General features: G+C 60.0%; 108 protein-coding genes, 1 tRNA gene, 1 pseudogene and 1 other annotated feature (2 of these 111 cut by a window edge). Of the genes and pseudogenes, 63 read left to right on the top strand and 47 right to left on the bottom strand.

Going from position 1 to position 114,073, the window contains the following annotated elements:
* Positions 1 to 34, bottom strand: partial view of a DUF896 domain-containing protein gene (locus H8K20_RS10180; protein WP_105205105.1) — the start only. The gene continues 182 nt to the left of window position 1, outside the view; 34 of the gene's 216 nt are visible here — the first part of the coding sequence; the start codon lies at positions 32 to 34; the stop codon falls past the left edge of the window.
* A gap of 136 nt (positions 35 to 170) precedes the next feature.
* Positions 171 to 1,391, bottom strand: a complete 1,221-nt coding sequence (locus tag H8K20_RS10175) for an MFS transporter (protein WP_164998213.1) — start codon at positions 1,389 to 1,391, stop codon at positions 171 to 173.
* Between the two features lie 247 nt (positions 1,392 to 1,638).
* Here H8K20_RS10175 and H8K20_RS10170 point away from each other — a divergent pair, with 247 nt between their 5' ends.
* Positions 1,639 to 2,406 (top strand): M48 family metallopeptidase, encoded by a 768-nt coding sequence (locus tag H8K20_RS10170; protein ID WP_186488345.1) that lies wholly within the window; start codon positions 1,639 to 1,641, stop codon positions 2,404 to 2,406.
* Between the two features lie 163 nt (positions 2,407 to 2,569).
* Here the strand turns inward: H8K20_RS10170 and H8K20_RS10165 are convergent, their stop codons facing one another.
* Positions 2,570 to 3,610: a CPBP family intramembrane glutamic endopeptidase gene (locus tag H8K20_RS10165; protein ID WP_105205102.1), complete on the bottom strand. Its 1,041-nt coding sequence runs from the start codon at positions 3,608 to 3,610 to the stop codon at positions 2,570 to 2,572.
* 354 nt (positions 3,611 to 3,964) lie between these two features.
* Between H8K20_RS10165 and H8K20_RS10160 the strand changes: the two genes are divergently transcribed.
* Both H8K20_RS10160 and tnpA read left to right on the top strand, forming a co-directional pair.
* Positions 3,965 to 5,368 carry an MATE family efflux transporter gene (locus H8K20_RS10160; RefSeq protein ID WP_186488344.1) on the top strand — a complete coding sequence of 468 codons (1,404 nt, stop codon included), beginning with the start codon at positions 3,965 to 3,967 and terminating at the stop codon, positions 5,366 to 5,368.
* Between the two features lie 274 nt (positions 5,369 to 5,642).
* Positions 5,643 to 6,050 (top strand): IS200/IS605 family transposase, encoded by a 408-nt coding sequence (gene tnpA / locus H8K20_RS10155; protein WP_186488536.1) that lies wholly within the window; start codon positions 5,643 to 5,645, stop codon positions 6,048 to 6,050.
* Between the two features lie 126 nt (positions 6,051 to 6,176).
* On the opposite strand, the gene H8K20_RS10150 is transcribed toward tnpA, so the two are convergent.
* From H8K20_RS10150 to H8K20_RS10125, 6 genes are all read right to left on the bottom strand, one after another.
* A complete protein-coding gene (locus H8K20_RS10150) occupies positions 6,177 to 7,295 on the bottom strand; it encodes an enolase C-terminal domain-like protein (RefSeq protein ID WP_475600692.1) in 1,119 nt (372 codons plus the stop codon).
* A gap of 329 nt (positions 7,296 to 7,624) precedes the next feature.
* Entirely contained in the window at positions 7,625 to 9,028 is a 1,404-nt protein-coding gene (locus tag H8K20_RS10145) for an alanine/glycine:cation symporter family protein (protein WP_186488343.1), read from the bottom strand.
* Positions 9,029 to 9,068: 40 nt separating this feature from the next.
* The gene (locus tag H8K20_RS10140; protein WP_105205098.1) at positions 9,069 to 9,572 is read right to left on the bottom strand and encodes a GNAT family N-acetyltransferase; all 504 of its coding nucleotides are present in this window, start codon (positions 9,570 to 9,572) and stop codon (positions 9,069 to 9,071) included.
* Positions 9,573 to 9,852: 280 nt separating this feature from the next.
* Positions 9,853 to 10,440 carry a hypothetical protein gene (locus tag H8K20_RS10135; RefSeq protein WP_186488342.1) on the bottom strand — a complete coding sequence of 196 codons (588 nt, stop codon included), beginning with the start codon at positions 10,438 to 10,440 and terminating at the stop codon, positions 9,853 to 9,855.
* Positions 10,433 to 10,651 carry a YwbE family protein gene (locus tag H8K20_RS10130; RefSeq protein WP_207721549.1) on the bottom strand — a complete coding sequence of 73 codons (219 nt, stop codon included), beginning with the start codon at positions 10,649 to 10,651 and terminating at the stop codon, positions 10,433 to 10,435. Before H8K20_RS10130 ends, H8K20_RS10135 begins: the two co-directional genes overlap by 8 nt.
* Positions 10,648 to 11,382: an NAD-dependent protein deacylase gene (locus H8K20_RS10125; protein ID WP_186488341.1), complete on the bottom strand. Its 735-nt coding sequence runs from the start codon at positions 11,380 to 11,382 to the stop codon at positions 10,648 to 10,650. The genes H8K20_RS10130 and H8K20_RS10125 overlap by 4 nt, the downstream gene beginning before the upstream one ends.
* A 261-nt stretch (positions 11,383 to 11,643) precedes the next feature.
* On the opposite strand from H8K20_RS10125, the gene H8K20_RS10120 reads away from it, so the two are divergent.
* From H8K20_RS10120 to H8K20_RS10090, 8 genes are all read left to right on the top strand, one after another.
* Positions 11,644 to 12,138 carry a DNA-deoxyinosine glycosylase gene (locus H8K20_RS10120; protein WP_186488340.1) on the top strand — a complete coding sequence of 165 codons (495 nt, stop codon included), beginning with the start codon at positions 11,644 to 11,646 and terminating at the stop codon, positions 12,136 to 12,138.
* Positions 12,139 to 13,726: 1,588 nt separating this feature from the next.
* Positions 13,727 to 14,404 carry an ATP-binding protein gene (locus tag H8K20_RS10115; protein WP_154866723.1) on the top strand — a complete coding sequence of 226 codons (678 nt, stop codon included), beginning with the start codon at positions 13,727 to 13,729 and terminating at the stop codon, positions 14,402 to 14,404.
* 39 nt (positions 14,405 to 14,443) lie between these two features.
* Complete coding sequence (locus H8K20_RS10110) at positions 14,444 to 14,671, top strand: DUF6514 family protein (RefSeq protein ID WP_105205093.1); 228 nt, start codon at positions 14,444 to 14,446, stop codon at positions 14,669 to 14,671.
* Positions 14,672 to 14,955: 284 nt separating this feature from the next.
* Positions 14,956 to 15,084 carry a hypothetical protein gene (locus H8K20_RS14070; protein ID WP_279287501.1) on the top strand — a complete coding sequence of 43 codons (129 nt, stop codon included), beginning with the start codon at positions 14,956 to 14,958 and terminating at the stop codon, positions 15,082 to 15,084.
* A 207-nt stretch (positions 15,085 to 15,291) separates the two neighbouring features.
* Positions 15,292 to 15,645 (top strand): arsenate reductase family protein, encoded by a 354-nt coding sequence (locus H8K20_RS10105; protein ID WP_186488339.1) that lies wholly within the window; start codon positions 15,292 to 15,294, stop codon positions 15,643 to 15,645.
* Positions 15,646 to 15,704: 59 nt separating this feature from the next.
* Positions 15,705 to 16,568, top strand: coding sequence for a glycosyltransferase family 2 protein (locus tag H8K20_RS10100; RefSeq protein WP_105205091.1), 864 nt, complete (start codon positions 15,705 to 15,707; stop codon positions 16,566 to 16,568).
* Positions 16,496 to 17,329 (top strand): glycosyltransferase family 2 protein, encoded by an 834-nt coding sequence (locus H8K20_RS14065; protein ID WP_341480835.1) that lies wholly within the window; start codon positions 16,496 to 16,498, stop codon positions 17,327 to 17,329. Before H8K20_RS10100 ends, H8K20_RS14065 begins: the two co-directional genes overlap by 73 nt.
* The gene (locus H8K20_RS10090; protein ID WP_186488337.1) at positions 17,329 to 18,126 is read left to right on the top strand and encodes a glycosyltransferase family protein; all 798 of its coding nucleotides are present in this window, start codon (positions 17,329 to 17,331) and stop codon (positions 18,124 to 18,126) included. Before H8K20_RS14065 ends, H8K20_RS10090 begins: the two co-directional genes overlap by 1 nt.
* A 135-nt stretch (positions 18,127 to 18,261) precedes the next feature.
* On the opposite strand, the gene H8K20_RS10085 is transcribed toward H8K20_RS10090, so the two are convergent.
* The 4 genes from H8K20_RS10085 to H8K20_RS10070 all read right to left on the bottom strand — a co-directional run bounded on the left by H8K20_RS10085 (position 18,262) and on the right by H8K20_RS10070 (position 21,666).
* A complete protein-coding gene (locus H8K20_RS10085) occupies positions 18,262 to 19,041 on the bottom strand; it encodes a sporulation initiation factor Spo0A C-terminal domain-containing protein (protein ID WP_105205088.1) in 780 nt (259 codons plus the stop codon).
* 44 nt (positions 19,042 to 19,085) lie between these two features.
* Positions 19,086 to 19,394, bottom strand: coding sequence for a helix-turn-helix domain-containing protein (locus H8K20_RS10080; protein WP_186488336.1), 309 nt, complete (start codon positions 19,392 to 19,394; stop codon positions 19,086 to 19,088).
* Between the two features lie 1,175 nt (positions 19,395 to 20,569).
* Entirely contained in the window at positions 20,570 to 21,142 is a 573-nt protein-coding gene (locus H8K20_RS10075; RefSeq protein ID WP_105205085.1) for a 6-carboxytetrahydropterin synthase, read from the bottom strand.
* 146 nt (positions 21,143 to 21,288) lie between these two features.
* On the bottom strand, positions 21,289 to 21,666 hold the full coding sequence (locus H8K20_RS10070; RefSeq protein ID WP_105205084.1) for a Fur family transcriptional regulator: 378 nt from the start codon (positions 21,664 to 21,666) through the stop codon (positions 21,289 to 21,291).
* 429 nt (positions 21,667 to 22,095) lie between these two features.
* Between H8K20_RS10070 and H8K20_RS10065 the strand changes: the two genes are divergently transcribed.
* Complete coding sequence (locus H8K20_RS10065) at positions 22,096 to 23,181, top strand: type I restriction endonuclease (RefSeq protein ID WP_186488335.1); 1,086 nt, start codon at positions 22,096 to 22,098, stop codon at positions 23,179 to 23,181.
* Positions 23,182 to 23,548: 367 nt separating this feature from the next.
* Here H8K20_RS10065 and H8K20_RS10060 read toward each other — a convergent pair.
* From H8K20_RS10060 to H8K20_RS10050, 3 genes are all read right to left on the bottom strand, one after another.
* A tRNA-Met gene (locus H8K20_RS10060) sits at positions 23,549 to 23,625 on the bottom strand.
* A gap of 113 nt (positions 23,626 to 23,738) precedes the next feature.
* Complete coding sequence (locus H8K20_RS10055) at positions 23,739 to 24,044, bottom strand: hypothetical protein (protein WP_154866695.1); 306 nt, start codon at positions 24,042 to 24,044, stop codon at positions 23,739 to 23,741.
* 119 nt (positions 24,045 to 24,163) lie between these two features.
* The gene (locus H8K20_RS10050) at positions 24,164 to 24,931 is read right to left on the bottom strand and encodes a TatD family hydrolase (protein WP_178089811.1); all 768 of its coding nucleotides are present in this window, start codon (positions 24,929 to 24,931) and stop codon (positions 24,164 to 24,166) included.
* A 496-nt stretch (positions 24,932 to 25,427) separates the two neighbouring features.
* Here H8K20_RS10050 and pyrB point away from each other — a divergent pair.
* The 10 genes and pseudogenes from pyrB to H8K20_RS10005 all read left to right on the top strand — a co-directional run.
* A pseudogene (gene pyrB, locus H8K20_RS10045) lies at positions 25,428 to 26,348 on the top strand (aspartate carbamoyltransferase); the annotation flags it as partial.
* A 15-nt stretch (positions 26,349 to 26,363) separates the two neighbouring features.
* A complete protein-coding gene (locus H8K20_RS13870) occupies positions 26,364 to 26,543 on the top strand; it encodes a hypothetical protein (RefSeq protein ID WP_341480847.1) in 180 nt (59 codons plus the stop codon).
* 41 nt (positions 26,544 to 26,584) lie between these two features.
* Positions 26,585 to 27,760, top strand: a complete 1,176-nt coding sequence (locus H8K20_RS10040; RefSeq protein ID WP_186488534.1) for a dihydroorotase — start codon at positions 26,585 to 26,587, stop codon at positions 27,758 to 27,760.
* 85 nt (positions 27,761 to 27,845) lie between these two features.
* The gene (pyrF, locus tag H8K20_RS10035) at positions 27,846 to 28,721 is read left to right on the top strand and encodes an orotidine-5'-phosphate decarboxylase (RefSeq protein WP_154867203.1); all 876 of its coding nucleotides are present in this window, start codon (positions 27,846 to 27,848) and stop codon (positions 28,719 to 28,721) included.
* Positions 28,702 to 29,430 carry a dihydroorotate dehydrogenase electron transfer subunit gene (locus H8K20_RS10030; RefSeq protein ID WP_186488333.1) on the top strand — a complete coding sequence of 243 codons (729 nt, stop codon included), beginning with the start codon at positions 28,702 to 28,704 and terminating at the stop codon, positions 29,428 to 29,430. The genes pyrF and H8K20_RS10030 overlap by 20 nt, the downstream gene beginning before the upstream one ends.
* A complete protein-coding gene (locus H8K20_RS10025; RefSeq protein ID WP_186488332.1) occupies positions 29,431 to 30,351 on the top strand; it encodes a dihydroorotate dehydrogenase in 921 nt (306 codons plus the stop codon). It abuts the gene before it with no gap.
* A gap of 37 nt (positions 30,352 to 30,388) precedes the next feature.
* Positions 30,389 to 31,495, top strand: coding sequence for a glutamine-hydrolyzing carbamoyl-phosphate synthase small subunit (gene carA / locus H8K20_RS10020; protein ID WP_186488331.1), 1,107 nt, complete (start codon positions 30,389 to 30,391; stop codon positions 31,493 to 31,495).
* Between the two features lie 3 nt (positions 31,496 to 31,498).
* Complete coding sequence (gene carB, locus H8K20_RS10015) at positions 31,499 to 34,690, top strand: carbamoyl-phosphate synthase large subunit (RefSeq protein WP_186488330.1); 3,192 nt, start codon at positions 31,499 to 31,501, stop codon at positions 34,688 to 34,690.
* Between the two features lie 343 nt (positions 34,691 to 35,033).
* Positions 35,034 to 35,603, top strand: a complete 570-nt coding sequence (locus tag H8K20_RS10010) for a manganese efflux pump MntP (RefSeq protein ID WP_105205077.1) — start codon at positions 35,034 to 35,036, stop codon at positions 35,601 to 35,603.
* 175 nt (positions 35,604 to 35,778) lie between these two features.
* Positions 35,779 to 36,726: a 2-hydroxyacid dehydrogenase gene (locus H8K20_RS10005; RefSeq protein ID WP_186488329.1), complete on the top strand. Its 948-nt coding sequence runs from the start codon at positions 35,779 to 35,781 to the stop codon at positions 36,724 to 36,726.
* Between the two features lie 115 nt (positions 36,727 to 36,841).
* Here the strand turns inward: H8K20_RS10005 and H8K20_RS10000 are convergent, their stop codons facing one another.
* Entirely contained in the window at positions 36,842 to 37,594 is a 753-nt protein-coding gene (locus tag H8K20_RS10000; RefSeq protein ID WP_186488328.1) for an alpha/beta hydrolase, read from the bottom strand.
* 145 nt (positions 37,595 to 37,739) lie between these two features.
* Between H8K20_RS10000 and H8K20_RS09995 the strand changes: the two genes are divergently transcribed.
* The 11 genes from H8K20_RS09995 to H8K20_RS09945 all read left to right on the top strand — a co-directional run bounded on the left by H8K20_RS09995 (position 37,740) and on the right by H8K20_RS09945 (position 49,671).
* Positions 37,740 to 38,747, top strand: coding sequence for a helix-turn-helix transcriptional regulator (locus H8K20_RS09995; protein WP_186488327.1), 1,008 nt, complete (start codon positions 37,740 to 37,742; stop codon positions 38,745 to 38,747).
* Between the two features lie 47 nt (positions 38,748 to 38,794).
* Positions 38,795 to 39,310, top strand: a complete 516-nt coding sequence (locus H8K20_RS09990; protein ID WP_105205073.1) for a DUF6933 domain-containing protein — start codon at positions 38,795 to 38,797, stop codon at positions 39,308 to 39,310.
* A gap of 35 nt (positions 39,311 to 39,345) precedes the next feature.
* On the top strand, positions 39,346 to 39,894 hold the full coding sequence (locus H8K20_RS09985) for a DUF5662 family protein (RefSeq protein ID WP_154866677.1): 549 nt from the start codon (positions 39,346 to 39,348) through the stop codon (positions 39,892 to 39,894).
* A 338-nt stretch (positions 39,895 to 40,232) separates the two neighbouring features.
* A complete protein-coding gene (locus tag H8K20_RS09980) occupies positions 40,233 to 41,435 on the top strand; it encodes an MFS transporter (protein ID WP_186488326.1) in 1,203 nt (400 codons plus the stop codon).
* A 201-nt stretch (positions 41,436 to 41,636) separates the two neighbouring features.
* Positions 41,637 to 42,617 (top strand): adenosine deaminase, encoded by a 981-nt coding sequence (gene add, locus H8K20_RS09975; protein ID WP_186488325.1) that lies wholly within the window; start codon positions 41,637 to 41,639, stop codon positions 42,615 to 42,617.
* A 196-nt stretch (positions 42,618 to 42,813) separates the two neighbouring features.
* Positions 42,814 to 43,893: an S-methyl-5-thioribose-1-phosphate isomerase gene (mtnA, locus tag H8K20_RS09970; RefSeq protein ID WP_186488324.1), complete on the top strand. Its 1,080-nt coding sequence runs from the start codon at positions 42,814 to 42,816 to the stop codon at positions 43,891 to 43,893.
* Positions 43,894 to 43,905: 12 nt separating this feature from the next.
* On the top strand, positions 43,906 to 44,559 hold the full coding sequence (locus H8K20_RS09965) for a class II aldolase/adducin family protein (protein ID WP_243206440.1): 654 nt from the start codon (positions 43,906 to 43,908) through the stop codon (positions 44,557 to 44,559).
* A gap of 303 nt (positions 44,560 to 44,862) precedes the next feature.
* The gene (locus tag H8K20_RS09960) at positions 44,863 to 45,810 is read left to right on the top strand and encodes a nucleoside hydrolase (protein WP_186488323.1); all 948 of its coding nucleotides are present in this window, start codon (positions 44,863 to 44,865) and stop codon (positions 45,808 to 45,810) included.
* 67 nt (positions 45,811 to 45,877) lie between these two features.
* Positions 45,878 to 46,840: a nucleoside hydrolase gene (locus tag H8K20_RS09955; protein ID WP_186488322.1), complete on the top strand. Its 963-nt coding sequence runs from the start codon at positions 45,878 to 45,880 to the stop codon at positions 46,838 to 46,840.
* Between the two features lie 189 nt (positions 46,841 to 47,029).
* Positions 47,030 to 48,022 (top strand): nucleoside hydrolase, encoded by a 993-nt coding sequence (locus H8K20_RS09950; RefSeq protein ID WP_186488321.1) that lies wholly within the window; start codon positions 47,030 to 47,032, stop codon positions 48,020 to 48,022.
* 353 nt (positions 48,023 to 48,375) lie between these two features.
* The gene (locus H8K20_RS09945; protein ID WP_186488532.1) at positions 48,376 to 49,671 is read left to right on the top strand and encodes a glucosyltransferase domain-containing protein; all 1,296 of its coding nucleotides are present in this window, start codon (positions 48,376 to 48,378) and stop codon (positions 49,669 to 49,671) included.
* 505 nt (positions 49,672 to 50,176) lie between these two features.
* Here H8K20_RS09945 and H8K20_RS09940 read toward each other — a convergent pair.
* Complete coding sequence (locus H8K20_RS09940; RefSeq protein WP_186488320.1) at positions 50,177 to 50,653, bottom strand: PhzA/PhzB family protein; 477 nt, start codon at positions 50,651 to 50,653, stop codon at positions 50,177 to 50,179.
* Between the two features lie 15 nt (positions 50,654 to 50,668).
* Complete coding sequence (locus H8K20_RS09935) at positions 50,669 to 51,154, bottom strand: PhzA/PhzB family protein (protein WP_186488319.1); 486 nt, start codon at positions 51,152 to 51,154, stop codon at positions 50,669 to 50,671.
* A 258-nt stretch (positions 51,155 to 51,412) separates the two neighbouring features.
* On the opposite strand from H8K20_RS09935, the gene H8K20_RS09930 reads away from it, so the two are divergent.
* From H8K20_RS09930 to H8K20_RS09915, 4 genes are all read left to right on the top strand, one after another.
* On the top strand, positions 51,413 to 52,465 hold the full coding sequence (locus H8K20_RS09930) for an ADP-ribosylglycohydrolase family protein (protein WP_186488318.1): 1,053 nt from the start codon (positions 51,413 to 51,415) through the stop codon (positions 52,463 to 52,465).
* 19 nt (positions 52,466 to 52,484) lie between these two features.
* Positions 52,485 to 53,483, top strand: a complete 999-nt coding sequence (locus H8K20_RS09925; protein ID WP_186488317.1) for a carbohydrate kinase family protein — start codon at positions 52,485 to 52,487, stop codon at positions 53,481 to 53,483.
* A complete protein-coding gene (locus H8K20_RS09920; RefSeq protein WP_186488316.1) occupies positions 53,480 to 54,187 on the top strand; it encodes a UTRA domain-containing protein in 708 nt (235 codons plus the stop codon). Before H8K20_RS09925 ends, H8K20_RS09920 begins: the two co-directional genes overlap by 4 nt.
* Positions 54,188 to 54,361: 174 nt before the next feature.
* On the top strand, positions 54,362 to 55,354 hold the full coding sequence (locus H8K20_RS09915) for a nucleoside hydrolase (protein WP_186488315.1): 993 nt from the start codon (positions 54,362 to 54,364) through the stop codon (positions 55,352 to 55,354).
* 168 nt (positions 55,355 to 55,522) lie between these two features.
* Here the strand turns inward: H8K20_RS09915 and gpmI are convergent, their stop codons facing one another.
* The 7 genes from gpmI to H8K20_RS09880 form a co-directional block, all read right to left on the bottom strand.
* Complete coding sequence (gene gpmI, locus H8K20_RS09910) at positions 55,523 to 57,037, bottom strand: 2,3-bisphosphoglycerate-independent phosphoglycerate mutase (RefSeq protein WP_186488314.1); 1,515 nt, start codon at positions 57,035 to 57,037, stop codon at positions 55,523 to 55,525.
* Positions 57,038 to 57,179: 142 nt separating this feature from the next.
* On the bottom strand, positions 57,180 to 57,947 hold the full coding sequence (tpiA, locus tag H8K20_RS09905; RefSeq protein ID WP_105205050.1) for a triose-phosphate isomerase: 768 nt from the start codon (positions 57,945 to 57,947) through the stop codon (positions 57,180 to 57,182).
* A gap of 240 nt (positions 57,948 to 58,187) precedes the next feature.
* Complete coding sequence (locus H8K20_RS09900; protein WP_154866648.1) at positions 58,188 to 59,399, bottom strand: phosphoglycerate kinase; 1,212 nt, start codon at positions 59,397 to 59,399, stop codon at positions 58,188 to 58,190.
* A 240-nt stretch (positions 59,400 to 59,639) separates the two neighbouring features.
* Positions 59,640 to 60,506, bottom strand: coding sequence for a DegV family protein (locus H8K20_RS09895; protein WP_186488313.1), 867 nt, complete (start codon positions 60,504 to 60,506; stop codon positions 59,640 to 59,642).
* Positions 60,507 to 60,525: 19 nt separating this feature from the next.
* Positions 60,526 to 61,035, bottom strand: coding sequence for a tRNA (cytidine(34)-2'-O)-methyltransferase (locus tag H8K20_RS09890; protein WP_154866644.1), 510 nt, complete (start codon positions 61,033 to 61,035; stop codon positions 60,526 to 60,528).
* 87 nt (positions 61,036 to 61,122) lie between these two features.
* On the bottom strand, positions 61,123 to 61,701 hold the full coding sequence (locus H8K20_RS09885; RefSeq protein WP_243562678.1) for an ECF transporter S component: 579 nt from the start codon (positions 61,699 to 61,701) through the stop codon (positions 61,123 to 61,125).
* A 73-nt stretch (positions 61,702 to 61,774) separates the two neighbouring features.
* Positions 61,775 to 62,644, bottom strand: a complete 870-nt coding sequence (locus tag H8K20_RS09880; RefSeq protein ID WP_243206438.1) for a pyridoxamine kinase — start codon at positions 62,642 to 62,644, stop codon at positions 61,775 to 61,777.
* Positions 62,645 to 62,910: 266 nt separating this feature from the next.
* Between H8K20_RS09880 and H8K20_RS09875 the strand changes: the two genes are divergently transcribed.
* Positions 62,911 to 63,087 (top strand): hypothetical protein, encoded by a 177-nt coding sequence (locus H8K20_RS09875; protein WP_164998205.1) that lies wholly within the window; start codon positions 62,911 to 62,913, stop codon positions 63,085 to 63,087.
* A 122-nt stretch (positions 63,088 to 63,209) separates the two neighbouring features.
* Here H8K20_RS09875 and H8K20_RS09870 read toward each other — a convergent pair whose 3' ends face one another.
* The 5 genes from H8K20_RS09870 to H8K20_RS09850 form a co-directional block, all read right to left on the bottom strand.
* Positions 63,210 to 63,959: an SDR family NAD(P)-dependent oxidoreductase gene (locus H8K20_RS09870; RefSeq protein ID WP_186488312.1), complete on the bottom strand. Its 750-nt coding sequence runs from the start codon at positions 63,957 to 63,959 to the stop codon at positions 63,210 to 63,212.
* Between the two features lie 296 nt (positions 63,960 to 64,255).
* Positions 64,256 to 65,419 carry a phosphoglycerate dehydrogenase gene (locus tag H8K20_RS09865; RefSeq protein WP_186488311.1) on the bottom strand — a complete coding sequence of 388 codons (1,164 nt, stop codon included), beginning with the start codon at positions 65,417 to 65,419 and terminating at the stop codon, positions 64,256 to 64,258.
* Between the two features lie 51 nt (positions 65,420 to 65,470).
* Positions 65,471 to 66,556: a 3-phosphoserine/phosphohydroxythreonine transaminase gene (gene serC, locus H8K20_RS09860; RefSeq protein WP_105205043.1), complete on the bottom strand. Its 1,086-nt coding sequence runs from the start codon at positions 66,554 to 66,556 to the stop codon at positions 65,471 to 65,473.
* A gap of 506 nt (positions 66,557 to 67,062) precedes the next feature.
* On the bottom strand, positions 67,063 to 67,530 hold the full coding sequence (locus H8K20_RS09855) for an ASCH domain-containing protein (RefSeq protein ID WP_186488310.1): 468 nt from the start codon (positions 67,528 to 67,530) through the stop codon (positions 67,063 to 67,065).
* An 80-nt stretch (positions 67,531 to 67,610) separates the two neighbouring features.
* Entirely contained in the window at positions 67,611 to 68,210 is a 600-nt protein-coding gene (locus H8K20_RS09850; RefSeq protein ID WP_105205041.1) for a hypothetical protein, read from the bottom strand.
* Between the two features lie 248 nt (positions 68,211 to 68,458).
* On the opposite strand from H8K20_RS09850, the gene H8K20_RS09845 reads away from it, so the two are divergent.
* Together H8K20_RS09845 and H8K20_RS09840 are read left to right on the top strand one after the other, a co-directional pair.
* Positions 68,459 to 68,881 carry a DMT family transporter gene (locus tag H8K20_RS09845; protein ID WP_154866635.1) on the top strand — a complete coding sequence of 141 codons (423 nt, stop codon included), beginning with the start codon at positions 68,459 to 68,461 and terminating at the stop codon, positions 68,879 to 68,881.
* Positions 68,882 to 68,904: 23 nt separating this feature from the next.
* Positions 68,905 to 69,402, top strand: a complete 498-nt coding sequence (locus H8K20_RS09840; RefSeq protein ID WP_105205039.1) for a DMT family transporter — start codon at positions 68,905 to 68,907, stop codon at positions 69,400 to 69,402.
* A 753-nt stretch (positions 69,403 to 70,155) separates the two neighbouring features.
* Here the strand turns inward: H8K20_RS09840 and deoD (H8K20_RS09835) are convergent.
* From deoD (H8K20_RS09835) to deoD (H8K20_RS09820), 4 genes are all read right to left on the bottom strand, one after another.
* Positions 70,156 to 70,857, bottom strand: coding sequence for a purine-nucleoside phosphorylase (gene deoD / locus H8K20_RS09835; RefSeq protein ID WP_105205038.1), 702 nt, complete (start codon positions 70,855 to 70,857; stop codon positions 70,156 to 70,158).
* An 18-nt stretch (positions 70,858 to 70,875) separates the two neighbouring features.
* A complete protein-coding gene (gene deoD / locus H8K20_RS09830) occupies positions 70,876 to 71,580 on the bottom strand; it encodes a purine-nucleoside phosphorylase (RefSeq protein WP_105205037.1) in 705 nt (234 codons plus the stop codon).
* 104 nt (positions 71,581 to 71,684) lie between these two features.
* Positions 71,685 to 72,395, bottom strand: coding sequence for a purine-nucleoside phosphorylase (deoD, locus tag H8K20_RS09825; protein ID WP_105205036.1), 711 nt, complete (start codon positions 72,393 to 72,395; stop codon positions 71,685 to 71,687).
* Positions 72,396 to 72,450: 55 nt separating this feature from the next.
* Positions 72,451 to 73,146: a purine-nucleoside phosphorylase gene (gene deoD, locus H8K20_RS09820; protein ID WP_105205035.1), complete on the bottom strand. Its 696-nt coding sequence runs from the start codon at positions 73,144 to 73,146 to the stop codon at positions 72,451 to 72,453.
* A gap of 312 nt (positions 73,147 to 73,458) precedes the next feature.
* On the opposite strand from deoD (H8K20_RS09820), the gene H8K20_RS09815 reads away from it, so the two are divergent.
* From H8K20_RS09815 to H8K20_RS09800, 4 genes are all read left to right on the top strand, one after another.
* Positions 73,459 to 74,643, top strand: a complete 1,185-nt coding sequence (locus H8K20_RS09815; RefSeq protein WP_186488309.1) for a MalY/PatB family protein — start codon at positions 73,459 to 73,461, stop codon at positions 74,641 to 74,643.
* A 159-nt stretch (positions 74,644 to 74,802) separates the two neighbouring features.
* Positions 74,803 to 75,183, top strand: coding sequence for a RidA family protein (locus H8K20_RS09810; protein ID WP_105205033.1), 381 nt, complete (start codon positions 74,803 to 74,805; stop codon positions 75,181 to 75,183).
* 395 nt (positions 75,184 to 75,578) lie between these two features.
* On the top strand, positions 75,579 to 76,253 hold the full coding sequence (locus tag H8K20_RS09805) for a hypothetical protein (RefSeq protein ID WP_186488308.1): 675 nt from the start codon (positions 75,579 to 75,581) through the stop codon (positions 76,251 to 76,253).
* A gap of 133 nt (positions 76,254 to 76,386) precedes the next feature.
* Positions 76,387 to 76,992, top strand: a complete 606-nt coding sequence (locus H8K20_RS09800) for a hypothetical protein (protein WP_186488307.1) — start codon at positions 76,387 to 76,389, stop codon at positions 76,990 to 76,992.
* Positions 76,993 to 77,138: 146 nt separating this feature from the next.
* Here the strand turns inward: H8K20_RS09800 and H8K20_RS09795 are convergent, their stop codons facing one another.
* Complete coding sequence (locus H8K20_RS09795) at positions 77,139 to 77,678, bottom strand: NUDIX domain-containing protein (protein WP_186488306.1); 540 nt, start codon at positions 77,676 to 77,678, stop codon at positions 77,139 to 77,141.
* 97 nt (positions 77,679 to 77,775) lie between these two features.
* Between H8K20_RS09795 and H8K20_RS09790 the strand changes: the two genes are divergently transcribed.
* The 13 genes from H8K20_RS09790 (at position 77,776) to aspS (ending at position 92,320) form a co-directional block, all read left to right on the top strand.
* Complete coding sequence (locus H8K20_RS09790; protein ID WP_105205029.1) at positions 77,776 to 78,696, top strand: M14 family zinc carboxypeptidase; 921 nt, start codon at positions 77,776 to 77,778, stop codon at positions 78,694 to 78,696.
* A 155-nt stretch (positions 78,697 to 78,851) separates the two neighbouring features.
* Positions 78,852 to 79,202 carry a cell division protein ZapA gene (locus tag H8K20_RS09785; RefSeq protein WP_105205028.1) on the top strand — a complete coding sequence of 117 codons (351 nt, stop codon included), beginning with the start codon at positions 78,852 to 78,854 and terminating at the stop codon, positions 79,200 to 79,202.
* Complete coding sequence (locus H8K20_RS09780; RefSeq protein ID WP_186488305.1) at positions 79,189 to 81,297, top strand: peptidase U32 family protein; 2,109 nt, start codon at positions 79,189 to 79,191, stop codon at positions 81,295 to 81,297. Before H8K20_RS09785 ends, H8K20_RS09780 begins: the two co-directional genes overlap by 14 nt.
* Positions 81,298 to 81,738 carry a dUTP diphosphatase gene (dut, locus tag H8K20_RS09775; protein ID WP_186488304.1) on the top strand — a complete coding sequence of 147 codons (441 nt, stop codon included), beginning with the start codon at positions 81,298 to 81,300 and terminating at the stop codon, positions 81,736 to 81,738.
* A gap of 5 nt (positions 81,739 to 81,743) precedes the next feature.
* Entirely contained in the window at positions 81,744 to 82,361 is a 618-nt protein-coding gene (locus H8K20_RS09770; protein WP_243206437.1) for a Maf family protein, read from the top strand.
* A gap of 208 nt (positions 82,362 to 82,569) precedes the next feature.
* A complete protein-coding gene (mreB, locus tag H8K20_RS09765; protein WP_105205025.1) occupies positions 82,570 to 83,577 on the top strand; it encodes a rod shape-determining protein in 1,008 nt (335 codons plus the stop codon).
* A gap of 172 nt (positions 83,578 to 83,749) precedes the next feature.
* Positions 83,750 to 84,577, top strand: a complete 828-nt coding sequence (gene mreC, locus H8K20_RS09760; RefSeq protein ID WP_186488303.1) for a rod shape-determining protein MreC — start codon at positions 83,750 to 83,752, stop codon at positions 84,575 to 84,577.
* A gap of 30 nt (positions 84,578 to 84,607) precedes the next feature.
* On the top strand, positions 84,608 to 85,126 hold the full coding sequence (gene mreD / locus H8K20_RS09755; RefSeq protein ID WP_164998204.1) for a rod shape-determining protein MreD: 519 nt from the start codon (positions 84,608 to 84,610) through the stop codon (positions 85,124 to 85,126).
* 47 nt (positions 85,127 to 85,173) lie between these two features.
* Positions 85,174 to 87,228 (top strand): penicillin-binding transpeptidase domain-containing protein, encoded by a 2,055-nt coding sequence (locus H8K20_RS09750; RefSeq protein WP_186488302.1) that lies wholly within the window; start codon positions 85,174 to 85,176, stop codon positions 87,226 to 87,228.
* A gap of 311 nt (positions 87,229 to 87,539) precedes the next feature.
* Entirely contained in the window at positions 87,540 to 88,277 is a 738-nt protein-coding gene (locus H8K20_RS09745; protein ID WP_154866617.1) for a nucleotide-binding protein, read from the top strand.
* A gap of 16 nt (positions 88,278 to 88,293) precedes the next feature.
* Positions 88,294 to 88,713, top strand: coding sequence for a methylglyoxal synthase (locus H8K20_RS09740; protein ID WP_154866616.1), 420 nt, complete (start codon positions 88,294 to 88,296; stop codon positions 88,711 to 88,713).
* A 43-nt stretch (positions 88,714 to 88,756) separates the two neighbouring features.
* Positions 88,757 to 88,967, top strand: a binding site (T-box leader).
* Between the two features lie 274 nt (positions 88,968 to 89,241).
* On the top strand, positions 89,242 to 90,507 hold the full coding sequence (gene hisS, locus H8K20_RS09735) for a histidine--tRNA ligase (protein ID WP_243206436.1): 1,266 nt from the start codon (positions 89,242 to 89,244) through the stop codon (positions 90,505 to 90,507).
* 28 nt (positions 90,508 to 90,535) lie between these two features.
* Positions 90,536 to 92,320, top strand: a complete 1,785-nt coding sequence (aspS, locus tag H8K20_RS09730; protein WP_186488301.1) for an aspartate--tRNA ligase — start codon at positions 90,536 to 90,538, stop codon at positions 92,318 to 92,320.
* A 1,133-nt stretch (positions 92,321 to 93,453) separates the two neighbouring features.
* Here aspS and H8K20_RS09725 read toward each other — a convergent pair.
* The 3 genes from H8K20_RS09725 to H8K20_RS09715 all read right to left on the bottom strand — a co-directional run bounded on the left by H8K20_RS09725 (position 93,454) and on the right by H8K20_RS09715 (position 96,021).
* Positions 93,454 to 94,581: an iron-containing alcohol dehydrogenase gene (locus H8K20_RS09725; protein ID WP_186488300.1), complete on the bottom strand. Its 1,128-nt coding sequence runs from the start codon at positions 94,579 to 94,581 to the stop codon at positions 93,454 to 93,456.
* A gap of 70 nt (positions 94,582 to 94,651) precedes the next feature.
* Positions 94,652 to 95,110, bottom strand: a complete 459-nt coding sequence (locus tag H8K20_RS09720; RefSeq protein ID WP_186488299.1) for a GNAT family N-acetyltransferase — start codon at positions 95,108 to 95,110, stop codon at positions 94,652 to 94,654.
* Positions 95,111 to 95,529: 419 nt separating this feature from the next.
* Entirely contained in the window at positions 95,530 to 96,021 is a 492-nt protein-coding gene (locus H8K20_RS09715; protein WP_186488298.1) for an SDR family oxidoreductase, read from the bottom strand.
* A 247-nt stretch (positions 96,022 to 96,268) separates the two neighbouring features.
* Here H8K20_RS09715 and H8K20_RS09710 point away from each other — a divergent pair, with 247 nt between their 5' ends.
* Positions 96,269 to 97,105 (top strand): phosphatase PAP2 family protein, encoded by an 837-nt coding sequence (locus H8K20_RS09710; RefSeq protein ID WP_105205015.1) that lies wholly within the window; start codon positions 96,269 to 96,271, stop codon positions 97,103 to 97,105.
* A gap of 317 nt (positions 97,106 to 97,422) precedes the next feature.
* Here the strand turns inward: H8K20_RS09710 and H8K20_RS09705 are convergent, their stop codons facing one another.
* From H8K20_RS09705 to H8K20_RS09695, 3 genes are all read right to left on the bottom strand, one after another.
* Positions 97,423 to 100,578 (bottom strand): FILTED domain-containing surface protein, encoded by a 3,156-nt coding sequence (locus H8K20_RS09705; RefSeq protein ID WP_186488297.1) that lies wholly within the window; start codon positions 100,576 to 100,578, stop codon positions 97,423 to 97,425.
* A 240-nt stretch (positions 100,579 to 100,818) separates the two neighbouring features.
* Positions 100,819 to 102,120, bottom strand: coding sequence for an ABC transporter permease (locus H8K20_RS09700; RefSeq protein ID WP_186488296.1), 1,302 nt, complete (start codon positions 102,118 to 102,120; stop codon positions 100,819 to 100,821).
* Positions 102,117 to 102,845 (bottom strand): ABC transporter ATP-binding protein, encoded by a 729-nt coding sequence (locus H8K20_RS09695; protein WP_105205012.1) that lies wholly within the window; start codon positions 102,843 to 102,845, stop codon positions 102,117 to 102,119. Before H8K20_RS09695 ends, H8K20_RS09700 begins: the two co-directional genes overlap by 4 nt.
* Before the next feature lie 334 nt (positions 102,846 to 103,179).
* Between H8K20_RS09695 and H8K20_RS09690 the strand changes: the two genes are divergently transcribed.
* Positions 103,180 to 104,301 (top strand): DUF3048 domain-containing protein, encoded by a 1,122-nt coding sequence (locus H8K20_RS09690; protein WP_105205011.1) that lies wholly within the window; start codon positions 103,180 to 103,182, stop codon positions 104,299 to 104,301.
* A 105-nt stretch (positions 104,302 to 104,406) separates the two neighbouring features.
* A complete protein-coding gene (locus H8K20_RS09685; protein ID WP_186488295.1) occupies positions 104,407 to 105,093 on the top strand; it encodes an ABC transporter ATP-binding protein in 687 nt (228 codons plus the stop codon).
* A gap of 295 nt (positions 105,094 to 105,388) precedes the next feature.
* Here H8K20_RS09685 and H8K20_RS09680 read toward each other — a convergent pair whose 3' ends face one another.
* Positions 105,389 to 106,450 (bottom strand): 3D domain-containing protein, encoded by a 1,062-nt coding sequence (locus tag H8K20_RS09680; protein WP_186488294.1) that lies wholly within the window; start codon positions 106,448 to 106,450, stop codon positions 105,389 to 105,391.
* A gap of 264 nt (positions 106,451 to 106,714) precedes the next feature.
* Positions 106,715 to 107,464, bottom strand: a complete 750-nt coding sequence (locus H8K20_RS09675; protein WP_186488293.1) for a MurR/RpiR family transcriptional regulator — start codon at positions 107,462 to 107,464, stop codon at positions 106,715 to 106,717.
* A 145-nt stretch (positions 107,465 to 107,609) separates the two neighbouring features.
* Between H8K20_RS09675 and H8K20_RS09670 the strand changes: the two genes are divergently transcribed.
* Both H8K20_RS09670 and H8K20_RS09665 read left to right on the top strand, forming a co-directional pair.
* Positions 107,610 to 108,776, top strand: coding sequence for an SIS domain-containing protein (locus tag H8K20_RS09670; protein WP_105205007.1), 1,167 nt, complete (start codon positions 107,610 to 107,612; stop codon positions 108,774 to 108,776).
* A 77-nt stretch (positions 108,777 to 108,853) separates the two neighbouring features.
* The gene (locus H8K20_RS09665) at positions 108,854 to 109,783 is read left to right on the top strand and encodes a PfkB family carbohydrate kinase (protein ID WP_186488292.1); all 930 of its coding nucleotides are present in this window, start codon (positions 108,854 to 108,856) and stop codon (positions 109,781 to 109,783) included.
* A 90-nt stretch (positions 109,784 to 109,873) separates the two neighbouring features.
* Here the strand turns inward: H8K20_RS09665 and rpsI are convergent, their stop codons facing one another.
* Entirely contained in the window at positions 109,874 to 110,272 is a 399-nt protein-coding gene (rpsI, locus tag H8K20_RS09660) for a 30S ribosomal protein S9 (protein ID WP_105204998.1), read from the bottom strand.
* 17 nt (positions 110,273 to 110,289) lie between these two features.
* Positions 110,290 to 110,718 carry a 50S ribosomal protein L13 gene (gene rplM, locus H8K20_RS09655; protein ID WP_105204997.1) on the bottom strand — a complete coding sequence of 143 codons (429 nt, stop codon included), beginning with the start codon at positions 110,716 to 110,718 and terminating at the stop codon, positions 110,290 to 110,292.
* 306 nt (positions 110,719 to 111,024) lie between these two features.
* On the opposite strand from rplM, the gene H8K20_RS09650 reads away from it, so the two are divergent.
* On the top strand, positions 111,025 to 111,735 hold the full coding sequence (locus H8K20_RS09650) for a tRNA 2-thiocytidine biosynthesis TtcA family protein (protein ID WP_186488291.1): 711 nt from the start codon (positions 111,025 to 111,027) through the stop codon (positions 111,733 to 111,735).
* Positions 111,736 to 111,792: 57 nt separating this feature from the next.
* Here H8K20_RS09650 and H8K20_RS09645 read toward each other — a convergent pair whose 3' ends face one another.
* On the bottom strand, positions 111,793 to 114,073 hold the 3' portion of the coding sequence (locus H8K20_RS09645) for a DUF5011/hyalin repeat domain-containing protein (RefSeq protein ID WP_186488290.1). 662 nt of this gene lie beyond the right edge of the window; 2,281 of the gene's 2,943 nt are visible here — the last part of the coding sequence; its start codon lies beyond the right edge, outside the window; its stop codon occupies positions 111,793 to 111,795.

Below are 114,073 nucleotides of genomic sequence, written 5' to 3'. Positions count from 1 at the left end.
GTTCGTTGATGCGCTTTATCTTCTCTGAGGTCATGTCTGGTCTTCCTCTCTGTTGGCGGTACAGGTCTATTTTACCTGAAAACGACACCGGGCGCAACTGCCGGCAAAAGCGCCGGCGCTGCCTGTATCTGACGCGCCGGCGCTTTTTTGTGTGGGGATACCGCCACTTTTTAGGCGGCGACCTCTTGTTTTTTAGCGGTGTTATGCGGCGTTTTGATGCTGGCGGCCATGAGCACCAGGCCCAGCACGGCCATGACGGTGTAGACGGTGTACATGGCTTTGAGCGACCAGAACTGCATAAAGGCGCTGGCCAGCATATTGCCGACGATGCCGCAGACAGCCACCTGCACGGCGCTGGAGATGGTGATGGCCGACGAGCGCAGCTGCGCGGGGGCGATCTGCGAGGTGTACTCGATAAGAGAGGGATTATACAGGCCGAAAGCCAACGCCTCGAGCAGCTGCATATACACCACCACGTGCAGATCGTTTACCACTGCCATGGAGAGCACCCGGCAGACTACCAGCACACAGGCCACCGACAAAAGTTTTTCTACCCGAAAACGCCGGGCCAGGTAGGGGTAGACGAGCATGACCGGAAAGATACCGATGGTGAGCATGGTGATGGACAGGCCCTGCTCGGCCGCGCCGCCGCCGAAGTTGCGGATCATCATGGGCAGATAGGTGACCACCGCCCGGTTGCCGATGTTTAACAGCAGCAGCCCGCCGAGCATGAGCATATACTTTTTGTTGCGGCAGAGCACGCCAAAGGCCTGGGGCAAGCTGTAGCCCTGCACCCCCGATTCGCTGGAGGTCTTGTTTTTGCAGGGGACGCTGTCGAAGCACAGGGCGATGATGAGCGCGACGGCCATAAAGCCGGCATGGAACCAGAAGATGGAGGCGGCGCCGAAACCGGCGATGGCTCTGCCCATGATAAGGCCGGTAATGGCGCTGGTGAACGAGCCCATACCGCGGGCCACGCTGTAGACGATCTTGTCGTTTTGCTCGCGGGCCATGTAGGTCCAGGAATCCATGAGCACCATGAGCGACTGGTCAAAAAAGGCCAGGATCAGCACCGACGCGGTGACGAGCGCATAGGAGCGCGCCGCCACCGGCAGCACGAAACCAAAAGGGATGGCCGCCGCCAGCAGGCAGAGCACCAGCTTTTTGATGGGGATCTTGGAGTCGGACAAAAAGCCCAGGATGGGCTGGGTGATGAGGCTCATGAGGGCCATGAGCGAGTAGATGATGCCGGTCTGGGCGTCTTTATATCCGCTGGAGGTCAAAAACACCATCATAAAGGAGAACGCCGAGGTGTACCCCATGTAGTAAAAGCCGTAAGCGCCGGTGATGACGAGCATCTGGCGCTTTTTTCTCGCCTCTGTCTGCTGCATATACTTCTCCATTTCTGCCAAGAAGGCCCCCGCACGAGCTGGTACTGTGCACATATTTTAAGCACTTGTGCCCTGAATTTGGTGTTTATTTATCATACCGCGGCAACAAAAAGCTGTCAACTGGACAAAAAAAGCACGATTTTGTCGCCCCGGCGGCTTGTCTGGGCGCAAAAAGTCTAGTACAATAAAGGAAATGTACACTTTTTGAAACGCACAGGGTCACCTGTGCACCTGGTTAGGAAGAGTTATGCAGTATACTGCCGAGACACCGCAGGGCAGCATCACCTATGAGCTGACCCGCAAATCTGTTAAAAATCTGAATCTGCGCATCCAGCCGGACGGCACTGTGACCGTATCGGCGCCGCACCACCTGCCCCAGCAGGAGATAGACGCCTTTGTGTGCAAAAAGGCCCGCTGGATACTGCGGGCACGGCAGCGGGCACTGGACACGGTGCAGGTGGCGCCGCCGGACTTTAGCTGCCAGATCGGCGATGAGGTGCAGCTGCTCGGGCGCACCATCACCATTGAGCTGGGGGCGGGACAACCGCCGGCCTCGGCCAGCCAGTTTGGCCCCGGGGTGCTGCAGGGGGACCACCTGATCCTGTACCCGGCGCGCTCGGATACCAAGGGGCGCATGCTGGCTTTTCGCCGCTTTTTGGACGTGTATGCGCAGCAGCTGTTTGACACCCTGAACGACGAGATCGCGCCGCTGTTTTCCCCGCTGGGCGTGCCCAAGGTGCCGGTGACCGGCTGGTGGATGCGGGCGCGGTGGGGCAGCTGCCACACCGGGTCGCAGAAGATCATCCTCAATAAATTTTTGGTGCACCCACCGCTGCAGTGCGCCCGCTATGTGCTGGTGCACGAGTACGCCCACCTGGTGTACCCCAACCACTCGGCCCCGTTCCACGCGCTGGTGCAGTACATGATGCCCAGCGCCAAGGAGCAAAAGGCGCTGCTGGCGCGCTACAGCCCCCAGTACGAAAAGACCATCGGCATCAGCGCCAAGGAGCCCTGAGCGCGCGGCAGAGCCGAAAGGCCACAGACAGGGACTGCCGAGCCGGTGGCGGGATGACAGACAGCACAAAAAGCGCCCGGCACAGATACCAGAGTATCTGTGCCGGGCGCTTTGTTTTGACAGGCGCGGCCGGGAGCGCGGCGCCTGTCTACTGCCGGTCTACTTACATATAGACAAAAAAGATGAGCAGCAGGTAGACGGCGATGGTGACCCAAAAGCTCCAGGAGGAGCAGAGGCTCTGCCAGCGCAGGCTTGGGTGGATGGCCGGGTCGGGTGCGGGGACCTTTTTGTAAAATTTTGAGAGCAGCACGATGAGCACGCCGGCGATCATGATGGCGCCCATGATGATGTACATGACCCGGTCGCTGACCAGGCCCGCAGTTTGAAACAGGGCAAAACCGTTATTGAGCATGTGGATGAGGATGGTGGGGAGCACCGTGCCGCTGCGGTCGGCCACATAGCCCATGACCAGCGCCATAAAGAAGGTGGGGATGGCCTGATAGAGGTTGCCGTGCATGAGGCTAAAGAGCAGGGCGGTGACGATGATGGAGAACCAGTGCCCGTACCGGCGCAGGCTGGTCTGCACCGCGCCGCGGAACACCAGCTCCTCGGTGATGGGGGCGACGATGACCACGTAGAGCACGGTGATGACGTCGGCGGCCAGGCCGACGCCCAGCGAGAAATCGGGCGTGGTGGGGTTGAGCCCCAGCGAGCGCAGCCCCTGACCCAGCAGGTCGACCAGGAACGAAAACACACCGTTGACGCCCAGGCAGGCGATAAAGCCAAAGAGCACGTGGCTGAACCTGAGCCTGGAAAAATCGAACACCTGGCGCGACTTTAGGCCGGCAAACCGCTTGATAAAGAAATAGGCGGTGAGGTTGCCGACCAGGGCAGCCACCATGGAAAGAGCCATGGTGAGCCCCTGATAGTTTTGGTACAGCCAGCTGTAGAGCTGGGTGTGCGAAAACAGCAGCAGGCCCATGGAAAACAGCAGCGAGATGGTGAACATGATGGCTGTTTGCAGGATGAGACCCAGGCCCACGGTGTTATAGAGCTTGCGGGCATTTTTTTGCAGGTAGGGCAAGGTGGGACGGCCGTCGGGCCCGATGGGGGAGGGAGCCGGCGGCTGGTAGGGGGTGTAGCCCTGGTAGGGCTGGTAGGCCGGACCGGGCTGGCCCGGCTGACCGTTTGGCCATTGGTACATAAGCGTTGATCCCTTTCTGTAGGTCGCGGCGCGCGGGGGCGCCGCCGTCTTGTTTTATTTTACCATGAGTTTGGCAGAGTACAAGCACTTTGAAAATCTATTGACAAAAATGTAATACACTGTTAAAGTATTTTTCATACAGTCGGCTGCTGGACAACTGGCGACCGATGTGGCTGCAGGCGGGTCTAGCGCCTGTATCTAGGGCTTTTTGCTGATCGAAGCACCCCTTTTCATAGGGGTGCTTTTTTTGTACCCCAATGGGCCAAAAAGGCCTGCCCGGCGGCGCGCCGGTGACCGGTGGCGCATTTTGGGCGCGCTTTAAATGTTAATAAACTGTAAAAAGGGGGCAAAAACATGCCAAAACTTGAAAAAGGGCACCCGCAGGCGGACATGACCACCGGGCGCCCCGCCAAGCGGATCTTTTTCTTTGCGCTGCCGATGCTGCTGGGCAACATTTTTCAGCAGCTGTACAACATGGTGGACTCGATCGTGGTGGGCAACTTTGTGGGACCGGAGGCGCTAGGCGCAGTGGGGGGCACCTTCCCCATCGCGTTTGTGGCCATTGCGGTGGCCAACGGGCTGGGCATGGGCTGCTCGGTGGTGACCAGCCAGTACCTGGGGGCCGGTGACCGCGGTGCGGTGCGGGTATCGGTGACCACCGCGCTGTTTTTTAACCTGGCGGTGGCGGTGGTGCTGTCGGCGGCGGGCATGCTCTTTGCGCGGCCGGTGCTGCAACTGATGAACACCCCGGCGGCGACCATTGGTATGGCCACCGACTACCTGTTCATCTATTTTGCCGGGCTGGCGCCGATGTTTTTATACAACGCCGTCAGCGGCGCGTTCCGCGCGCTGGGGGATTCGAAAACACCGCTTTACTACCTGATACTGGCCTCGTTTTTAAACGTCGTGCTGGACCTGCTGTTGGTCATTGGATCTGGGATGGGGGTGGCCGGGGTGGCCGTCGCCACGGTGCTCTCACAGGTGGTGTGCGCACTGCTGGCCCTTGGGCACATATTGCGGCGGCTGCGGCAGTATTCTGTGCCGGGGCAGCGCCGGGCGCCGGATATGGCCATGCTGAAAACCATTGTGCGGCTGGCGGTGCCGGCGACGGCACAGGAGCTTTCGGTGTCGATCAGCTCGATCTTATTTCAGAGTGTGATCAACAAATTGGGGCCCATGCTGGTATCGGGCTACACGGCGGCCAACAAGATCCAGTCGATCGCCTTTGTGGTCAATATGAACCTGGGGCTGGCGGTATCGACCTTTGTGGCGCAGAACATGGGCGCCGGCAAGGTGGAGCGGGTGAAAAAGGGTTTTCGCTGCGGCTGCGTGATGGCGCTGGCGGCAACGCTCTGCACCTTTGCGCTGCTGCAGCTGTTGGGGCCCCACCTGATCGGCCTTTTTGTAGACGCCGGCAGCGCCCCCCAGGTGATCGCCGGCGGCACCTACCACCTGACCCACGTGGCCTTTGTGCTGTTTATCGAGGCGATTATGCTGGTGGCTGAGGGGCTTTTAAAAGGCGCCGGCGACATGCGGCTGTTGCTGATGTGCACCACCGCGGGCATGGCGCTGCAGACGGCGGCGGTGTTTGTGCTGGTGGGCCGCATAGGCTTTGCGGCGGTGTGGGTGTCGATGGGCATCGGCTGCCTGGTGGAGATGACTATTTCGCTGTGGCGCTACTTTCAGGGCGGATGGAAAAACAAGGCCATTACCCGGGCGGCGGCCGAAAGCCGGCGGGAGACGAGCCCGACAAAGTGAGCGCCGGCCCCCCAGGCGGGCAGAAGGGGCCGGGTAAGCGCGGGGATGGGGCGCTTTTTTGCTGTTTTAAATATGTGCGGGGGCGGGGCGGAAAGAGTCGGCGGCTGTCGGCGCCGACTCAATAACCGCCCGCTATGCGGGTGGGATTCAGGCATAAGTAAAGAAACATCCTATCTGATAGAGTGGTGCGTGTTCAGGCCACCAAACAAAAACAAAAAGGATGTTTCTCTGTGGCGAATAGTTTAGCACACACAAATGGGTATGCAAGTATCACATCGTCTTTACCCCGAAGTATAGGAGAAAAATAATATACAGCGAGCTACGGAAGGATATACAGGGAATCATAAAAGCTTTGTGTAAATGGAAAGGGATAGAGATCATAGAGGGGCGCATGATGCCCGACCACATCCACTTACTGGTGAGCATCCCGCCCAAATACAGAGTATCGCAAATCACGGGGTATCGCAAAGGGAAAAGCGCCATGATGATATTGGAGCGGCACGCGAACTTGAAATACAAGTTTGGAAAGAGGAGTTTCTGGACGACGGGGTATTGTGTAAGCACGGTAGGAATCAATACAGCGCCCGCAGTAAAATACATACGAGAACAAGAAAAGCAAGCCCAAGTAGAAGATAGCTTAAGGCGGGAGGAGTACGGAGACCCTTTTAAGGGTAGCAAGTAATCAAACCACCGTGGCCTGAGCAAAAGTGAAGGCCAGCGCTATTTAGGCGCTGACCTGTATTACGGCCTTATAGGCCGCGTATCAAGCCACCCCTCTTAGGGGTGATCTTGACTTTGACACGCTTTTTTATTTTGCCGTTGAGACTTCGGAGCGGGCGATACCGTCGCCGGTGAGCTCCTGCCCGACGCCCGGCCGGTCAGGCACCGAGAAGCAGCCGTTTTGGGGCTGGCAGCCGTACTTACAGCCGTCGATGTTGTCCCTGTATCGGGGCGGGTTGATGGTGCTCGTGGATGACGAAGTTGAGGATGACCGCCTCGCGCTGCAGCGCCGCCGCAGTGGAGATGGGACTGCCGCACACGTGGACCTGTACCCCGACATCGCAGACCTGGGCGTAGTCGCAGATCTGTTTGCCCTCGGTGGGGCCGCCGGTATTGCACAGGTCCGGCTGGATGATGCTGAGGGTGCGGTCTTTAAAAACGGCCGGCAGCCCCAGCGGGAGTAGACCCGCTCGCCGGTGGCCAGCGGTATCTGTACGCTCTTTTCAGTGGTGCGGTACAGTTTGGGGTTGAGTGGTCGGGAGGGATCTTCATCATAAAAGCAGCGGTACTGCTCCAGCTCGCGGCCCAGCTGTATGGCGGTGTCGGTATCGGTGAGAGCGTGCAGCTGGATGATGATAGCGGGGTCGGAGCCACCGGCCGCGCGGGTGGCGGCCACCCGCAGCTGCTGGATTTTGAGCAGGCCGTAGCTGCTCCCGGCCATCCAGTTGCCCTGCAGGTCAAGACCGACCGGATCGGCCTTTACGCAGGTACAGCCCTCGGCCATCGCCTTGCGGGTGGCCTTGGCACAGTCCTGGGAATCGACCATGGCGGTGCCCACCGGGCCCCAGCCAAACTGTATTTGGCTGGCATAGCTGGGCAGCTTGCTGTTGGTCTTGCCGCCCAGCAGCTGGTAGGCCGGCACGCCCAGCGCCTTGCCGCGGATATCCCACAGGGCAATGTCGATGGCGCTGATGGCGGCGAACACGATGGCCCCACCGCCCAGGCCCCAAAACGTCTGGCGGTGGAGCGTGTTCCACACCGCTTCGCTGTTCATGGGGCCCATGCCGAGGATGAACTTGGCAAAATCCCGCAGCAGGCCGCCGGCCCCGTCGCCGCCGGTGTAGGCGACGCCCGCCTCGCCAAAGCCGCAGATGCCGCTGCCGGTGTTGACCTGGACGATGAGCGGCTGCCGATGTGCACCGGGGATGCTGGCCTTGGCGGTGGTGTTTGGGGCGATGGGTGTGCCGGTAAACTTTATACCGACACCCTATTTTGCCCTCTTTCAGCCCGGGAGCGGCCACTGGAAAAGCAGCTACCGGCCACCACCGGACACGCCTACAAAAACGACCACAGACGCTTATTTACAGGCGTTTTAGCGGGGCGTGTAAAGGCGCAGGCAGCGGCGCCGCCTGTTGAGGGCGTATTGTAAAGAGACATACAGAGTTTTTAAAAAACTTTGGCACATAAAAAGAGCCCGGACAGACGCGGTCGGTCGTCCGGGCTCTTTTTTTGTGTGCAGGCACGGCATGGGCGGGGCTAGCGCTTCCAGACCTCGGTATCGGTGATGCCGACATCTTCGGCGATAAAGACCGGGGCTTTGCCCTGCTTTTTTTGGGCGGTGTAGTCTTTTAACACCTTGAGGGCACGGCCGCCCAGCAGGAAGATGGCGACGATGTTGACGGTGGCCATGAGGCCCATGAGCACATCGGCCAGGTTCCAGACCAGGTCGACATCGGCCTGGGCGCCGAGGAACACCGCCAGCACCGCAATACAGCGGAACACGTTGGTGAGCGCCTTGCTGTCGCGGATAAAGCGGAGATTGGACTCGGCGTAAAAGTAGTTGCCGATGATGGAGCTGAAAGCAAAGGCAAAGATGGAGAAGGTGATAAAGTGGATGCCCCAGACCCCCACCTGGCTGTTGACGGCGGCCTGCACAAAGGGCAGGGCCTTGAGCTGCTCGGAACCCTGCACGCCGGAGAGCAGCAGGATAAAGGCGGTGGTGGTGCAGATGATGATGGTGTCGATAAAGACCGACAGCATTTGCACCAGGCCCTGCTTGACGGGGTGGGAGACATCGGCCGCGGCGGCGGCGTTGGGGGCGCTGCCCATGCCGGCCTCGTTGGAGAACAGGCCGCGCTTGATACCGGTGACCACCACCGAGCCGGCAAAGCCGCCGAAGATGGCCTTTACATCGAAGGCCTGAGAGAAGATGGTGGAGAACATCTGCGGCAGCTGGCCGGCGTTTTTGACGGTGAGGAACACGCCCAGCAGGATGTAGATGATGGCCATGATGGGCACCACGATAGAGCTGATAAAGCCGATGCGGTGGGCGCCGCCGAAGATGACGAAGGCGGTGAGCGCCGCCAGCACCAGCCCGACGATGACGGGGATGGCGGTACTGGCAAAGCCGGGCCCGACGTAGTAGGCAAAGGATGAGGTGATGGTATAGGACTGCAGGCCGTTAAAGCCGAAGGCAAAGCAGAGGATGAGCAGCACGGCGAACACGACGCCCAGCCAGCGCTGGCCCAGAGCCTGCTGGATGTAGTAGGCGGGGCCGCCGCGGTACTGGCCGTCTTTATCTCTGGTTTTATAGACCTGGGCGAGCGTGCTCTCGATAAAGGCGGAGGCGCTGCCGATGATGGCCATGATCCACATCCAGAACACCGAGCCGGCACCGCCCACGGCGATGGCGGTGGCCACGCCGGCGATGTTGCCGGTGCCCACCCGGGAGGCGGTGGAGATCATGAGCGCCTGAAAGGAGGACATGCCGCCTTTTTTATTTTTCTCGGTGACGGCGCGAATGGCCTCGGGCAGCATGCGGATCTGCACAAATCTGCTGCGCAGCGTGAACCACAGGCCGGCGGCCATGAGCAGGGCGATGAGCACGAAGCTGTACAAAAAGTCGTTGGCCTGACCCAGCAGGCCGTTTATAAAGTCCATAAAATGGGTACCTCCTTACAAAACAGGGCGGGGCGGGCGGCTACAGCTCGAGGCGGTAGACGCAGAGCCCCTCGGGCAGGTCCTCGAAATACAGGGTATCGACCAGGGAAAAGCCGTTCTTCTCGAGTACCCGGCGGGAGCCGGTGTTGCCGGCCACCACGTGCCCCACCAGCGCCTTGGCACCCAGAAACTGCCTGGCGTAGCGGCGCATAGCGGCCAACACCTGGGTGTTGTAGCCCTTGTTCCAGTAGGGCTTGCCGCTGAAGGCGGTCATGTCGTAGGTGCAGCCATCCTGCTGGCCCTTGAGCACGAACACGCCCACGAAGGCGCCGGTGCGCTTTTCGATGAGGGCAAAGGGGTGGTTTTGGGGGGACTGCAGGTACTCGTTGACCAGCTCCTCGCTCTCGCGCAGGGTGGCGTGCACGGTAAAGCGCATGTAACGGGCGACCTCTTCGTCGCTGGCCAAGGCGTGCACGGCAAAGACATCTTGCCGGGTAAGCGGGCGCAGCTCGAGGTCGTCGGTGTAGAGAATTTCGGTCTCCATAATGGTCGTCTCCTTTTTTTTCGCAAAAAAATCCGTCTCGCCGCGGAGGCGGGACGAACTGCTTTTCTGCATAACGGGCAGCGGCAAATTGCAGCGGGGCGTATTTGCGTGCTGTCGCGCAAAACCTGATACGATTATACCCAAAGTGCGGGAAGATGGCAAGAGCACGGGACTATCATCGGCTGTTTGCCTGTTTTTACAGGGTGGAGCCGGCTGCTTTGTGACATGGTGCACAGCTGTTTTTGCAACTTGTGTTTCCATAATCATGCAGATAGATGGGTCACAGGGTGCGGATCTCTAAAAACACCAGCGAAAAATCGCCGGTGGCGCGGCGCTGCAGGTCGGACGGGGCGCCGTAGCTCCACTCGAGCAGCACCGACTGGCCGGCAGCCAGCGCGCCGCGGTAGCGGCTGCGCACCCGGCGGGCGGCGGCCTGCAGCTGCTGGACCTGGGCCGGGGTGAGGAAGTCGGCGTCGCCGTGGGACTGGGGCGGGCCCTGCTGGGGAAACACCAGCGTGACGTTGCGGCGGCCGTGGGTGACGAGGTTCCAGAGGTCTTTATCCACCGCCTCGATAACGGTACGGTGGGGGGCGACCTCGAGCGTGCCGCTTTTCAGGGCGCAGAAAAACGGGTAGTAGAGCACCAGGGGCGGCGGGGTGCGGGAGAGCTGGGCGGCGGCGAAAGCCTGCGCCTTTTCGGCGGTGACCCCCACGGCGCGGGGCAGATCGAGATCGCTGCCGCGCAGTACGGCGGTGCGCACCGTCCAGAGCAGGGCGGGATCGAGCACTGTATGGGGGCGGTACTCCTGCCAGGGAACAGCGGGCAGGCCGCAGGCGGCCAGCTCGTAAAACCCCTCGAGCTTATTCACTGGGGGCCTCCTCGACGATGACCTTGACCCGGCCCACCTGGCCGCTTTGCAGCTGCACCTTGATGCCGTGGGGGTGGGTGGCGGACCCGGTGAGGATGCGGGCCACCTGACCGCGGGTGAGGCGGCCGGTGGGCTGATCTTTTTTGAGCACCACGTCGACGGTGGCGCCGATACGGATATTTTTACGGATGTTGCCGTTTATGCCGTTCATAGCGAGATATCCTCCATGCCGAGGGCGGTGAACACATCGCCCAGGTTTTGGTGCAGCACCAAATCGGCGCGGCTGTCGGCGGCGGTGGCGCTGCGGTTTATGAGCACCAGCTGGTGGCCGCGGTAATACTGCAGCAGGCCGGCGGCGGGGTAGACGGTGAGGGAGGTGCCGCCCACCATGAGCAGGTCGGCGGCGGCGATGGCCCGCACGGCGCCGGTGACCACCTCGTCGCTGAGCGGCTCGCCGTAGAGCACGACATTGGGTTTTATGATGCCGCCGCAGGCGCAATGGGGCACGCCGGACATGGCGGCTACCTGCCGGCCGGTGTAGGATCTGCCGCACCGCTGACAGTGGTTTTGGTGGATGGAGCCGTGCAGCTCGAACACCTGTTTGCTGCCGGCTTTTTGATGCAGGCCGTCGATATTTTGGGTGACGACGGCTTTTAGTTTGCCCTGACGCTCCCACGCGGCGAGCGCGCGGTGGGGCAGCGAGGGCTGGGCAGAGAGCACCAGCATTTTTTCGCGGTAGAACTGATAGAACAGGTCGGGGTGGGCGGTAAAAAACTGGTGGCTGAGAATCTCCTCGGGCGGGTAGGGCCACTTTTGGGCGTACAGGCCGTCGGCGCTGCGAAAGTCGGGGATGCCGCTTTCGGTAGAGACGCCGGCGCCGCCGAAAAAGACCATGTTGGTGCTGTTTTGGACCATTTGTTTGAGGGTATCGATGGGCTGCATGACGAGACCTCCCGCTGGGGCGTGGGTTTTCTTTTTAGTATAGCACAAAAACCGGGGGCGGAGCGTGGTATAATGGCGACAGAGATAAAGGCGGCGGCACGACAACACGACAGCACGGCGGCGCGGCCGGGGCGATATGCAGGCAGCCGCGCGCGGCGGTGTATGGGATGCTGGGGTGTTGGGGTGTTGGGGGGGGGCAGAGAACAAGACGGCGCCGGGCGGCAGAAACCGGCTATATATGCCAGACAGGAGGGTCTAACGATGCAGGAACAGCTGGTGCGGCACACGCTGCCGCCTATTTATGACGCCGGCAGCCGGGTGCTGCTGCTGGGGAGCATGCCTTCGCCCAAGTCGCGGGAGGTGGGTTTTTACTACGGGCACCCGCAGAACCGCTTTTGGCGGGTGCTGGCGGCGCTGTTTTTAGAGCCGGCGCCGGAGGGAAATGAGGCGCGCACCGCCTTTTTGCACCGGCACGGTATAGCGCTATTTGACGTGCTGGCCAGCTGCCGCATACAGGGAGCCAGCGACACCAGCATTAAAGACCCGGTGGCCAACGACCTGACGCCTATTTTACAGACAGCGGATATCGGCGCTATTTTTTGTACCGGGGGAAAGGCGCACAGCTTGTACCGGCGCTACTGCCAGCCGGTGACCGGGCGGACGGCGCTGCTTTTACCCAGCACCAGCCCGGCCAACTGCCAGAAACGCTTTGAGGACCTGGTGGCGGCTTACGGGGCTATTCTCGCATACTTATAGGTAGACGCGGCATCTATTTACATTTAAAATTCCACACCTGGGGAACAGGTGTGGAATTTTTTGTGTGTTGGGGTGGGGGGACGCTGTTGGCCAGTAATCGCCCCGGTAGGTCTGGTAGCATGGGAAAAGAGGGGAGGTGGACCTTTTGTCATTATGGGACTGGTTAGCATGGTTAGCGGGACAGGGAAGATAGGTACAGGGAGCAACATAGGAGCCTTTTAGATTTTTATTTAGCTGATGCATTGACAGTATGAGCTATTCACAAATTAAGGAGGTGAAAAGTATGAGTTGGATTGACTGGTTAATTTGGTTAGCCGGAAAAGGATGGAAATAAGCCACGTTAATTTACAAATGAGGGTCTTCTATGGTTAAGGCCTTATCCGATATTTTATCCTTTATATCCCCTATGTGCGACAAGGTCAATACAATTGCAAGTATGCTTTAAACTACCAAGAAGGGTGGGGTACTAAGATATCCCATCCTTTTCTTTTTTATGCGTGGATTCTGGCAAAACAGGTATCAAATAACAGCGGTCGTTTCTATAAAGTGTGACTTATTGATACACGTTTGTGTATCATTCTATATTTTGAGCACCTTTTTGCGAAAAATTTTTACGCTAACGTGTCGAAAACAGAGTAAAACGCAATTCGTTATATGATACCAGCGTGATTTGTGTAGAAATCGACACTGATGTAAAGAGTGCAACGGAAAGTAATCGTCTTCCATCTTTTGGTAATTTCTATATGGAAATTCATTAAAGAAAAGGAGGACGTAAACAATGACTTTACTTGAGTGGTTGATCTGGCTAGCTGGTAGACGGTAAATTTGAATTAGAGAGGCGGTGTGTCCTCTCTATTTTCTTGTATGTGATTTCGGTGTGAACATTCCTACACATATTTCCTCTCTATCATTTATAATAGATACAGAGGAGGAGATTGTGGTGGATTATGTAAAAATACTACAAACTGTTATAGAATCAATTCTTACTTGCACCATATTCTTTGTCATGGCACGCCCAACATGCCATTTGTACTGGAAAGTTATATTTACTGCTACTTTTGCTTCTGTATACGTGTTTGGCTATGCAGTACTGTATGATTTCCCTTTAATCCCAATGATGGTCGCCATACTTGTCCTATTTTCAGTGTTAATGAACATCATTGATAGAAAACCGATACTAGATGGTAGTTATTGTGCTTCGTTATTTCTTTCTCATGTTGTCGAACGATTTGGCACTCTACTCTCAGGAATGATAACTTATTTTTTAGTAGACGTAAGTCAATATGGTCTTGAGGACGATAAACTCTATGTTATTATCGTTTGGACTATCTGCCAATTAGTTTTTACATATATAATTATCCATCTTCCTCTATTTAAAGAAACTATTCATCAGTGGCTTGGCAAAGGGTTTAATCGTTCTATAATACTTGCCAGTTGGTTATTACTTTGTATCGTCACTTTCTTCGGAACCTTATATTTTGATAGTACTCATATACAGAAACAAGCATCGTTAATACTCGGCGCAAGTACAATTGTATCATTTTTATGGCTAAGAGACGAAATCAAAAAGAGACAGGAACGGCACAAGTTGGAGGAGGCCAATCGGCAGTTATCGGCGGAGGTACATAAGTCGAAAGAGTTTTTACCCAGTATTCACAAGGTGATCCAAAAGCAGGCCGCCGGCGCAGTGCCCCGCGGCGTGCAGACCGAACTGGCACGGATGGCGCAAGAACAGGAACTGGAGACCCGCTGTGCACTGCTGGAGTACGATCCGGTATCGGCTACGGGCCTTTACTTATTGGACGAGCAGTTGGCCGATTACCGCCGTGAGGCCATTGACAAAGATGTGGACCTGTTTATTTCGGTACAGGACCCGGTGGCGCCGCTGGTGGAAAACGGCGTTATTACCCAGATACGGTTACAGCGGCTGATCGGCGATCTGATGCGCAACGCCTTTAACGCCATCGACCGACGCCCAAGCGGACCGAGAGGTCAGATCCTGCTTTTGCTGGGACTGACTGCCGACGGCTGCTATGAGATAGATATTTGTGATAACGGCGCTCCTTTCCCCGCGTGGGTGCTGGAAAACCTGGGCGTGCGGGGGACCACTACCGGTGGCACTGGCAACGGTATGGCCGATATATTTGATACGCTGGCGCTGTGCAAAGCATCGTTTACTTTGCAAAAGGAGAGCGAGGGCCAGCTATATACCAAGCACATCACCATTTCGTTTGACGGAACGGGCAGGCTTGCTATAGATCACTAACGGAAGTATACGCGTGAGGTGCAAGGAGAGATTTTTTACATGTGTAGGTACAGATTTGAGCGGCACAAATACAACCTGCCCGAGGTGGGCGACTACTACAGCTACCGTATTGGTTTTTACCCGGAGGAACCCAACGGGCCGCCGCTAAAGGTGATCGAGGATGTATCGATGGACTTTGACTTTGCACGGCGGTTGACCGACTTACTGAACCAGTGTGAGGTGCACTTATGTCACTTTATGGATATCGTGGAGGATGCGCTGCTGTGAGCGGCTCGCGCACAACGCATTAAGAAAGACCCCGACCCTACCGGTTGGCGGTCTTTTTTTAGTTTTGTTCAGGCACTTTTGTGCCAGCAGGGACCCGGGCAGGAGCGCCCCTCTATTATATAGGGGCGCTCCTGCTCTTTTTGTGCCTTTTGGGCACAGCACAGAAAAAAGTGGGGAGCGCGGGATAACAGTCCGGTTTATGGGACAGCTAAGCTGGTAAGATAGAGTCACCACAAGAGATAAAGCCGCCAAGACGGCCCGACTGAAAAAAGGAGTGCTGAGAGATGGAGTACAGAGTAAAAGGCGTGAACGGCCACATTGAAGTATACGACAACTGGGGGAACTTCCTGTTCTCGGCCGACACTTATCAGGAGGCCGAGAGCGACCTGCGCGACATGGGCCTGGCAGCCTGAGCGCCGGATATATACTGCAGACCAAGCGGCGGGGCACCGAGGTGGCGCCCCGCTTTTTTGTGTGCGGTCGGGGGACAAGATCCACTTTTTGGCTGGCAGAGGTTGTATGGCGGCGGGTATCGTGTATAATAAGATAGATGTAATATGCCCATACATAAAAGTGGCCGGGACCGGCTGTCGGACCGGCTTTTGATAAGGAGGTCACATATGTCGGCACTGTTCGTGTGTTACCCCAAATGCTCCACCTGCCAGAAGGCCAGAGCATGGCTCTGCGACCACGGCGTAGAATACCGGGAGCGCGATATCAAACTGGAAAACCCCACCGCCGAGGAACTGGCGGCGTGGCACAAGCTGAGCGGGCTGCCGCTGCGGCGCTTTTTTAACACCAGCGGAATGCTATACCGGGAGATGGGCTTAAAGGACAAGCTGCCGGATATGGACGAGGCGGCGCAGTACGCGCTGCTGGCCACCGATGGCATGCTGGTAAAGCGGCCGCTTTTAGTGACCGAGGACCGGGTGCTGGTGGGCTTTAGACCTAAAGAGTGGGAGACGCTGCTGTAGGGCGGACCCCTTAAAGAGCACCAGAAGTTGAGGGCGGGCGGCGGCCCGCCGGAGGTACTATGCAGATAGACAGAGAAAACACGGGTGGCCGCGGGAGAGAGACCCGGGTATCGGCCACCATCGTGACTTACAATAACGCCGACAAGATCTTATCGGCGGTGGGAACGCTGCTGGAACACACCCGCGGGGTGGAGCTGACGGTATACCTGTCGGACAACAACTCCACCGACAGCACGGTGCGGCTGGTGCGGCAGCACTACCCGCAGGTGGTGATCTTGCAAAACGGCGGCAACGAGGGCTTTGGCTGGGGGCACAACCAGGTGCTGGACCTGCTGCGCTCGGATTACCACGCGATCGTGAACCCGGATATCATTCTGGACTGCGACTGCATCAGCGAGCTGTGCGGGTACATGGACGCCCACCCGGACGTGGGGATGATCACCCCCAAGATCCGCAACCTGGACGGCAGCGAGCAACATCTGCCCAAATTGAGCCCCACCTTAAAATACCTGTGCGGGGGGCGGTATGAGGATGTGGCGGCGTTTTTTAAGCGCTGGCGCACCGAGTACACCATGCGCGACAAGCAGCTGACCGACCCGGTAGACATTGAGTTTTGCACCGGCTGCTTTATGCTGATACGCACCGAGTTGTTTCGGCAGATAGGCGGATTCGACTGCCGGTACTTTATGTATTTTGAGGACGTGGACCTGACCCGCGAGGTGTTGGCACAGGGACAGCGGGTACAGTTTTACCCCGGCTGCTGGGTGTACCACGAGTGGGAGCGGGCGGCGGCCCAGAGCTTTAAGTACTTGTGGATCGAGGTGGTCTCGATGTGCAAGTTTTTTGACAAGTGGGGGCGGTACCGGCGGGGCGGCAAGCCCAAAAAGCCGGCCAAGCACACACCGCCGCCACAGCGCATTTGACGGTGGCACGGGTAGCGGTGGCGATGGCCACCTACAACGGGGCCGCCTTTTTGGACCAGCAGCTGGCGAGCATTTTGACCCAGTTGCCAGAGGACGGGCAGCTGGTGATATCGGACGATGGGTCGCGCGACGGGACCTGGGAGAAGCTGAAGCTGCTGGCGGCGCAGGACAGCCGGGTGCGGCTGGTGCGGGGACCGGGCAGGGGGCTGCTGCAGAACTTTGCCCACGCGCTGGGGCGAGCTGACGGCGACATCATTTTTTTGGCCGACCAAGACGACGTGTGGCACCCGGACAAGATCGAAAAAGTGCTGGCGGCTTTTGCGCGGCCGGAGGTGCTGGCGGTGCTGCACGACGCGCGGGTGATAGACGGTACGGGCAAGGTGGTGGCGCCTTCGTACTTTGCCATACGGCAGACCGGGCCGGGCTTTTGGCACAACCTGAAGAAAAACGGGTTTATCGGCTGCTGTATGGCGGTGCGGCGGGAGCTGGTGGCGGCGGCGCTGCCGCTGCCGGCGGGCATCCCCATGCACGACAGCTACCTGGGGCTGCTGGCCACCTGTTTGGGGCAGGTGGCCTATTTGCGGTGCGCACTGTTTGACTACCGGCGGCACGGCGGCAACCAGACCGGCGAGCAGCACGGCGGGGCGGTGAAGATGATCAGCCAGCGCTTGGGGCTGTACCGGGCGGTGCGGCGGCGGGCGCGGCAGATCAAGGCGGCGGGCGGTATTGACAGCAGTGCGGCGAGAGGGGGGCGATGTTGATGGCTGGGGCGCGTATTTGCACGGTAGTGCTGGTGTACAACGTGCGCTGCCAGGACAGCGCCGCCTGCCGGGCGCTGGCGGCGATGGGCCGCCGCGATGTGCTGGTGGTGGATAACTCGACCAAAGACCTGCCAAACGGGGCGTACTGCCAAAAGCGCGGGTGGCAGTATGCGGCCATGGGCGGCAACTTTGGGCTGGCCCGGGCGTACAACCGGGCGACGGCGCTACTTTTGGATGCGTGTGACTTTATCGTGTGGCTGGATGACGACACCCAGCTGACAGAGGACTACTTTGCGGCGCTGGAGACAGCCACCCGGCGGCAGGGCGGTGTGGACATATTTTTGCCGCTGGTCCACGACGAGGCGGGGCTGTTATCGCCCAGCGCTATTCGCGGCAACAAGGTGTGGCGGGTGGCGCGGCCGGAGGACATTGGGCCGGGAGAGATCACCGGTATCAACTCGGGCATGGCGGTGCGCACGGCGCTGTACCGCGATTACCGCTATGACGAGGGGTATTTTTTGGACTATATCGACCACGCCTTTTTGCGGGATATGAAAGCCGGCGGCGCGGTGATCGCCGTTTTGGACGCGGTGTTGCAACAGCGCTTTTTTGGCAACCAGCGGGGCGATGTGGCGGCGGCGGCGCGGCGGTTCGCCATTTTTAGAAAAGACTTTGCCCGCTTTTGCGGGCGCGGGCCAGGCGGGCGGCTGTATGCAGCGTACGGCATTTTGCGGCACGGTGCGGGGCTGGTTTTAAAAAACCGGTCGCTGGGCGTGCTATTTGGCGGCAGAGACTGAACCCGGCAGCGAAGGTATAGATGGCCACGGGTCCACACCGGTGCGGTCCGGGACGGCGGTATTTCCGGACGAGACAGCAAGATAAAAAGCGGCGGCCCGCACGGGGCTGCCGCTTTATTTTTGTTGCCGCACAGGCTATCTCTCGAGCAGGGCGAACAGGAACTCCTTTACAGTGGGACGGCCGGTATTGATGTTGACGGCGTAGGGATAGTACTTCTCTAAGATATCGATGTCGGTGGTCTTCCAGGCGGAGTCGATTGCGGTGCGGATGGCCTTTTCGATATTCTGGTCGCGGGTGTTGTGGCGCCGGGCGATGATGGGAAACACTTTGCCGGACAGATCGGTATTGGTGCCATCCATCTCGCGCATGAGGCCGACCGCCTCGATGATGTACTTGTGCCCCTTGAGGTTGGAAGTGATACCGATCTTACCCAACATGAGCGCCAGATCGCGCTGCTCGCGGTTGGCGGCGGGCAGGCGCACCTCGATATGCGGAGCAGTGACCGGAGCGGCGACGACACCTTTCTTGAAATATTTGGAGGCGCGGTCAATAAAGCCGATGACCTGAGCCGGGCTGTAGTCGAGCAGACTTTTGGTGAACACGAAACCGGCACCGTGCTCGCGGGCCATTTGCAGCGTGGGCTTGGACAGTGTATTGGTGGTGACCACCACGTAGGGGCGATCGATGACCGGCAGATCGTCGAGCTGATACAGATAGTCGATACCGTTACCTTCGTTTAGCTCCAGATCGAGGATGACCACGTCGGGATCGAGCTCGCGGGTGAGTTCCATCGCGTGGCGGGCGCTGTCGGTGGTGGCCATCAGCTCCATGCGCTCACAGAGATCGATACAGTGCGCGAAGTTGTCGCACTCCTCTTGCTCATCTTCTACCAGCAGTATCTTTATCACGTCCATATTGCCTCCTCATTGCTGCACGATCCGTTGGGGCGGGCCAGCGGTCACCGCTGACCGGCCACCTGTAAAAACTCTATCAGGGCCTGGCGGGCGGGCTCGGGCAACTGGTGCACCAGCCGCAGCAGGGTGATATCCTGCTCGCTGACACGGTACGCGAGCTCGCTTGCGCCTATGAGATAGTCGACCGAGACATCGAAATACGCCGCCAGCTTAAGCAGCGTGGAGATGTCGGGCTCGTACTTGAGATTCTCGTAATTGGCCACGCTCTGGGCGCTGACGCCCAGGTGGTCGGCCAACACCTGCTGCGAGATGTGCCGCTGCTTGCGCAGGCGTTTGAGCCGGGATAAATTCATGTGGTCTGCCTCCTCTTCCGCTGCCTGAACGGGCCGGCAGAAAAAGTATCGGTAACGGCCAGTACACCTATTTTGCAAAAAGCCACCTTTTGCGAACACCGCTGAGAACCGTACAGGTGTATGGATCCAAATGCATATCGATAACGACACCAATATACAATTATTACCATTTATGTATTTCTTTACCGGTTTACTTTTGTCACTAATATAACAATTTTTACTGGTTTTGTCTATCAGCAGTGCTGTTATTTCTCTTTTTCCGATAATTATCATCAAGTTATTGGGTAATTTTGAACAGAAAATTTTCACGGTAGGTATATATGTACACAAAACAAAAACCGCTCTTTTATTCCTGCTGGCGGGTTTTGCAGCGGGGCCAACGGGTGGAGGTGCGGCGGGTGCACACTGTTTTTTGGAGCCGCTGCGGGGCAGCGGGCAGCAGCGGACGACAGTAACCGGACACCGGGCAGAGGTTGACGGGATTTGGGCAGGGGAGAGCGCATCGAGCACACAGCGCCTCAAAAGAGCTACTAAAAATACCGGGGAGAGTCCCCACCAGGAGAGACACTGAAGTTGCGGAACAACGGGGCGGGGAGGATGGTCGGAACGGGGCAGCGGCGGCGCCCGGCTGCTCTGGATGGTATGAGATAGGGTGGGGCGCAGGTGGGGGTGGGGGCAAGTTGGAAGTATATTTTGCCGTTGGGGATGGGGCGTGCTGGGCCTGGGAGAAGCGGACAAGCAGGGCCGTGACCGGGTGCAGGCAGGCGGTGGGGTTGGACTGGGGCCGGGCCGCGATCGGGTTGTGATCGGGCTGTGGCTGGTCTGTAGCTGGGCAGTGGGTGGGTTACACGCGGGCTACGGGCGGCTGTGATCGGGCTGTGGCTGGGCGGTGGTCGGGTGGCGGCTGGACGGTGGTAGCAAAAGGGGCGGCCGGGCAACCTGACGGGGCGACACACTTTTTCGGGATGGGGCTTGTGGGGACACTATGCTTTTTTCATTTTTACATGGGGAAAGTAAAAAACACCCCCATCCAGAGGATGGGGGTGCGGGCAGCTATTGAATAGATGATAGGCAGGCGCTGGGGCGCTATAGCAGGGCGCCGGCAGACACAGCTATGGGCTATGTATGCCGTTCGGACGCCTGGGAGCCTATCGGCGGGTAGTGGATGGTGTTATCTACGCCTGCGGTTTTTTATAGCCACATTTGGGGCAGACGCCGTTTTCGTTGAGTGCGATCCCGCACAGCGGGCAGCGATCGATGACCTTGTTGGGGCTAAACTCCTCCGAGGCGGCGTTGACACCACTGGTAAAGGTGATCTTGGCGATGTTCAGCTTGTCTTTGAGCAGATCGTAGACGATCTTGATCATGCCCTCGACGGTCATCGTCTCTTTCGTGACCACCAGGCGGCAGTCCGGGTAGGCTGTGGCCAGCTCGGTCTTAAAGGCGGGACCTTTCATCTGGTTGTTGGGCGCGCCGTTGCGGATACCCTGTTTCTCGTAGACATCGAGGATGGCGGGCAGCAGCGGATCATCTTGGCGCAGGATCAGTGCGTGGTCGAAGTTCTTCAGCACTCCCCAGGCTGTCTTTTGGATCTCGTTACAGGGAAAGACCATATTTACGCCGGGCTCGACGGTGTCCTCGACCTCGATGGTCAAGACACCGGTGTGACCGTGCAGGTACTGTGCCTCACCTTTAAAACCATAAAACCGATGTGCGTACTGTAGATCTAACGTGGTGATACTTCTCATTTTGACATCTCCCTGAATGTATATTTACGGGATCATGCACCCGTATGCGCACTGTTTATTGGGGCTCTGGGGCCCAATGGGCCTTGGATTGGACTTGGGCGGGAACGCGGGTAGGGATATGGAGCGGATACGTGGGCAGAGCAAAGCTATTTTTGACACTGCGGACAGATACCTTTGAACATGAGGTCGTGCCCGCTAAACTGAAAGCCATGGGTGTCGCGTATCGCTTTTTGCAGATCCTCGATGTAGTCCATATCGACATCGAATACCCGGCCGCACTGCGTGCACCTGACGTGGTAGTGGTCGTGACAGCGGTGGTCGAACCGGTCGGCCGCGTCTGGGACCTCGATCTTGCGGATCTCCCCGCTCTGGGAAAGCTGATTGAGGTTGCGATATACAGTTGCTTTGCTGATGTTGGGGTGCTCGCCGACGACCGCCTGATAGACCTCTTCGGCGGTGGCGTGACACTTTAGTTTGTTTACTGCCTCGAGCACCAGCGCGCGCTGGATCGTATTGCGTCTCATCGTCACAAAAATCCCTCTAATGATATTTATTCTCAACTAGCATATTATCACATTCAATAACACATATCAATAGCAAAATGCAAATATTTCCTGTTTTTGTGGAACTGATGGGATAGAGCGGGGCGTAGATCGGGGGATGACGGTAGATATAACGGATTATACGGACAAAAACTTCATGCAGATGCGACCAGTACAGGACTTTCTGATACATCTACCCCACACATTTTACATTTTGTTTCTCAAAGGAGATTTAGATTGCAAAAAATTTTTACCAATGTCTGTCTTGGACACTATGTTGTTTTAAAAACACAAAATAATATACATAGTTTATTGATATTTTGTGTTGGATTATGTATATATTAGTGATACAATTAAGCAGGAGTTAGCCATCGCGTAGAATAAAAGCAATTAATGTGGGAGTTGTATGATATGGATTTTATTGATCAGTTAAAGCAATTTGGTAAACGTGTGGAAAGCATGGCAGACAGTATTCAAACCGAAGAGGCTACAAAGACTTCTATTATCATGCCGTTTTTTAGCCTACTCGGATATGATGTTTTTAATCCTTATGAGTTTGTTCCTGAATATACTGCAGACGTGGGGATCAAAAAAGGGGAAAAAGTGGATTATGCCATTATGCGAGATGGCACCCCAGCCATTCTTATTGAAGCAAAGTGGGTAGGAGAAAATCTAAATAACCATGATTCGCAACTGTTTCGCTATTTTGGGACAACACATGCTAAATTTGCCATCTTGACTAATGGCATTATCTACAAGTTCTTTACAGATCTAGATGAGCCGAATAAGATGGACACTACCCCGTTTTTAGAAGTCAATATCCAAAATATTAAAGAGAGTCAAATTCCAGAGCTTAAAAAATTTTGTAAACCCAATTTTGATATTGATGAAATATTTAATGCTGCATCGGAATTAAAATATTCAAATGAGTTTAGACGCATGTTGGCATCAGAGCTCCAGAGTCCATCTGATGATTTTGTGCGTTTCTTCTTAGTTTCTTCCTACCCCGGCAGGATGACTCAACAAACCTTGGAGAAATTTAGACCCATCGTAAAAAAATCCTTAAATAATTATATCAGCGAACTGATGAATGATAAGATCAAAGCGGCACTGAGTGCGGAAAAAGAAGATGCTGAAGTTGCTCACGGAGATCTTTCGGAAAATGGGACCCCAAATGCTGACACAGCTGAGGAAAGAGAGCACAGAGTAATTACAACAAATGAGGAGTTAGAGGCATATTTTCTAATTAAGACTATTCTTAAGGAAGTGGTACCAGTAGAAGACATCACTTATAAGGATACTGAGCGATATATGAATGTCTTATATAAGGACAATACGAGGAACTGGGTGTGCCGTCTAATTTTAACGGAAAACCGTAAATACATACTGATACCGGACGAAAACAAAAAACCGGTCAGAACTGATCTGGAGTCTATATACGATATAGAGAAGTATAGGGAAGATCTTTTAATAGCGCTAAAGAGATATACAGAATAGCATTTTGATATAGCCTGTCATGTATTATATCTACCGGAAGGCTATTTAAAGTAGTATAAAAATAGTTTGTTCGGCATCAAACTCGCCGTGAGACCATTCCTTTAGGGCCAAGATCCTCTAAGGTTCTGATGCAAAAACGCATTATTGGTGTCACTGTATGGGACGACGCTATAGAGATACACTCGGTCGCTTGATTTGGCCCTCGACGCCGATATCCCAGGGTATGGGCAAAAAATCACGCTCTCATCAGGTGATGAGAGCGTGATTACGTTTGGTTGCGGGGGCCCGTATTGGGCCGTGTTTACAGATGGAGAAAATCGACACAAAAAATTACACTCCCATCAAATGATGAGAGTGTAACCGCAGCTGGTTGCGGGGGCCAGATTTGAACTGACGACCTTCGGGTTATGAGCCCGACGAGCTACCGGACTGCTCCACCCCGCGATATAGGCACCCTGTTCTGGGGTGCTCTATTAGTATAGCGATATAGCGCTGTGTTGTCAATACCCTGAGAGGATATTGCGCAAAAAACTTTTTGACCGGATGTGACCTGTTTTTTACAGCAGGTCTTCTCCCTCGTCATCGGCGGCAACATCTTCGCCGACAGCCGGAGCATCTTCTTCCTCGGCCTCGTCGTCGCCGGCGGCGGCACAGCAGTCGTCGCAGCAGCAGGTGGCGCAGTCGTCCTCGTCATACTCGTCCTCGTCGCCGAACTCTTCGGTGTAGGCGTCGAGGTACTCGCAGCCGTCGGTGCCATCGCAGCACACCAGGCAGTGTTTTTTGAAGAAGTTATATGCGAGGTAGATGACGCCGGCGGCAGATGCCAGTACTGCCAGCACCGAGATAAATTTTCCCAGCTTCATAATAATATCCCCCTATATTTCTATAGTTTCAGTATCTGTAGATTTCATTATAATATGTGGCGCACAAAAAAACAATAGCGGGTTGTGTCTGATTTGTGAATTTGTACCGACGGCCGGCCCTATTCGGGGATATGGTAGGCCCTACACGCATTTTGATAGGTGATGTCGCAGAGCTCCTGGCAGGAAATTTTTTTGATGTCGGCGATGACCTCGACCACCTCGGGCAGCATGGAAGAGTCGCATCGGCGCTGTCCCTGTGCGTACGGAGTGGCGTAGGGGGCGTCGGTCTCGAGCAGGATGCGCTCGAGCGGGGTGTGCTCGATGGCTTTTAGCGGCATGTCGCGGTACTGGGGGTGGGTGATGTCGCCGCCAAAGCTGACGTACATGCCCAGATCCAGCACCCGGCGCAGGCCGTCCAGGTCGCCGGAAAAGCGGTGCACTACCCCGGGCAGACGATAGCGCTCGAGCACCTGATAGGTGTCCTGATGGGCGTCGCGGTCATGGATGATGACCGGCAGGCCCAGCTCGCGCGCCAGTTCCATCTGCTCGCAGAAGATGCGCATCTGCAGGTCTTTGGGGTCGTCCCAGAAATAGTCGAGCCCGATCTCGCCGATGGCCACCACTTTGGGATCTTGTGCGGCGCGGCGCAGGCCGTCGAGATAATCGGCCGGGGTCTCGGGCGTCCAGTGGGGGTGCACCCCCACCGAGGCCCAGACAAAGTCGTACCGGCGGGCGATCTCGAGCACCCGGGGGACCACGCCCATATCGGAGCAGCAGTTGAGCACCCGGCTGACGCCTTGCCGCTGCAGCCCGTCGAGCACCGGCCAGCAGTCCTCGCCGAAAATGGCATCTTCGTAATGGGCGTGGGAGTCGAAAATATTGCGCACAGAAATACCCCTTTCTGCCGGCAGGCGGCAGCTGCCAGACACCGGCGCGCCACCTGCCTATTTTACGGCGCCGGGGCACAGGATATCCACTGCGGCGCCGATGGTGCGAAAAGAAAATACAAATTCACTATACACCAAATCCACCCCAGCCACAAGGGGCCGTACCGCCGGCGGGCGCCTGCCTGTAGCTTTTCACAAAAAAACGGCCCTGCCAGGCGGTATTTTCCATTGTTGCGGCGGGGAAAAGAGATTGCAAAACGGCTCGAAAACTGCTAGAATAACTCTAACAACTGGATAGGTGGTATTTTGCGAAAAATACGCGGGAGGGAGGAAAAGCGAGGAAAACTTGATTCTTTCTTCCTTTTATTTTGCCCAAACGCGCCGCACTGCCGCCGCCACATACGAGACGACCCACTACTTGCCGCACTGTATACACGCCTGTGATACAGTGCCGTTTTATGAGTAGCCGCAACTGCCAAAAGGGGGATACGCCATTATGCTAGCAGGCCGCAATCTGCTCTCGCCTTCGGACTTTACGGCAGAAGAGCTCGACGAGCTTTTCGCCTTGGCCGACGACATCATCGACCGCCCGGATCAGTACCGAGATATCTGCCGTGGAAAATTACTGGCCACACTGTTTTTTGAGCCCAGCACCAGAACCAGACTCAGCTTTGAAGCTGCCATGCACCGTTTGGGTGGCAGCGTATTTGGGTTTTCTGATGCGGGCTCTTCTTCTGCCACCAAGGGGGAGACGGTGGAGGACACCATCCGCATGATCAGCTGTTACGCCGACGTGGCGGTGATGCGCCACCACATTGAGGGCGCGCCCCAGGCGGCGGCGCTGTACACGGCCATCCCGCTGATAAACGCCGGCGACGGCGGCCACCAACACCCCACCCAGACACTGACCGACCTGTACACCATCCGCACCGCTAAGGGCCGTCTGCACGACCTGACCATCGGCCTGTGCGGCGACTTAAAGTTCGGGCGCACCGTCCACTCGCTCATCGAGGCCATGGGCCGGTACACGGGCATCACCTTTTACTGCATCTCGCCCCGGGAGCTGGTGCTGCCCGACTACGTGATAAGTCAGATGGACAAAAACCCCAACATCACCTACACCCAGGTAGAGCGCATGGAGGACTGTCTGGACAAGCTGGATGTGCTGTACATGACCCGGGTGCAGGGGGAGCGGTTTGCCGATAAAGACGAGTACCTGCGGCTGCGGGACTGCTATATTTTAGACCCCGCCAAGATGGCTTTGGCCAAAGAGGATACCATCGTGCTGCACCCGCTGCCGCGGGTGAACGAGATAACCCCCGAGATAGACGCCGACGCGCGCGCCTACTACTTTACCCAGGCCCAGTACGGCATGTATGTGCGCATGGCGCTGCTGGTAAAGCTGCTGGGGGCCGAGGACCCCGACAGCCAGGTGGGCGGCGCCAAGTGGCACCGGCGGCCCCACGCCCAGCTGGTGCAGTCGGAAAACCCCGACCACACCTGCCCTAACCCCAAGTGCATAACCAACGCCGAGCCGGGGCTGCCCCGCCGCTTTGAAAAGTTGGGCAGCGGCTGGCGCTGCCGCTACTGCGACAGCCAGCTGGGCAGATGACCGGCGCCGCTTTTGACCGGGAGGGAGAGACTATGGCTGACCTGCTGATAAAAAATGCCCAGCTCGTCGACTGCGACGGCAGAGAGCGGGGGGACCTGCTGATAAGAGACGGCAAGATCGCCGCGGTGGGGGGAGAGATCGCCGCCGACTGCGCGGTGCTGGACGCCCAGGGCATGACGGTGATGCCGGCCTTCATCGACATGCACGCCCATTTTCGCGACCCGGGTTACACCTATAAAGAAGATATCGCCACCGGCAGCGCGGCGGCCGCGGCCGGCGGCTACTGCGCGGTGAACTTAATGGCCAACACCGACCCGGTGTGCTCGCACATGGACGTGGTGGAAGAGGTGCTGCAAAAGGCCGAAGACTGCGGGCTGGTGCAGGTGCACCAGTGTGTGTCGGTGACCGAGAACTTTGACGGCGAGACTACCAGCCACCTACAGGAGCTGGACGGGCGGGTAAAGCTGCTCAGCGAGGACGGCAAAGGCGTGATGAAAAACGCGGTGATGGAAAGGGCCATGCGCTTTGCCGCCAGCCGCCATATGGCGGTGCTCTCCCACGCCGAGGACATGGATATCTCGCCGTATGACTACCGTTTGGCCGAGAACATCGCCACCGCCCAGCACATCGTGCTGGCCCAGCACACCGGCTGCCATCTGCACCTGTGCCACGTGAGCACCAAAGAGGCCATCCGCTATATCATTGCCGCCAAAAAGGCGGGGGTGGATATCACCTGCGAGGTGGCGCCGCATCACATCTGGTTTGCCGACGGCGGTTACCGGGTAAACCCGCCCATCCGCCAACAGGAGGATGTGGATGCGCTGATCGGCGCCATAGAGGACGGCTGGGTGGACATGATCGCCACCGACCACGCCCCCCACACAGACGACGACAAGCAAAAAGGCGCCCCGGGCATGGTGGGGCTGGAGACCGCCTTTGCGGTGTGCCACACCAAGCTGTGCGTGCAAAACAAGCTGCCGCTGGAACGGCTCAGCGCGCTGTTGAGCCGCGGCCCGGCCGAGCTGCTGGGGTACGACAAGGGGAGACTGCGGCCGGGCTTTGACGGCGACGTGGTGCTGGTTGACACCGATAAAAACTGGGTGGTAGACCCGGCGGCGCTGCACTCGAAAAGCCACAACACCCCGTTTGCCGGGGTAGAGCTGACCGGCCAGGTGCTGGCCACAGTGCGGGGCGGCCGGGTGACCTACCGCCGTTAAAAAATCATAAAAACTGCCGTTTCGGCAGAGAGGATAGAGGTTCGGGCGGCGCCCGCGACAGAAAGGACGTATTACCATGAGCAAAATGATCGTTGACCGGCTGTACCAGTCTGTAGCTGAAAAGGGCCCCATCTGCGTGGGCCTGGACACCGACATCTCGTACGTGCCCCAGTGGCTGCGGGACGAGTGCGAAAACGACGGCGAGGCGGTGCTCGCTTTCAATAAACAGATCATCGACGCCTGCTGCGACGTGGCCGGCTGCTTTAAGGTGCAGATCGCCTATTACGAGTCGCTGGGGCTGCAGGGGCTGCAGGCCTACCGCGACACGCTGGCCTACCTGCGCCAGAAGGGTCAGATCGTCATCGCCGACATCAAGCGCGGCGACATCGCCAAGACCGCCGAGATGTACGCCAAGGGCCACTTCACCGGTGACTTTGAGGCCGACCTGGTGACCCTGAGCCCGTTTATGGGGCTGGACAGTATCACCCCCTACCTGCCCTACATCAAAGAGCAGGAAAAAGGCGTGTTCGTGCTGGTGCGCACCTCCAACCCCGGCCGAGAGGACTTTCAGTACATCCGCTCCGAGAGCGGCGAGACCATCTACGACATCGTGGGCCGCCGGCTGCAGGACGAGATCGGCGTGGACTGCATGGGCCAGTGCGGGTACTCCAGCGTGGGCGCGGTCATCGGCGGCACCTCCTCGCTAGAGGCCGAGACCATCCGCAAAAAACTCGACAAGACCTTCTTCCTCATCCCCGGGTACGGCGCCCAGGGCGGCAAGGCAGAGGATATCGCCCGCTACCTAAAAGGCCGCAACGGCGGGGTGGTCAACTCCTCCCGCGCGGTGCTGCTGGCCTACAAAAAGGCCGGCGACGAGCGCGATTTCGCCACCGCCGCCAGAAATGAGGTCATCAAAGCCAGAGAGGAGATCTTAAGTGCCTGTGCAGAGTACGAGAAATAAGATACTGGAAAACACCCAGGTGACCGACACCGTGTACCGCATGGTGGTAGAGACCGGCACCCGCCCGGAGCCGGGCCAGTTTTACATGCTCAAGGGCTGGGGCGACGAGGGCCCGCTGCTGGCCAGGCCCATCAGTGTGTGCGACGCCGACGGGCACACGGTGACCTTTTTGTACGAGGTACGCGGCAAAGGCACCCGCCTGCTCTCGAAGCTGCGCGCCGGTGAGCAGCTGGAACTGACCGGCCCGGCGGGCCACGGCTTTGCCATCGAGAAAGTTCGCGGCAAGGTGGCGGTGGTGACCGGGGGCATCGGTTTTGCGCCCATGGTGTACGTAGCCAAGAGCTTAAAAGATTGCCAGGTGGACTTTTTCGCCGGTTTTCGCGACGCCAGCTACCAGCTGGAGCTGGTGAGGCCCTATGTACAGCGGATAGCAGTGGCCACCGACAGCGGCGCCGAGGGGAAGAAGGGCTTTGTGACCGACCTGTTTGACCCGGCCGACTACGACTTTGTGCTGACCTGCGGGCCCCAGGTGATGATGGAGAAGCTGGCGAAGGCCTGTATGGCCTGCGGCACCACCTGCTACGTGTCGCTGGAGCGGCACATGGCCTGCGGGGTGGGGGCCTGTTTGGGTTGCACCTGCCAGACCACCGCCGGGGCCAAGTGCGTGTGCAAAGACGGCCCGGTATTTTTGGCCCAGGAGGTGTTTTAGATGCTAGTTACCGAACTGTGCGGCGTGACATTAAAAAACCCGGTCATTGCCGCCTCGGGCACCTTTGGCTTTGGCAAGGAGTACGCCGAGATCTTTGACATCTCGCGCCTGGGGGGCATCTCCTCTAAAGGGCTGACCTTGGAGCCCCGCTTTGGCAACACCGGCGAGCGGGTGTACGAGACCGCCAGCGGCCTCATCAACTCCATCGGCCTGCAAAACCCCGGCGTAGAGGCCTTTATAAAAGAGGACCTGCCCTTTATGCAAAAGAGCGGGGCGGCGGTCATCGTAAACCTGGGCGGCCACGACCTGGACAGCTATTTAAAGGGTGTGGAGCTGCTGGACAGCCAGGACTTTGACCTGTTGGAGCTCAACATCTCCTGTCCCAACGTAAAGGCGGGCGGTATGGCTTTTGGCATGGAGCCGGCCACCGCCGGCCACGTGGTAAAAGAAGTGCGCGCCCGCTGCCACAAACCGCTGATGGTAAAGCTGTCGCCCAACGCGCCAGACCTGGTGGGGGTGGCGCTCTCCTGCCAGCAGGCGGGGGCCGACTGTCTGTCGCTGGTAAACACCTTTCAGGGCATGGCCATCGACATCTACCGCCAAAAGCCGGTATTCGACAACGTGTTCGCCGGCTTTTCGGGGCCGGCCATCCTGCCCATCGCGCTGCGCATGGTGTACCAGGTGTGCGCCGCAGTAGAGATACCGGTGGTGGGCCTGGGCGGTATTTCCAGCGCCGAGGACGCCATCGCCTTTATGATGGCCGGTGCCCGGGCGGTACAGGTGGGCACTGCCACCTTTGCCCGCCCCACCGCCATGCTGGATATCATAGACGGGATGGAGGACTTCTGCAAGCAGCAGAAGCTGGCCCACATCGGCGACATCGTGGGCGCCGCCAACCCCGGCTTTCGGGGCCGCAGATGACCGACACAACACCTGCTTTGAGAGGGAGGTTTCTAGTTTGAGCGAACAGAAAAAAGCCTGGCTGCTCTTGGCCGACGGCACACTGCTGGAGGGGTATTCCTTTGGCGCTGCCGGCGAGAGCTTTGGCGAGGTGGTATTTAACACCGGCATGACCGGCTACCAGGAGGTGCTGACCGACCCGTCCTACTACGGGCAGATCGTGGTGCAGACCTACCCCATCATCGGCAACTACGGCATCAACACCGACGACATGGAATCCCAGAAGAGCTGGGTACAGGGCTACGTGGTGAGCGAGTGGTGCAAGTACCCCTCCAACTTTAGGGTGGCCATGACCATCGACGAGTTCCTCAAAAAAGAGGGCATCGTCTCGATCTGCGGGATCGCCACCCGCACCCTGACCAAAAAACTGCGGGAGGCCGGGGTGATGAACGGTGTGGTGACCACCGAGTACCGCGAGGACAGAAGGGAGGAGCTGCTGGAAAAATTGCGGCAGTTCTCTATCGTCGACGCGGTGAAGGCGGTCTCCTGCACCGAGGTACAGAAGATGGGCGCCGCCGAGGAGGGCGACAAGGCCTACCGGGTGGTGCTGATGGACTTCGGCTACAAGCGCAACATCCTGCGCTCGTTGCAGAGCCGCGGCTGCCAGGTGACGGTAGTGCCCGGCCACACCAGCGCCGAGGACATTTTGGCGCTGTCGCCCGACGGCATCATGCTCTCTAACGGGCCGGGCGACCCGGCGGAGAACACCGCCATCATCGCCGAGATCGCCAAGCTGCTGCACAGCGGGGTGCCGGTATTCGGCATCTGCCTGGGGCACCAGCTGACGGCGCTGGCCACCGGGGCCAAGACCATCAAGTTAAAATACGGCCATCGCGGCGCCAACCAGCCGGTAAAAGATCTGGATCACGACCGCACCTACATCACCTCGCAAAACCACGGCTACGCGGTGGACGGCGGCACGGTGGACGAGAGCGTGGGATATGTGAGCCACGTGAACGCCAACGACGGCACGGTGGAGGGCATTCGCTACCGCAAGTATAACTGCTTTACGGTGCAGTTTCACCCTGAGGCCAGCGCCGGGCCCAAAGACACGGCGTACCTGTTTGACGAGTTTATCGACCTGATGAAAAAAGGGGGCAAATAGGCTATGCCGAAAAGAGAAGATATCAAAAAAGTGCTGGTCATCGGCTCGGGCCCCATCGTCATCGGCCAGGCGGCAGAGTTCGACTACGCCGGCACCCAGGCCTGCCGCGCCCTGAAAGAGGAAGGGCTGGAGGTGGTGCTCATCAACTCCAACCCGGCCACCATCATGACCGACAAGGCCATGGCCGACAAGATCTACATCGAGCCGCTGGTACCGGAAGTGGTAAAAAAGATCATCCTGCTGGAAAAGCCGGACAGCGTGCTGCCCACCCTGGGCGGGCAGACCGGGCTCAACCTGGCCATGGAGCTGGCCGAGGAGGGCTTTTTAGAGCAAAACAGCGTGAAGCTGCTGGGCGCCAACCCCGAGACCATCAAGAAAGCCGAGGACCGGCAGGCCTTTAAAGACACCATGGAGAGCATCGGCGAGCCGTGCATCCCCTCGAAGGTGGTCAACACCACCCCCGACGCGCTGGAGTTTGCCGAGGTTATCGGCTACCCGGTCATCGTGCGGCCGGCCTTTACGCTGGGCGGCTCCGGCGGCGGCATCGCCCAGGACCCCGAGCAGCTGCACGAGATCTGCGACAACGGGCTGCGGCTGTCACCCATCACCCAGGTGCTCATCGAGAAGTGCATCTCGGGCTGGAAAGAGATCGAGTACGAGGTGGTGCGCGACGGAAAAGGCAACGTCATCACCGTGTGCAACATGGAGAACATCGACCCGGTGGGTGTGCACACCGGCGACAGCGTGGTGGTGGCCCCCTCCCAGACGCTGACCGACCGCGAGTACCAGATGCTGCGCTCGTCGGCGCTAAACATCATCTCGACTTTAAAGATAGAGGGCGGCTGCAACGTGCAGTACGCGCTGCACCCGGACAGCTTTGAGTACGCCGTTATCGAGGTGAACCCCCGCGTGTCGCGCTCGTCGGCGCTGGCCTCGAAGGCCACCGGCTACCCCATCGCCAAGGTGGCGGCCAAAATAGCCATCGGCTACAGCCTGGACGAGATCCCCAACGCGGTGACCGGCAAGACCTGCGCCTGCTTTGAGCCGGCGCTGGACTACTGCGTGGTGAAGTTCCCCAAGTGGCCCTTTGACAAGTTCGTGTACGCCGAAAAGACGCTGGGCACCCAGATGAAGGCCACCGGCGAGGTGATGGCCATCGCCCAGAACTTTGAGCTGGCCATGATGAAGGCGGTGCACTCCATCGAGTTGGGGCTGGACACACTGACGTTGCCTCAGCTGGAGGACCTGCCCGACGAGGAGATCGTAAAGCTGCTGGCGAACACCGACGACGAGCGGCTGTTCGTGGTGTACGAGGCCATTAAGCGCGGCATCTCGTTTGACGAGATCTTTGACATCACCAAGATCGACAAGTGGTTCTTGGCCAAATTCGGCAAGCTGGCCAAGATGGAGAACGCCCTGAAAGAGGGCGAGCTGACGGTGGAGAAGTACCGCGCGGCCAAGAAGCTCGGCTTTTTAGACGCCACCATGCGCCGGCTGTCGGGGCAGGAGTGCCCGGAGAAGCTGCTGGCCGACTACAAGATGGTGGACACCTGCGCGGCGGAGTTCACCGCCGAGACGCCGTACTTCTACTCCTCTTTTGACGGGGACAACGAGGCCGCCGAGCACATTGCCGCCCACGACAGCGGCAAGAAGAAGATCGTGGTTTTCGGCTCGGGGCCCATCCGCATCGGGCAGGGCATTGAGTTTGACTACTGCTGTGTGCACTGCGCCTGGGCGCTGAAAGAGAAGGGGTATGAGGCCATCATCGCCAACAACAACCCCGAGACGGTATCCACCGACTTTGACACCGGCGACCGGCTGTACTTCGACCCGCTCAACGCCGAGTACGTCGAGAGCCTGCTGGCCACCGAAAAGCCCTACGGGGTGGTGGTGCAGTTCGGCGGCCAGACGGCCATCAAGCTGACCAAACACCTGCAGAAGATGGGGGCCAACATTTTGGGCTCTTCGCCCGACGCCATCGACGAGGCCGAGGACAGAGAGCGCTTTGACGCGCTGCTGGAACGCTGCGGCATCCCCCGCCCCCAGGGCCACACGGTGTACACCACCGAGGAGGCCATCAAGGCGGCCGGCGAGCTTGGCTACCCGGTGCTGCTGCGCCCCTCCTACGTGCTGGGCGGGCAGAACATGATCATCGCCTACTCGGACGCCGACGTGACCGAGTACATGCAGATCATCACCGCCCACGAGCTGGAGAACCCGGTGCTCATCGACAAATACCTGACCGGCATCGAGTGCGAGGTGGACGCCATCTGCGACGGCGAGGACTTCTTGATCCCCGGTATCATGCAGCACATCGAGCGGGCGGGCATCCACTCGGGCGACTCGATCTCGGTATACCCCAGCCAAGACCTGAGCGAGCAGATAAAAGAGACCATCGTCGACTATACCGCCCGGCTGGCGCGGCAGCTGCACATCGTGGGGCTGATGAACATCCAGTACGTGGTGCACGAGGGAAAGGTGTACATCATCGAGGTCAACCCCCGCTCCTCGCGCACGGTGCCGTATATCAGCAAGGTGACCGGCGTGCCCATGGTCGACCTGGCTACCCGCTGCATGCTGGGCGAGCGCCTGACCGACATGGGCTTTGGCACCGGGCTCTACCCAGAAAAGGACTTTGTGGCGGTGAAGGTGCCGGTATTCAGCTTTGAAAAGCTCAAGGATCTGGACACCCAGCTGGGGCCGGAGATGAAATCTACCGGTGAGGTGCTGGGCGTGGCCGAGACCTTTGAGGACGCGCTGTTTAAGGGGCTGGCAGCTGCCGGCTACAAATTCAAGCGGCCCGGCGGGATCCTGTTCACGGTGCGCGACCAGGACAAGCACGAGATCATCCCCATCGCCGAGCGCTTTGACGCCATGGGCTTTGACCTGTACGCCACCGGCGGCACCGCCCTGCGGCTGAATAAAAACATGGTGGCCACCACCTCGGTGCGCAAGATCGGCGAGCCGTCGCCCAACGTGCTGGATCTGCTGGAGAGCGGCAAGATCGATTACGTGTTCTCCACCTCCAGCAAGGGCCGCACCCCCGAGCGGGACGGCGTGCGCATCCGCCGCAAGGCGGTGGAACACCAGATCCCCTGCCTGACGGCTATCGACACCATCGATATGCTCTCGCGCTGCCTTATCTCGGGCAAGAAGATCGAGGACATCAGCGTGGTGGATATCACCAAGATCTGACGACTGCAACTGCCGTAAGATAGAGAAGGCACCTGCCCTTGAGCGGCGGGTGCCTTTTTGGTGGCTGCACTGCTTTTTGAGGGGCTATGGGGCCGATCGGCGGTGCAGGGCCGCTAGACGGCGGTAAAAGAGGTTGACGGGATAGACAAAATAGGGTATGCTTTACAGGCGTAAGGGAGTAGTCGCCGCCGGGGTGCCGGCGGGATGAAGCCAACATCTTGGAACGCAGTTCCTGGCTTTGTATGAAACGACGAGACTTATCTGCTGACTGCAGGTAGGTCTTTTTTGTTGGACCGGCGGCGGTTCTGGCAAGAGAGCATTTTGAGAGAGGATGTAATAGATCATGAGCACCTGGGCGCTGTTTATCATTGCGGTGGGGCTGTCGATGGATGCCTTTGCCGTAGCCATTTGTAAAGGGCTTTCGGTAAAGCGGGCCGGGATAAAGCACTGCGCAGTGACGGGGCTTTATTTTGGCGGCTTTCAGGGGCTGATGCCGCTGCTCGGCTACTTTTTGGGGGTGCAATTCGAGTCGCTCATCACCAGCGTGGACCACTGGATCGCCTTTGTGCTGCTGGGGGCCATCGGCGTAAACATGATCCGTGAGTCGCGCAGCTGTGCCGAGTGTGAACAGCTCGACGGCTCGTTTGGGCCCCGGGCCATGCTGCCGCTGGCGGTGGCTACCAGCATCGACGCATTGGCGGTAGGGGTGACTTTTGCCTTTTTACAGGTAGACATCGTGCCGGCGGTGTGCTTTATCGGCGGCATCACCTTTATACTGTCGGCGGTAGGGGTAAAGGTGGGCAATATTTTTGGTGCCCGCTTCAAGTCGAGAGCCGAGCTGCTGGGCGGCGCGGTGCTGGTGCTGATGGGCGCCAAGATCCTGCTGGAGCACCTGGGCATTCTGGGCGCATAAACAATAGGCACCGCGGAGCTGGGCAGCAGGGCAGTATTCCCCGGGAAATGGGCCACCGCGGCGCGCCGGGCAGGCCGCTTTGCCGCTTGCGCGGGGCGGGGCAACGTGTTATGATGGAGACCGTGAAAAAGCGGGCCGCTGCGGCCCTGGGAAGATATATATGGAGGGATCTTACATGAACATCGTACTGCTGGAATCGCTGGGTGTGCCGGAGGATGTGCTGGCCGACTGCGCCAGTCCGCTGACCGAGGCGGGCCACACCTTTACCGCCTACCCCAAAGACACCGACCCCGCGGTGATGATCGAGCGCGCCCGCAACGCCGACGTGCTGATGATCGCCAACATGCCGCTGCCGGCAGAGGTCATCGAGGCCTGTGACCACCTGAAATTTATTGATGTCGCCTTTACCGGTGTCGACCACGTAGCGCTTTCTGCCGCCGAGAAAAAGGGCATAAAGGTGAGCAACGCGGCCGGGTACTCCACCCAGGCGGTGGCCGAGCTGAGCCTGTGCCTGATGCTGTCGCTGCTGCGCCGTGTGCCCCAGGTAGAGGCCCGCTGCCGCGCCGGCCAGACCAAAGACGGCCTGGTGGGCTGTGAGCTCGCCGGCAAGACGGTGGGCATCGTGGGGACCGGCGCCATCGGCCTGCAGACCGCGCGGCTGTGCCGGGCTTTTGGCTGCAAGGTGCTAGCCTATGCCCCCCGCCCCAAAGAGGCCGCCAAAGAGCTGGTGGAGTACGTGTCGCTGGAGGAGCTGCTGGCCCAGTCGGACGTGGTGTCGCTGCACTGCCCCCTCAACGACTCGACCCGCGGTATGATCGACGCGGCGCATATCGCCATGATGAAACCTACCGCCATTCTCATCAACGTGGCCCGTGGCCCGGTGGTGGACAGCCAGGCGCTGGCCGACGCCTTGAACGCCGGGAAGATCGCCGGGGCCGGCATCGACGTATTCGAGACCGAGCCGCCGCTGGCCACCGACCACCCGCTGCTGCACAGCAAAAACACGCTGGTCACCCCGCATGTGGCGTTTGCCTCGGCCGAGTCGATGGTGGCCCGGGCCCAGATCGTGTTCGACAACATCCAGAAATGGATGGACGGCGAGCAGGCCAATATCGTGCTGTAGTGCTGTAGTGTTTAGGCGCTAAACTTTTCAAAGCCCATAAAAGAGCCCCTGTCCGTACGCACGCCGGACAGGGGCTCTTTTAGAAGTGTGAAAAATGGCCGGGCAGGGCCGACAGCTACTGCGAGGTGTGGCCGAGCAGCGCCTGCTGCCGGCAAAACCAGCGGAGCATGTGGGCGTGCCGCTGGGGGATACCGGTGAAGTGGTCGCCCCGCTCCCACCGGTAGGTGACGGCGTCATCCCCCACCTTTTGGCGCAAAATATCCGCTGCCTGCAGGGCACATGCGCCCACCTGGGACATGACCGGGTGGCGGGTCTTTTCTTCAGTATCGCCCAGCGACAGGTAGTAGCCGCCAGCACGGGGCTGATTTTGGCCCATATACTCCAGCCAGCGGGGAAACCACATCGACCCCGACATGGAGGCCGCAAAGCCAAAGGCAGAGCTGTCGTAGGCGGCGTAGATGGCGAAGAGACCGCCCAGCGAGTAGCCGGCGATACCGGCAGCCTGCGGGCCGGGCAAGACCCTGTACTGCGCCTGTATGAAAGGCAGCACCTGTTTTGTGATGAGCTGCAGATGCCCGCTGGCCCCTCCGCCAAACGGGGCGGCACCGCGAAATACGGCCGGCGCCGGCCAAGGCGTATAGTCGCGGTCGCGGTCGTCGGCATACACTCCCACCAGCAGACAGGGGGAGGCGGCAGCTACCGAGTCGGCGGTGAGCAGGCCGTTGAGCGCCGGCTCGATACCCTGCAACATGTCGCCGTCGGTACAGTAGAGTACCGGCAGGGGCCTCTCTTTTGGCAGGTCGGGCCGCCACACGAGCAGTTTGGTCTGTGACAGCCGGTGGGTGTTTACCGTATAGCCGATGGACATCGCACACACCTCTTTTTACTAAAATGGGGCGGCATGGGCGCAGCCCCGGTCACCGCTATTGTAACACCGGCGGCAAAGATGTGCAAAAAAACGCCGATCGTGCTAAACTAGAATCAACCGATCTTAGAGTGGGGAGGCCGCGACTATGGCTAAGCGCGCCGGGCAAAAACTGCGCATTTTACAGGTGATGCAGCTCATTTTGCAGCACACCGATGAGGAACACGGTCTGACCTTGGCGCAGATGGCGACCATGCTGCGGGATCAGGGCCTCGACTGTGAGCGCAAGAGCTTATATGACGACATACAGACACTGCGCGATTTTGGACTGGATATATTGCTGCAAAAGCAGGGGCGGCAGAGCGTATACCTGCTGGCCAGCCGCGACTTTGAGCTGCCGGAGCTAAAGCTTTTGGTGGACGCCGTACAGTCCTCCCGCTTTATCACTGCCAAAAAATCAGAACAGCTGATCGGCAAGATCGAGCGGCTGGCCAGCGTGCCCCAGGGGCGGCAGCTACAGCGCCAGGTGTATGTACAGGGCCGTATCAAGACGATGAACGAGAGCATCTACCACAATGTGGATAAACTGCACGAGGCTATATCGGCCGGGCGGCAGATAAAATTTCGCTACTTTCAGTGGTCGGTGCAGTTTGGCAGCGGCAGCCGGGTGGTAAAGTCGTACCGCCACGGCGGCGCGCTGTACCAGATAAGCCCCTGGGCGCTGCTGTGGGACGACGAGAACTACTACATGGTGGGATACGACGGCGCGGCGGGCAAGATCAAGCACTACCGGGTGGACAAGATGGAGGCCATACAGCTGACCGATCTGGCGCGGGATGGGCAGCGGGAGTTTGCCAGTTTTGACACGGCGGTGTACTCGAAAAAGGTGTTTGGCATGTACGGCGGGCAGGAGCAGACGGTGCGCCTGCGATTTGCCGACTACCTGGCCGGGGTGGTGGTGGACCGCTTTGGCCCCGACCTGCCGCTGCGCCCGGCGGGGCCGGGCCAGTTTATCGCCGTGGTACAGGTGCAGACCAGCCCCCAGTTTTTCAGCTGGGTATTTGGGCTGGGCGACGGGGTACAGATCTTATCGCCCCAGCAGATAGTGGACGACTTTTTACACCACGCCCGCCAGGTGACCGACCTGTACCGGTGACCGAAATGGGCCGGACGCCGTATGATGACAGGGGGGGCAAAAGACCTGTGGAGCTGGGACTGACGATACCTTTACAGCGGCAGACCGGGCACCGGGCAGGGCCCAGCGGCGGCAGCGGACCGATGTACTGCTGGGACCTGCACGGCATCGAACTGGCCGGACGGCGCTGCCTGCTGGGGGTGCAGACATCCAGCAGGTACAGCTTTGTGCTGTACGACCTGAGCCCTTTTCAGTGGCAGCAGCTGGCCGACACGGCGGTGCAGGCCGTTGGCCAGTGTCTGCACCTGGAGGGCTTTTCTGCCCCGCAGGTAGACCGGTACCTGGCGCTGGCCGGGAGCGCTGCGTACACCAAGACCCACGGCCGCCGCGAAGTGGCCTTTTTGAACCGGGCCTGGTTTTTTTGCCTGGAGCAGGAGCTGGCCGTAGACACCGGGCGGCAGCTGCAGACCGGGCTGATGGAGCTGTGCAACACCCAGCCCTGCCGCTGCGCCGGGCACCCGGGGCTGGGTGTGGCCAGAACGCGGTTTTGGCAAGATCTGGCTGCGTTGGGTCTGCGCCGATAGCCACAGTACGAGAAGTTTGGAAACAGGGTGAGCACATGAGCCTTAAAAAAGCGCTTTTACATTTGAAGACCATCAACCACCACAAAAAGCTGGTGCGGCAACACTGTTTTCGGGTGGGGCTGTACCGACGGGGACTGCTGCACGATCTGTCGAAATACACGCCGGCAGAATTTTTGGCCGGCGCCAGGTATTTTCAGGGCGACCGCAGCCCCAACGACGCCCAGCGCCAAGCCGAGGGCTACAGTGCTGCCTGGCTGCACCATAAGGGGCGCAACAAGCACCACCTGGAGTACTGGATCGACTACGACCCCCAGGGCAGTCACCAGCTGTGCGGGATGCAGATGCCGGTGGCCTATGTCGTGGAGATGTTTTGCGACCGGATGGCCGCCAGCAAGACCTACCGGGGCAGCGCCTACTGCGACCGCGACCCCTATGATTACTACATGCGGGCCAGAGACCACTACCTGCTGCACCCCACCACCCGGGCGCTGCTGGAAGCGATGCTCACCAAATTAAAAGATGAGGGGGAAGAGGCGGTGTTTTCGTATATCCGTACCGATATACTAAAAAATGCGGCCAAATGAGTGTGCCCGACACCGCCGCCACTTTTTACCAGCTGACAGGTGCTGTGACCGCACCGGCCGGCTGGTGTTTTTTTACCGGCGGGCGGCGCCGCTGGAACGCGAGGCGGCAGAGGGTCCCAACAGGTACAGCTATTCCCGAAAACGGTGCCAGGCAAGTGGTTCTGTCAGCGGCACAACGCACAACACCGCCGGCAAAAAAACGTGCGCTGTGCCAAAGGTCCGCTGTTTTCGCCGCAACCCGACAAGGACAACACAAGTTGCCGGCAAAGTTTGGGCCATCCCTATGGGCTGCGCCGTGCTATACTGGGTATAGACCTTTTGAGGGGGAGGTATATACCGTGAGACAAACACAGGCCAAGCGGACCATCATCCAATTTATGGCCACCTACTTTTTGTTCCAGATGTTTATCAGCGGGCCGTCGAGCTACCTGCCGCTTTTTCTGCAGGATCGGGGGCTTTCCGACACACAGATCGGCATCGTGCTGGGCGTGTCACCTTTTGTGTCGATGGCCGGGCAGTTTATATGGGCCGGGGTGGCCGACCGGGTGGGCTCGGTCAACCGCATCTTTTTTCAGCTGTCGGTGGTGTCGCTGCTCATCGTGCCGCTGCACCTGCTGTTCGGCGGCTTTTACTACATGTTTTTTATTCTGTGCATCTTCGACTTTTTCTACAGCGCTTTGGCACCGCTGCTGGATTCGCTGGGCATCTACTACGCCCAGGCACAGAAATTCAACTTCGGCAACTTTCGCCTGATGGGGTCGCTGGGCTTTTTGGTGGCGGCGCTGATCTCCGGTTTTTTGGCCGATTTAAAGATCGACTACATCTACTACTTTCAGGTGGCTATGGGCGTGCTGTTTTTGGTGTGCATACCGCTGCTGCCCAAAGTGCAGATGCCCAAGATGAAAAAGGCGGTATTCAACCCCGTGGTGCTGCTGCGCAAGCCGTCGGCGCTGATGGTGCTGCTGGTGGTGGCCCCCATTATGTTTGGATTTGGCTACAGCCTGAGCTTTTACCCCACCTACCTGGTGGGACAGCTGGGGGCGCCCAGCTCGTATATCGGTATCGGCAACATCGTGTCGATCACTATTGAAGTGACGTTTTTGTTTTTTATGGATAAACTGGTGGACCGTGTACCCATCAAACTGCTGTTAGCCGGCATCTCGTTTTTGACCATCGTGCGGTGGACAGTGTACGGCTTATCGGACAGCATTTTACTGGTGCTGCTGTTTTTTGGCATACAGGGCATCACCTCGGTGGCGACCTACTTTTTCGCCTCGTTTTACTTTAAGCGCATCGCCCCGCCGGAGGGGAAGGTGAGCACCCAGACGCTGGTGTCGATCTACTGCTACGGTATATGCCGGGGGCTGGGGGCACTGCTGGGGGCGCCGCTGACCCAGCTGGTGGGCGGGACCCGTAACGCCTTTTTGGCCATTGCCGGTATAACGCTGGCGGCGCTGGTGCTGTTTATGCTGATCCCGGTGAAATTTGTACAGCAGGAACAGGCCGACAGTGGTGTGCAGATCGGTGACGAGGGCCGGTAAACCCACTTTACACACATCTTTAAGGGGCGGCGTGCCGGGGCACACCGCCCCTTGTTTTGCCCATCTCTTGTGTTATAATACTCTTATTATAGCCGGCGGTACTGCACGCCGAATGCAGTGCCGCCGGCCGGACCTGATGAGAGCAAGAGCGCCCCGCCGCACGATAGCGGCGGGCGGAGTTATTTGCTAGGAGGAAAAAATATGTACGATTTTCCCAAGATAGATCTGCACCTGCACCTGGATGGATCGGTGCGGCCAGCCACCTGTTTAGAGCTGGCCCGCCAGCAGGGCGTAACCGAGTTGGCCAACCTGACGCTGGCGGAGATGGCCGACCGCATGCGCATGCAGCCCGATGCTGCCGAGGACGATTTTTCGGCCTTCGACACGCCGCTCATGGTCATGCAGACTGCCGAGGCACTGACCCGCATCACCGCCGAGCTGGTGGAGGACCTGGCCGCACAGGGGCTGGTCTACGCCGAGATACGCTTTGCACCTCAGTTCCACCGCCAGCAGGGCATGAGCCAGCGGGAGGCCATAGAGGCGGTATTGCAGGGCGCCCACCAGGGGATGGAGCGCCACAGCAGCATAAAGGTGGGCATTATACTCTGCGCGATGGCTTTTGGGCCGGCGACAGAGACCTATACCCAGAACGTGGAGACCGCCCACCTGACCGGGGAGTATCTGGGGCGCGGAGTGGTGGCGATGGACCTGGCCGGATACGAGGACCGGCTGCCGGAATTTGCCCCTATTTTTGAGCTGGCACACCAGCTAGAGCTGCCCACCACCTGCCACGCCGAGCGGCACGTGGATCAGTGTGTGCCTTTTGCCACCGACCGCATCGGCCACGGCTACCAGGTGGCCGACGAGCCCGCGCTGACAGACTACGTGATAAAAAACAACGTGCCGCTGGAGATGTGCCCGCTGTCGAGCATGGTGTATGGCCTGCCCCGGGATGGCCGGCACCCGCTAAAACGGCTGTACGATGCCGGCGCACCGGTGACGGTGAACACCGACAATATGACTGTGCTAGATACCTGTCTAAAGCGGGAGTACGACATCTGCCGGGCCATGGGCTTTACCGAGCGCGACCTGATACAGCTGAACATCAATAGCGCCCGGGCCGCCTTTTTGCCCGCAGATGAAAAAGAGGCGCTGGTGGCCAAATTGCAGGCCTACTTGTGAGATACCAATAAAAAAGAGCGGCAGCTGGCCGCTCTTTTTTATTGCGCAAACGGCCGGTGATCTGGTACTTCCAAACTGGTAAAGCGCCAAAAAACACCCTGCACTTTGCAGCAAAACAGAAAATCGGCGCCCGGGCGCTGTGAATGGGGGAGAGCGGCACGTATAATGGAAAAAAGCGCAGAAAGGCGGAAGGACTATGCACAGGCGACTTGACTACAGGACCGTGACCCTGCGGGAGGATGGGCGGGCCATCCGCATCATCGACCAGACCCGGCTGCCCCAACAAGTGGTATTTTGCGACCTAGAGACCCAGGAGCAGATCCGGCATGCCATCTACACCCTGCAGGTGCGGGGCGCGCCGGCCATCGGCGTTACCGCCGCTTATGGGCTGGCGCTGGCGGCCGGCGAAATAGACGCCCGGGACCGCGATGGCTTTATGGGGCAGCTGGCGGACAAAAAAGCGTATCTGGCGGCGGCTCGACCCACGGCGGTCAATCTGTTTTGGGCGCTGGACGAGATGGAGACCTTTGCCGCCGGGCTGCGTTACCGCGACCCGAAACAGATGGCGGCCGACATGTTGCAGCGCGCACGGGAGGTAGAGGCGCAGGACGTTCGGGTGTGCCGCCGGATCGGAGAGAACGGCTTGGCGCTGCTGCAGGACGGGTGGGGCATACTGACCCACTGTAACGCCGGGCAGCTGGCAGCCGTTTTGTACGGCACCGCGCTGGCCCCCGTCTACGCGGGAGCCGAGCGGGGATACACCTTTCATATGTACTGCGACGAGACCCGGCCGCTGCTACAGGGAGCCAGACTGACCGCTTTTGAGATGCGGGCGGCGGGTATAGACACCACGCTGCTGTGCGATAATATGGCCGCCACCGCCATGGCCAGGGGAGATATCCAGGCGGTGCTGGTGGGCGCTGACCGCATTGCCGCCAACGGCGACACAGCCAACAAGATCGGCACCTTGGGGGTGGCTATCCTCGCCCAGCATTACGGCATCCCATTTTATGTGTGCGCACCGCTGTCTACCTTTGATCCCTGCTGTGAGAGCGGGGCCGACATCACCATCGAGCAGCGGCCGGGCACAGAGATCAGTGAGATGTGGTATAAACAGCCTATGGCTCCGGCGGGGGTAAAGCTCTATAACCCCGCTTTTGACGTGACGCCGGCGGCGCTGATCACCGGTATCGTAAGCGAGTACGGGGTTGCCCGGGCTCCGTACACACACTCGATCCCGGCGCTGTTTGCGGCCCGCAAGCGGCAGCCGGTCTAGGGGGAGAGACAGATGCAAAGACAGCACTTGCCATTTTGCGAACAGCTGGTACAGGCCGGGCGGGAATTGCTCGGCAGTGGCCTGACCGTGGAGACCTGGGGCAACATCAGCTGCCGCGATCCGGTTACCGGCAACGTATATCTGACGCCCAGCGCTATGGCTTATGACCGCTGTACTGCCGCCGATATGGTGGTGTTTGCCGCCGACGGCACACAGATAGACGGCCGGCGACGGCCCTCGGTAGAGGCGGCCATGCACCTGTCTGTTTACCGGGCGCGCGGCGATGTACAGGCTATTTTACACACCCATCGGGTCTACTCCACCGTATTTGGCTGCCTGGGCGAAAAGATACCGCCTATCATCGACGAGGCGGCACAGGCGCTGGGTGGACCGGTGCCGGTGACCGCCTACGCTCTGCCCGGCAGTGAACAGCTGGCACGAAACTGTGTAGATGCGCTGGGGGCGCTGGGCATGGCCTGCCTGCTGCGCAGCCATGGGGCCGTATGCTGTGGGGTGGACATGGCCGGCACCTTTAAGACGGCGCGGGTGCTGGAGATGACGGCCCAGATCTACTATATGGCCCGCACCATCGGCACACCGGAGGTATTGCCGCCGGACAAGGTGGACTGGATGCGCGATTTTGCCCTCAACCGGTACCGCCAGTGACGACAGCGGATGATCCCAGGCCGGCGTGTGAAGGACTCCGCGGCGCAGGGAGGCAAACAGGAGATATTGTGCGGCGACGGTATCATACCGCCCCTTGTGGGGCGGTATTTTGGTGTGGCGGAGACGGTGCAGCCGGCAGTGCTTAGCAGTTTACACAAAATAGCAGAGACAAATTCGGTACAGGTAAGGGGGGACCGGCCCTAAAACAGCGGTGCAAAGTCCCGCATAGTACGATATAATAGGGACGTATGGAAACGAGCCCGCGGTGTTTAGACCGGCGGCTGTGAAATGGAGGACAAGACAATGAGAAAGATCTTAATGGACTGCGATACCGGTGGCGACGACGCGACTGCCATCTCTCTGGCGGTAGCCAGTGATGATATCGAGCTGTTGGGCGTAACGGCCTGCATGGGCAACCTGGAGCTGTCGGAGACGCTGCGCAACAATCTGGCCCTGGTGTCGTACCTGGGCGTGGCCGACCAGGTGCCGGTGGCCGAGGGGTCAAAAGACCCGCTGGTCCGCACCCGCTGGGTGGGCGCCGCTGGCGAACACCGGCTGGAGATGCCCGGCTTGCCCGCCGACAGCGAGCTGCCGGCCCCGCACCAGCTGGACGCCGTGGAGTTTATGGCCAAGGTACTGCGGGAGAGCGACGACAAAGTGACGCTCATTCCTCTGGCTCCGCTGACCAACATCGCCAAGCTGATGATGCAGTACCCCGAGTTGGTAGAGGAAAAGGTGGATGACATCATCCTGATGGGTGGCGGCATGTACTTTGGCAATACCACCGGCGCTGCCGAGCTGAACTTCTACGCCGACCCCGAGGCCGCCAAAGCGGTGTTTGCCTTTGGCAAACCGGTCGTGATGTGCGGGCTGGACGTATGCTATAACGGGTATATCACCCAGCAGGAAAACGATGAGATCCACGCTATCGGCAACAAACCGGCCGAGGTATTTTACCACATGACCCAGCACACCCTGAAGTGGCAAAAAGAGAATAACGGTGTAGAGCGCGCCCTGATGTACGACAGCGTGCCCATCATCTACATGCTGCACCCCGAGCTGTTTAAGACGGTAAAGGCCGACATCCAGATCGAGACCACCTCCGAGCTGTGTGACGGCATGAGCGTGTGCGATGCGCGCGTGGGCCAGGAGGAGACCGGGCGGCCGCGCATCCACACAGTGGTGCTGGACGTAGACCGCGAGGGCTACATAGAGCGGGTAAAAGAGATCTTAAAACAGGCCGGCAAATAAGCTGACTGGCCCCTGGGCCGACCCCGATACGCGGGGGCGGCTATACGAGAGAAAGGCGCGAAGAACTATGGAACTGAAAAAGAGACCTGTCATCATCGACTGCGATCCCGGCGAGGACGACGCTGTCTGCCTGTTTATGATGTTCGCCGACGAGCAATTCGATATTCTGGGCATCACTCCGGTATGCGGCAATAAACCGCTGGATTTTTGCACCACCAATGCCCTGCGTCTGTGCGAGCTGACCGGCTATACCGATATCCCGGTGCTCAAAGGGGCGCCGAAGGCCATCTTCCGCGAGGCCCGCACCGCCGGCGACATCCACGGCGCCACCGGCCTGGGCAACGTGGTACTGCCCGACCCGGTAAAAACTGTAGAGGACGAATACGCCTGGGACTTTATCTACCGTCAGGCGGTGGCCCATAAGGGCGAGCTGGAGATCTTGGCGGTAGGCCCGCTGACCAACCTGGCCACCGCTCTGCTCAAGTACCCGGACCTCAAGGATTACGTAAAGCAGATCGTGATCATGGGCGGCGCTTCGGGCATGGGCAACATGACCCCCACCGCCGAGTTCAACATCTGGGCTGACCCCGAAGGCGCAAAAGTGGTATTTAAAAGCGGCATCCCTATGGTGATGATGGGGCTGGAGATCTGCTATGACGCCTATGTGAGCCCGGAGGACTTAAAGCGTATTCGCGGCGACAAAGGCGGCAGAGTGGCCGGTGTGGCCGCCGACCTGATCTCGAAACGGGTAGACCACGCCACAGCCAACGGCATGCCCGGCGGCGTGCTGTGCGACGCGGTATCGGCCGCCTATATGATCGACCCCAGCGTGATCGAGTGCGAGCACGTACACGTGGATGTAGAGGTATCCGGTATGCTGACCGAGGGCAAGACGGTAGTGACCCGCTCGTTTACCGAAAATGCCAAACGCGAGCCCAACACCTACCTGGGCTGCGGGATCGATCAGCCCAGATTTATCGACCTGATCGTGGCGGCGGTCGAGAAGATTGACGCACAGCTGGCCCAATAGCATGCTTGCAAGTACCTGATATACAGATATAAAATAGAAAAATGGCAGTCTTTTGCGTTTTTGCATAAAGACTGCCGTTTTTTATGATAGAAAACACGCATTGTACACAGTGCAAAAATCGTGTAGCATAGAAAATGACCGGTGTGCTATCGAGACCGGAATACTGCTGATCAGAGGAGCTTACAAGTTATGGCCAGAAAAGTGATCTTAGATGTAGATACCGGCGGCGATGACGCGATCGCCATTATGACGGCGGCGCTCTGCCCTGACTTAGAAGTGGTGGGCATTTGTACCACTTGGGGAAACCTGCCCATCGAAAATACCACTGAAAATACACTGCGGGTGGTACAGCTGCTGGGGATGGATATCCCGGTGGCCAGGGGCGCCAGTCAGGCCATGGTGAAGACGCTGTTCCCCGGGCGGCTGCACAACCCCTATACGCCCGATTTTGTCATGGATGAAAACGGCAATCGCATCGGCTACCACGACCCCTATCTGCCCATCCCCGCGGCCACCATCAAAGAGAGCAACCTGTGCGCGGTGGAATTTTACATCAAGGCGCTGACCGAATCGGCGGAGAAGATCACTCTGATACCGGTGGGGCCGCTGACCAACCTGGCACTGGCCATGCGAGCCAAGCCCTCGATCTGTGAAAAGATCGAGCAGATCGTCATCATGGGCGGCGGGCACACCCAGCGCAACGATACCGCCTCGGCCGAGTTCAACATCTGGTGCGACCCGGAAGCCGCGCAGGTGGTGCTCACCTCGGGCTGTGACATCACCATCGTCCCGCTGGACGCCACCCACCGCACCGCACTGACTATGGACCACGCCCGCCGCTTTACCGAGATGCACACCCCGGTGGGGGACCTGACCGCCAAGCTCATCGAAGAGCGCATAACCGCCTACCAGCTGCTGCAGCCAGCCAACAGCACCGGCGAGCTGTCTACCCCCATCCACGATGCGCTGGCCGTGTGCGCAGTGATAGACCCCAGCGTGCTCACCGAGGTGCTGTACACCCGGGTGAACGTAGATATGTCAGGCGGGTATGCCGACGGCGCCACCATCGTCGACACCCGTGAAAAGCAGGACCAACCCAAGAACTGCCACTTTGCACTGGATGCCGATATCGACAAATTCGCCGATATGCTGGTGGAGTACCTGGGCCGGTTTGGGGGATAATTGTATAAAGCAAGGAGTATATATTCCTTGCTTTTATATTGCACTTTTTTAGCTGTGCTGATATGATTAAAATAATTGTGTATTGGCCAGTAGTGCCCCTACTAATTTAGGAGAGTATCTATGAGAGAGCATATAGTGAAGTTTAGAATGTTCCTTACTGAACATATTCTGCTGATTGTGACAAATATGTTACTAGTCACCATTGTATTTGGCCTAAGAATATTTTCTAGCAACATAACCATTGACTCAGGTTTTTTTACTGATAAGCCGGATTCTGTGTACAATTGGTTAGATATCTCTCGTTGGGGGCTGGTCTTAACAAAAAAAGTTTTCCACAATATGCATTTTAATTTATATGCAGAAATGGGTATTGCCTTTTTTTTATCCTGCTATTTTTACTCCTGTTCTCCTATTTCTTTTCTTATGTAAATGAAAGTGACAGGCACCTGAATTACTATTTGTTCTGTGCACTTTTTATAACACATCCACTTCTTATGTTGCAGTGGTATTTCTACTTACAGGCATTTGAAATTGCTGTATCTATTGCTTTGGTCGCCGTTTCTCTGACCGGTATTTTTACGTGGATTAAAGAGAATCGATTATCTGGTCTTATCGTCGGTGAGATTGCCATGATCTGGGCTATGGGATCTTACCAGTCTAACGTAATTTTATATATCGCTGGTGCCCTAGGTGGATTCTTATTGCTTAGACAGAAAAATATTAAAGATAGCCTTTTGACAAGTATGAAACTTATACTAACTTTTACCACCGGATTCTTGGTTAACACAGCTATTGGCAAATTGTTTTCATCCGATAGCTCTTATCTTGATACAGGTATCCTATGGGGTAAAGTTCCTATAAAAGAATGTATACACAACATTTTAAAACATATACAAGAGGTTTTACTCGGTAAGACCATCATGAATCTTGGCTTCGCCCTGATTGTGTTGATAACGCTCTTATACGTTATCTATAATCTTACCAGGCATTCTTCGGTAGCTGCATATCGTAGCCTAGTACTTGTTATACTAATTGCTACACCGTTTTTTCTAACATTGTATATGGGGAATATACCTGTATATCGAAGCCAATATGTTTTACCATTTATTATCGGTTTTTGTTTTATGTATTTCTCTGGATCGCTATTTAAAAAGCATATTCGCTCTAATCTTTGGATTGCTAGTGGGTTTATTATCATAGGATGTATGTTTGTTTTACAACAGTTGCAAACCACCTTAAAACTCTGGTATACAGAGGACATTCGCTATCAACAGGATATGGCCATGTACCAACAGTTGAGCAGCTCTCTTGTGCAGACAAATCAGTACACTGCCGGTGATACAGTTGCTTTTGTTGGGACTTGGGAAGCTCCACTGAACCCCAGTTGTTCAGCGCCTATTGAATTTGTTGGCATATCACATTTTTCTTTGGCCAAGGATCTTCCCCCCTACTACTACCATTCAAACACCTATGCACATGAGCTTCGGTTAACTAATGGCATAGAGTTGGGAATGCCATCCTCTGAACAAATGGAGATTGCTCGAAGAGAAGCAACTGATATGCCTGTCTATCCCTCTTCTGGTAGCATCCGCAAGATAGAAGACGGCTTTTTTGTGATTAAGATAGGGGAGGATCCCTATCCTCTATAGGATAGCTCGTCTCACATCGATGAAAATGATTTTGTTATTAACAGCACTTAACATTAGAAAAAACATTTTAGAAAAGCACCATATAAATCCACAAAAAAGGAAGGCCCTGATTAGGGCCTTCCTTTAAAAATGCTTCCTATTCTGCTATCACCGATCGCGGGCCAGTTTCTTTACACTGGTGCTCTGCAATACATGCATACGCCCCCACACAAACCTGTCGGTGAAACCCCTGCTGATCTGTTTTTATTGAATCCAGCTATTGGTCGGAGTTGGAATATACCGGGGAGTTGCTGAATCCTCAGATCTTACAACTATCCATTGGACCTACCTCCGTCATTGAAAGCAGCTATTTTACAGTTTCGAAAGGAAGAAGAGATACACACCCCATCCTCTTTTCTTGACTATAGTATACACAATATTTTAAACATTGTAAATAGTTTTATCTGTTTTCTACTGTTTATACAAATATGACTATCTCTTATTGGTCAGGTAGCCCAGAGCCAGATCAGTAAGGCATTTTAAAGCCCAATTTGAGCAGCTCGTTGATGGGGTTCATAAATTCGGTATAGTGTTTGATCTTGCCGTCCTCTAAAATAAAGCGGTGCAGCGAGTGTTCGGAGTGTTGGGTGGAGGCGCGCTCTTCGGTACCGGCTTTGAGCGAGGTGCCGGCTCCGTCCGCCTCTACAAAAATGATATTGGGGTCGCCGGTAAGGCGCAGGACCAGGTTTTTAAAAGACCAGTCGGGGAAGTCGCGCACATAAGACTCGTTGGTGGTGCGGATATTGTCGATCCCGCGATTGACCACCGGCTCTTTTTGGCCGGCAAAGCCCAGACTGAGGGTACTGTCGGGACCGTCGACGAACAATTTCCAACGGTTGAGCCGATCCTCGCCGGCAGCAGTCATGTAGCCGATGACCGCCTGCATATTTTTTTGGCGCAGCGCATCGTCGGCCGGGTCGTAATACTTTATCTCAAAATCCATGATATCCTCTCCTCCCTAATCGTTTTCGCCGGGGGCCGGCAGGGTAAAGCCCATCTCGATCAGCTCGCGCGCCGGATTTTTATATTGCAGGTAGTGGCGGATCTTTCCATCCTGCATTTGGAACGTGTGGATAAAATGACCGCCGTGTTGATAGCTGCCCACATCGGCGTTATGGGCCGAACCGGTGCCGTCGGTATCGGCCATGAGGTAGTTCGGGTCGGCGGTGACCAATATTTTGCCCCCCTGCCAGGTGAGGGCCGGGTAGCTGTTGGCCAGTTGCTGCAGGCGCTGCTGTACTGCGGCCCACCCTGTGGCGATATCGGGCTGTCCGGTCTTGGTAAAGGCCTCCCCGTAAGAGATATCGTCCTCTTCGCAGAACAGGCGCATGCGCCGGGGCAGCTCAGCCCCGGTCAGTGCCAAAAATGCCTGTACAGTCTGCGCATTTTTGGCGCGCAGAGCATCGTCAGCCGGGTCAAAAGCGCGGATATCGATCTCGCTCATATACTTACCTCCCTAAATGTGAGCCTGTGTAACACTTTTTTGCTGCCAAGCCATATTTTTTATCAGTATAATCTTATTTTTACTACCGATTCAATGCATAAGATATGAACGCAGTGAGTCACATCAAGATATCAGCGCTTTGCACAACTAGATACGCATATATTTGCACTATTTACATGTTGTCTATACATATTTTTTCTGTTATATTATGTACAGATGTATATACAACTTTCGTTACATAAAGAGAGGTTGGTAAAAATGGAGCAGAACAAATTGTACGACCGCATATTGGGCAGTTTACTGACAGCGGGGGTGGGCGATGCTCTGGGCGCACCGAGTGAGGCGTTCAGCCCAGCCGAGATCAAGGCGCAGTTCGGGCGCATTACCAAATTTGAAGATCCCTCGACCAACTGTATATCGCCGGACAACAAGATCGGCGAGGTGACCGATGACTCGTCGCAGATGTACGAGATGGCCCGCGCGGTGGTGCGCAGCGGCGGCGATTTTACTGCTCAAGATGCAGCCGATGCGCTGATCTACTGGGCGCAGCACTACCCCAAATACTATCCCCGCAATGCAGGGCCAACCACACAGCATGTGATCAAGGCGCTGCTGGCGGGTGAAGATCCCACCACGGTGGGGCAGACTGGAAAAATGTACGGGCGCGGCACCTCTAACGGGGCAGTGATGCGGGTGGCGGCGGCCGGTCTGATCCACCCAGGCGACTATGAGGGAGCCATCCAGACGGCTGTGGCTATGAGCGCCCCGTCGCACGGGACACAGCACGCCTACAGCGGCGCTGCGGCTATAGCCTGTGCTATAGCCGAGGCGCTGACCCCCCACAGCTCGGTGTGGTCGATCTTGCGGGCCGGCCTGTACGGCGCCCAGCAGGGGGAAGAGATCGGGCGGCGGACAGCGCGGATAGCAGCCGGAATCCCCGTGTACCCCAAGGTGGTAAAGGCGATCGAGATCGCGCTGCGCTGCCGCGATATGCAGGAGGCTGAGACCGAACTGGAGTGCACCATCGGCGCCGACGATATCTCGGTACAGGGGACCACTGCGCTGGCGCTGGGGCTGTTTGCCGCGGCGGACGGCGACTCGATGAAGACCATTTTGAGCGGGGCCAACATCGGCGGCGATACGGATACGATCGCCTGTGTTGCAGGGATGATCGCCGGGGCGTATAATGGTACCGGCGCCATTGACGGGCAGCTGCTGGCACAATTTGAACAGGCCAATACCTCGTTTGACTTCCGCGGGGTGGCCCAGGGACTGTGCGACATCGCCTGCCGGCAGCAGTGCGCAAACTAAAAAGACTGAGGATACACACATGACCGATATTTACTACCCGCTGATGCCCACCGTCGACATGACGGTGTTATTAGAGCAGCCGCTGCCTATCGTGGAGGGGCAGACCAAAGATACCCGCTCGATGGTCATGCAGGCCGGTGGACTGGCCAACACCGTGATCGAGGCGGTACGGCTGGGCCTGTCGGTGCTGCCCGTGGGGCAGATGGGCCAGGACCTGTTTGGCGACTGGCTGATAGAGCAGTATAAAGAGGAGCGCATCGATACCAGCCGCCTGCACCGAGAGCCGGGATTCGAGACCCAAAAAGTACTGGTATTGGCCGACCGACAGCGTGCCCACGCCTTTGTGAGCATGAACCGCGGAGCCTTTGGCCCGCTGCCGGATTGGCGGCAGGACCTGCAAGACAGCCGTGCGCTGTGCCTGACCGGCTACCATTTGGCCTGCGAAGACACCTGCGACCAGGCAGTTCGTATGCTAAAGACCGCTCATCAGATGGGCAAGCTGGTATTTTTTGACCCCGGCCCCACCATCGCCAAGCTGCCGCCCGACTGGGTGTGCAGTCTGTTGCCGTACTGCGACTATCTGGTCCTTACCGCCGATGAGGCGGCCTATTTGGCCAGCGGCAGTGCAGAGGAGATGGCGGCGGCACTGGCGGCCCACGGCTGCCAGGTGGTGTTAAAAGACGGTGGGCGCGGCTGCTACCTATACCGCGGAAATACGGGTTTTTGGGCGCCGGGCTACCAGGTGCCGGTAGTGGATACCACCGGCGCCGGCGACAGCTTTTTGGCCGCCTTTATGCTGGGTGTACTCAGCGATCTGCCGCTCGCGGCCACCGCCGCTTTAGCTAACGGAGCGGGCGCGGCGATGGTACAAAAGTTGGGCAGTGGGCGCATGGTACCCACCGTAGATGAGATCGCCGCGGTACTTGAACAGCGGTGGCCGCAAGCTTTTGGCGGCCACCGGGTGCCGCAGCTGCTAGACGGGCTGCGCGCGCTTTTTCTCGGGGAGACACGGCAGTGATCCGGCGCACAGACGGAACGCTGTACCACCAGATCAAACAGTGGCTGCGGGGAGAGATCGAACACCTGCCGCCCGATGCACCGATCCCGTCGGAGCTCTCTATTGCCAAGCAGTTTGGGGTGAGCCGGGGGACGGTGCGGCAGGCAATCGCCGACCTGGTACACGAGCAGCTGATCTACCGCATCCAGGGCAAAGGATCATTTAAGAGCCCGGTGGCAGTCAACCACACCTCTGCTCACATGGACGGCCTGACCAGACAGCTCATGGACTGTGGGCTGCAGCCCAGTATCACCGACATTGCGCTGGACACCGCCGTGCTGCCGGAGCCCTATGTGGAGCCGCTACAGCTGGCAGCCGACGCCCCGGTGTGGCGGCTGCAACGGGTGTGGCGGGCCAGCGGCCGGCCCATCTCACTGGGGGTGGCCTATATCCCGCAGGGGGCGGTGCCGGGGCTGCACATCGAAGCTGGACAGTCGCTTTTGCAGGCGCTGAGCGCGCAGGGCATAACTATAGCCCGGGCGGAGAGCTACAGCCGGGCTGTTTTGGCTGACGCGCTGTGTGCCGAGCAGTTACAGGTACCGGTGGGGGCTGCAATTTTACAGATGACCTATTACGGGTACACCGCCGATGGGCGGCCAGCCTTTGTTGAGGTGACCCGCACGGTAGGTGAGCACTATGTGCTGCACGTGACCCAACAGCTGTGATGCTATAACCGTATAAAAAGCAGGTAGACCTAAGGTCTGCCTGCTTTTTTATTTGCCTGCCGGTAAGACTTGCCGCCAGAGGCGGCAAGTGCCATAATAGGGCTGTACGGATGGGATGCGGCAGCCCCAAAATGGGGAGATACCGCCAGTTTGCGTTAAAGGGGGAGCTGTACTGTGGAAAAAAGGCCGTTTATTTTAGATGTAGACACCGGGACCGACGACGCTATGGCCATTATTGCGGCGGTCAAGGCCGCCGAGTTGGACCTGCGGGCCATTACCGTAACCCACGGCAACCAGCCGCTGCCCAACACACTGGAAAACACACTGCGGGTGGTGCAGTTTTTGGGGGTTGATGTGCCGGTCTTTGCCGGTTGCCCCGACCCGATGGTGCGTACCCTGACTGCCGGGCGGGAGATGAATGTGCGGCGACAGCCCTATGAGCAGGTGATCGACGGGCAGGTAGTCAACATGCACGAGGACTATCTGCCGCTGCCGCCGGCAAAAATCGCGCCCCAGCCGGAGCATGCGGTGGCGTTTTTGCTGCGCACCCTGCGGGTGGCCAGCACACCCATTACAGTGGTGGCGGTGGGGCCGCTGACGAACATCGCCATGGCTTTGCGTCTGGACCCGGGCATCGCTCGAAATATCCGTGAACTCATCGTCATGGGGGGCGGTATACGGGCGGTAAACAGCACCAGCGACTCGGAATTCAACTTTTTTGCCGACCCGGAGGCGGCACAGATCGTGCTAAAAGCGGGGGCCAGGGTCACTATTTTGCCGCTGGACGCCACCACCTCGGCGCTGTTTGACCGGCGGGACGCCCAGTGCCTGCGGGATATCGGCACGCCGGAGGCCGAATTTTTTGGCCGCCTGATCGCCGACTTTATCGACCGCATGGCGCTGCTGGGCATCAGCAACACCAGCGACCCCGGTGACCACAGCGCCGCCATCCACGACGCGCTGTGCGTGCTGTATATGCTGGACCCCCGCATCGTCACCGACCTGCGGCGGGAGGCCTGTGATGTGGACTTTAGCGGCGGGTTCGCCGACGGGCAGCTGATCGTGGATACCCGCAGCTACATGCCCCGCGACGACGAGACCTACGTGGCCTACGGCATTGACAAGGAGCGGGTTATGCGGCTGCTGTGCGATCTGTTGGGGCGCTGAGCGCCGGGACAGGCATGGGGCGGGCATAATCGATATATTTAATATTTGTACTATTTTAGATCAAAAATACTTTTAGTTGTAATCATAAATGTGAACAAATTGTAAAAAGAGAGCCAAAAGAGGCGATAGTCGCCCGATCTGGCTCTCTTTTATGCTTTGGGGGGAAATTTACTCGATGATGCTCTTGCCGGTCATTTCGGCGGGCTGGGGCAGACCCAGGATCTTTAACATAGTGGGGGCGATGTCGGCCAGGCAGCCGCCCTGACGCAGTTTGACATCGCCGCAGCCGACCACCACGAACGGTACCGGGTTGGTGGTGTGGGCGGTGAAGGGCGAGCCGTCGGGCTCGTACATCTTGTCGGCGTTGCCGTGGTCGGCGGTGATGAGCACCGCGCCGCCTTTGGCCAAGATGGCATCGACCATTTTGCCCACGCCGTCATCGACGGCCTCGACGGCCTTGACGGCGGCGTCGAACACGCCGGTGTGGCCGACCATGTCGCAGTTGGCGTAGTTTAAGATGATGACGTCGTACTTGTCGGAGGCGATGCGGGCCAGCACCTCCTCGGTGACCTGGGGCTCGCTCATCTCGGGCTGCAGATCGTAGGTGGCGACTTTGGGAGAGGCGATGAGCGCGCGGTCCTCTCCCTCATAGGTCTTTTCGACGCCGCCGTTAAAGAAGAAGGTGACGTGGGCGTACTTCTCGGTCTCGGCGATGCGCAGCTGTTTGAGGCCATTTTTAGAGATGTACTCGCCAAAGGTGTTCTGCAGCGACTGGGGTTTAAAGGCCACCTGTACGCCGGGCATGGTGGCGTCGTACTGGGTCATACAGACATAGTACAGCGGGAGCAGACCCTTTTGGCGGGCAAAGCCGTCGAAGTCGGGGTCGACAAAGGTGCGGGTGATCTCGCGGGCGCGGTCGGGGCGGAAGTTAAAGAAGATGACCGAATCATTTGCCTGCATGCCGGCATAGCCGTCGCAGACGGCGGGGACGACGAACTCGTCGGTGACATCATCCTGATAGGAGTCGGGCATGACCGACAGGGCGGTCTTCTGTACGCCTTCGCCGTCGGCGATGGCGTGGTAGGCCTTCTCGACCCGCTCCCAGCGATTGTCGCGGTCCATGGCGTAGTAGCGGCCCATGATGGTGCCGATGCGGCCCACGCCGATCTCTTTTAATTTTTCATCCAGCTGCTTGACGAAGTCGGCGCCGGAGGAGGGGGGCACGTCGCGGCCGTCCATAAAGCAGTGGACGAACACATCTTTGACCCCTTTTTTCTTGGCCAACTCGATGATGGCGTAGAGGTGCTGGTTGTGGCTGTGGACGCCACCGTCAGACAGCAGGCCCATGACATGCAGGGCGGTGCCGTTTTGCAGGCAGTTGTCCATGGCGCCCAGCAGCGCTTCGTTTTGGAAGAAGTCGCCGTCGGCGATGGATTTGGTGATGCGGGTGAGCTCCTGATACACGATGCGGCCGGCGCCGATGTTGGTGTGGCCGACCTCGCTGTTGCCCATCTGGCCGTCGGGCAGGCCCACGTCCATACCCGAGGCACCGATATGTACCATGGGGTAATTATTCAAAATGCGGTCGAGGTTGGGGGTGTTGGCGGCCTCGATGGCGTTGCCGTAATCGCTCTGGTTATAGCCAAAACCATCCATGATGATGAGGGCGAGAGGCTTTTTCATGGCGTTTCTCCTATCTGTGTGGTGACGGGCCCCCGCGCGGGGGCGGTGTGGTGAAAAAAGGGCCGTACCGACGAGTGATACAGCCCTTTTTTGCTATTTTACGGGTGCTGAGGGCGGCTGTAGGCGCCTATTGTTGCACCGCTTATTTCGAGGCGGCAGCGACGATCTGGGCGAAGGCGTCGGCCTTTAAGGAGGCGCCGCCGATAAGGCCGCCGTCGACATCGGGCTGGGCCAGCAACTCGTCGGCGTTGCCGGCGTTCATGGAGCCGCCGTACTGGACCACCAGTTTGTCGGCGGCCTCTTTGCCGTAAAGGCTGGCCACGGTGGCGCGGATCACGCCGCAGACCTCGCCCGCCTGTTCGGCGGTGGCAGTCTTACCGGTGCCGATGGCCCACACCGGCTCGTAGGCGATGATGACGTTTTGCAGCTGCTCGGCGGTGACATCGAGCAGGGCGATCTTGGTCTGCAGGGCCACCAGTTCGGCGGTGACGCCCTGCTCGCGGTCCTCCAGGTGCTCGCCCACACAGACGATGGGTTTTAAGCCGGCGGCCAGAGCTGCTTTGGTGCGCAGGTTGACGGTGACATCGGTCTCGCCGAAGTACTGGCGGCGCTCGGAGTGGCCCAGCACCACGTACTCGACGCCCATCTCGGCGAGCATGTCGGCCGAGACTTCGCCGGTGTAGGCGCCGGACTTCTCGAAGTGGCAGTTCTGGGCGCCGACTTTGATATCTGTGCCGGCGGTGGCGGCCAGAGCGGTCTCGAGGTCAGTAAATGGCACGCAGGTGATGACGGTGCAGGCGGCATCTTTGACTAGCGGGGCCAGATCGCTGAGCAGCGCCTTGGCGGCGGTGCGATCGTTATTCATCTTCCAGTTGCCGGCGATGACCGGGGTGCGCAGATCTCTATTCATGGGGAAAATCCTTTCTGCCGGGACTGAGCGTGCCCGGCGGCAAAAAAGAGGGCTGCTCGCAGCTTGGCGGGAACGGCCCGGCCCACAGGCGGCAGCGCCCCTGGGGCCGGGGCCGCACCCACCCGCACACGCAGGCAGCCCTCTAACTTATTTTTTATAGCGCCGACAGCAGCACTGCCGTTGCCTGTATTTTAGGCGGTACGGGGCCAGAGGCCCGCCGCCGGGAAAGCAGTTTTTCGCTTAGCTGTTGGCGATGCAGGCGATACCCGGCAGCTCTTTGCCCTCCAGGTACTCCAGCGAGGCGCCGCCGCCGGTGGAGATGTGGGTCATCTTGTCGGCAAAGCCCAGCTGCATGACAGCAGCGGCAGAATCGCCGCCGCCGATGACGGTGGTGGCGTCGGTCTCGGCCAGCGCTTTGGCTACGGCCTTGGTGCCCGCGGCCAGTACCGGGTTCTCGAACACGCCCATGGGGCCGTTCCAGACAACGGTCTTGGCGGACTTGACCGCATCGGCAAACAGCTGCATGGTCTTGGGACCGATATCCAGGCCCATCTTGTCGGCCGGGATCTTGTCGGCATCGGACTCGACCAGCTCGACCGGGGCGTCGATGGGATCGGGGAAGGCGGGCAGCACGGCGGTGTCGACCGGCAGCAGCAGATTGACGCCTTTCTCCTCGGCCAGTTTCATCATGTTTTTGCAGTAGTCGATCTTCTCGCTGTCGACCAGAGAAGTGCCGGTCTCGTAGCCCTTGGCGGCCAGGAAGGTGTAGGCCATGCCGCCGCCGATGATGAGGGTGTCGACTTTGCTGAGCAGGTTTTCGATAACGGTGAGCTTATCGGCCACTTTGGCGCCGCCCAGGATAGCCACGAAGGGGCGTACCGGATCGTTGACGGCGTTGCCCAGGTACTCGATCTCTTTGCCCATGAGATAGCCCACGGCGGTATCTTTGATGTAGTCGGTGACGCCGGCGGTGGAGCAGTGGGCGCGGTGGGCCGAGCCGAAAGCGTCGTTTACGTAAACCTCGGCCAGGCTGGCCAGTTCCTCGCTGAAAGCGGGGATGTTTTTGGTCTCTTCTTTGCGAAAACGGGTGTTTTGCAGCAGCACCACGTCGCCGTCTTTCATGGCGGCGACAGCGGCTTTGGCCTTTTCGCCCACCACATTGTCGTCGTCGGCAAAGACGACCGGCTGGCCCAGCAGCTCAGACAGGCGCACAGCGACAGGAGCCAGGCTGAATTTGGCCTCCGGCCCGTTTTTGGGTTTGCCCAGGTGGCTGCAGAGAATGACTTTGCCGCCGTCGGCGATGAGTTTTTTGATGGTGGGCAGTGCCGCCACGATGCGGTTGTCGTTGGTGATGACACCGTCTTTCAGCGGTACGTTAAAGTCTACCCGGACCAGTACGTGTTTGCCTTTTACCTGGATATCATCCACGGTCTTTTTGCCTAGAGTGCTCATGTCTGTACTCCTTTTCCTCGCTTTAAAAAATGTGTTTTATAAAACTAGGTATGTGCGCGCCGATGGCCGGTGCGCCGGGGCCTGTCCCCAAAGGAGAGGCAGGCTTTGGCCGCCAGTTGTTAAAAGTCTGGCAATCCTCAATCATTTTACACGATTTCCCTCTAGTTTTCAAGGCCAAACCGGCCTTGTGGCAGGCAAAATATGCGCGGGATGCCGTTTAAAACGGCGGTGGCGGCCCCGCTAACGGCGGCGGTGGCCCTTGACCATGACGCCGATGATCTGCGGGCCGGCATTGATGGCGATGCAAGCACCGGCGCGGTACTCGCCCACCGGGGGATAGCCCAGCTCCTTTTGCATGGCCCCGGTGAGCTGGGCGCGGCGGTCGAAATAGCGGGCGCAGAGGGTGGCGTAGGGGCTGCGCTCACACATCTGTTTTTGGGCCCAGCCGGCCAGCGCGGGCACCACCTTGGCGTCGCCCCGGACCTTGTCGACCACCTCGACCCGGCCGTCCATGATGCGGATGATGGGCCGCAGCCCCAAAATATCGCCCACAAAGGCGGCGGTACAGCTGACGCGGCCGGACTTTTTGACAAAGTCGAGCGAGTAGACCGAAAAGTAGATCTCGAGAGAGCCAAACCAATCGAGCAGGTAGTCGCGCACGGCGGCGTAGCCCACCCCTTTTTGCAGCATGCGGGCGGCCTCGGTCAGCGGAAAGCCGTAGCCCACCGAGTAGGTGCCCGAATCGATGATGCGAATATGCATCGCGCTGTGGGGGCGCTGCTGGGCAAACAGCTCTTTGGCGTGGTTGGCGGCCTGGATCATGTTGGAGCCCTGGGCGTTGATGGTGACGTGCAGCAGGTGGGTGTAGCCCTGCTCGTCGGCCTGCAGGTACTGCTGCAAAAACTGGTGGTAGTTGATGTGGCTGGTGGTGGGGATCTTTTTGCAGCGCTCTAAGATATCGTAGAACTCGTCGAGGGTGAAGTCGCCGTCGTGGTGGGGGGCCCCATCCACCTCGATGGGGATGGGCATCACCCGGATGCCCAGGTCGCGGGCCACATCCAGCGGGATGTCACAGGCCGAGTCGGTCAAAAGCAGTATCTTCTCCATGTGATGGCTCCTTTTTTTATCAGGTCGTGGGCTGATCCCAGTCGTACTGTGTGAGCCGGCCGGCCGACTGCAGGCGGGGGTAGCCCCACTGGCGCAGCACCTCGTACACGCCCACGGCGACGGTATTTGACAGGTTGAGGCTGCGGGCGGGGGCGAACATGGGCAGCCGCACACAGCTGGCCGGGTTTTTTACCAGCAGATCCTCGGGCAGGCCGGCATCTTCGCGGCCAAATACCAGGTAGCTGCCGTCGGGGTACTGCACGTCGGAGTGGACCCGGCGGCCCTTGGTGGTAAAGTAAAAATACGGGCCGCTGTTTTTTGCAAAAAAGTCATCGAGGCCGGTATAGGTGGTGATATCCAGCAGGTGCCAGTAGTCGAGCCCGGCGCGCTTGAGCTTTTTGTCGTCGATGGAAAAGCCCAGCGGGCCCACCAGATGCAGCCGGGTGTTGGTGGCCGCACAGGTGCGGGCGATGTTGCCGGTATTTTGGGGGATCTGCGGCTCGACCAGCACGATGTTGAGTGTGGACATGACGCTTCCTTTCTGCCGGAGCTTGTCCCCCTATTTTACCAGGGTAAGCTGCCGGGCACGCGAATACAGTCTTATTTTCGGGGATGGTCAGCGCTCTTTGCGGGCCTGCAGCCGGTCGAACACGCCGGCCTTTTTTAGGATGGGCCGCATGACGCCGAACAGCAGCAGCGACACCACCACCGCGATGAGGCCGTTGGTGAGCGATACCGAGAGCTTGGTGGCGGCCACGGTGAGCACCGTTTTAAACGGCTGCCGGTAAAACCACAGCCCCTCGGCAACGTTTTTGCCCACGTAGAGCACCACGTAGCTCAGCGAGCCCAGCACCGCCCCGGCGATGCGGCGGGGGCGGCTGTCGAGTTTTTTGTGGGCGATGGCCCCGCAGACGAAAGCCATACAGAACTTAAAGGCAAAGGTGAACGGCGCGCCGGCGATGTAGGCGGGGTCGAACAGGTCAAAAAAGCCGGAGCCGAGGCCGGCGGCCAGACCGCCCTTGACCGGGCCCAGCACCAGGCCCGAGAGCAGGCACATCACGTTGCCCAGATGCAGCATGGTCTTACCCATGGGGGTGGGGATATCGATGCGCAAAAAGGTGGCCACAAAGCACATGGCGGCCATGAGGCCCACCAGCGTGATGCTGTAGACGGTATTGTTTTTCTCGCGGTTCACGAGACATCACTCCTCTTTTTTAGCGTGTATTTTTAGGCGGCGCAAAGCGCCGGAACGGGCGGGAGCTCTGCCGCTACAGCGGCGACACCCGCTGCTGCAGTTCTGGGGCAAACAGCCAGGGCAGCGCCTTTTCGAGCTGGACGCCCCAGCGGCGGTCGGTGCCCGCCTTTTGGGTGAGCGCGATGGCCCGCTCGACGAACTGGGCGGCAAAGCTGGCCGCCTGGGGCAGCGCGTCGCCGCCCAGCAGCCGCCCGGTGAGGGCGGAGGTGAAGATGTCGCCGGTGCCGGGGTAGCCCACCGGCAGGTACTCGGCCCGCACCCGGCTGTACGCGCCGCCGCTGTACACCAGATTATAGCGCCCGTCGGGCATGTGACAGCCGGTGATGACGACCGACTTGCAGCCCAGGCCGGCCAGGCCCACCAGCCACCGGCGGGCGCCGGCGGCGTCGAATACCCGACGGCGGGTGTGGTCCTCGCCCAGTAAAATGGCGGCCTCGGTCTCGTTGGGGGTGATGACGTCGGCCTCGGCGATGAGCGGCCGCATTTGAGCCATGAGCTGGCCGGTACAGGTGCGGTAGGCCTTTTGATCGTCGCCCATGACCGGGTCGATGACCTTGAGCGCCTGCGGAAAGGCCTGACAGTATGCCCGGCAGGCCGAGACCTGACCGGCGCTGGAAAAAAAGCCGGAGTACACGGCGGCAAAGTCGAGGCCCAGCTGCCGGTAGTGCTGCAGCGTGGGCAGCAGCATATCCGACAGGTCGCGCAGCACCGGATCGCCCAGGCCGCCGGTGTGGCTGGAGAGCACCGCGGTGGGCACCTGCACCACCTGCGCGCCCATACAGGAGAGCACCGGCAGGATGACCGCCAGCGAGCAGCGCCCAAAGCCGGACAGGTCGTGCAGCGCCAGCACCCGCGGCGCGGCGGCGAGATCTTGTTGTTGCAAGTGAAGTGGCCCCCCTCCCAATAAATATGTGTGTGCGGGCGACTGCATCGGCAACCGCCCGCACGGCCGCCGCCAGCGACAGCCAGAAAGGGCCGACCGCACCCGGGCGGCAGCCCTGTTTTTCTGTTATTATAGCACAAAACGCCGTGTCAAAAAATCGATGTGTGTAAAAAACTGAAAAAAATCCCTGTTTGGCGCGGCGGTGTATTCGCGGCGCTGGCGGCCATACTAATACCGTAAACCGGAGTTTAAAGGAGGTGCACCCGATGAAGAGAACCGGCAGTGCAAAAAATGTGGCCATGGGTATGGCCATCGGCGCGGCGGCAGCCGCCGTGGGCGTGGGGCTGATGAACACCAACAAGCGCCAGCTGAAAAAGACCGCCAACAAGGCCATGAAGACCATGGGAAGCCTGGTAAACGACGTATCTTCGATGATGCGCTAGAATGCCAAAGGCCGGCCGCAGCGGCGGCAAAAAAAGGGGCGCAGCACAGCGCCCCTTTTTTTGTTATGCATTTATTACCGGGGGCCGGGGCAGTGTTTGGGCATTACAGGCATGCCGCATCCCTACATGACGATGCCGCCGTCGACGTGGAGGATGGTGCCGGTGGTAAAAGAGGCGTCGTCGGACGCCAAATACACATAGGCGCCGGCCAGCTCGTCGGGGGTGGCCATGCGGCCCAGCGGCGTGAGAGACTGAAGGGCGGCCAGCATGCGGTCGTCTACCGACTGGGCGACCATGTCGGTGCCCACCACCCCGGGGGCGACGGCGTTGACACGGATACCGTAGGGGCCGAGCTCTTTGGCGCAGGACTTGGTGAGACCGTTGACGCCGAATTTGGAAGAGGAGTAGGCCGTTTGCATTTTGCCGCCGTAGGTGCCGACCATAGAGCTGGTGTTGATGATGCTGCCGCCGCCCTGCCGTCTCATGATGCCGGCCACCGCCCGTATGCAGCGGAAGGGGCCGGAGAGGTTGATGCGCAGCACGGCGTCGAAGTCCTCGTCGGTCATATCGAAGATCTGCTTGGTGGAGGTGACGCCGGCGTTGTTGACCAGGATATCGACCCGGCCCCAGCGCTCCATTACGGCGGCGGCCATCGCTTCTACCTGGCTGCTGCTGGACACGTCGACCCCCAGCGGCAGCAGCTCCGCTTGCGGGTACTGGGCACACAGCTTTTGCGCCGCTTTTTGGGCCGACGCGGCCCGACTGCCGCAGAGGGCGACTTTGGCCCCTTCGCTTACAAAGGCGGCGGCGACGGCGTAGCCGATGCCCCTCGAGCCACCGGTGACGATGGCGACTTTATCCTGTAGTTTCATCAAAATCCCCCTGTTTATGGCGGCCACGGTGCGGCCGCCACATCATTTTTTGCGCTCGTTATAGCCTACACCGGCGGGGGCGGCAATATGCACCGACGCCGATACAGACCGCAGATGTATCACCGGCCGCCCGGAGAGGGCCGGGGAAAAAATAAGCCGTTTTTATTATATACCATTTTTGTGTAGTTTTGGCAACCATTTTTCCCTCGGCGGCAGGGACGTGGGGGAAGAGCCAAAAGAGAGCGCCCGGCCCGCATGAGCGGGCCGGGCGCTTATCGGGAAACAGATCGCAGTGGTCAGATCGCGCGGACGCGCACCACCCCGTCGATCGCAGCTATCTGCTGCAGGACCGGCTGGGGCACAGCGGCGTTGACGTCGATCATGGTGTAGGCGTACTCACCGCGGGATTTGTTGAGCAGGTTCTCGACGTTGAGGCCGGCGTCGCTGACGGCGGCGGCGATACTGCTGATCATGGCGGGGATATTTTGGTGGATGACACAGAGCCGGGCCGTGCCGGAGCGCACCATCGTGGCGGCGGGCAGGTTGACCGAGTTTTTGATGTTGCCGTTTTCGAGGTAGTCGCGCAGTTCCTCGACGGCCATGACCGCACAGTTATCCTCGCTCTCGGGGGTGGAGGCCCCCAGGTGGGGGATGGCCACTACACCGGGGTGGCCCAGCAGGCAATCCTGCGGGAAATCGGTCACGTAGCAGCCCAGGTGGCCGCTGTCCAGCGCCGAGAGCACCGCCTGGCTGTCGACCAGCTCACCGCGGGCAAAGTTTAAGATGCGGGCCCCCGGCTTCATGCTGGCGATGACCTGCGCGTCGATCATGGCGGCGGTGTCTTTGGTGTAGGGCACGTGCAGGGTGATGTAGTCGCAGGTGGTGTAGATCTCGGCCAGGTCTTTGGCGTGGATGATGGCCCGCGACATCTTCCAGGCGGCATCGACCGACATGTAGGGGTCGTAGCCCATGACCTCCATGCCCAGGTGGCGGGCGGTGTTGGCCACCCGGATGCCGATGGCACCCAGGCCGATGACCCCCAGCCGCTTGCCGGCGAGCTCGGGCCCGACAAACTGTTTTTTTCCCTTTTCGACCAGTTTGCCCACCTCGTCGCCGCGGCCCTTAAGGGTCTGCACCCACTGCAGGGCGGCCGGGACCTTGCGGGAGGAGAGCAGCAGGCCGCAGAGGACCATCTCTTTGACGCCGCCGGCGTTGGCGCCGGGGGTGTTGAACACCACGATGCCGTGCTGGCTGCAGATGTCGACGGGGATGTTGTTGACCCCGGCGCCGGCCCGGCCGATGGCCAGCAGGCTGTCTTCGAGGTCGTAGGTGTGCATATCGGCCGAGCGCACCAGGACGGCATCGGGCGCCGGCACGTCGGCGGCGACGGTGTAGCGGTCGGCCGGCAGGCGGCCGGTTCCCACCTCGCTGATGGGGTTGAGCGTTTTTATGTGAAACAAAGCAGTTCCTCCTTTAAGCGGCGGCCCAGCGGCCGCCGGGATGGACCCACCCTAGCGGTGGGCGGCCTCGAACCTGGCCATGAAGTCGACCAGCGCCTGCACGCCTTTTACCGGCATGGCATTGTAGATGGAGGCGCGCATGCCACCCACAGTGCGGTGGCCCTTTAAGTTGACCAGCCCCTGGGCGGTGGCCTCTTTGACGAACTGGGCGTCGAGATCTTTGTCGCCGGTGACGAACGGCACGTTCATCAGCGAGCGGCACTCACCCTGCACGGTGGCCGAGAACAGCTTGCTTTCGTCGAGATAATCGTAGAGCAGGGCCGCCTTTTGGGCGTTTATCTTTTGGATCTGCTCGATGCCGCCCATCTCGTTATTGAGCCAGTCCAGCACCAGCTTGCAGATGTAGATGGCATAGGTGGGCGGGGTGTTATACATGGAGCCGGCATCGGCGTGGGTCTTGTAATCGAGCATGATGGGGGTGATGTCGCGGGCGTGGCCGATGAGGTCTTTGCGGATGATGACCACGGTGAGGCCGGCGGGGCCCATGTTCTTTTGGGCGCCGGCGTAGATGAGGCCAAATTTAGAGACATCGATCGGCTCGGACAGGATGCTGGAGGACATATCGGCCACCAGCGGCACGCTGCCGCAGCTGGGCAGGGTGGGGAAGCGGGTGCCGTAAATGGTGTTGTTGTAGCAGATGTGCAGGTAGTCGGCCTGTGGATCGAGCTTTTGCGCGTCGATCTGGGGTATATAAGAAAAGACCCCGTCTTCAGACGAGGCTACGACGTTGCACCGGCCGTATTTGGCCGCCTGCTGATAGGCCTTTTTGGCCCACTGGCCGGTGAGCACAAAATCCGCCCGGCCAGAACCGTTCATGAGATTGAGCGGTATCATGGCAAACTGGGTGGACGCGCCCCCCTGCAAAAACAGCACTTCGTAGTCCTCGGGTATATGGAGCGTATCGACCAGTGACTGACGACAACTGTCGATGATCGCCTGATAATCTGATGAGCGGTGGGACATCTCCATTACAGACTGGCCTGATGAGCCGTACTCCATCATTTCCGAAGCGGCTTTTTGCAGGACCCATTCGGGCAGTACCGACGGGCCGGCGCTAAAATTGTATACTCTTGCCATTTTTGTCCCTCCCGATAAAAATTTTCTTCCCTGGCGGGTGCGCTGACGGCCTGGACGGGCCGCGCCGGCTGGGGCCGGGCACTGGCAATGTGCCGGCACCGGCGGAAGTTGTAACCTATTCTAGGCCAAGCGGGGCCGTTCGTCAAGCGCAGCGGGTAAGACGGTGTCGACAGCTATGTGCACCAGTGACGAAAAACTGTTTTTGTGTCAAACACAGTTTTCTTTTTTGTGCGCAGGGCAAAAAAAGTGGCGGCCCGGCGTTGTTGAAGATACCAAAATCCTCGCCAAATAGTCGTGTAGTTTTGGCGGCCCGGCAGGGGGCGCAGGTGGGGCAGAGGAGCAGAAGGCCAGCCGGGAGCTGCCGGCTGAGCGGTGGGCTGCCACTTGGGACGCCGGAGAGACCGCGCGGGTGGAGCCGGGAGCCGGGGGATAAAAAGAGCGGGCGGCGCACCCGCTTTAAAACAGGTGTGCCGCCCGCGGATAGGACCGCTCAGACCGGCAGGGCGCTACTGGTAGACGACCTTGAAATCCTCGAACACGACCGGCATATCCCAGGAGAAAGTATAGCCCTTGGCCCGGCCGTCCTCGGTAAAAAAGCGGATGTGGCCCTGCCGCCAGGACTCCAGATCGTCGTCCTCCCCTTCGCGGCGGCAGATATCGAAGGTGATGTCGCGAAACGGCAGAATGGTGACAGCGGTGGTCTCGACGATGCAGCGGGGCGTGCCGGCCCAATCGGTGATGACCGAGCAGCCGCCGACCTCTGGCAGCGGCAGCTGGTGGGCGGTAAAGAAATGCGCGCTGGAGGAGGTGGCCCTTTTTTGGCCTGCCAGCACCAGCTGCAGCAGCTTGTTGGCCCACTTTTCGCTGTTGTCGAAGTGATAGCAGTCGCAGTAGCGCAGGTCGGTCGGGCGGCCGGTCTGCTGTAAAAAGCCGCGCCAGTAGGCGTCGATGATCTCTTTCTGTTGCTGTTGCATATGCTTACCCCCGCTATGAGCGGATAGGGGCGGTGTTCTGCCCGGTGAATAGGGGCGGGGCATGAGAGCCAGCGTTAGCGCTAGAGCTCGCGCTCGCCGGAAAATGCCCAGCGGCCGGCACCGCCGCCGAACAGGTAACCGCAAAAAGCGCACTTGGCGGCGGTCTCGCTCTCCATAGGGGCGCCGCATTGGGGGCAGTTGCCCTGAGAGGAGACCGGGCCGGTGTGGTCGGTATAATCGCAGCTGTATTTGACCTGCCGGATGCTGGGGCCCTGCGGGCCGGCGGTGCGGTACTGGGCCGACAGCTGGAAGGTGATGGTTTTTTTAAGGCGCTCGCGCCGGTAGGCACTGATGGCGCACTGATGTACCTGCACCCCATCTTTGCCGGACAAGAAACGACCCGTTAGATGGGCGGCCGCGGCGGCAAGCGCAGCATCGACATCGAAGCCGGGGAAGTCTTTTTGGATCTGGGGCAGGTAGAGAGCGGTGCAGTTGGACACCGAGCGGGGGCCGACCTCCTCGGGCTGAACGGCGGTGGCGGCACTGCCGGCCAGGTGCACCACCGCCCGGTAGACCCCGCCGGCAAACGAGCGCTGCAGACGGCGCACCGCCCAGTATATACCCGCCGATACGGCGGCGATGACCGCTATCACCAGCAGCGGCCCCATCAGCTGTTTCATGGTCGCATCCTCCTCTTGGCCCCTGCGCGCGGGGGCGGGCTGTATGGCCCGATTGTACCACGGATGGCGGCAGCAGGGCAAGCAGATCGGGCCCGGGCGGCAAAAAATGGGCAGAGCGGCGAAAAAACGGGCTCTTTTCGCTGCAATATGGAGAAAAGAAGGAACGGCGGCCAGCTGTCCTTTTCCCCCGCGGAGTTTTGTGCTACAGTACCGGTAAGGCATTGTTTTAGGAGGAGAGGGGCGAGGTAGTGGACTTTTGGCTGCTGTTGCTGGCCGGGTGCTTTTTGTCGCTGATGCAGAGCCTAAACGGCGAACTGAGCGGGTACCTGGGCATATTTGAAGTGACGTTTATCGTACACAGCATCGGGGCGGTGCTGCTGATCTTGTACTTAAAGCTGGTGAAGCGGCAGAAGATACGGCTGCGGGGCATCCCCCCCTACCTGTACGCCGCCGGCTTTTTGGGGGTGGCGCTGGTGAGCACCAACGCCTACTGTACACCGCGCATCGGCGTGGCCACAGCGGTGGCGCTGTCGGTGACCGGACAGATGGTACTGTCGGCTATCATCGACCATTTTGGCCTGCTGGGCATGAAAAAGACCGCCTTTAAGGCGCGGCGGCTGCCGGCCTTTTGCCTGATGGCGGCCGGGCTGGTGCTGCTGGTGTGCTTTTGAGCGGGAGAGGGGCGTGAGCGAAGATGATACTGGCTTACTTTTTGGCACTGGCGGGCGGCTGCATCGGCATTTTGTCGAAGCTGGTGAATGTGCAGGTGGCCCAGCGGCTGGGGACCGAGAACGGCACCCTGATCAACTACCTGATCGCCAGCGCTTTGGCGCTGGTGCTGGCGCTGTGTACCGGGGCCACGGCGCTGTTTTCGCCCGCGGTGCTGGGCAGTGTGCCGCCGGTGTACTACCTGGGCGGGGTATTTGGGTTGCTGTCGCTTTTGCTGACGGTGGTATCGATGCCCAAGGTGCCGGTGATCTCGTCTACGGTGCTGATGCTGGCCGGTCAGCTGGGCACCGGGCTGCTCATCGACTGGCTGCTGCTGGGTAAATTTTCGCTGCCGCGCACGGCGGGTATTTTACTGGTGGCGGCCGGGCTGGTGCTGGACAAATTTTTGGCGCGGCCCGACGGCACCGAGACAGAGGGCCAGCCGGACACAGAACAAGCTGAGGTGACGGCTGTAGAGCGGTGACGGCCGGTATGTGCAGAGGCAAAGATAGCGCCAGACCGGGCCTGACCGTCTGGGCGGATACGCCGCACGGGGCATGCGCACACTGCATACTGCAACTGCAAATATAAAAATAAGAGAAGGCAGGTCGTCGATGGCGACCTGCCTTCTCTTGGATCTCTGATATAAGGGCCGTGCTGACGGCGGGGGCTGCGCCCCGAGAGCCGTTCTTGCACTTTTCGCACTGCTGGTCTAAGCGCAGTACCCAACCGTCTAAAGTCGGTTAAAATGGGCGGTTGTGCGAAAAGCCTACACCGTAAAACGATCAGACCGCAAGAACGGCGCCGCCAAGCGGCGCGAGGGGCTGCGCCCCGAGAGCTGTTCTTGTACTTTTCGCACTGCCCGTCTAGGCGCAGTACCTAACCGTCTAAAGTCGGCTAAGGTGGGTAGTTGTGCGAAAAGCCTACACCGTAAAACGATCAGGCCGCAAGAACGGCGCCGCCGCCAAGCGGCGCGAGGAGCTGGGCCCCGAGAGCCGTTCTTGCACTTTTCGCACTGCCCGTCTAGGCGCAGTACCTAACCGTCTAAAGTCGGCTAAAATGGGCGGTTGTGCGAAAAGCCTACACCGTAAAACGATCTGGCCGCAAGAACGGCGCCGCCGCCAAGCGGCGCGAGGGGCCGGGCCCCGAGAGCCGTTCTTGCACTTTTCGCACTGCTGGTCTAAGCGCAGTACCCAACCGTCTAAAGTCGGCTAAAATGGGCGGTTGTGCGAAAAGCCTACATCTTGACCGCGGTATCGAGTGCCAGCGTGATCATGGTGTTGAGACTGGTCTCGCGCTCCTGGGCGGTGAGCTCCTCGCCGGGGACGCCGTCGGTGACCGACAGCATCATCAGCGCGCGGCAGCCCTCGCGGGCGGCGCAGGTGTAGAGGGCGGCGCCCTCCATCTCGACGGCCATGATGCCGTACTCTTTCCAGTTGGCGGCTTTGGGGTCGGGGTAGGAATAGAAGGCGTCGGAGGACAGGACGTTGCCCACGCGGATGCTGATGCCGTCTTCTTTGGCGGCGTTATAGGCGGTGCGCAGCAGCTCGAAATCGGCGACCGGGCAGTAGGAGCCGGGGAAGATGAGGTTGTTCATCTGGCTGTCGGTGGAGGTGCCCATGGCCAGCACCACGTCGCGCAGGTGCATGCCGTCGGCCAAGCCGCCGCAGGTGCCGATGCGGATGAGGTTTTTGACCCCGAACTCGCGCATGAGCTCGGTGGCGTAGATGGAGATTGAGGGCATACCCATGCCGGTGCCCATGACCGAGACTTTTTTGCCTTTGTAGGTGCCGGTAAAACCGAGCATGCCCCGGACCTCGTTAAAGCAGACGGGGTCCTCTAAGAAATTCTCGGCGATATATTTTGCCCGCAGCGGATCGCCGGGCAACAGGATGCTCTCGGCGATATCGCCGGGCTTTGCACCAATATGTACACTCATAACCGGTATCCTCCTTTACTAAAACTCGATGGCGGTATCCAGCGCGATCTGGATCATGTTGTTGAGGCCCTGCTCCTTCTCTTCGTACGAGAGGATGGTATCGATGTAGGGGCCGTCGCTGACCGACAGCATGGTCAGGGCGCGGGCGCCGTAACGGGCGGCGATGGTGTACAGGGCAGCGCCTTCCATCTCGCCGGCGATGACGCCGTACTGGGTCCAGACTTTGTCTTTTTCGGATTTGTCGCGGTAGAACGAGTCGATGGAGTTGATGAGGCCGGTCTTGACCGGGATGTTTCTCTCGCCGGCGATCTCGTAGGCGCGATTGAGCAGTTCGAAATCGGCGATGGGGGCGTACTCACCCGGGAAGATGCGGCGGTTCATGCCGCTGGTGGTGCAGGCGCCGGTGCCCAGCACGACGTCGAGCAGCTTCATGTCGGGCTGCAGGCCGCCGCAGGTGCCGATGCGGATCATGGTCTTGGTGCCGTAGTCGCGGGCCAGCTCGGTGAAGTAGATGGAGACCTGGGGCATGCCCATGCCGGTACCCATGACGGTGACGTCTTTTCCCTTATATTTGCCGGTGTAGGCGTAGGCGCCGCGTACTTTGTTGACGCACTCAGCGCCCTCTAAAAATTTCTCGGCGATGTATTTTGCACGCATGGGGTCGCCGGGCAGCAGGATGCGGCTGGCGATCTGACCTTCTTTGGCTCCGATATGAAAGCTCATGTGTAGTTCCTCCTTAAAATCACGTAGGTGGGGGCAGGCCCCTCTTTATACGACCGGCGGAGCGCTCCGCACGGACCTTTACAATAAATATGATCGGCGGCAGATCAGCCCTGGAAGTTGACCGCGGTATCGAGTGCCAGCGTGATCATGGTGTTGAGGCTGGTCTGGCGCTCCTCGGAGGTGAGTTTCTCCTCGCCGGGGACGCCGTCGGTGACCGAGACCATCATCAGCGCGCGGCAGCCCTCGCGGGCGGCACAGGTGTAGAGGGCAGCACCTTCCATCTCGCCGACCAGCACGCCGTACTCCTTCCAGTTTTTACCCTTGGGATCGTCGTAGCCGTAGAAGGCGTCGCCGGACATGGCGTTGCCCACCCGCACGTTGATACCGGTCTCTTTGGCGGTTTTATAGGCGGTGCGCAGCAGCTGGAAATCGGCCACCGGGCAGTAGGAGCCGGGGAAGATGAGGTTGTTCATCTGGCTGTCGGTGCAGCAGCCCATGGCCAGCACCACATCGCGCAGGTGCAGATCGTCGGCGATGGTGCCGCAGGTGCCGATACGGATGAGGTTTTTGACCCCGAACTCGCGCATGAGCTCGGTGGCGTAGATGGAGATGGACGGCATGCCCATGCCGGTGCCCATAGCCGAAACTTTTTTGCCTTTGTAGGTGCCGGTGAAGCCGAGCATGCCCCGGACCTCGTTAAAGCAGACGGCGTCCTCTAAGAAATTCTCGGCGATGTATTTGGCCCGCAGCGGGTCGCCGGGCAGCAGGATGCTCTCGGCGATATCGCCGGGTTTTGCGCCAATATGTACGCTCATTGTGTGTCCTCCTTTTATGTGTGACTGTGTTTACGGGACGTTGTTGGGGCCGCCGCTAAAAGGCGACAGCGGTGTCCAGAGCGATCTGGACCATGGTATCGAGGCTCTGCTCTTTTTGCTCGGCGGTGAGCTCGTCGCTGGAATAGTGGCTGTCGCAGACGCTGAGCATGGTCAGCGCGCGGGCGCCGTAGCGGGCGGCCACCGTGTAGAGGGCGGCGCCCTCCATCTCGCCGGCGACTACGCCGTAGCGCTGCCACACGTCGCTCTTATCACCGTAGAAAGCGTCGAGCGAATTGATGAGGCCGGGCCGCACGGGAATATTTTTTTGGCCGGCGATCTCGTAGGCGGTGTTTAACAGCTCGAAATCGGCGATGGGGGCGAACTCGCCTGGGAAGATGCGGCGGTTCATGCCGCTCATGGTGCAGGCGCCGGTAGCCAGCACGATATCCATCAATTTCATGTCGGGCTGCCAGGCGCCGCAGGTGCCGATACGCACCATCGTTTTGGTGCCGTAGTCGCGGGCCAGCTCGGTAAAATAGATGGTGGCCTGGGGCATGCCCATGCCGGTGCCCATGACGGTGATGTCTTTGCCCTGATAGGTGCCGGTATAGGCGTAGGCACCCCGGACTTTATTGACGCAGACGGCGCCGGTGAGGTACTGCTGGGCAATGTATTTGGCCCGCAGCGGGTCGCCGGGCAGCAAGATGCGGCTGGCTATCTGGCCCTGCTGCGCCCCAATGTGAAAGCTCATGGATCGTCCTCCTTTTTTCGGTGCGTGAGACTGCCTGCGGGCCACCGGGCACACAGCGCCCCAGGACCGGGCATATCTTGTCCACAATTGTACAGCATTCGGGGTCTTTTGTTAAGGGTGGCTTTGTAAATTTTCTCGAAACAGGCCGGTTTTGTGTATTCCGCTCAACAAATCGAGAAAAACTAGGCAATTTCACAGTATGTCCCGCAGAAAACCGTAAACATTTACAACTGTTTTTGCGCGGCCGCGCTGTGTTACAATAGAGATGGAAACTTTTTGTGGCCTGTGCCACGCAGAAAGGTGTGTACTGTGATGCAATATGATTTTAACAGCTGCCCCAGCCGCTACGGCACCAACTCTACCAAGTGGGACGGGATGGCCGGCGGCTTTGGCGCCGAGTGCAAGTACCCGCTGTGGATCGCCGATATGGATTTCGTGTCGCCGCCGGAAGTGGTGAAGGCGCTGCAGGAGCGGGTGGCCCACGGTGTGTTTGGCTACTCGATCACCCCCGACAGCTACTTAGAGGCCATTGTGGAGTGGGAGAAGACGCGGCACAACTTTGCCATTGAAAAGGACTGGATCCTGTTTTCGCCCGGGGTGGTGCCGGGGGTGTACTGGTCGGTGAACCTGTTCACCCAGCCCGGCGACAAGGTGATGGTGCTGACCCCGGTGTACAACCCGTTTTTTGCGGCCATTAAAAACCAGGGGCGCACGCTGGTAGAGTGCCCGCTGCAGCGGGATGAGCGCGGCCACTACGGGGTGGACCTGGACCTGTTTGCCAGGACCATCAGGGAAAACGACGTGAAGGTGTTTATCCTCTGCTCGCCCCACAACCCGGTGGGCCGGGTGTGGACCAAGGCGGAAATAGACCGCATGGTGGACATCTGTGTGGAAAACGGGGTGCTGATCGTATCTGACGAGATCCACCAGGATATCGTGTTCGAGGGGTACGAGCACCTGCCCACCGCCTCGACCAGCCAGAAGGCGCTGGAAAACACCATCACCATCACCGCCGCCACCAAGACCTTTAACCTGGCGGGGCTGCAGAACTCCATCCTCATCGTACCCGACAAGGTGCGGCGGGAGAAGATACAGAAATACGCCAGCGAGCAGCTGGACATCATGGGCGGCAACCTGTTGGGCTACGTGGCGGTGGAGGCCGCGTACCGCCACGGCGGCCAGTGGCTGGACGAGCTGATCGCCGTGATCGAGCAGAACTACCGGCTGCTGTGCGACTACATCGCCAAGATGCCCAAACTCAACGTGACCCCCATGGAGGCCACCTACCTGGCCTGGGTGGACATGAACGGGCTGGGCCTTGACGACGACGAGCTGGACGCATTCCTGAAAAAAGAGTGCCTGATAGCGGCCAACATGGGCCGGGTGTACGGGCCCAACGGCAAAGGCTTTGTGCGCTTTAACATCGGCTGCCAGCGCGATATGCTGACCGAGGCGCTGGAGAGCCTGCTGGCGGCGTACAACAAAAGATTTACCTGAAGAGCGCTTTGAAAAGAGTTTATCTGTTTTAAATCAGTATAGTGCCCGAGCGGGCAAAAAGTGGGCGATGTTTGGCGACGGCTCGTCCCTTTTTGGGCGCGGTGGGCGACCGACATATGTGAAGTAATTGTAAATTTGTGTGATCTGGAGGTAATTATAATGGAGATCAAACCTGTATTCACTGAAAATGCACCCGCCCCTATCGGCCCCTACGTGCAGGCCAAGATGGCCGGGGACACCCTGTACATCTCGGGGCAGCTGGGCATCGATATGAAAAGCGGTGAGCTGGCCGACGGCGTAGAGGCCCAGGCGGAGTGCGCGATGGAGAACCTGGCGGCTATTTTGAAGTGCCAGGACCTCGGTTTTGACAACGTGGTAAAGACCACCATCTTTTTGGCCGACATGGGCGACTTTGCCGCGGTCAACGCGGTGTACGCCAAATATTTTGGGGAGGGGAAATACCCCGCCCGCTCCTGCATTCAGGTGGCGGCGCTGCCGAAGGGCGGCCTGGTAGAGGTCGAGGCGGTGGCGGTGCGCTAGCACCTGCACAAAATTTAGGGGGCGGCACCTTTGCCGCTGCCCCGTGCGCGAGAGCGGGCTTTTGCCGGTGGCGGCGAAGCCTGCTCTTTTTTGCATAGACGGCGGTAGCCGCCACCGGCAACGACCTGTTTTGAGGGGTAGAGCGGTAGAGGAGAGCGCGGTGCCGGCGGCTGCGGGCAGAGCATTCTGGAGGGCTCACGACCGCACCCGCATACGAACATGCGCATACAAGAATACGTGCATACGCGAACACACGAGTGCATGATCACGTGAGCACACGAGCACATGAGCACATGGACGGGCTTTGGCCATACATACCGCAGCGGCAGAAAAAGGAGCGGCCAGACCTTTTTGAGGGTGACGGAGATAGGCCGTTTACCAGAGAGGGGACAGTTATGAAAAAGTGGGCTGTGGCGATCACTTTGATGTTGGCGGCGGCGCTCGCTGGTTGCGGTGAAGAGCGGCCCCGACCCGCAGTGCACAGTGATGTGGACCGCATTGTAGTGGTGGCCGGTGAGACGGCGGAGGTGCCGGGGCTGATAGAGGCCCCAGATGCCCCGGACGGTTGGGAACTGGTGTGGGAGGTGGGGTGTACAGATATCGCCACTGCCGACCAAGACCGCAAAACGGTGACCGGCGTCACAGCCGGAGAGACCAACCTGCTGGTGCTGCTGAAAGACCAGCGGGGAGAGACGCAGGCCCACTGCGACATCAGCGTGGTGGTGGCGGCGAATACGGCCGCGGCTGCGGCTGCAGGGCCTGATGCGCCCCGCCCCCATGACGGTGTGTTTTCTGAGGGGGAGATCGCCTCGATCACCGCTGGGGCGCTGCATTACGGGCAGGCGCTGGGCATGGCGCCGGACCGGTGGATGACGGTAAAAGACGACCGCCACACCGAGCCGCTGCGGCTGGCGGACTACCCGACTGCAGGCGCTGAGGCGGTGGTGGAGCTGCTGCGCGGGGATATTCGCCAGCTGTACGACCAGGGCTACAAAAAATTTTTTGTGATCGCCCAGCGCGACGAGGCTCTATCTGCCGATTGGCTGCTCTACGTGACCTACAGCAAATAAGCGACGGGGCCGGGCAGGCCAGCTGTGCCTGCCGTACCCGCTGCGCCTGCAGTGGATACAGCGGGGGCGGCGGACAGATGATCGGCCCATACCGGGCGGCGATGCCAACGCCACTCAAGAGGAGGGGAGCACAGTGCGTAAACTGACAGCTATTTTATTGGGGGCCGCGATCTTGTTCACGGGCGCGGCACCGGTGCGCGCCGGCGGGACGGCGGTGCACCGCACACCACCGGCAGCAGCGACCGCCTACCTGACCGATAGAGACGGCAACACACAGCGGATAGCCGGCCAGCTGGTGGAGGGGCCGACCGGCGGCGGGCAGGCTGGCGAGCAGACCTACGCCTTTTTGTTAGAGCTGCGCGGCCCCGGTGAAGCGAGCTCGACCCAGAGCTTTGAGGACGACTACGGCGCCTCCCGGGTCTACCTGCACCTGACTTATAAAAATACCGGCTCCTCTTACCTGCTGACGTCGGTATCGGGCTATTATGAGCTGCAGGACAGCGGTGTGGAGGTGACCAGCACCGCCCTGCGCTACGCCTGCGCCGGCACCGATACAGTGCAGACCGGCGCACAGCGGCCCCGCGGCGCCTTTTGCTACGCCACCGCTTTTACCGAGGCGGCGGCCGACCAGGGGTATGTGGGGGCGGCCTGGACGCTCAACTACTATAAAGACCCCGAGCACCACTGGTCGTACACCTGTGAGATGCGCCTTTTAGACACGATGTCGCCCCCGTGGTGACTGTATGAGCGCAGACCATAAAAACAAGCGGGCAGCTCACAGAGAGCTGCCCGCTGTTTTTATGGTGCGCACCGCGCACCGGTAAAGGGCTGTTTTTTATGCCGGCAGAGCGCGCCCCAACCGGTATGCAGGGCGCCGAGACCGGACTATTTTGACCGCTGCAGCTGGGTGTAGAACTTGAGCAGGGCGGCTTGGGTCTTGCCGTCGGGGATGGCGCCGTCGAGCACCTCCTGCACCGCCTGATCGAGCTCGATCTGCTCGATCTCTAAAAACTCATCGGGATCGAGATCCTGGTCGCCAAACTGCAGCTGCTGGGCCAGGTATAGGTGGATGACCTCGTCGCAGTAGCCGGGGGTGGGGTAGAAAAGCCCCAGGTCGGTGAGGCTGCCGGCAGTGACGCCCAGCTCCTCGCGCAGCTCGCGGCGGGCGGCGGGGAGCGGGTCCTCCCCTTTTTCGAGTTTGCCGGCGGGCAGCTCGCGCACCACTTCGCGATAGGGATAGCGGAACTGATTGACCAGATAGACGTACCTGCCGTCGTAGGGGAGGATGCACACGCCGCCGTGATGGTGCACGACTTCGCGCCCGGCGGTGCGGCCGCCGGGCAGCTCGACCCGGTCGTCGCAGACGGTGATGATGCGGCCCTCGAACACGGTATTTTGCTGGATACATTTTTCAAACAGATCCAAAGGGGATGCCTCCTGTCGATATGGCTGACGCCCCGCCGCGGGCCGGGCCGGTATTCTACCGCCGGGACCGGCGCATATACTGTGGCGAGGTGAGAGTATGACCGATGTGTTTTATACAGACTATCCACAGTATACCACAATACTGGCCCGCTGCGCCAGGCTGGGACTGCACGCCGGCCGCCCCAGGGTGTTCTCGTTTGGGCAGAGCGTGCTGGGGCGGGAGCTGTTATGCGTGGGGATCGGCAACCTGGAGGACGCCACGTTGGTGGTGGGCGGAGTACACGCGCTGGAGATGCTGGGAGTGCTGAGCTGTTTTCGCTTTTGCGAGCAAGTGCTGGACGCCGCCGCGGCGGGGGAGGAGCTGTACGACACCGACATGGCCCAGGCGCTTGACCACCGTGGGCTGCTGGTGGTGCCCTGCCTGAACCCCGACGGGCTGGAGCTGGTGGTAAACGGCATTGGCACCGCCGGGCCGTTTGCCCCCTTTGTGTACAGCCACTGCGGCGGCGCGCCGGCGGACATGGGCGACCTGTCGCGCTGGCAGGCCAACGCCCACGGGGTGGACCTGAACCACAACTTTGACGCCGGATTTTTTATTGCCCAGCGGCAGTCGCGCTTTGCCGGAGTACACCGGCCCGGGCCCACCAAATTTGGCGGACCTTACCCCCACAGCGAGCCGGAGACGGCGGCTATTGTGGCGCTGTGCGAGCAGTACCGGCCGCGGCAGGTGGTGGCGCTGCACAGCCAGGGGGAGGAGATCTACTACCAGTACGGGCCCCACACCCCCCAGTACAGCCACCTGGTGGCGCGGATGCTGGCGGCGGTGAGCGGCTACGAGCTGGCGGTACAGGGCGGCACGGCCAGCCACGCGGGGCTGAAGGACTGGTTTATTCTGCACTACGGCAAGCCCGGTTACACGCTGGAGATCGGGCGGGGACAAAACCCGCTGCCCATCAGCGATTTTTACCCGGTATATGAAAAAGTGGGGCCGATGCTGGCGGTGCTGACCATCGCCTGAGCAGAGCGCGGCGTAAATTTGCAGTTTGTTCGCAATTGTGTGGTTTCGCCCCCTGTAAAATATGCTATAATACTATAAGGAACGCGCGGGCCGGCCGGTCTGCGCCTCATGAGCAGGAAAAAAGGTATTTTTACATATACGGGGGGAATTTTAAAATGGCTATGAACCGGGTACGCCTGACTATTTGCCAAAACGAGTACGTCATCGCCAGCAGCGAGGACGAGGGATATGTGCGCTCGCTGGGCGCCAAGCTGGACGAGGCGCTGCGGGGGATGATCGACCAGGACAGCCGCATGACAGTGACCACCGCCGCCATTTTGCAGGCGCTGGACTACATGGACGCCTGCAACAAGGCCCAGGAGAGCGCCGACAACATGCGCGCCCAGATAAAGGATTACCTGGAGGACGCGGCCAAGGCGCGCATCGAGTGCGAGTCGGCCAAGAGAGAGGTGGAGCGGCTGCAGCGGGAGATCGTGGCGCTGAAGACGCGGCTTGAGATCCAGTAGCGTGGCGCTGGAGATACTGGCCCCCGCCGGGGGACCCCAGCAACTGCGGGCGGCGGTGCGCAGCGGCGCCGACGCCGTGTATTTGGGCGCCACCAGCTTTTCGGCCCGCAGCGGCGCACAGAACTTTGCCCCCGACGCGCTGCCGGAGGTGGTGCGCTACTGCCACCAAAATGGGGTGCGGGTGCACCTGGCGCTGAACACACTGCTGCGCCAGGACGAGTTGACGGCGGCCATGGCGGTGGTAGATACCGCCGTGGCGGCGGGGATAGACGCCCTGATCGCACAGGACCTGGGGCTGGCGCAGGCTGTACACCAGCGCCACCCGCAGTTGCCGCTGCACGGCTCGACACAGATGAGCATACACTCCCTGCAGGGGGTACGGATGTTACAGAGCCTGGGATTTACCCGGGCTATTTTGGCGCGCGAACTGACGCTTGCTGAGATCGGCGATATCTGCCGGCAGAGCTCCACCGAGATCGAGGTGTTCGTGCACGGGGCGCTGTGCATGTCGGTCTCGGGGCAGTGCCTGCTCAGTGCGGTGATCGGCGGCCGCTCGGGCAACCGGGGGCGCTGTGCCGGCACCTGCCGGCTGCCTTGGCAGGTGTGTGGGCGCGGCGGCCACGACCGCCACGACCTGAGCTTAAAAGACCTGTGCGCGCTGGACTACCTGCCGCAGCTGGCGGAGATGGGGGTGGCCTCGGTCAAGATCGAGGGGCGGTTAAAGCGGCCGGAATATGTGGCCAGCACCACCTATGCGGCCCACTGCGCCCGCGCTGGAAAGCCCTATGACCGGCAGCGGCTGCAGGACCTGTTTTCGCGCAGCGGCTTTACCGACGGCTTTTTGACCGGTCACACCGGGCAGGAGATGTTTGGCTGGCGCCGGGAGGACGATGCCCGCAACACCGCCCAGGCGCTGCAGCAGGCCATGCAGGAGGTGGTGCGCCCCGACGACATGCGGCCGGCGGCCGGCGGCGACAAACCGCTCTACATGCAGTTTTTGCTGGATGACGAGGCGGCGGTGCTCACCGCCCGCAGCGGCGATAAAGAGGTGTGCTGCCGCAGTGAACGCCCCCAGCTGGCCACCGGGCGGCCCACCGCCGCCGAGGCGGTAAAAAAGGCGCTGGGCAAGACCGGCGGCACGCCGTTTGTGCTGCGGGACTGCCGAGTAGAGGTAGACGAGCTGCACTTTTTGCCGGTCTCGGCCATCAACGGGCTGCGGCGGCAGGCGCTAAAGCTGCTGGGCGCGCTGTGCAGCGAGGACGCACCGGCTACAGCATCGGCAGCAGACCTGCCGCCGTTTGCGGTGCCGGCCATCCGCCGGCCAGTGCCCGCCGAGCAGGGGCTGCGGGCGCGGTTTGAGACCGTGGCCCAGCTCGGCGGCTGCCGGGAGGTGCTGGGGGCACTGGAGCGCATCTACCTGCCGCTGGGGCAGCTCTGGGCGCACGCCGACGAGCTGGCGCCGCTAAAGGACAAGCTGGTGTGCGAGATGCCGCGGATGCTGTTTGGCGGCGAGGCACAGGCACTAGAGCGGGCGCGGGCGCTTTGGGAGCGGGGCTTTACCCGCTTTGAGGCCAACAACTTAGCCCACATCGGGCCGCTTCGCGAGATGGGGGCCACAGTGCTGGGCGGTGCGCCGCTCAACACCTTTAGCGCCCAGACAGCGCTTTGCTACCGGCAGCTGGGAGTGGGCGAGATCACGCTGTCGCCAGAGCTGCGACAGCAGCAGCTGGGCGACTTTCCCCGGGAAATAGTCTGCGGGGCCATCGGCTACGGCTACCTGCCGGTGATGGTGCTGCGGGCCTGCCCGCTGCGGGGCAAAAAGGGCTGCGCCGGCTGTGACCGGCGCGGGGCGCTGACCGACCGCACCGGCAAGCGGTTTGCGGTTTTATGCCAGGGCGGCTACAGCTACCTGCTCAACGCCCTGCCTATCGACATGGGCGACCGCCGGCAGGCGCTGCGCGCCTGCGACTACACAGTACTGTATTTTACCGTTGAGGACCCGGCCGCGTGCCGGCGGGTGATCGACTGCTACAGCGCGGGGCAGCGTAGCGGGGAAGTGTTTACCCGCGGGCTGTACCTGCGGGGGGTATTATAGATGGAACTTATGATAAAATTGCTGCGCCAAGGCGCCAAGGCGCCCACCCGCGCCACCGCCGGCAGCGCCGGCTACGACCTGTACGCCTGCCTTGAAAAACCGCTCTGCATCGCGCCGGGCGAGGCGGTGGGCGTTCCCACCGGGTTTGCTATGGCCCTGCCCGACAGCGGCTGTGTGGGACTGGTATACGCCCGCAGCGGACTGGCCATCAAGCACGGACTGGTGCCGCAAAATTGCGTGGGCGTGATCGACAGCGACTACCGGGGAGAGGTGCTGGTGGCGCTGCGCAACCAGTCGGCCGCGGCCTACACGGTGGCCCCCGGCGAGCGCATCGCCCAGCTGGTGATCGCGCCGGTGCTGCTGCCGGAGATAGCGCTGACCGACTGTCTGCCGGACACCGACCGCGGCGACGGCGGCTTTGGCTCGACGGGGAGGAAGTAGCGGGTATGGTGATCGAAAAAAAGGGCTTTGCGCCCATGTGTGACTTTGCGCCGCTCAATTTGTGCCTGGCCTCGGCGTCGCCGCGGCGGCGGGAGATACTGGGGCTCATCACCCGCGATTTTACCGTGTGTGTGAGCGGGGAGGATGAGGTGCTGCCCCACCAGATGCCGGCCGAGGAGATGGTGCAGTACCTGGCCCGGCAGAAGGCGCAGGCAGTGGCCAAGAGCCGGCCGGGCTGCACCGTGCTGGGCAGCGACACGGTGGTGGGCCTTGACGGCCGCACCTACGGCAAGCCCCGCGACCGGGACCACGCCGCCGAGATGCTGCGCACCTTTTCGGGCACCGACCACCAGGTGCACACCGGGGTGTGCATTTTGCGCGGGCAGCGGGAGATCGTATTTTGCGAGACGGTGCAGATGCACATGCGGCCCATCACCGAAGCTGAGCTGCAGGCCTACCTGGACACCGGATTGTGGGCCGACAAGGCCGGCGCCTACGGCATAAACGGGCCGGCGGCGGCCTTTTTTACCGGCATCGAGGGAGATTTTTACGCCGCTTTTGGCCTGCCGCTGTGCCGGGTGTATCAGGTGCTGACCGAACTGCTGGCCGATGCGGGACACTGAACAAAAAACAGGCTGAATATTTAGAAATTCTTCATAAAAAGTAGTTGAGAAACGCCGCCACAGCGTTTATAATAAGGTATGTGAGTCAATAAATTGGACAGGCGCGTAAAAAGACGCGCTGTTGCGATATGCCGCACCGGCGAGCGCTGCTTTGCGCGGGGGCGGTCTACCTTACTGTGAGCGAGGTATATCTGAAAGGGGATCATATATGTTTTCACGCGATGTAGGCATCGACCTGGGCACCGCCAACACCCTGTGCTTTATGCGGGGCAAAGGCATCATCATGCGCGAGCCCTCGGTGGTAGCCGTAGATAAAAAGACCGACACGGTGCGTTTTGTGGGCCAGGAGGCCAAAGACGTGATCGGCCGTACGCCCGGCTCTATCGTGGCGGTGCGCCCGCTGAAAGACGGCGTGATCGCCGACTTCGACATCACCACCAGTATGCTGCAGATCTTTATCAAGAAGATCTTTGGCGGCAAGATGTTCGCCCGGCCGCAGGTCATCATCTGCATCCCGTCGGGGGTGACTGCCGTTGAGCGGCGGGCGGTGAAAGAGGCGGCGCTGAAAGCCGGCGCCAAGCACGTGTCGGTGATCGAGGAGCCCATGGCGGCGGCTATCGGCGCCGGGCTGCCGGTGGCCGAGGCGGTGGGCAGCATGGTGGTGGACATCGGCGGCGGCACCAGCGAGGTGGCGGTCATCTCGCTGGGCGGCATCGTGGCGGCCAAGTCGGTGCGCGTGGGCGGCGACGAGTTCGACTCGTCCATCATCAACTATGTGAAAAAGACCTACAACCTGCTCATCGGCGAGCGCACGGCGGAGTCGATCAAGATCCAGATCGGCTCGGCGGCGCCGTACGAGGGGGAGGGCTCTATCGAGATAAAGGGCCGCGATCTGGCCGACGGTCTGCCCAAGAACATCTCGCTCTCGGCCAAAGAGGTGCGCGAGGCGCTGCGGCTGCCGCTGCAGGAGGTGGTGGACGCCATCAAGACCACCCTGGAGCGGACCCCGCCGGAGCTGTCGAGCGATATCATCGACCACGGTATCACTCTGACCGGCGGCGGCGCGCTGCTGCGCGGGCTGGACGAGCTCATTTCGGGCGAGACCGGCATGCCGGTCCACATCGCCGAAAATCCGCTGGACTGTGTGGCGGAGGGCACCGGCAAGGTGCTGGAGAACATCAATGTGCTAAAAGAGGTCCTCTCGGACGAGGATTAGACGCCGGGCCCCGGACGGGGCGGGCGGCGGGCCCCTATCGGCGTGAGGGCTGGGGCGCGCGAACAGAGGACACAACTGAGCGGGTAAGCGGCTGCGGCAGGACCACTGCTGCCCATTGCCCGCTCCTTTTTATACCGGCGCGAGGCGCCGGCTGGCTGGGAGCATCTCTGGAATGAAAGACTTTTTTAAGACCACCCGCTTTAAGGTGATCATCTGCATCGTGGCGCTGCTGTTTGGGTTTATGATCCAGGCGGCCTATACCGGCACGCTGTCGTCACTGCCCTCGAAGATCATCGGCACGGTGACGGCGCCTTTTCAGGCGGTGGCCACCACGGTGTCGGGCTGGTTCGGCGGCTTTTTTGACCGGCTGACCCTGGCCGATGAGCTGCTGGACGAAAACCAGGAGCTGAAAAAAGAGATACAGGAGCTGCGGGGCCAGCTGACCGACCTGGACCGCTACAAAGAGGAGAACGCCAACTACGCCCAGCAGCTGCGGATCCAGCAGGCGCACCCCGAATACAAAATGGTGACCGCCAGCGTGATCGGCCGCGACGCCAGTGCCCGTTTTTACGCCTTTACCATCGACAAGGGCACTAGCGACGGCATCAAAAACCAGGACCCGGTGATCACTTCGGACGGGCTGGTGGGGCTGGTGATGGAGGCCGGTCCCAACTACTCGACGGTGATGACGATACTGGACCCCGCCTTTAAGCTGGGGGTATACACCAGCCAGTCGCGGGATACCGGTGTGGTATCGGGCGACACTGCGCTCTCGAAAGAGGGGCAGACCAAGCTCAGGTACCTGTCGCGCACCTCGACGGCGGCCGAGGGAGACATGGTGTTGACCTCGGGCATGGGGGACATCGCTCCCAAAGACCTGCTCATCGGCACCATCAAATCGGTAAAGCCGGAGAAAAACGGCATCACCAAATACGCGGTACTGGAGCCGGTGGTGGATGTTTCGAGCGTGTCGACGGTGATGGTGCTCATCGAGCACTGACCCCGGTGGGACGGAAAGGGCGGATAGCTGTTGCAAAAGATACCGGTTCGAGTGCATTTGCGGTGGGTGTTTTACGCGCTGCTGCTGCTTTTGCTTTATACCATGCAGACCACCCCGGGGCTGTTTGGCATTGCCGGGGTGCGACCGGCCCTGGTGGCGCCGGCCGCGCTGGCCATCGCCATTTATGAAAATGAGCTGGCCGGTGCCATATACGGGGCGGTGGCCGGGCTGATGTGGGACCTGTCGGCGATGCGGCTGTCGGGCTTTAACGGGGTGATCCTCTGCGTGCTGTGTGTGGCCTGCTCGTTTTTCTTTATTTTTTGGGTGCGCAAGACGGTGCTCAACGCCAGCTTGGTCTGCGCGCTGGCGCTGCTGGTACAGTGCGGGCTGGACTACCTGTTCAACTTCTTTTTCTTTTATAAGGACAGCCTGTATATCCTCACCCGGCAGCTTTTGCCGGGGACGCTGTACACCGCGCTGTGCTGCCCGCTGATACTGCTGGCGGTGCTGGGCATCCGCCGCGCCTGCCTGCGCGGTGAAGGGACCTGAACACGCCCGGCCCGACCACTTAAAACATCTGAGAGAAGGAGGGCTCTATGCTCAAAAAATTCTTTTCCAACCGGCTGAGTTACCTGGGGCTCATCCTCCTTTTGGTGGGGGGACTGTTTGGCTCGGTGCTGTTTGACCTGCAGGTGGTGCAGGGGGACAGCTACCGGGAGCAGGCCGACGCCAGCGCGGTGTACACCATGGACGTCTCGGCGGCCCGAGGCGAGATCGTAGACCGCAACGGGGTGGCGCTGGCCACCAACCGGGTGGGCTATAACGTGCAGTTCAACAAGCTGTTTTTGCCCAGCGAGGACTTGAACGAGACCATTTTGAAGCTGTGCGGCATTATGACTGCCAAGGGGCAGACCTGGAACGACACGCTGCCCATCAGCAAGTCGGAGCCGTACGGGTTTTTGACCTCGGCGGAGGAGGCGGCCAACGCCGGCAGCACCGAGAACGTGGACGTGCGCACCGAAAAAGAGCTGGCGGCAGACATTGAGAGCCTTAAAAAGACCAACGACTTAAATGTTTACGCCACCGCCGAAAACGTGATGGACAAGCTCATCGAGAAATACGAGCTGAAGAAATACAGCCGCCAGGATGCGCGGACCATAGCCGGCGTGCGCTACGAGATGGAGCTGCGGGGCTATTTTTCGAACACCCCCTACACCTATGCCAGCGACATCTCTATCGAGGCGGTGACCGCCATCGAGGAGGCCAGCATGCAGATGCCGGGGGTGGGCATCGTGGAGGAGGCCATTCGCGAGTACCCCAACGGCACCCTGCTGCCCCACCTGCTGGGGCACATCGGCTCGATCAGCAAAGAGGAGTACGAGGAGCTGGCCAAAAAAGGCTATAAGCTCAACGATGTGGTGGGCAAAGACGGGGTGGAGAAGGCCTATGAGAGCACCCTGAAAGGCACGGCCGGCCAGGTGCAGGTGGTGAAGGACAAGTCGGGCAATGTGCTGAGCCAGACCGAGACCAAAGCGCCCCAGCCCGGCGGCACGGTACAGCTGACCATCGACGCAAACTTACAGGGAAAGACCCAGGAGATACTGGAGCGCTACATTAAAAATATCGCCGCCACCAAAGGGGTGGGGGTGGGCGCCGACGCCAACGCCGGCGCGGCGGTGGTGCTCAACACCAAGACCGGCGAGGTGCTGGCCATGGCCAACTACCCCACCTACGACATCAACAACTTTTTTAAAGATTATAACGCCTTGTACAAGGACCCGCTCAACCCCATGTTCAACCGGGCGCTGGACGGCACCTACACCCCCGGCTCGGTATTCAAGCCCTGCGTGGGGCTGGCGGCGCTGAGTGCGGGTACGATCAACCCCTCTACCAGCGTGACCTGTAACCATATATATACCTACTTTGACGGGTACAGCCCCGAGTGCTTGGGCACGCACGGACCCATCTCGCTGAAGCGGGCGCTGGCGGTATCCTGTAACATCTACTTTTACGAGGTGGGCCGCCAGGTGGGCATTCAGAAGATATTTGACACCGCCCACCAGCTGGGGCTGGGCGAGGACGGCGAGTCGCTGGGCTTTGAGCTGGGCGGCGGCACCGGATCGAAGATCTCGCACCCGGACAACTACTCGCGCGAGTGGGTGCCCGGCGATATCGTGCAGGCGGCGATCGGTCAGGGCGAGACCATCGTGACCCCGCTGCAGTTGGCCACCTATGCGGCCACCATGTCCAACAACGGCACCCGCTACAAGTCGCACCTGATCAAGGGCGTTTTGGACCACAACACCGGCGCGACCATCTATGAGACCAAGCCCACCGTGGCCGCCCAGGTAGAGGGCATCAGCGACGAGGACTACGCCGCCGTACGTGAGGGTATGGTGGCGGTGTCGCGGGAGGGCTCGGGCCGGCCGGGCTTTCAGAACTACCCCATCGATGTGGCCTCTAAGACCGGTACCCCGCAGGTGCCAAACGGCAGCCCCAACGCGGTGTACATCGCCTACGGACCGGCGGAAAACTCGGAGATCGCGGTGGCGGTGGTCATTGAGCACGGCGGCGACAGCTACTACCTGTCGCCGATGGTGGCCGAGATCATGAACGCCTACTTTTACCCCGACGGGCAGGCTGCCCAGTGACCCAGGCGCATTGAGCGCGCAAAGCCCGCCCCGCCGACACCGGTGGAGCGGGCTTTGTGTTTGGTGGGCGTGCAGCGGCGCTTTTAGGGGCAAGTGGCAGAAATAGCGAAATGTGTGCTTTACTGGCACCATAAATCCGGCTCACTTTATCGATATGGCACATTTGGGGCATCGATTTGTCTATTCTGTGTTTGACGTGGCATAATTTCATGTGTTACAATGTTAATCAGATAGTTGTTTCTCGGCGGCGGGTATGACCTGTGTGCCCGTCACATACAGCCCTGCTGCTTTTTTGAAAGGTCGGTGAAAGTGTGGGCGACATAGCGCTCATCACCTCTGGCAAAGGCGGCGTGGGCAAGACGACGGTGTGCTTTTTTACCGGCGTGGCGCTGGCGGCGCTGGGCCGAAAAGTGCTGGCTATCGAGCTGGACACCGGGCTGCGGGGGCTGGACATTATGGCCGGTATATCGCAGCAGACCGTTTTTCACCTGGGGGACGTGACCGAGGGGCGCATAAGCGCTGACCGCGCCGTGGTGCCCTGCAGTTTTTGCCCCAACTTACACATTTTGCCGGCACCGTTTACCCCCGGCAGCCCGATCGTGCCGCAGAAGCTTTTTGAGCTGTGCCGTGCGGCCAGCCGCTTTTACGACTACACGCTGCTGGACGCCCCGGCCGGGGTGGGGGAGGGCTTTCGAGTGGGGGCCTACGCGGCGGACCGCGCGATCATCGTCACCACGCCGGATATTATTGCCGCCCGGGACGCGGGCGTAGTGGGCCAGCTTTTGGACGACTTCCCCAACATCGCCAGCCGCCGGCTGGTGATCAATCGGGTGGAGCCGCGGGACATTGCCAAGAGCTCGGTGCGGGACCTGGACGAGGTGATCGACCTAGCCGGGGCCCAGCTCCTAGGGGTGGTGCCCATGGACCACACCGTTCACCTGTCGGCCACCACCGGCGCGCCGCTGCCCGCTAAGGGGCTACCGGCACGGGTATTTGCAAACATTGCCGCCCGCCTGGAGGGCGCCTATATTCCTTTGGACGTACAATAGATTGGAGGGTCATATCTTGAATATCGCCATCATTGCCAACGACTCCAAAAAAGAACTGATGGTACAGTTCTGCATCGCGTACTGCGGAATCTTGAGCCGCCACGAACTCTGTTCCACCGGCACTACCGGGCGTTTGGTCGCCGAGGCCACCGGTCTTGCCATTCAAAAGTTTTTATCGGGCGCACAGGGCGGCCAGCAGCAGATATCGGCCCGCATCGCCAACAACGAGATCGACCTGGTGCTGTTTTTCAGAGATTCCATCAGCCCCAATGTGTCGAAGGCGGGAGACAACAACATGCTGCGGCTCTGCGACGTGCACAACATTCCGGTAGCGACCAACATGGCCACCGCCGAGGTGCTGATCCACGGTCTGGACCGCGGCGACTTGGATTGGCGCAACATCGTCAACCCCAAAAATGCCGGCGCAGCACAGTAGCCCGCCCGCGTTTTAAGGCCTGTATCGTGCATATATTGCTGTTAAAATGGCTTTGACAGAGGAGCAGTAACCGCCTGCCCGCCCGTACAGAGAGCGCCCCACCTGGTGCGAGGGGCGCGGGCAGCGGCGGTGAAGGACACCGCTGTAGCCGGTGACTAAAAACCACCCGTGCCCCGCGTTAAGGGAAACTGAGTGGGGGGCCGCAGGCCCCCAACAAGGGTGGCACCGCGGAATGTGAAGACTCCGTCCCTTTTTGTGTGGGGATGGGGTCTTTTTTGTCGGCTGCGGGAATCAGAGATGAGCGGTGACGGCAAGGGACGGTGGCACCAGCGGAGCTTTTATAAGGGCCGTGCCCGCTTTGCACCGCGCAGAGCTTGCCGGGCGGCAGTGGTTTGGCACCGCACAGAGCTAAATACCGGCGGCGTGTTGCGGCCGTGTTTTACATAAGAGATACCGGCGGCTGTGGCCGCGCCGGCAGAATTGCCGCACGCGCACAGCCCCAGAAAATGAGAGAAATGAGGAGCGACCATGGCAAAACTGATCACCACCGCCCCGCGGGGCACCCAGGACGTTTTACCCGAAGAGAGTTACAAGTGGCAGTATATCGAGCAGGCGCTGACGGCGCTGTCGCAGAAATTTGGCTTTCACGAGGTGCGCACCCCGGTGTTTGAGCACACCCAGCTGTTTGACCGCGGGGTGGGGGACACCACCGATATCGTGCAAAAAGAGATGTACACCTTTGAGGATAAGGGCGGCCGCTCGATCACGCTGCGGCCGGAGGGCACTGCCAGCGTGGTGCGCTGCTCGCTGGAGCACGGGCTACTGGGGCGGTCGCTGCCGCTGAAGATGAGCTACCTTATCGACTGCTTTCGCTACGAAAAGCCCCAGGCCGGCCGATACCGCCAGTTCCGCCAGTTTGGCGCGGAGGTATTTGGCTCGCAGCACCCGGCCTGCGACGCTGAGCTGATCGCCTTTGTGAGCCAGATATTCGAGACGCTGGGCGTGGGTGATATCGGGGTGGAGATCAACTCGATCGGCTGCCCCAAGTGCCGGCCGATGTACCACGACAAGCTGCGCGCCTACTTTAACCAGCACATAGACCAGCTGTGCCCCACCTGCCGCGAGCGGTTGGAGAAAAACCCGCTGCGCATTTTGGACTGCAAAAACGACAGCTGCAAAGAGGTGGCCGCCGGGGCGCCCAAGGGCATCGACAACCTGTGCGAGGAGTGCCACGACCACTTTGAGGGGGTAAAGACCCGGCTGGACGCCATGGGGATCAGTTACACGGTGAACCCGCAGATCGTGCGGGGGCTGGACTATTACACCAAGACGGTGTTTGAGTTCGTTTCGCAAAACATCGGCGCACAGGGCACCGTGTGCGGCGGCGGCCGCTATGACGGGCTGGTGCAGACGCTGGGCGGCGCGCCCACCCCGGCCATCGGCTTTGCCATCGGCCTGCAGCGGCTGATGCTGGTGATGGAGCACGCCGGCGCCTTTATGGGCCGAGATACGGTGTGCGACCTGTATATCGCCTCGATCGGCGAGGCAGCTTCGGTGAAGAGCCAGCAGATCGCCATGGACCTGCGGCGGCAGGGCTTTTTCTGCGAGAGCGACGTACAGGGCCGCAGCCTGAAGGCGCAGATGAAATACGCCGACAAGCTGGGCGCCCGCTACACGCTGGTGCTGGGCGACGACGAGATCGCCGCCGGGCGGGGCAAGGTGAAAAATATGGAGACCGGCGAGGAGACCGAGATCGATTTTAGCGCGCTCGGCAGCCTGCTGGGGCAGAGATAACAGCCAGGATAAAGAGGAGAGACGTTTTATGGAGACCATTCACGGATTTGCGCGCACCGACTACTGCGGTGAGGTGACTAGCGCCCAGCTGGGCCAGACAGTGGGCGTGTGCGGTTTTGTGCAGAAGCAGAGAGACCTGGGCAACCTGATCTTTATCGACCTGCGGGACCGCACCGGTATCGTACAGCTGGCCTTTGACGACAGCACCGACCGCACCATTTTTGACAAGGCCTTTACCGCCCGCGCCGAGTACGTGCTGGCGGTGCGCGGCACCGTGCGGGAGCGGGAATCGAAGAACCCCGACCTGAAAAACGGCGATATCGAGCTGTATGTGACCGAGCTGCGGGTACTTTCGAAGGCCAAGACGCCGCCGTTTGAGATCAGCGACAAGGTGCAGGTAAACGACGAGCTGCGGCTGCGCTACCGCTATTTGGACCTGCGGCGCTCGGAGCTGCAGCAGACCATTTTGCTGCGCCACAGGATCGTAAAGGCGGCCAGGGACTACTACGACCGCCACCGCTTTGTGGAGATCGAGACGCCGATACTGATAAAGTCGACCCCTGAAGGGGCCCGCGACTACCTGGTGCCCAGCCGGGTAAATAAGGGCAAATTTTACGCGCTGCCCCAGTCGCCCCAGATGTACAAGCAGCTGCTGATGTTGGCCGGATTTGACCGCTACATGCAGATCGCCAAGTGCTTTCGCGACGAGGATCTGCGGGCTGACCGGCAGCCCGAGTTTACCCAGATAGACCTGGAGATGTCGTTTGTGGAAGAGGACGACGTGATGGCGGTAAACGAGGGCTTTATCAAGTACCTGTTTAAAGAGGTGCTGGATATCGACGTGCCCACCCCGTTTGCACGCCTGCCCTACCGGGAGGCTATGGCCCGCTATGGCAGCGACAAGCCGGACACCCGCTTTGGCATGGAGCTGTGCGACCTGTCGGCAGTACTTAAAGACAGCACCTTCCAGGTGTTTTCGGGGGCGCTGGCCACCGGCACAGTGGTGGGTATCAACGCCAAGGGCCTCTACAGTGAGCTGAGCCGCAAAAAGATCGACAAGCTGGTGGATTTTGTAAAGACCTACCGCGCCAAGGGGCTGGCCTACAGCCGGCTGGCGCCGGACGGGACGGTGGCCTCGAGCTTTGAGAAGTTTTTGACCGAAAAAGAGGTGGCGGACCTGCACGCGGCGCTGGGCGCCGAGCCGGGCGACGTGCTGCTGATCGTGGCCGACGGCGACACAGCCACCGCCCAGACCGCCTTGGGCGCACTGCGCTGTGAGGTGGCCGGCCAGTACGGTCTGATCGACGAGAGCGCCTACAACTTTTTGTGGGTGACCGAGTTCCCGCTGTTTGAGTACAGCGAGGAGGAGGGGCGCTACACCGCCATGCACCACCCGTTCACCGCCCCGTTTTACGAGGATGTGGCGCTGATCGAGCAGGACCCGGGCAGAGCCCGTGCCAGAGCGTACGACATGGTGCTCAACGGCTGCGAGTTGGGCGGCGGCTCGATCCGTATCAGCGACCCGGATATACAGGAGCGGATGTTTGAGGCGCTGGGCTTTACCCCCGAGCAGGCCAAAGAGCGCTTTGGCTTTTTGCTGGAGGCGTTCCAGTACGGGGTACCGCCCCACGGCGGTATGGCCTACGGGCTGGACCGGCTGGTGATGCTGATGCTGCACCGCAGCTCGATCCGCGACGTGATCGCTTTCCCCAAGGTGCAGAACGCCAGCGAGCTGATGAGCGGCTGCCCGGCCCAGGTGGACAAGGCGCAGCTGGACGAGCTGGCGATCGCCACGGTTTTAGACGAGGCGTGAGCGGGCCTTTATGCCGCACCGGCCAATGCCGCTGCTAAAGGCCGGTAAGTGTATCGGCGCAAAGCTCGGTACCACTCCGATAACATAAAGCTACAGAGAGCGGGGTACAGCCAAACTGTACCCCGCTCTTTTATTTTGGGCTGATGCTCGAGAGCCATATGGACTTGGCGGCGGCGCCTTACAGCCGCTGCGGCCGAGGGGCCGAGTGCAGGCGCTGTCCTCCATCATGCCGGCAGCGGCTGATATGACACCTTTTTGTCGCGATATCTGCCGGCCGGCGCGAGCGCGTTTCTCTTACCGGGAACTGACTATGATGGCCGACTTATATATGGACTACAGCTGCTTTGAGCCGGTATAGACCGATTTAACGCAGTTTTATACCGTGTGAAGGAGACTATGAGCGACGGGGCTCCTCACATTTGCAGGCTGGGCTCTGGGATAAACACTGGGTGAGATAGTGGGACAAGCGCTGGGTGCAAACATGGGGCGACATAACAAACAGCACACCGGCACGACAGCGCACCCGTACAACAGCGCAACGGTGTAACGGCGGACCAGCGGGATACAGCGCGGAGCTGCCGCCAATCGCCAATAGAGATACTGGGCCGGTATTTGACAAGTTTCTAAGCGCTTACCGCCAGGACTGCCGGTCACAGGAAATATTTTACCGCTCGAAGCAGTTTGGCCGTGAACGTATGAAGGGATATCGCTTTACTCGAGCACAAGCACTCAGCGACCGGGGCGAGTATTCCTGTGGCCGGACGCTCTCCGCGGCAGCTGCGCCGGTACCGATACCGACTCGCTCAAAAGCAGTTTGGCTCTGGCGCCGGAGCCTATCGGGGGCGGGGTATTGGGCGCAACCTGCTCGCCGCCAACGGACACCGGGCCGCAGAAGGTGGGCTCAGTGGGGGCGGCCGGAATTGAGAAATGACCGTGCCGCCGCGCATGGGGCTGTGCCCACTGTGGGTACAGCCCGCACTAACGGCAAAAGCTTTACCAAATACCTGTGACCTCTGTACAAATTAAAAGATCCGGCCGGGCGCCATGCGCCTGCCGGGTCTTTTTTGACGTTGTTGGGTACATGTCTGCGGCGAGCGGTACAGGAGGGCGCACTTTATGCGGTAGTAACCGCGCTACAGGAACAGCTGACGCAGCAGGTCGAGGGCGTCGCTGTCGGTATAGCCGCCGGGGGTACGGGCAAAATTTTTGACGTTTTGCAGGCGGGGGCGGTAGTCCTCGATCTGCTGGGGGTCCATCTTTACCTGTACCGGGCAGAGTTTTTGCAGCGTGGCGCTGAGCGCCGCGAGCGACGGGGCGCCGACCACTTCTAAAAATCGGTCGAACAGGCCGCGCTCGTACCGCCGTGCCCGCTGCAAAAAGGCGGGCAGGAACACGCCGGTAGCGCTGCCGTGGGGGATGGCGTACCCCTCGGTGAGCAGGTAGCCCAAGGGATGGGGAAAACAGGTGCCGCAGCGGCCCAGTGAGAAACCGGCCAAGGTACAGCCGGCACTGATGTCGTCGCGGAGCGTGGTGTCGATCTGCTCGGGCTCGATAAAGGGGGAGAGGCCGGCCAAAGTGGTGAGCGACGGCCACAGCAACGCGGACCCCTGTAAGGCGAACATACGGGAGATGGTGTCGGCATTTTGGGCAAAGTAGCTCTCGGCACAGTGGGAAAAGGCATCGACGGCGGTGGAGACGGTGGCCCGATAGGGCAGAGAGTAGGTGTATTTGGCATCGACCAGCGCCAGCGCGGGAAACATGTCGGCCCGGCCCACGCTCTTTTTGACGCCCAGTGCATCGATGGTGAGCACAGCGGTCTGGTCGAGCTCGCTGGAGGTGCCGGCGGTAGTGGGCACCAGCGCACAGGGCAGCGCCGGCAGCGGCCAGTCGAGATCGTAGATCTCCTCGCCGCCGAGATCGCTGTTGGCGGCGTACACCGCTACCGCCTTACCGGCATCCAGGGCGCTGCCGCCGCCGATAGCGACGATAAACTCGGCCCCCAGCTCCCGCGCGGCACGGCCGGCGCGGTGGCAGGTGGATACCAGTGGGTTTTCCTCGATCTCGTCGAAGACCGTGTACTCGATACCCTGGAGCTGCAGGGCAGTCTGTACGTCGTCAAGTGCGCCGCTGGCGCGGGCACCGGTACGGCCGGTGACGATGAGGCAGCTGCCGCCCAGCTGGGCCAGCTTGTGCGAATAGGCCAGCACGCAGCCGCTCTCGCAGTGCAGTGGTACCGGCATGTAAAATTGCATCTCCTGCATAAGGGGACCTCCTTTTAAAGATCGCGCCGCAAAGGCGCACTGTTGGACGTTTTTTTGCGGGTGGGGACAGCTAGCTGCTGTGGGACCGGACCGGTACCGACCAGCACATAGGCGTATAGCGCATACCGTCGGTACACTGCTCACTGCCGGTCGCCACAAAGCCGAGGCGGCGATAGACTGCCAGCCCGCAGGGGGAGGCGTGGACGGTGAACCGGCGCAGGCCGGTCTGGCGGCAGACTGCTCCAAACAGCTGCCGGCCGATACCACTTTGACACCGACCCACCGCGGTAAAAAACAGCGCGATATGGGCCCCGCGCAGGGCGAGCATGCCCATCAGCTGACCGCCGGCAAAGGCGTCGTACATCTGTAGCTGGGCAGTGGCGCTCTCGTCACCCAGAAAGGCGTGAAAGGTGGCTGTGCCCACCGGGCCGTAGTCGGCAGCGATGTAGGCGTCGAAGCTGCGGCGGGCCAGCAGCAGCGCCTGGTGGCGGGCCGCGCCAGCGGTGAGGTGCTCCACTTGCAGAGTCATGACCGTTCTCCTTTATAGCCGGGGACAAAGACTGTGTGCGCGCCCCGTGGCGGCCGTAATACTGGGGCGCGCCGGATGGGGGCATACTGCGTACTTTAGAGGTGCTTTTTGATCTGCCGCAACCAGGTGTTCATCACCGACCAGTGGGGAAAGATCCTGGCCAGCAGGTGCATATATTTCACATAGGCCCCACAGGCAGATATATACCGGCCCTCTGCACCACCGGGACGGGTCCGGCCAGGCCGGGGAAATGGATGGGGCGGTCGCCGCATTCACGCTCGGGCAGATCGGCGCACACCCAGCCGAGACAGACGGTGGTGACGGTGGTACCGGGCTGTGAGGCTCGGCCTGCAGCACACGAAAATTTATACGGCCAGAGGCCCTATCGGCGGCGTGGAGAAGAACAGATATGCGACCGGCTAAAACGAGGCCTGTGAGGCCCCTGTAAGGCTTATATTGACGATGCGGCTGCCTGCTGCATATGTGCCTGCTTGCATATAGGACACGCACATGCCGCACAGGGCCGCTGTGGCCGTGCAGCAGACGGCGATGCTGGACTGATGCTGGGCTGATGCTGGATTGATGCTGGGTTGGACTTCGGCGGCGGTAAAGCTGATAAAGAGGGCTATGCTACCGCCGCCGGCATGGTCGATGAGATATTTTACCACCGGCGACTGATCCTGCAGGCGCTGCCCCGGGGCGGGGAGCGCGGCGGGGCAAGATAAGTTGGCGGGAATGGGGGCGATACTGGGGCTGAGATCTGTGCGCGGCGGCGGCTGCCGCTGCGCGGTGCGGGCCACTGCCCAGATCTCGCCGACGGGCTCGCGCAGCAGTTGCTCGATGAAACAGCGGCCGATGCCGCCGGTGGCACCGGTGAACGGCGCGATAGTTGCGCCCATATCCCTCATCATTTCTTGCCGCCTGCACGGCTGACACCCGACACCCCGACATCTCGACACCCCGGCACAGTGGGGCCGAGCGCGGGCGGGGCGGGCGGATGGTGGGGATGGTGGGTGGGGCACAGTTTTTTTCACTATACCACAACGCCGATAAAATATCTATGCGCCGGACAGGGACGATTTGAACTGCGGGGGATTTGGGGGTATAATAGCAGGGCGCGGCCACCTGCCGCGACGAATACCGGAGAGAGGAATACCTATGGAGCTGACCATCATTCAATTTATACAGCAGTTTGCCTCGCCGCTTTTAGATCGGGTGTTCACCGTGATCACCATGATGGGCGAGGAGCTGTTTTTGCTGGGCGTGGTACTGATCGTCTATTACTGTTTTGACAAGCAGCTGGGCCTGTTTTTGTGCTTTAGCATGCTGACCACCGCCGCGGTGAACCAGGGCATAAAACAGCTGGTGCGGGCACCGCGGCCCATTGGCCAGCCGGGGGTGCGCTCGCTGCGGGTACATACGGCGGGGGGATACTCGTTCCCCAGCGGGCACACCCAGTCGGCCACGGCGATGTTCTACTCGCTGTACCGGTACCTGGGGCGCCGGTGGCTGGCCGCAGTTACGGTGGCGGTGGGCCTGCTGGTGGGGCTGTCGCGGCTGTACCTGGGGGTCCACTGGCCCAAAGACGTGCTGGCGGGCCTTATTTTGGCGGTGGTGCTGTCGGAGATCTGTTACCGGCTGTATAAAAACTGCAAGAACCCGCTGCCGCTGTTTTTGTTGGGTTTTGGCATTTTGCTGCTGGCCTTTTACCCGCTGGGCATGTCGGACAGCTACTTTAAGGCCATTGGCTGCATGGGCGGCCTGTGTGTGGGCTGCTGGTTTGAGCAGCTGTGCGTAAAGTTTAAGACCGCCGGGGTGGGGGTTTTCAAAAAGGTGCTGCGCTGCCTGTTGGGCGGCGGGTGTATGGCCCTGGTGCTGGTGGGAATGAAGTACCTGCTGCCCGCCACCCAGCTGGGCACGGCACTGCGCTACGGCATGACGGTATTTGCCGGTATCGGTGTGGCGCCGCTGCTGTTTAAATCGCTGCGCATTTAGTTTGGCGAGCGAAGTTTTCCACCTGCTTTTACCATCTGGTGGAAAACCCTGACTTTGCACAGGACAAAAGGCGGGCGGCAGAGCGGGATACCGATAAGCACTGGCGGCGGGGGAGAACGGCTGCGGGCTGGCGCCTTGGCGGTGGCCCGGCGTTCAGCAGGGCCGCAGAGACAAAATACCCGCACAGATACCGCTATGGGCAGGGGCGTTTTTACCGCCGATGCCGCTTATTTTTCACCGTTACAAAAAGGCCGGCTGCCCGATGGGGCAGCCGGCCTTTTAACTGTTTGGTTCTGTTTCGTTTGACGGACGATCGCTTACTGGGCCTTAACAGCCTGCGGGTCGTCTTTCTCGTCGTCGTCTTTGCGGCGCTTGATGCACAGCACCGAGATGATGAGCTGCACGGCGGCGATGAGCACCATCAGCAGCGTCCAGCGGTCGGTGAAGACCATGGGATCTCTCATATTTTCGGTGGGCAGGAACACCGCGATGGAACCGATACCGGGCACCAAGCTGAGCAGGCGCCAGATACCTTTGCGCTTGAGCATATTGCTGTCTTCTTCGCGGTCCTGTGCGGCCTGCGACTCGTCTTCGCTCTGACGGTGGCTCTTGCCCAGGACGTAGCCTACGATGAGCAGCACCGACACCAGCGCCGTGGCGATGGCCAGCAGCAGATTGAGCAGCGCCCACTGGGCGTTTAGCTCTGCCAGCGGGGCCTCGGGGTCTTGGATCTGTACCTCAGGGGACTGGGGCTCGACCGGTGTGGCGGGCGTCTCGGGAGAGACCGGGATCTCGGGCACGGTGGGAGCCGCGGGGGAATCCGGCACTGCCGGGGCTGCCGGTACCAGCACTACCGGCGCCGCAGGGGCGTTGTCGGTGGGTTGCGCCGGCTGGGCGGGGTCTACCGGCAGGACCGGTGCGACGGGGATGAGCACCCGCTCGTAGAGCACGGTGATGACGCTGCCGTCGGCGACCTGCTGGGGCAGGTGAGCCGGATCGGTACGGCTGAAGGTGGCGTCGGCGTAAGTCTTTTGCTCGACCGGCTGCACATCCAGCAGCTCGCCGCTAAACAGCCACACCTGCTTTTCTACCGTTGCGGTGTCGCGGGGCTGCTGTTCGCCGGCGACCCGGTACTCCACGGTGTAGGAGATGGTTTTTTGTTGGCTGTAATCGGGGGCATAGAAGACGCGGATGGTACCGCCGCCCTCGATCTCGGCCGGCAGATCTGCCGGATCGGTATGGCTATAGGCATAGCCGGTATAGGTGTTGGGGGCGATGGGGTCGACCGGCAGCGCGCTGGCCTGGACCCACACCGTTTTCTCTACCTGCTGTACATCGCGGGGCTGGCTCTCGCCGTCTACCCAGTGCTCGACGGTGTAGGACAGCGCCTTTTGCTGGCTGTCGTCGCGGCCGTAGTACACCCGCAGCACACCGCCGTCGGCGATCGACGCGGGGAGCTGGCCGTCGGCGCTGTCGTAGTGGCTGAAGGTATAGCCTCTGTAGCTCTTGAGTGATACCGGGCCGGTGGGGATCATCTGCTCGGTAAGGGGGATCTGTGCCTCTACGGTATCGCGGTCGCGGAAGTTCTGTTCCCCCTCGACCCAGTGCTCCACCGTGTAACTGCCGGTGCGGGTAGGGTAGGTGTCGACAAAGAGGATATGATCGATGTTGGTGATACCTTCACCAGTGGCCGGGTAGAGCATGGTACGCTGCTCGGCAGTGGGGTAATCGGTATACTTATTGCCGTAGATGCCGTCGGTATTTTTGATATAGCTCTGTCGGGTGGCCCCGGTGACGGCAAAGGCGTGGTAGGTGCGCTGACCGGCCCGCACATAGCCGAGGGCTGTCTCGGGCAGTGTGATCTGCCGGATGAGCTGACCCTGCTCGTCGATCAGGGCAATCTGGGTGTCGGTGTCGGCGGTCAGGGCGTTGCTGGCGGCCACAAAGGTCTCGCCGTCAAAGCCGTCAAAACGGCCGTTGAGCACGCCGCTGACGCCGGATAGGTCGGTGTTTTTGGTATCGACGGCCCAGCGCTTGCCGGTGGACAGAGCCACGATGTCGGCGCCGTTTTCGATAGAGATATCGGTGCCGCCGCTGGAGTAGGAGCCGCCGCCGATGGCCGCTGCGCCGTCGCCAGCCAGCGCGTAGAGCGTGGCGCCGCTGCCGATATGGACACTGCCGCTGCTGACCTGGTTGCCGCCGCCCACTGCAGCGCCGCCGGAGGAGGCGACTGCGGTGATGGTGCCGCCCTGCAGGTCGATACTGCCGATGGCGGTATTGCCCATGCTGTAACCGCTGCCAATGGCTGCGCCGTTTGAGCTGGTGACGGTGGCGTTTACGGTACCGCTGTAGACGGTGATGGCACCGCCGCCCATACCCTGACCGCCGCCGATAGCTGCGGCGCCGCCGGCGGCAAAGGCGCTGACGGTGGGGGTGGTATCGGCCGAGCCGATGGTGATGACACCGCCGCTGCCGTAAGAGCTGCCGCGCCCGCCGCTGCCGATACCGGCTGCCCCTTCGCCGCCGGTGGCCTTTATGACACCACCGGTTATGGTGATGATATTTTCACTGCCCATTTGATTGTAACCGCTGCCGATACCGGCCCCGCGGCTGCCGCCGGTGGCGGTGATATCGCCGCCGCTGATGGTGACGGTGGCGGTGCGCTGGTAGGCGCCACCGATACCGGCGCCCTGACTGCCGCTCTCGGCCACGATGGTACCGCCGGTGATGGTGACGGTGGCCCCCTGACGGGTGGCGCTGTTAAAACCGTTGTTGCCGCCGCCGATGCCCGCGCCGCCACCGCTGGAGCAGGCGTTTACCGAGCCGCCGTTTATAGTGACGGTACCGCCGTGACCGCCGGCGCCACCACCGATACCGGCACCGCTGCCGCCTTGGCCCTGGATGTAGGCGCCGCTTTTTGCGGTGACAGTGCCGCTCTCGATGGTGATGGAGCCGGCCGGCTGGCGGTCGCCGCCGCCGATACCGGCGGCGTTGGTGCCACCGGTGGCCTGCAGACTGCCGGTGCCGCCGATGACCAGGCTGTTTTTCTCGCTGACTGCCACTGCGGCTTGCCGGTCGCCGCCGGAGACAGTATTTTGGCCCTGTAAAGTGAGCGTGGCGCTGCCCTCTACGCTGATGGCGGCGGTGCTCTGGGCCCGGATGCTGGCACCGGACAGAGTGGCCCGGACGCCGCTGCCCTTTAAGGTGATCGTATTGGCGGTGCTGCCTGAAGAGGCGATGACCGGGTCGCGCTGGACCTCGCTCTTTTGGCCCTGAGTGACTGTTTGCCGGTCGCCGCTCATTTCGATGGTGATGCTGCCGGCAGACAGGTCCCACGCGCCGGCGGGCACGGCGCCGGTATCGGCGGCCATAGCCGCGGTGGGGAGCGCCCACATCATGGCCGCGCACACCAGCGCACTGACAGCGCGCCTGAGACCGGTGGTTATGCCGCTCGATCGCTTACCCTGTTTCATATGTCTTACCCCTCTCTGGTGGCTCTTATGGATAGGGCCGCGACAGCGGCCAACTATTTGCTTTTGTACACAGTATAGCAGCGGCCGGTCACACAACACGTCACAGTTTACAAATATTATGAAAAAACATTACCATCTATTGCGACTGTCTGGATATATTTAGACCAGTTTGAGCGCAGGCAAAAGAGCCCCTGCCACCGCATAGGATGGACAGGGGCTCTCTATACTAAAAGTGCCGGATCATTTACCCAGCAGGCCGGTGCGCTTTTTGCCGGCGACGGCGCGCTTTTTGCCAAAATTGATCTTGAGGGTGAGGATCTTGTCGCTGGAAAACAGCTTGACGGCCAGCACCATGCAGATGATGAAGAACACCAGCTGGTAGCCGATGCCGACAAAAAACAGCATCTGGTTGCCAAACAGCGTGTTGGGGATGGCCATAAAGGTGTGGGTGAACGGGATGGCGTAGACCAGCAGTTTGGCGGCGGTGGGCAGCATGTTGACATCGGCAAACAGGCAGATGAAGTAGGGGATCATGACCATGGCCATGACCGGCATGACCACCGTTTGCGCGGCCTTGATATCCTCGGCCAGCGAGCCCAGCAGGATGGAGATGGTGAGGGCTATGAGGATGGTCAAAAACAGCTGCACGCCGATGAGCACGTACTGGGGCACCGTAATCTGCAGACCCAGGCTGGAGAGAAGGCGGCCCTTGAGGTCGCTGCTGTCCATCTGATTCATGAAACCGCCGTAGCCGAACATGAACACCGAGGCGTTGACCAGCGAGACCAGACCGGCGGCGATCATTTTAGAAAACAGGATGCTGGTGCGCTGGATGGGGGCCGAGAGCAGTGTCTCGAGGGTCTTGTCGTTTTTCTCGTTGACGATGGCCGAGATGATCATCTGCGAGGCAAAGACGATGAGCAAAAATACCACGATGGGGATGAGCATGCTCTGGCTGGAGAGGAAACTGTAGACCTCGGCCGAGTCGATCTGGGCGGTGTGGTCGGATACCTGGGTATACTTTTCGGTCTGGACCGGGTCGCGGGCCAGCTCGGCGTTTTTGACCCCCTGCATGGCCAGCAGCTGATCGCTGGTGATGCGGGAGATGGCCTCGACCGCCGCAGAGTCCATAGAGCCCAGGCTGGCGGTGATGGCCCCGCTGGTGACCAGGTCGTAGACCTTGATCTTTTGCGGCTGGGCGTTATCGGCCATGAGGCCCTGGGTAAAGCCCTGGGGGATGACCATGGCGCTGGAGCGGCCGTGCTTGCCGGCAAAGGCGATGGGGTCGCTCTCGGTCTTTTCGCCCTGATAGACGGTAAAGCCGCTCTGTTTGAGCGCGTCGATGACCGAGCGGGTATAGGGGGTGTCGTCCTGGTCGATGAGCGCGATCTTGCCGGCGTTCTCGGCCGCTGTCTCGGTGACGCTGTTCATGAAGTTGCCCAGCAGGAAAAACGCCGCGGCACAGATGACAAAGGAGAACAGGGTCTGCAGGGTGAGCATTTCTTTGAGCTCTTTTTTGAGCAGTACTGCAAATTTTTTCATGCGCCGGCCACCGCCTTTTCAAATACTTCTTCCAGATTGTGGGTATTGTAGCGCTCCTTGAGCTCGCGGCAGGTGCCGGTGACATGCAGGATGCCTTTGTCGATGATGCCGACCCGGTCGGATAGATACTCGATCTCGAGCATGTTGTGGGAGGAGAGCAGAAAGCTCATCCCCTCAGCGGCCAGGTCTTTGATCATGCGGCGGATCTCCAGCGCGTTGAGGATGTCGAGACCGGAGGTGGGCTCGTCTAAAATAGCCAGGTCGGGGCGGGTCATCACTGCGCGGGAGAGCAGCAGTTTGCGGATCATGCCGCGGGAGTAGCTGCCGATCTTGTCGTGCAGGCGGTCGCCCAGGCCGCATTTCTGCACCGCGTAATCAACGCACTCCTGCGCCTTTTGCCCGTCGCGCACGAACAGGTCGGCCATGAATTTGAGGTAGCCGATGCCGGTCATGGTCTTGTAGGCGCCGGCCTCATCGGGCAGGTAGGTGATGCATTGGCGCACCCGCTCGGGGTGCTCGACCACGCTGTTGCCGCTGACCAGGGCGTCGCCGCCGGTGGGGCCCAGCAGGGTGGCGATCATGCGGATGGTGGTGGTCTTACCGGCACCGTTCGGGCCGATAAGGGCAAAGATCTCGCCCCGGTCGACCTCGAAACTGATGCCTTTGACCGCCTCTTTTTTGCCGTACGACTTTTTTAAGTCGCATACTTGCAGTGTTTTTTCCATATCTTCCTCCCGGGCTGCCGGCGTGCCGAAAAGCCCTCTGTCACAGGTAAAGCTGCCCCCGGCGCCACAGCTGGCGCGGGCAGTGTACACCAATTAGTATAAGGGACGGGAGGAGCGGGCGCAACTAGAAAGCTGCTCCCCACGCTGAAAATATCTTGTAGAAAATGTCAAATACCGGACTGTTTTGCCCCCCTTTTGGACCGGTGCATTGCACTGTTTGGGCTGGCGCGGTATAATAAGACTGCTTTTGAGGACCTATGTGCGGGCAATACCCGTGCAGAAATGCCCCGCGTCAATTTGGCGCGGCGGCTTTTACAGAGAGGTGGAGACCGAGATGAGAGAGCAGAGACACCGCCGGGCTGCAGCCCGGATACTGGCCCTGTGCCTGTGTGCGGGCATGGCGCTGGCCGCCTTTGCCGGCTGCGGCAAAAAGGACGACAAAAAAACCGCCAAGTCGCAGTCCAGCAGCGCACCGGCAAAGACCATGTACATAAACCCGCTGACCGGCACCGAGACCGAGGACAGCTATGTGACCCAAAACCGCCCGGTAGCGGTGATGATCAACAACATCAAAGCTGCGCTGCCCCAGTACGGTATCGGCAGTGCCGATATTTTGTACGAGGTGGTGGCCGAGGGCGGTATCACCCGCATGCTGGCGCTGTACACCGACTACCGCGCAGTGCCCAAGATCGGCTCGGTGCGCTCGGCGCGGCCGTACTACATAGCGCTGGCCCAGGGGCACGGCGCCACCCTGATCCACTATGGCACCAGCTGGCAGGCCGATGACCTGCTCTACGAAAACGGTATCGAGACGGTGGACGGTATGGCATTGTCGGAGACGGCATTTTTCTTTGACGAGGAGCGCTGGGAATCGGGCTATAACCGGGAACACTGCTCGTTTACCGGGTCGGACTACATCACCGCCGGGCTACAGGCCAAGGATATATCGCTGGCCGGCACGCCCCGGACCGCCTTTCACTTTTACGGTGCAAAGGAAAATGTGTCCCCATTTTCGTACGGGAAAGCGGCCGAGGTGACCTTTAGCTTTTCGGGCTACGCCGACGACCGGCTGGTGTACGACACCCAGACCGACACCTACCAGAAATACGAGTACGGCCAGCCGCAGGTGGACCAGGCCAGCGGCGCGACGCTCGCCTTTACCAACGCCTTTATTCTGTTTGACAACATCTATGTCATCAGCGACGAGGGCCACATGGGCTGCGACCTGGAGGCAGGCACCGGCTACTACTTTACCGGCGGCGCCTACAAGCCCATCAGCTGGAAAAAGGGCGGCCTGGACGATGCGCTGACCCTGTACGAGGAGGACGGCAGCGAGCTGAAGGTGCGGCCGGGGCAGAGCTATATCGCCATCGTGGGGGAGAACATGCGCGACGCGCTGCAGGTGACGCCGGGCCAGCAGGCCCAGGGCGACACGTCCAGCACCAGTCAGCAGTAGCCGGCAGCAACCGGCAGCAACCGGCGGGCACAGCGCGCCAAAGGCGACATAACTGCAATAAAAATGGGGCATACTACCGTCATCATGCGAAAAGGCGGTGACAGTATGCCCCATTTGATCTGTGTGGAAAACGTCAGTAAGATCTACCCATTCGGGCCGCAGGAGGTGCGCGCACTGGACCGGGTGAGCCTGTATGTGGACGAGGGAGAGTTCGTCTCGATCGTGGGCAGCTCTGGATCAGGAAAGTCTACTTTAATGAACATCTTGGGCTGTTTGGATGTGCCCACCAGCGGCCACTACTATTTGGAGGGCCAAGACGTGGCCCTGCTGCGCGACGGCCAGCTGTCGCATCTGCGAGGGGACAAGATCGGCTTTATCTTTCAGAGCTTTAACCTGATCCCCACCCTGGACGCGGTGGAGAACGTGGAGCTGCCCCTGACTTACCAGCGCATGCCCAAGGAGCAGCGGCACCAGCGGGCGCTGTGGGCGCTGGAGCAGGTGGGGCTGTCGGACCGGGCGGCGCACCGGCCCAGCCAGCTCTCGGGCGGGCAGCAGCAGCGGGTGGCGATCGCCCGGGCGATCGCCTCGTCGCCCTCGATCATACTGGCCGACGAGCCCACCGGCAACCTGGACCCCCAGTCGGGGGAGGTGGTGATGGAGATCTTGCACCGGCTGCACCGGCAGGGGAAGACCATCGTGCTCATTACCCACAACATGGAGATAGCCGACGAGACCGACCGCATCATCACCATTCAGGGCGGGCACCTGGCGCAGCAGCAGTCAGCCAGCTGACAGGCGCACCGTTAGGTGGTGCCGCACCCGCAGCGCAGCCGGAAAAAGGCGTGGGGAGAACGCGTTCTCCCCACGCCTTTTTGGCGCGTGATCCCTTTTTGGCGCCCAGGTACAGGTGGCCCCAGCACCAAACCTGTAGCTCAAGGGCAGGCCTGCAACTTGCTGTGCAGGCACTGTATAGATGATATTTTTGGATGGTATAGCGAGATATCCTACGCCGCTCAGGATCTTACAGGGACCTTATTTGTAAAACACCTTTACAGCGGTATTTTCGGCCGGTAGACAGGGATACTTCTCAATCGAGGAAATAGATATCCACTGCGCGCACACCGTGGTAGCAGCTCTCTTGATAGCTGCCGTAGAGCAGATCCAGATCGACCCAGCCCTCGGTCATGGCGGTACCGGTCTCACCGGCTATGGCGCAGCCGTAGACGAATTGGCCGTCGGCCGAGCGGATGTACATGCGGGTACCATAAGGGATCTTGCGCGGGTCGACAGCTACGATACCGGGCACAGGGGCGCGGCCGGAGGCGGTCCCCTGACCCGGCCGCACGCTGTAGCCGGTAGTCTTGGCCCCCCGCTGCACGCGGCTGTAGTTGCGGGGCACGCCGTTTTCATCCAGCTGCAGATCGTCAAAATCCAGCTCGGACACGGCGGCGCCGGGCTGGCCTACCAGCTGTATCTGTGGGGTGGGCTGATACAGCAGCTGGGGCGTGCCGGTGGTGCGCTGCGTCTCTTGCCCGTCGACATAGCGGATATCGGTGACCGTTTGCTGGGCGCCGTCACTGCCGTATTGCCGCACCAGGACCTGACCCTGGGGCAACACCGAGGTATAGACATTTTGTACCGGAGCGGGCAGCACCGTGGTCTCGACCTGCTGGCGCTCCTCGACCCGCCGCAGCTGCAGGCTATCGCCCTGATGCAGCACAGTATCCAGCGGCAGCGAGAGCATATCCTGCCCGCCCAGTGTGATACCGCAAGCGGCCAGCGCCTGGCGGGCAGTGGTGCCGGCCTCCAGCGTGGCGGTGAGCTGGCTGCCGTCGCAGGTGATGGGGATCTGGATGGCCCGCTGGATGAGCAGCTGTGCGCAGCCGCTCTTGCGGGTGACCTGCAGGTTATCTTTTTCCCTAAGGGTGATCCCCTGCCGCTCGAGCAGCTGTTTATTTTGGTGGTAGGCGCCGGGCTGCTGGCTGCTCAGTACCGCCCGGCTGCCGCCTTCCTCGCTGATATATACGACCTGGGACCGCTGCGCGGTATGGCTGCCCACCACCAGTACGGCCATGAGCATGCTGGCGCAGACCAGCACCCGGCTGTCGGTAAAGAGGTCGTGCAACCTGGATGATCGATCTGTATGCATAGGTCTCCCTTCTTGTTGTACCGCAAATTTGTAACCGTTTTGTAATATTTTATGGCAATACCTAAAATATATGCACGGATAAAAGCCGCGGTGCCTGTCCAGCCATCACTATACCAGTACCCAAATAAAAAACTGCGCAAACGGTGTCAACCGTTCGCGACGGCAGCCGGTGCGCAAAAATAGCCCGGGCCATACGGCCCGGGCTATTTTTGCGGCCGGTCGCAGCTCCGACGGGGGAGAAGCCACCGGGACGACAGCCAGCAGCTACAGGTACTGCTTGGCGTAGTTGGCCCAGATCGAGACCATCATCATCATCAGCGACTGGGATTCCAGCGTGAGCTGGTCGGCCATTTTGAGGGTGGGCAATAAAAAGAGGCGGGTGGCGTACTGGGCCAGCTTTGACCGCCTGTTGCAGGTGACCAGCACGATCTCGCAGCCCAGTTTTTGAGCGGCATCGATAAAGTCGGCCATGCCGGGGCCGGCCAGCTCGCCGGTGGTACTAAAGACGATAATGAGGTCGTCGCCGCTGAGAGAGGCGTCGACCCAGGGAGCCAGCGAGCCGGTGAGCGGCAGTACCCGTTTGCCCAGAGCGGTAAAGTCGTAATAGAACTTCATGGCCGGCAGGGAGGAGGCCAGCGAGCCCAGACACTTGATAAACGGCGCCTTTTGGATGCAGCCGATCAGATCGATGATCTGTTGCGGTGGTATTTGGGACAGAGCACGCACCCCGGCGGCGTACTGGCTGGTCTGCTCGGACAGCAGCGACAGCTGCTCGTGCGGCTTTTGCGTGTGGGCCGTTTTGATGAGATCGAAGCGGAACTCGCTGTAACCGCTGTAGCCCAGCTTTTTGCAAAAGCGCTGCACCGCCGAGATAGAGGCACCGGCCAGCTGAGCGACGCGGGAGATGGTGAGTTCCTCCACCGCTTGGGGGTTGTGGTCGATAAAATCGGCGATCTGCCGGTCGTTTTTGGTAAATCTGGTGTGGTTGAGCTGGATGCGCTCGCGGTAATCCATGGCACGGCCTCTTTCTATAGTGATCAAAAAATAAAAAATTTATCGCTTTTAACTTTAATTTGCGTATTTATATTGACAAATTTATCATACAGTAGGAAAATGATGATGTCAACCCGCACACTACAGACTTTTAAGGAGGAACACTATGTATCAGCGCGATCTGGCCGAAGTAAAGGATTTTATCCGCCTGCCCGCATTTGTGAAAAAGATCGTAGAGGAGGATTACACCTACGAAAAACTGGCCCAGCTCATCCCCGCAGAGGTGATGAAAAACGCCCGCCGGGTGATACTGACCGGCAACGGCGACTCCTACTGCGCATCGCTGGCGCTGCGCATCTTCTTTGAGAAGATGCTGCACATGTCGGATGTGGTGGCCGAGCGCTGCATCGACGTGGGCCGACACTTTTACTTTAACAGCGATGAGGACCTGAGCCAGACGCTGGTATTCGTGACCAGCGCCTCGGGTACCGGCGCCCGGGTAGCCGAGGCCATGCGCCGCTGCAGCAAAAAGGGGTGCAGCACCTTTGCCGTGACGGCCAGCGCCGACTCGCTGATCGCCAAAGACGCAAAATTCGTATTGGCCGAGACAGGCGAAAAAGTATATGACTACCACTACAGCACCCAGTCGTTCACCTATGTCAACGCCATGGTCAACCTGTACCTGGTGGCCCTTTACGGCGGGGTGGTACGCGGGGTGATCACCCCTGAGCGGGAGAGAGAGCTGCGCACAGAGCTGGTGCGGTACGCCGAGAGCTTTGTTCCGGTGCTCGACGATATCGACACCCAGATGTATGAGCTGGCACTCAGCTGGGCGGACACGATCGGTTACGACTTTGTAGGGACCGGGGTGGACATTGCCGCCGCCTACTTTGGCGCCGCCAAATTTTTTGAGTATGCCGGTTCGATCAACATGTACAGCGACAGCGAGGACTGGAACCACATCAACTTTTTTATGCGCGACCGGGCGCTGCTCGGCACCTGTGTGGCGGCATCAAAGGGCAATGAGTCGCTGAGCCGTACCATCGAGACCATTGGCGGTATGGTGAAGAGCGACCGCCGCGTACTGGTGGTGACCGAGTGTGCGCCCGACCAGTTCCCCGCCGGGGTGACGGTGTGCCAGCTGCCGGACACCACCGTGCTGGAATTTAAGCCGCTGATGAACTTTATCCCCTTTACGCTGCTGGGCTTTCACATTGCGCGCATGCGTGATCTGGGCTTTTTTGTGAGCGATGGCGGATACGGTACCGGGCCGCTGTTTGCCGAGGAGGACATGAACAAGATCAAGACCAGCGAGATCGTATACATCGACTAAATATAGCCGCCCGGCAGCTGTCGGTGACAGACAGCCGCGCTCATGACTGGACCGGGCGTGCCAGGAGGTGCCACAGTATGGCCAGATACTTATCTTGTGGGAACATCATGTCGGACGTGGTGGAGTTTGCCGACGGCACCAGGGGGCCTTTTCACCTGGGCGGGCCCGCCATATTTGGGCTGGAGGGTATTCGCCTGTGGACCGACGACTGCGCTATGGTCTGCCATGCCGGCGAAGATTGGCAGGAGGGCTACGGCGACTGGCTCGGCCGCAACGGCATTGAGGGCAGCACCGTGGGCGTGCTGCCCGGTGAGACCTCGCGGTGCCTGATCGGGCACCGCGCCGACGGCAGCTATAAGTGGGTGCCGCTGCAGGGGGAGGCACACATCCGCCAATTTGACCTGACTGCCGACCTGATGCTGTCGGCCATTGGGCCGGAGACGAGCGGGGTGTACCTGTACATGTACCCCGGCGACCCATTTTTTAAAGAGCTGCACACCATGCGCCAAAAGAGCGATTTTCAGCTGATGTGGGAGTTGGGCGCCGACCGGATGCCCGCGCGGTTGGATCTACTGCGCGATCTGCAGCAGGTGGATATGTTTTCGCTCAACAGCCTGGAGGCGGCCCGCATCTTTGATATTCCCCGCCGGCGCGAGGAGGAGATCATCACCCGTTTACAGCAGCTGCCGGTATCGTTTATCTTTTACCGGGTGGGCAAGCGAGGCGCCTACGGCATTACTGCCGATGAGGTGTGGTTTTGCCCCGCGGTGGACCCGGCAGGTCCCTCGGTCGATCCCTCGGGCTGCGGCAACTGCTCTACGGCGGCGGCCATGTACGGCTGGGCAGCCGGGTTGGGGCCGGCCGGGGCGGCGGTGACGGCCTGTATATCCTCGGGCTACAACGCGGCCCAATTTGGCGTGTGGCCCCAGTTTACCGCCCGGGACCGACAGCGCGCCCAGGACCTATACCGGCAGATGATGGCACAGCAGGTCGTGCGCTGCCGGTGATCGGGCATCTGCAGGCCCTGTTGAGTGGTTGGAGCATGACCAGAAAAAAGACCCCGGAGCAAGAGCTCCGGGGTCTTTTGGGCGTAAAATTTAGCGCTTGGAGAACTGGGGAGCGCGACGGGCGGCTTTGAGGCCGTACTTTTTGCGCTCTTTCATTCTGGGGTCGCGGGTGAGGAAACCAGCTTTTTTCAGGTCGCCGCGCAGCTCGGGATCGTGCTGCAGCAGAGCTCTGGACAGACCGTGGCGGATAGCGCCGGCCTGGCCGGACACGCCGCCGCCGGTGACGGTGCAGACGATGTCGAACTTGCCCTCGGTCCCGGTGAGTGCCAGAGGCTGTTTGACGATGACCTTTAAGGTCTCGAGACCAAAGTAGTCGTCGATATCGCGGCCGTTGATGGTGACTTTACCGGTGCCGGTGTAAACGCGCACTCTGGCGACGGAGTTCTTTCTTCTGCCGGTCCCGTAGTAGTAAGGGGTCTTATCGTACATTTATGAATACCTCCTAATTAACCGTTGTAGACTTCGGGTTTCTGAGACTGGTGTTTGTGCTCGGAACCCTTGTATACCCGCAGGCGGGTGAGGGAGTTGCGGCCGATGACGGTATCGGGCAGCATACCTTTGACCGCCAGCATCATGGCCTTGTCGGCATTCGACTTCATAAATGTGCGGTAGTTGACCTCTTTCAGGCCGCCGATCCAGCCGGTGTGGTGGCGGTAGAATTTGTTATCCAGCTTGTTGCCGGTGAGGATAGCCTTGTCGCAGTTGATGATGATGACATGGTCGCCGCAGTCAGCGTGGGGCGCATAGGTGACCTTGTGCTTGCCGTTGAGCAGGTGCGCAGCGGTGGCAGCGACACGGCCCAGCGGTTTGTCAGCAGCGTCGAGGATATACCATTTGCGGTTGATATCTGCTGCTTTGGGCATAGTAGTTGACATTTCAGTTCCCCCTGATAATCATAGTAATAAAGGTGGCACACACCGGCACCCGGGCCGATGCGCAATATTTATTATAGTGCCGGGCCCACGGCTTGTCAACACTTTTGCTTGAAATTTTAATATACCCAGAGAAGAACTCCCGTTTTCTCTGTTTTGCTCGTTTTTACACCTCATTTACTCGCTCTCTATTTTTGTTTTGCGGGGACTGGGCGCTGGCGTTTTGCGCGCGCAACCGGTATAATAGGAGCCGGTTTAAAAGAGTGGCGAATCGGGCACCGGCGCCACACAACAGGAGGGGAGACTGCGATGCAGCGCATTTTGGGACTGAGCCGCAAGGCGATACAGATGTACGACATGATCGCCGACGGCGACCGGATCGCCGTCGGCGTGTCGGGGGGCAAAGACTCGCTGATACTGCTGCAGAGCTTGGCGCTGCTGCGGCGGTTTATCGGCATCGATTACGAGCTGGTGGCCATCTCTATCGATATGGGGCACGAGAATGTGCGCACCGATTTTTCGGCCATTGGGAAAATGTGTGATACGCTAGAGGTCCCCTACGTGGTAAAGCCCACCGAGATCGGGCCCATCGTTTTTGACATGCGCCAGGAGAAGAACCCCTGCAGCCTGTGCGCGCGCATGCGGCGGGGCAGCCTGCACGACGCGGCCAAGGCCAACGGCTGCAACAAGCTGGCGCTGGGCCACCACAAAGACGACGCGGTGGAGACCTTTTTTATGAACCTGTTTTCAGAGGGGCGGCTGGGCTGCTTTCAGCCGGTGACCTACCTCTCGCGCAAAGATATGACGGTGATCAGGCCGCTGGTGCTGGCCAGCGAGGGAGAGATCTCGTCGGCGGCCAGACGGTTGGGGCTGCCCATTGTAAAGAGCAAATGCCCGGTGGACGGACACACCAACCGGGAGAAGACCAAGCAGTATGTGCGGGATATGGAGCACCGGGATCACGGTTTTCGCGACCGCATTTTTGGAGCTATGCAGCGGGCACATCTGGATGGGTTTTAGAGGCGTGGCCGCCGTGTACAGATAGAAAAAAGCGAGGAGCCGCGGCTCCTCGCTTTTTTACTTGTTCTCGGGGCTTTTTGCCGGTGCCGTCAGCGCTCGCAGACGGGCTGCCCAGCATACCAGCAGCGCACCGGCATAGGCCAGCAGGCTGCTGTGGTCGAGCGGGCAGTGGGACAGCGGCCACAGCACCGCACACAGCCCGGCCAAGGCGCCAAAGAACAGAATATCGGGCAGCCAGCTGGTGCGCCGGCGGCGCAGCAGCGTATAGCCCATGGTCGCTGCCGCCGCGAGCAGGGCCAGCCAGTGCAGCTGACAATCTGCCGCCGCACCGTGACCGCCGAGGCCGGTATCGACCGAAGAGCCGTTTTGCCCCGCACCGCTTTCTGTTCCGTCAAATGGGTCCACTGTGTGGGTGATCTGCCCGGTGGGGTCGTTGGGGTTTTTGGCCAGGTGATAGGTGAGCTCTACCGTGGTGCGATTGCCCTGACTGTCTGCGACAGTGTAGCGCAGCAGATAGTCGCCGGGCACGGTGGTATCGATGCCCAGGGCGGTGATATCTCTGCCATCGGCGGCGAGTATCTGCAACCCCAATGGAGAGAGTGCCCCGTCGGGCTGAGCCGAGCGGATGTCGAAGCGCCCGGTGAGCAGCGCCTGCGCCGTTTGGCGGTCTATGCGCCCACCGTACAGTACCGGCGCACGGGTAATGGTCTCGGTCACCTCGTCGGTGATGAGCGCGTGCCGGTAGCCGGTATCGGGGTCGGTGGTGACTACCGGATCGGGCAGCGTTTTATTGGGGTCGATGGGCGGGCCCACCGGGGGATTTTTTTCGTCCGGGTAGACTACCACCGGCGGTTTTCGGCGGTCGACCAGCGTATCGGTGAGCAGGATGGTGGTCGTGTTGCCCTGGGGGTCGGTGGCGACATAGCGGATAGTAAAACTGCCCGGGCGCGTGGTATCTATACCCTGTGCAGTGACGTCGACGCCGTCTTTTATCACCGCCAAGCTGGTGGTGAGACCGCCGGGCAGATCGGTGGTGACGCTGTAGCGGTAATCCATCAGCGTCTGGGCGTGGGCGGCGGTGAACCGCCCGCCGTAGAGCGGTGTTTGCTCATCGATGTACTCGAAGATATTTTCGGTGATGGCTCCGTGATTAAGGCCGGTGTCGGCATCGGTCGTTACAGTGGGGCCGGGCAGCGTCTGGTCAGTATCCAGTACCGGACCAATCGGATCACTGCCGTCACTGGGATCGGGTCGGGTGACAACGGGCGGCCCGTAGGGAGACAGTGCAGTGGCCGCACCGGCGTTACCGGCGGTATCCACTACCCGGTATACCCCATTTTGAAGAATGGTGTAGTTTTGGCTGGCGGCACCGATACCGTCTGCGCTCAATGCAAAGGTCTCAAGATCGGCAAAGCTGCCGTTGGACTGTTTTTTCTGCAACTTCCAGACACCGGAGAGATTATCGGTCAAAGTAATGGTGTTGCCGCTAGCTGACAGCTTTGGCGCGGTGCGGTCAATACGGATATCGTCTGTCTTTTTAACTGAAATACTTCCGCTACTCAAGCTCTCGGCCCACATCTCGACCGGGCAGGTGACCTGCTCGTCGGTGTACTGATGGCGGGTGTTACCGCTGTCTAGTACCAGCTGATCGCCACGCTGCTCCTGCACGACAAAACGGTCAAAATCACCGGGGTAAAAGGAGAGCTCTACCGGGGTGTTATTCCAACCATTTGCATTGGCGGCGGGCAAACGGCTATAGTGGTAATCTCTGCCGGGGGTGCTCTGATCAGTCTTATCGGGGTCGTAGGGCACTAGGGGTTGGGCAGGAACCAGTTCAGTGCCCGAATATTGCTTAGAGAGGAAAAAATCGTCCTCAATCATTTGCCCGACAGTTACGGCCCCATTATCAGAATTTACCACTTTTGCCCGATAGGTGACCAGCGTACCGCCGGGCTTACAGGATAAGGGAATGCCGGGCCCGGTGATATTGACATCCGCTACCTCCACGCTATCGACAGTGACGCGCTGGGTCTCGTTTTCCCAGCCGGTGTCATCAAAATCGAGCCCGGTAGTGGCCAGGTCTTCATTGTCGGACAGCTTGAGGTGTACTGGTACCGGATCACCATCGGCAAAGGTGTTCTTGACCTCGGCCTGAATGGTGATGATATCTCCGTCGTGTACCTGCTTTTTCTCGTCGTCAGTCATGGGCTGACCGGCGCTGTTGAGTACCGTGGTCTCGACGAACTTGGGGGTGTATTTGGTATAGCGGATATTATTGAACTTCGCACTAATCTTTCCGGTAGGTGCAGGGTACGCCTTATACCAACTGGTAACGCCA

Source organism: Neobittarella massiliensis (ex Bilen et al. 2018) (genome assembly GCF_014269355.1).
GTDB lineage: Bacteria > Bacillota > Clostridia > Oscillospirales > Ruminococcaceae > Neobittarella > Neobittarella massiliensis.
The sequence above is the reverse complement of the archived record's forward strand: the minus strand, read 5'-3'. Positions and strand labels throughout refer to the sequence as shown.

What these genes read in the sequence shown, in the direction of transcription:
- H8K20_RS09930 (WP_186488318.1), top strand. Translation starts at nt 51,413, where the DNA reads ATGGAGCAGAACAAATTGTACGACCGCATATTGGGCAGTTTACTGACA.
- H8K20_RS09700 (WP_186488296.1), bottom strand. Translation starts at nt 102,120, where the DNA reads ATGAAAAAATTTGCAGTACTGCTCAAAAAAGAGCTCAAAGAAATGCTC.
- H8K20_RS09785 (WP_105205028.1), top strand. Translation starts at nt 78,852, where the DNA reads ATGGCTATGAACCGGGTACGCCTGACTATTTGCCAAAACGAGTACGTC.
- H8K20_RS09790 (WP_105205029.1), top strand. Translation starts at nt 77,776, where the DNA reads ATGACCGATGTGTTTTATACAGACTATCCACAGTATACCACAATACTG.
- H8K20_RS09770 (WP_243206437.1), top strand. Translation starts at nt 81,744, where the DNA reads ATGGTGATCGAAAAAAAGGGCTTTGCGCCCATGTGTGACTTTGCGCCG.
- H8K20_RS10025 (WP_186488332.1), top strand. Translation starts at nt 29,431, where the DNA reads ATGCTAGTTACCGAACTGTGCGGCGTGACATTAAAAAACCCGGTCATT.
- mtnA (WP_186488324.1), top strand. Translation starts at nt 42,814, where the DNA reads ATGCACAGGCGACTTGACTACAGGACCGTGACCCTGCGGGAGGATGGG.
- H8K20_RS09705 (WP_186488297.1), bottom strand. Translation starts at nt 100,578, where the DNA reads ATGAAACAGGGTAAGCGATCGAGCGGCATAACCACCGGTCTCAGGCGC.
- H8K20_RS09900 (WP_154866648.1), bottom strand. Translation starts at nt 59,399, where the DNA reads ATGAGCACTCTAGGCAAAAAGACCGTGGATGATATCCAGGTAAAAGGC.
- rplM (WP_105204997.1), bottom strand. Translation starts at nt 110,718, where the DNA reads ATGTCAACTACTATGCCCAAAGCAGCAGATATCAACCGCAAATGGTAT.
- H8K20_RS09895 (WP_186488313.1), bottom strand. Translation starts at nt 60,506, where the DNA reads ATGGAGAAGATACTGCTTTTGACCGACTCGGCCTGTGACATCCCGCTG.
- H8K20_RS09720 (WP_186488299.1), bottom strand. Translation starts at nt 95,110, where the DNA reads ATGACTCTGCAAGTGGAGCACCTCACCGCTGGCGCGGCCCGCCACCAG.
- deoD (WP_105205037.1), bottom strand. Translation starts at nt 71,580, where the DNA reads ATGAGCTTTCATATCGGAGCCAAAGAAGGTCAGATCGCCAGCCGCATC.
- H8K20_RS09960 (WP_186488323.1), top strand. Translation starts at nt 44,863, where the DNA reads ATGAGAAAGATCTTAATGGACTGCGATACCGGTGGCGACGACGCGACT.
- gpmI (WP_186488314.1), bottom strand. Translation starts at nt 57,037, where the DNA reads ATGAAAAAGCCTCTCGCCCTCATCATCATGGATGGTTTTGGCTATAAC.
- H8K20_RS10000 (WP_186488328.1), bottom strand. Translation starts at nt 37,594, where the DNA reads ATGTCCATCGGCTATACGGTAAACACCCACCGGCTGTCACAGACCAAA.
- H8K20_RS10090 (WP_186488337.1), top strand. Translation starts at nt 17,329, where the DNA reads ATGGCTGGGGCGCGTATTTGCACGGTAGTGCTGGTGTACAACGTGCGC.
- H8K20_RS10010 (WP_105205077.1), top strand. Translation starts at nt 35,034, where the DNA reads ATGAGCACCTGGGCGCTGTTTATCATTGCGGTGGGGCTGTCGATGGAT.
- H8K20_RS10005 (WP_186488329.1), top strand. Translation starts at nt 35,779, where the DNA reads ATGAACATCGTACTGCTGGAATCGCTGGGTGTGCCGGAGGATGTGCTG.
- H8K20_RS10170 (WP_186488345.1), top strand. Translation starts at nt 1,639, where the DNA reads ATGCAGTATACTGCCGAGACACCGCAGGGCAGCATCACCTATGAGCTG.
- mreB (WP_105205025.1), top strand. Translation starts at nt 82,570, where the DNA reads ATGTTTTCACGCGATGTAGGCATCGACCTGGGCACCGCCAACACCCTG.
- H8K20_RS09815 (WP_186488309.1), top strand. Translation starts at nt 73,459, where the DNA reads ATGCAATATGATTTTAACAGCTGCCCCAGCCGCTACGGCACCAACTCT.
- mreC (WP_186488303.1), top strand. Translation starts at nt 83,750, where the DNA reads ATGAAAGACTTTTTTAAGACCACCCGCTTTAAGGTGATCATCTGCATC.
- H8K20_RS09870 (WP_186488312.1), bottom strand. Translation starts at nt 63,959, where the DNA reads ATGAAACTACAGGATAAAGTCGCCATCGTCACCGGTGGCTCGAGGGGC.
- hisS (WP_243206436.1), top strand. Translation starts at nt 89,242, where the DNA reads ATGGCAAAACTGATCACCACCGCCCCGCGGGGCACCCAGGACGTTTTA.
- H8K20_RS10120 (WP_186488340.1), top strand. Translation starts at nt 11,644, where the DNA reads ATGCAGGAACAGCTGGTGCGGCACACGCTGCCGCCTATTTATGACGCC.
- H8K20_RS09665 (WP_186488292.1), top strand. Translation starts at nt 108,854, where the DNA reads ATGGCCAGATACTTATCTTGTGGGAACATCATGTCGGACGTGGTGGAG.
- H8K20_RS09875 (WP_164998205.1), top strand. Translation starts at nt 62,911, where the DNA reads ATGAAGAGAACCGGCAGTGCAAAAAATGTGGCCATGGGTATGGCCATC.
- H8K20_RS10080 (WP_186488336.1), bottom strand. Translation starts at nt 19,394, where the DNA reads ATGAATTTATCCCGGCTCAAACGCCTGCGCAAGCAGCGGCACATCTCG.
- H8K20_RS09685 (WP_186488295.1), top strand. Translation starts at nt 104,407, where the DNA reads ATGCCCCATTTGATCTGTGTGGAAAACGTCAGTAAGATCTACCCATTC.
- H8K20_RS09690 (WP_105205011.1), top strand. Translation starts at nt 103,180, where the DNA reads ATGAGAGAGCAGAGACACCGCCGGGCTGCAGCCCGGATACTGGCCCTG.
- H8K20_RS10105 (WP_186488339.1), top strand. Translation starts at nt 15,292, where the DNA reads ATGTCGGCACTGTTCGTGTGTTACCCCAAATGCTCCACCTGCCAGAAG.
- H8K20_RS09940 (WP_186488320.1), bottom strand. Translation starts at nt 50,653, where the DNA reads ATGGATTTTGAGATAAAGTATTACGACCCGGCCGACGATGCGCTGCGC.
- H8K20_RS09890 (WP_154866644.1), bottom strand. Translation starts at nt 61,035, where the DNA reads ATGTCCACACTCAACATCGTGCTGGTCGAGCCGCAGATCCCCCAAAAT.
- tpiA (WP_105205050.1), bottom strand. Translation starts at nt 57,947, where the DNA reads ATGAATAGAGATCTGCGCACCCCGGTCATCGCCGGCAACTGGAAGATG.
- H8K20_RS09670 (WP_105205007.1), top strand. Translation starts at nt 107,610, where the DNA reads ATGTATCAGCGCGATCTGGCCGAAGTAAAGGATTTTATCCGCCTGCCC.
- H8K20_RS09955 (WP_186488322.1), top strand. Translation starts at nt 45,878, where the DNA reads ATGGAACTGAAAAAGAGACCTGTCATCATCGACTGCGATCCCGGCGAG.
- carB (WP_186488330.1), top strand. Translation starts at nt 31,499, where the DNA reads ATGCCGAAAAGAGAAGATATCAAAAAAGTGCTGGTCATCGGCTCGGGC.
- H8K20_RS10130 (WP_207721549.1), bottom strand. Translation starts at nt 10,651, where the DNA reads ATGAACGGCATAAACGGCAACATCCGTAAAAATATCCGTATCGGCGCC.
- H8K20_RS10175 (WP_164998213.1), bottom strand. Translation starts at nt 1,391, where the DNA reads ATGCAGCAGACAGAGGCGAGAAAAAAGCGCCAGATGCTCGTCATCACC.
- aspS (WP_186488301.1), top strand. Translation starts at nt 90,536, where the DNA reads ATGGAGACCATTCACGGATTTGCGCGCACCGACTACTGCGGTGAGGTG.
- H8K20_RS09805 (WP_186488308.1), top strand. Translation starts at nt 75,579, where the DNA reads ATGAAAAAGTGGGCTGTGGCGATCACTTTGATGTTGGCGGCGGCGCTC.
- H8K20_RS09850 (WP_105205041.1), bottom strand. Translation starts at nt 68,210, where the DNA reads ATGAAACAGCTGATGGGGCCGCTGCTGGTGATAGCGGTCATCGCCGCC.
- H8K20_RS09950 (WP_186488321.1), top strand. Translation starts at nt 47,030, where the DNA reads ATGGCCAGAAAAGTGATCTTAGATGTAGATACCGGCGGCGATGACGCG.
- H8K20_RS10085 (WP_105205088.1), bottom strand. Translation starts at nt 19,041, where the DNA reads ATGGACGTGATAAAGATACTGCTGGTAGAAGATGAGCAAGAGGAGTGC.
- H8K20_RS09935 (WP_186488319.1), bottom strand. Translation starts at nt 51,154, where the DNA reads ATGAGCGAGATCGATATCCGCGCTTTTGACCCGGCTGACGATGCTCTG.
- deoD (WP_105205038.1), bottom strand. Translation starts at nt 70,857, where the DNA reads ATGAGTGTACATATTGGTGCAAAGCCCGGCGATATCGCCGAGAGCATC.
- H8K20_RS10100 (WP_105205091.1), top strand. Translation starts at nt 15,705, where the DNA reads ATGCAGATAGACAGAGAAAACACGGGTGGCCGCGGGAGAGAGACCCGG.
- H8K20_RS09675 (WP_186488293.1), bottom strand. Translation starts at nt 107,464, where the DNA reads ATGGATTACCGCGAGCGCATCCAGCTCAACCACACCAGATTTACCAAA.
- pyrF (WP_154867203.1), top strand. Translation starts at nt 27,846, where the DNA reads ATGATCGTTGACCGGCTGTACCAGTCTGTAGCTGAAAAGGGCCCCATC.
- H8K20_RS10055 (WP_154866695.1), bottom strand. Translation starts at nt 24,044, where the DNA reads ATGAAGCTGGGAAAATTTATCTCGGTGCTGGCAGTACTGGCATCTGCC.
- deoD (WP_105205035.1), bottom strand. Translation starts at nt 73,146, where the DNA reads ATGAGCTTTCACATTGGGGCGCAGCAGGGCCAGATAGCCAGCCGCATC.
- rpsI (WP_105204998.1), bottom strand. Translation starts at nt 110,272, where the DNA reads ATGTACGATAAGACCCCTTACTACTACGGGACCGGCAGAAGAAAGAAC.
- H8K20_RS09715 (WP_186488298.1), bottom strand. Translation starts at nt 96,021, where the DNA reads ATGATGAGGGATATGGGCGCAACTATCGCGCCGTTCACCGGTGCCACC.
- H8K20_RS09650 (WP_186488291.1), top strand. Translation starts at nt 111,025, where the DNA reads ATGCAGCGCATTTTGGGACTGAGCCGCAAGGCGATACAGATGTACGAC.
- H8K20_RS10165 (WP_105205102.1), bottom strand. Translation starts at nt 3,610, where the DNA reads ATGTACCAATGGCCAAACGGTCAGCCGGGCCAGCCCGGTCCGGCCTAC.
- serC (WP_105205043.1), bottom strand. Translation starts at nt 66,556, where the DNA reads ATGGCAAGAGTATACAATTTTAGCGCCGGCCCGTCGGTACTGCCCGAA.
- add (WP_186488325.1), top strand. Translation starts at nt 41,637, where the DNA reads ATGTACGATTTTCCCAAGATAGATCTGCACCTGCACCTGGATGGATCG.
- H8K20_RS10145 (WP_186488343.1), bottom strand. Translation starts at nt 9,028, where the DNA reads ATGGACTTTATAAACGGCCTGCTGGGTCAGGCCAACGACTTTTTGTAC.
- H8K20_RS09985 (WP_154866677.1), top strand. Translation starts at nt 39,346, where the DNA reads ATGAGCCTTAAAAAAGCGCTTTTACATTTGAAGACCATCAACCACCAC.
- H8K20_RS09810 (WP_105205033.1), top strand. Translation starts at nt 74,803, where the DNA reads ATGGAGATCAAACCTGTATTCACTGAAAATGCACCCGCCCCTATCGGC.
- H8K20_RS09965 (WP_243206440.1), top strand. Translation starts at nt 43,906, where the DNA reads ATGCAAAGACAGCACTTGCCATTTTGCGAACAGCTGGTACAGGCCGGG.
- H8K20_RS09695 (WP_105205012.1), bottom strand. Translation starts at nt 102,845, where the DNA reads ATGGAAAAAACACTGCAAGTATGCGACTTAAAAAAGTCGTACGGCAAA.
- H8K20_RS10110 (WP_105205093.1), top strand. Translation starts at nt 14,444, where the DNA reads ATGTGTAGGTACAGATTTGAGCGGCACAAATACAACCTGCCCGAGGTG.
- H8K20_RS10140 (WP_105205098.1), bottom strand. Translation starts at nt 9,572, where the DNA reads ATGGAGACCGAAATTCTCTACACCGACGACCTCGAGCTGCGCCCGCTT.
- H8K20_RS09680 (WP_186488294.1), bottom strand. Translation starts at nt 106,450, where the DNA reads ATGCATACAGATCGATCATCCAGGTTGCACGACCTCTTTACCGACAGC.
- deoD (WP_105205036.1), bottom strand. Translation starts at nt 72,395, where the DNA reads ATGAGCGTACATATTGGCGCAAAACCCGGCGATATCGCCGAGAGCATC.
- H8K20_RS10070 (WP_105205084.1), bottom strand. Translation starts at nt 21,666, where the DNA reads ATGAGACGCAATACGATCCAGCGCGCGCTGGTGCTCGAGGCAGTAAAC.
- H8K20_RS10160 (WP_186488344.1), top strand. Translation starts at nt 3,965, where the DNA reads ATGCCAAAACTTGAAAAAGGGCACCCGCAGGCGGACATGACCACCGGG.
- H8K20_RS09995 (WP_186488327.1), top strand. Translation starts at nt 37,740, where the DNA reads ATGGCTAAGCGCGCCGGGCAAAAACTGCGCATTTTACAGGTGATGCAG.
- dut (WP_186488304.1), top strand. Translation starts at nt 81,298, where the DNA reads ATGGAACTTATGATAAAATTGCTGCGCCAAGGCGCCAAGGCGCCCACC.
- H8K20_RS09710 (WP_105205015.1), top strand. Translation starts at nt 96,269, where the DNA reads ATGGAGCTGACCATCATTCAATTTATACAGCAGTTTGCCTCGCCGCTT.
- H8K20_RS09925 (WP_186488317.1), top strand. Translation starts at nt 52,485, where the DNA reads ATGACCGATATTTACTACCCGCTGATGCCCACCGTCGACATGACGGTG.
- H8K20_RS09725 (WP_186488300.1), bottom strand. Translation starts at nt 94,581, where the DNA reads ATGCAGGAGATGCAATTTTACATGCCGGTACCACTGCACTGCGAGAGC.
- H8K20_RS09855 (WP_186488310.1), bottom strand. Translation starts at nt 67,530, where the DNA reads ATGCAACAGCAACAGAAAGAGATCATCGACGCCTACTGGCGCGGCTTT.
- H8K20_RS10075 (WP_105205085.1), bottom strand. Translation starts at nt 21,142, where the DNA reads ATGAGAAGTATCACCACGTTAGATCTACAGTACGCACATCGGTTTTAT.
- H8K20_RS14070 (WP_279287501.1), top strand. Translation starts at nt 14,956, where the DNA reads ATGGAGTACAGAGTAAAAGGCGTGAACGGCCACATTGAAGTATACGAC.
- H8K20_RS09840 (WP_105205039.1), top strand. Translation starts at nt 68,905, where the DNA reads ATGATACTGGCTTACTTTTTGGCACTGGCGGGCGGCTGCATCGGCATT.
- H8K20_RS10125 (WP_186488341.1), bottom strand. Translation starts at nt 11,382, where the DNA reads ATGCAGCCCATCGATACCCTCAAACAAATGGTCCAAAACAGCACCAAC.
- H8K20_RS09750 (WP_186488302.1), top strand. Translation starts at nt 85,174, where the DNA reads ATGCTCAAAAAATTCTTTTCCAACCGGCTGAGTTACCTGGGGCTCATC.
- H8K20_RS10065 (WP_186488335.1), top strand. Translation starts at nt 22,096, where the DNA reads ATGGATTTTATTGATCAGTTAAAGCAATTTGGTAAACGTGTGGAAAGC.